General features: G+C 50.8%; 101 protein-coding genes and 2 tRNA genes (1 of these 103 running past the window's edge). 85 read left to right on the forward strand and 18 right to left on the reverse strand.

The features are described from left to right. Positions 1-429, forward strand: the 3' portion of a protein-coding gene (locus tag LI015_RS14130) for an SDR family oxidoreductase (protein WP_002572141.1). Its footprint begins 414 nt before the window's first position; the window shows 429 of its 843 coding nt (coding positions 415-843); its start codon lies off the left edge, out of view; its stop codon occupies positions 427-429. 12 nt (positions 430-441) lie between these two features. On the opposite strand, the gene LI015_RS14135 is transcribed toward LI015_RS14130, so the two are convergent. Further along, the gene (locus LI015_RS14135; RefSeq protein ID WP_002569730.1) at positions 442-1,659 is read right to left on the reverse strand and encodes a 6-phosphofructokinase; all 1,218 of its coding nucleotides are present in this window, start codon (positions 1,657-1,659) and stop codon (positions 442-444) included. A gap of 328 nt (positions 1,660-1,987) precedes the next feature. Here LI015_RS14135 and kduI point away from each other — a divergent pair, with 328 nt between their 5' ends. The 3 genes from kduI to LI015_RS14150 all read left to right on the forward strand — a co-directional run bounded on the left by kduI (position 1,988) and on the right by LI015_RS14150 (position 4,510). Then, positions 1,988-2,830 carry a 5-dehydro-4-deoxy-D-glucuronate isomerase gene (gene kduI, locus LI015_RS14140; RefSeq protein ID WP_002569729.1) on the forward strand — a complete coding sequence of 281 codons (843 nt, stop codon included), beginning with the start codon at positions 1,988-1,990 and terminating at the stop codon, positions 2,828-2,830. A 22-nt stretch (positions 2,831-2,852) separates the two neighbouring features. Then, entirely contained in the window at positions 2,853-3,659 is an 807-nt protein-coding gene (locus tag LI015_RS14145; RefSeq protein ID WP_002569728.1) for a gluconate 5-dehydrogenase, read from the forward strand. 143 nt (positions 3,660-3,802) lie between these two features. After that, complete coding sequence (locus LI015_RS14150) at positions 3,803-4,510, forward strand: GntR family transcriptional regulator (protein WP_002569727.1); 708 nt, start codon at positions 3,803-3,805, stop codon at positions 4,508-4,510. A 40-nt stretch (positions 4,511-4,550) separates the two neighbouring features. On the opposite strand, the gene LI015_RS14155 is transcribed toward LI015_RS14150, so the two are convergent. After that, the gene (locus tag LI015_RS14155; RefSeq protein WP_002569726.1) at positions 4,551-4,739 is read right to left on the reverse strand and encodes a hypothetical protein; all 189 of its coding nucleotides are present in this window, start codon (positions 4,737-4,739) and stop codon (positions 4,551-4,553) included. A 157-nt stretch (positions 4,740-4,896) separates the two neighbouring features. Here LI015_RS14155 and LI015_RS14160 point away from each other — a divergent pair, with 157 nt between their 5' ends. From LI015_RS14160 to LI015_RS14205, 10 genes are all read left to right on the forward strand, one after another. Next, positions 4,897-5,115, forward strand: coding sequence for a helix-turn-helix domain-containing protein (locus tag LI015_RS14160; RefSeq protein ID WP_002569725.1), 219 nt, complete (start codon positions 4,897-4,899; stop codon positions 5,113-5,115). 184 nt (positions 5,116-5,299) lie between these two features. Then, positions 5,300-6,745: a sensor histidine kinase gene (locus LI015_RS14165; RefSeq protein WP_227125433.1), complete on the forward strand. Its 1,446-nt coding sequence runs from the start codon at positions 5,300-5,302 to the stop codon at positions 6,743-6,745. Between the two features lie 24 nt (positions 6,746-6,769). Further along, positions 6,770-7,621 (forward strand): response regulator transcription factor, encoded by an 852-nt coding sequence (locus LI015_RS14170; RefSeq protein WP_227125435.1) that lies wholly within the window; start codon positions 6,770-6,772, stop codon positions 7,619-7,621. A gap of 342 nt (positions 7,622-7,963) precedes the next feature. Beyond that, positions 7,964-9,013, forward strand: coding sequence for a TRAP transporter substrate-binding protein (locus LI015_RS14175; protein WP_002569722.1), 1,050 nt, complete (start codon positions 7,964-7,966; stop codon positions 9,011-9,013). Beyond that, positions 8,997-9,500 (forward strand): TRAP transporter small permease, encoded by a 504-nt coding sequence (locus LI015_RS14180; RefSeq protein ID WP_002569721.1) that lies wholly within the window; start codon positions 8,997-8,999, stop codon positions 9,498-9,500. Before LI015_RS14175 ends, LI015_RS14180 begins: the two co-directional genes overlap by 17 nt. Further along, positions 9,497-10,804, forward strand: a complete 1,308-nt coding sequence (locus tag LI015_RS14185; RefSeq protein ID WP_002569720.1) for a TRAP transporter large permease — start codon at positions 9,497-9,499, stop codon at positions 10,802-10,804. Before LI015_RS14180 ends, LI015_RS14185 begins: the two co-directional genes overlap by 4 nt. 392 nt (positions 10,805-11,196) lie before the next feature. Next, positions 11,197-12,108 (forward strand): AEC family transporter, encoded by a 912-nt coding sequence (locus tag LI015_RS14190; protein WP_195638879.1) that lies wholly within the window; start codon positions 11,197-11,199, stop codon positions 12,106-12,108. A 307-nt stretch (positions 12,109-12,415) separates the two neighbouring features. Next, positions 12,416-12,577 (forward strand): hypothetical protein, encoded by a 162-nt coding sequence (locus LI015_RS14195; protein ID WP_002569718.1) that lies wholly within the window; start codon positions 12,416-12,418, stop codon positions 12,575-12,577. Positions 12,578-12,663: 86 nt separating this feature from the next. Beyond that, complete coding sequence (locus LI015_RS14200) at positions 12,664-12,954, forward strand: phage holin family protein (RefSeq protein ID WP_002569717.1); 291 nt, start codon at positions 12,664-12,666, stop codon at positions 12,952-12,954. A gap of 110 nt (positions 12,955-13,064) precedes the next feature. Beyond that, positions 13,065-13,421 (forward strand): hypothetical protein, encoded by a 357-nt coding sequence (locus LI015_RS14205; RefSeq protein WP_227125437.1) that lies wholly within the window; start codon positions 13,065-13,067, stop codon positions 13,419-13,421. Between the two features lie 281 nt (positions 13,422-13,702). Here LI015_RS14205 and LI015_RS14210 read toward each other — a convergent pair whose 3' ends face one another. After that, positions 13,703-13,852, reverse strand: coding sequence for a hypothetical protein (locus tag LI015_RS14210; RefSeq protein ID WP_002569715.1), 150 nt, complete (start codon positions 13,850-13,852; stop codon positions 13,703-13,705). A 464-nt stretch (positions 13,853-14,316) separates the two neighbouring features. Here LI015_RS14210 and LI015_RS14215 point away from each other — a divergent pair, with 464 nt between their 5' ends. Then, positions 14,317-14,598: a DUF503 domain-containing protein gene (locus LI015_RS14215; protein ID WP_054353977.1), complete on the forward strand. Its 282-nt coding sequence runs from the start codon at positions 14,317-14,319 to the stop codon at positions 14,596-14,598. Positions 14,599-14,823: 225 nt separating this feature from the next. Here the strand turns inward: LI015_RS14215 and LI015_RS14220 are convergent. Beyond that, positions 14,824-14,896, reverse strand: a tRNA-Val gene (locus LI015_RS14220). Between the two features lie 467 nt (positions 14,897-15,363). On the opposite strand from LI015_RS14220, the gene LI015_RS14225 reads away from it, so the two are divergent. The 3 genes from LI015_RS14225 (at position 15,364) to LI015_RS14235 (ending at position 18,571) form a co-directional block, all read left to right on the forward strand. Beyond that, entirely contained in the window at positions 15,364-15,708 is a 345-nt protein-coding gene (locus LI015_RS14225; RefSeq protein WP_002569713.1) for a hypothetical protein, read from the forward strand. Between the two features lie 319 nt (positions 15,709-16,027). Beyond that, on the forward strand, positions 16,028-17,122 hold the full coding sequence (locus LI015_RS14230) for an NAD(P)-dependent alcohol dehydrogenase (protein WP_002572146.1): 1,095 nt from the start codon (positions 16,028-16,030) through the stop codon (positions 17,120-17,122). A 12-nt stretch (positions 17,123-17,134) separates the two neighbouring features. Further along, entirely contained in the window at positions 17,135-18,571 is a 1,437-nt protein-coding gene (locus LI015_RS14235) for an aldehyde dehydrogenase family protein (protein WP_118018669.1), read from the forward strand. 167 nt (positions 18,572-18,738) lie between these two features. Here LI015_RS14235 and LI015_RS14240 read toward each other — a convergent pair whose 3' ends face one another. Then, positions 18,739-19,206 carry a nucleoside deaminase gene (locus LI015_RS14240; protein ID WP_002569710.1) on the reverse strand — a complete coding sequence of 156 codons (468 nt, stop codon included), beginning with the start codon at positions 19,204-19,206 and terminating at the stop codon, positions 18,739-18,741. A gap of 146 nt (positions 19,207-19,352) precedes the next feature. Then, positions 19,353-19,425, reverse strand: a tRNA-Ala gene (locus tag LI015_RS14245). 159 nt (positions 19,426-19,584) lie between these two features. Between LI015_RS14245 and LI015_RS14250 the strand changes: the two genes are divergently transcribed. Continuing rightward, positions 19,585-19,737: a hypothetical protein gene (locus LI015_RS14250; RefSeq protein WP_002584761.1), complete on the forward strand. Its 153-nt coding sequence runs from the start codon at positions 19,585-19,587 to the stop codon at positions 19,735-19,737. Positions 19,738-19,960: 223 nt separating this feature from the next. Here LI015_RS14250 and LI015_RS14255 read toward each other — a convergent pair whose 3' ends face one another. Further along, positions 19,961-20,134, reverse strand: a complete 174-nt coding sequence (locus tag LI015_RS14255; RefSeq protein WP_002569709.1) for a DUF1540 domain-containing protein — start codon at positions 20,132-20,134, stop codon at positions 19,961-19,963. 315 nt (positions 20,135-20,449) lie between these two features. On the opposite strand from LI015_RS14255, the gene LI015_RS14260 reads away from it, so the two are divergent. The 3 genes from LI015_RS14260 to hslO all read left to right on the forward strand — a co-directional run bounded on the left by LI015_RS14260 (position 20,450) and on the right by hslO (position 22,725). Further along, positions 20,450-20,959: an SEC-C metal-binding domain-containing protein gene (locus tag LI015_RS14260; RefSeq protein WP_002569708.1), complete on the forward strand. Its 510-nt coding sequence runs from the start codon at positions 20,450-20,452 to the stop codon at positions 20,957-20,959. 114 nt (positions 20,960-21,073) lie between these two features. Further along, a complete protein-coding gene (locus LI015_RS14265; protein WP_002578701.1) occupies positions 21,074-21,841 on the forward strand; it encodes a class I SAM-dependent DNA methyltransferase in 768 nt (255 codons plus the stop codon). Between the two features lie 5 nt (positions 21,842-21,846). Continuing rightward, positions 21,847-22,725: an Hsp33 family molecular chaperone HslO gene (hslO, locus tag LI015_RS14270; protein ID WP_002569706.1), complete on the forward strand. Its 879-nt coding sequence runs from the start codon at positions 21,847-21,849 to the stop codon at positions 22,723-22,725. 119 nt (positions 22,726-22,844) lie between these two features. On the opposite strand, the gene LI015_RS14275 is transcribed toward hslO, so the two are convergent. After that, complete coding sequence (locus tag LI015_RS14275) at positions 22,845-23,042, reverse strand: cold shock domain-containing protein (RefSeq protein ID WP_002569705.1); 198 nt, start codon at positions 23,040-23,042, stop codon at positions 22,845-22,847. A gap of 263 nt (positions 23,043-23,305) precedes the next feature. Between LI015_RS14275 and LI015_RS14280 the strand changes: the two genes are divergently transcribed. Beyond that, the gene (locus LI015_RS14280) at positions 23,306-23,851 is read left to right on the forward strand and encodes a DUF5662 family protein (RefSeq protein WP_002569704.1); all 546 of its coding nucleotides are present in this window, start codon (positions 23,306-23,308) and stop codon (positions 23,849-23,851) included. Between the two features lie 145 nt (positions 23,852-23,996). Here LI015_RS14280 and LI015_RS14285 read toward each other — a convergent pair whose 3' ends face one another. After that, complete coding sequence (locus LI015_RS14285) at positions 23,997-24,770, reverse strand: TMEM164 family acyltransferase (RefSeq protein ID WP_119205669.1); 774 nt, start codon at positions 24,768-24,770, stop codon at positions 23,997-23,999. A 120-nt stretch (positions 24,771-24,890) separates the two neighbouring features. Between LI015_RS14285 and LI015_RS14290 the strand changes: the two genes are divergently transcribed. The 13 genes from LI015_RS14290 (at position 24,891) to LI015_RS14350 (ending at position 37,368) form a co-directional block, all read left to right on the forward strand. Further along, the gene (locus LI015_RS14290) at positions 24,891-25,316 is read left to right on the forward strand and encodes a DMT family transporter (protein WP_002569702.1); all 426 of its coding nucleotides are present in this window, start codon (positions 24,891-24,893) and stop codon (positions 25,314-25,316) included. A gap of 97 nt (positions 25,317-25,413) precedes the next feature. Beyond that, a complete protein-coding gene (locus LI015_RS14295; RefSeq protein WP_227125439.1) occupies positions 25,414-26,277 on the forward strand; it encodes a helix-hairpin-helix domain-containing protein in 864 nt (287 codons plus the stop codon). A gap of 61 nt (positions 26,278-26,338) precedes the next feature. Continuing rightward, on the forward strand, positions 26,339-27,046 hold the full coding sequence (locus LI015_RS14300) for a response regulator transcription factor (RefSeq protein ID WP_002572149.1): 708 nt from the start codon (positions 26,339-26,341) through the stop codon (positions 27,044-27,046). Positions 27,047-27,078: 32 nt separating this feature from the next. Continuing rightward, positions 27,079-27,570, forward strand: a complete 492-nt coding sequence (locus tag LI015_RS14305) for a GNAT family N-acetyltransferase (protein WP_002572150.1) — start codon at positions 27,079-27,081, stop codon at positions 27,568-27,570. A 3-nt stretch (positions 27,571-27,573) separates the two neighbouring features. Then, positions 27,574-28,053 (forward strand): 23S rRNA (pseudouridine(1915)-N(3))-methyltransferase RlmH, encoded by a 480-nt coding sequence (rlmH, locus tag LI015_RS14310; RefSeq protein ID WP_227125441.1) that lies wholly within the window; start codon positions 27,574-27,576, stop codon positions 28,051-28,053. 142 nt (positions 28,054-28,195) lie between these two features. Further along, positions 28,196-29,353, forward strand: coding sequence for a DUF5780 domain-containing protein (locus LI015_RS14315; RefSeq protein WP_002569697.1), 1,158 nt, complete (start codon positions 28,196-28,198; stop codon positions 29,351-29,353). Positions 29,354-29,551: 198 nt separating this feature from the next. Then, positions 29,552-30,619, forward strand: coding sequence for a TRAP transporter substrate-binding protein (locus tag LI015_RS14320; RefSeq protein ID WP_002569696.1), 1,068 nt, complete (start codon positions 29,552-29,554; stop codon positions 30,617-30,619). A gap of 31 nt (positions 30,620-30,650) precedes the next feature. Continuing rightward, the gene (locus LI015_RS14325) at positions 30,651-31,127 is read left to right on the forward strand and encodes a TRAP transporter small permease (protein ID WP_002569695.1); all 477 of its coding nucleotides are present in this window, start codon (positions 30,651-30,653) and stop codon (positions 31,125-31,127) included. 19 nt (positions 31,128-31,146) lie between these two features. Beyond that, the gene (locus LI015_RS14330) at positions 31,147-32,454 is read left to right on the forward strand and encodes a TRAP transporter large permease (protein ID WP_227125443.1); all 1,308 of its coding nucleotides are present in this window, start codon (positions 31,147-31,149) and stop codon (positions 32,452-32,454) included. 76 nt (positions 32,455-32,530) lie between these two features. Next, positions 32,531-33,535: a TRAP transporter substrate-binding protein gene (locus LI015_RS14335; protein WP_264468451.1), complete on the forward strand. Its 1,005-nt coding sequence runs from the start codon at positions 32,531-32,533 to the stop codon at positions 33,533-33,535. Next, positions 33,532-35,001, forward strand: coding sequence for a sensor histidine kinase (locus LI015_RS14340; RefSeq protein WP_002569692.1), 1,470 nt, complete (start codon positions 33,532-33,534; stop codon positions 34,999-35,001). The genes LI015_RS14335 and LI015_RS14340 overlap by 4 nt, the downstream gene beginning before the upstream one ends. After that, the gene (locus LI015_RS14345; protein ID WP_227125447.1) at positions 34,994-36,232 is read left to right on the forward strand and encodes a response regulator transcription factor; all 1,239 of its coding nucleotides are present in this window, start codon (positions 34,994-34,996) and stop codon (positions 36,230-36,232) included. The genes LI015_RS14340 and LI015_RS14345 overlap by 8 nt, the downstream gene beginning before the upstream one ends. After that, complete coding sequence (locus LI015_RS14350) at positions 36,229-37,368, forward strand: TRAP transporter substrate-binding protein (protein WP_227125449.1); 1,140 nt, start codon at positions 36,229-36,231, stop codon at positions 37,366-37,368. The genes LI015_RS14345 and LI015_RS14350 overlap by 4 nt, the downstream gene beginning before the upstream one ends. Positions 37,369-37,417: 49 nt before the next feature. Here the strand turns inward: LI015_RS14350 and LI015_RS14355 are convergent, their stop codons facing one another. Both LI015_RS14355 and LI015_RS14360 read right to left on the reverse strand, forming a co-directional pair. After that, positions 37,418-38,296 carry an AraC family transcriptional regulator gene (locus tag LI015_RS14355; protein WP_227125452.1) on the reverse strand — a complete coding sequence of 293 codons (879 nt, stop codon included), beginning with the start codon at positions 38,294-38,296 and terminating at the stop codon, positions 37,418-37,420. After that, on the reverse strand, positions 38,293-39,414 hold the full coding sequence (locus LI015_RS14360) for a C45 family autoproteolytic acyltransferase/hydolase (protein WP_227125454.1): 1,122 nt from the start codon (positions 39,412-39,414) through the stop codon (positions 38,293-38,295). The genes LI015_RS14355 and LI015_RS14360 overlap by 4 nt, the downstream gene beginning before the upstream one ends. A gap of 56 nt (positions 39,415-39,470) precedes the next feature. Between LI015_RS14360 and LI015_RS14365 the strand changes: the two genes are divergently transcribed. The 41 genes from LI015_RS14365 to LI015_RS14565 all read left to right on the forward strand — a co-directional run bounded on the left by LI015_RS14365 (position 39,471) and on the right by LI015_RS14565 (position 81,734). Beyond that, complete coding sequence (locus LI015_RS14365; RefSeq protein ID WP_002572156.1) at positions 39,471-39,659, forward strand: hypothetical protein; 189 nt, start codon at positions 39,471-39,473, stop codon at positions 39,657-39,659. 78 nt (positions 39,660-39,737) lie between these two features. Then, a complete protein-coding gene (locus tag LI015_RS14370; RefSeq protein ID WP_002569686.1) occupies positions 39,738-41,585 on the forward strand; it encodes a DUF6320 domain-containing protein in 1,848 nt (615 codons plus the stop codon). A 42-nt stretch (positions 41,586-41,627) separates the two neighbouring features. Continuing rightward, positions 41,628-42,593 carry an alpha/beta hydrolase gene (locus tag LI015_RS14375; RefSeq protein ID WP_002569685.1) on the forward strand — a complete coding sequence of 322 codons (966 nt, stop codon included), beginning with the start codon at positions 41,628-41,630 and terminating at the stop codon, positions 42,591-42,593. 165 nt (positions 42,594-42,758) lie between these two features. Further along, positions 42,759-43,832: a stage III sporulation protein AA gene (gene spoIIIAA / locus LI015_RS14380; RefSeq protein ID WP_227125456.1), complete on the forward strand. Its 1,074-nt coding sequence runs from the start codon at positions 42,759-42,761 to the stop codon at positions 43,830-43,832. Beyond that, positions 43,819-44,352: a stage III sporulation protein AB gene (locus LI015_RS14385; protein WP_002569683.1), complete on the forward strand. Its 534-nt coding sequence runs from the start codon at positions 43,819-43,821 to the stop codon at positions 44,350-44,352. The genes spoIIIAA and LI015_RS14385 overlap by 14 nt, the downstream gene beginning before the upstream one ends. A gap of 94 nt (positions 44,353-44,446) precedes the next feature. After that, complete coding sequence (spoIIIAC, locus tag LI015_RS14390) at positions 44,447-44,641, forward strand: stage III sporulation protein AC (protein WP_002569682.1); 195 nt, start codon at positions 44,447-44,449, stop codon at positions 44,639-44,641. 27 nt (positions 44,642-44,668) lie between these two features. Beyond that, positions 44,669-45,055: a SpoIIIAC/SpoIIIAD family protein gene (locus LI015_RS14395; protein ID WP_002569681.1), complete on the forward strand. Its 387-nt coding sequence runs from the start codon at positions 44,669-44,671 to the stop codon at positions 45,053-45,055. Further along, complete coding sequence (locus LI015_RS14400; protein WP_227125458.1) at positions 45,052-46,335, forward strand: stage III sporulation protein AE; 1,284 nt, start codon at positions 45,052-45,054, stop codon at positions 46,333-46,335. The genes LI015_RS14395 and LI015_RS14400 overlap by 4 nt, the downstream gene beginning before the upstream one ends. A gap of 54 nt (positions 46,336-46,389) precedes the next feature. Next, positions 46,390-47,094, forward strand: coding sequence for a stage III sporulation protein AF (locus tag LI015_RS14405; RefSeq protein ID WP_002572160.1), 705 nt, complete (start codon positions 46,390-46,392; stop codon positions 47,092-47,094). Further along, positions 47,048-47,800, forward strand: coding sequence for a stage III sporulation protein AG (locus LI015_RS14410; RefSeq protein WP_002572161.1), 753 nt, complete (start codon positions 47,048-47,050; stop codon positions 47,798-47,800). The genes LI015_RS14405 and LI015_RS14410 overlap by 47 nt, the downstream gene beginning before the upstream one ends. Before the next feature lie 17 nt (positions 47,801-47,817). Next, entirely contained in the window at positions 47,818-48,675 is an 858-nt protein-coding gene (locus LI015_RS14415) for a SpoIIIAH-like family protein (RefSeq protein ID WP_002569677.1), read from the forward strand. 176 nt (positions 48,676-48,851) lie between these two features. Further along, positions 48,852-50,303 carry an SWIM zinc finger family protein gene (locus tag LI015_RS14420; RefSeq protein ID WP_002569676.1) on the forward strand — a complete coding sequence of 484 codons (1,452 nt, stop codon included), beginning with the start codon at positions 48,852-48,854 and terminating at the stop codon, positions 50,301-50,303. 30 nt (positions 50,304-50,333) lie between these two features. Next, positions 50,334-52,280 carry a hypothetical protein gene (locus tag LI015_RS14425; RefSeq protein WP_227125467.1) on the forward strand — a complete coding sequence of 649 codons (1,947 nt, stop codon included), beginning with the start codon at positions 50,334-50,336 and terminating at the stop codon, positions 52,278-52,280. Between the two features lie 44 nt (positions 52,281-52,324). Next, positions 52,325-53,428, forward strand: coding sequence for an AAA family ATPase (locus LI015_RS14430; protein WP_002569674.1), 1,104 nt, complete (start codon positions 52,325-52,327; stop codon positions 53,426-53,428). Further along, entirely contained in the window at positions 53,429-55,699 is a 2,271-nt protein-coding gene (locus tag LI015_RS14435) for a DUF5682 family protein (RefSeq protein WP_227125480.1), read from the forward strand. 14 nt (positions 55,700-55,713) lie between these two features. After that, complete coding sequence (locus LI015_RS14440) at positions 55,714-56,925, forward strand: VWA domain-containing protein (protein WP_227125483.1); 1,212 nt, start codon at positions 55,714-55,716, stop codon at positions 56,923-56,925. A gap of 178 nt (positions 56,926-57,103) precedes the next feature. After that, on the forward strand, positions 57,104-57,487 hold the full coding sequence (locus LI015_RS14445; RefSeq protein WP_002569671.1) for an Asp23/Gls24 family envelope stress response protein: 384 nt from the start codon (positions 57,104-57,106) through the stop codon (positions 57,485-57,487). Between the two features lie 219 nt (positions 57,488-57,706). Continuing rightward, positions 57,707-58,378, forward strand: coding sequence for a transcription antitermination factor NusB (gene nusB / locus LI015_RS14450; protein WP_080548706.1), 672 nt, complete (start codon positions 57,707-57,709; stop codon positions 58,376-58,378). Between the two features lie 9 nt (positions 58,379-58,387). After that, the gene (xseA, locus tag LI015_RS14455) at positions 58,388-59,674 is read left to right on the forward strand and encodes an exodeoxyribonuclease VII large subunit (RefSeq protein ID WP_002569669.1); all 1,287 of its coding nucleotides are present in this window, start codon (positions 58,388-58,390) and stop codon (positions 59,672-59,674) included. Positions 59,675-59,677: 3 nt separating this feature from the next. Next, positions 59,678-59,911 (forward strand): exodeoxyribonuclease VII small subunit, encoded by a 234-nt coding sequence (gene xseB, locus LI015_RS14460; RefSeq protein WP_002569668.1) that lies wholly within the window; start codon positions 59,678-59,680, stop codon positions 59,909-59,911. Continuing rightward, a complete protein-coding gene (locus LI015_RS14465) occupies positions 59,904-60,815 on the forward strand; it encodes a polyprenyl synthetase family protein (protein ID WP_117627270.1) in 912 nt (303 codons plus the stop codon). Before xseB ends, LI015_RS14465 begins: the two co-directional genes overlap by 8 nt. A 19-nt stretch (positions 60,816-60,834) precedes the next feature. Beyond that, positions 60,835-62,709 (forward strand): 1-deoxy-D-xylulose-5-phosphate synthase, encoded by a 1,875-nt coding sequence (dxs, locus tag LI015_RS14470; RefSeq protein WP_195633066.1) that lies wholly within the window; start codon positions 60,835-60,837, stop codon positions 62,707-62,709. Between the two features lie 83 nt (positions 62,710-62,792). Beyond that, positions 62,793-63,725: a TlyA family RNA methyltransferase gene (locus tag LI015_RS14475; protein ID WP_002569665.1), complete on the forward strand. Its 933-nt coding sequence runs from the start codon at positions 62,793-62,795 to the stop codon at positions 63,723-63,725. A 61-nt stretch (positions 63,726-63,786) separates the two neighbouring features. Further along, entirely contained in the window at positions 63,787-64,629 is an 843-nt protein-coding gene (locus LI015_RS14480) for an NAD(+)/NADH kinase (protein WP_002569664.1), read from the forward strand. 51 nt (positions 64,630-64,680) lie between these two features. Beyond that, positions 64,681-65,133: an arginine repressor gene (gene argR / locus LI015_RS14485; RefSeq protein WP_002569663.1), complete on the forward strand. Its 453-nt coding sequence runs from the start codon at positions 64,681-64,683 to the stop codon at positions 65,131-65,133. Between the two features lie 17 nt (positions 65,134-65,150). After that, positions 65,151-66,809, forward strand: a complete 1,659-nt coding sequence (gene recN, locus LI015_RS14490; RefSeq protein WP_195633068.1) for a DNA repair protein RecN — start codon at positions 65,151-65,153, stop codon at positions 66,807-66,809. Positions 66,810-66,961: 152 nt separating this feature from the next. Then, positions 66,962-68,239 (forward strand): SpoIVB peptidase, encoded by a 1,278-nt coding sequence (spoIVB, locus tag LI015_RS14495; RefSeq protein ID WP_002569661.1) that lies wholly within the window; start codon positions 66,962-66,964, stop codon positions 68,237-68,239. A 574-nt stretch (positions 68,240-68,813) separates the two neighbouring features. Next, positions 68,814-69,632, forward strand: coding sequence for a sporulation transcription factor Spo0A (spo0A, locus tag LI015_RS14500; protein ID WP_002569659.1), 819 nt, complete (start codon positions 68,814-68,816; stop codon positions 69,630-69,632). Positions 69,633-69,729: 97 nt separating this feature from the next. Next, complete coding sequence (gene glgA, locus LI015_RS14505) at positions 69,730-71,175, forward strand: glycogen synthase GlgA (protein WP_002569658.1); 1,446 nt, start codon at positions 69,730-69,732, stop codon at positions 71,173-71,175. Positions 71,176-71,245: 70 nt separating this feature from the next. Then, entirely contained in the window at positions 71,246-71,746 is a 501-nt protein-coding gene (locus LI015_RS14510) for an HD domain-containing protein (RefSeq protein WP_002569657.1), read from the forward strand. A gap of 78 nt (positions 71,747-71,824) precedes the next feature. Beyond that, positions 71,825-72,265 (forward strand): divergent PAP2 family protein, encoded by a 441-nt coding sequence (locus LI015_RS14515; RefSeq protein ID WP_002569656.1) that lies wholly within the window; start codon positions 71,825-71,827, stop codon positions 72,263-72,265. Positions 72,266-72,309: 44 nt separating this feature from the next. Further along, positions 72,310-72,864: a putative ABC transporter permease gene (locus tag LI015_RS14520; protein ID WP_002569655.1), complete on the forward strand. Its 555-nt coding sequence runs from the start codon at positions 72,310-72,312 to the stop codon at positions 72,862-72,864. A 110-nt stretch (positions 72,865-72,974) separates the two neighbouring features. Then, a complete protein-coding gene (locus LI015_RS14525) occupies positions 72,975-73,589 on the forward strand; it encodes a Maf family protein (RefSeq protein WP_002569654.1) in 615 nt (204 codons plus the stop codon). Continuing rightward, positions 73,582-74,367, forward strand: coding sequence for an HAD family hydrolase (locus tag LI015_RS14530; protein WP_002569653.1), 786 nt, complete (start codon positions 73,582-73,584; stop codon positions 74,365-74,367). Before LI015_RS14525 ends, LI015_RS14530 begins: the two co-directional genes overlap by 8 nt. A 13-nt stretch (positions 74,368-74,380) precedes the next feature. After that, positions 74,381-75,385 carry a peptidylprolyl isomerase gene (locus tag LI015_RS14535; protein WP_002572172.1) on the forward strand — a complete coding sequence of 335 codons (1,005 nt, stop codon included), beginning with the start codon at positions 74,381-74,383 and terminating at the stop codon, positions 75,383-75,385. A 235-nt stretch (positions 75,386-75,620) separates the two neighbouring features. Next, positions 75,621-76,007: a GrdX family protein gene (locus tag LI015_RS14540; RefSeq protein WP_002569651.1), complete on the forward strand. Its 387-nt coding sequence runs from the start codon at positions 75,621-75,623 to the stop codon at positions 76,005-76,007. Between the two features lie 30 nt (positions 76,008-76,037). Beyond that, positions 76,038-76,718 carry a TetR/AcrR family transcriptional regulator gene (locus LI015_RS14545; RefSeq protein ID WP_002569650.1) on the forward strand — a complete coding sequence of 227 codons (681 nt, stop codon included), beginning with the start codon at positions 76,038-76,040 and terminating at the stop codon, positions 76,716-76,718. Between the two features lie 277 nt (positions 76,719-76,995). Then, entirely contained in the window at positions 76,996-78,282 is a 1,287-nt protein-coding gene (gene grdG, locus LI015_RS14550; protein WP_002569649.1) for a sarcosine reductase complex component B subunit alpha, read from the forward strand. Between the two features lie 23 nt (positions 78,283-78,305). Then, positions 78,306-79,616, forward strand: a complete 1,311-nt coding sequence (grdF, locus tag LI015_RS14555) for a sarcosine reductase complex component B subunit beta (RefSeq protein ID WP_080548703.1) — start codon at positions 78,306-78,308, stop codon at positions 79,614-79,616. A 104-nt stretch (positions 79,617-79,720) separates the two neighbouring features. Continuing rightward, positions 79,721-80,857 carry a YkvI family membrane protein gene (locus tag LI015_RS14560; protein ID WP_002569647.1) on the forward strand — a complete coding sequence of 379 codons (1,137 nt, stop codon included), beginning with the start codon at positions 79,721-79,723 and terminating at the stop codon, positions 80,855-80,857. Between the two features lies 1 nt (position 80,858). Beyond that, a complete protein-coding gene (locus LI015_RS14565; RefSeq protein ID WP_002569646.1) occupies positions 80,859-81,734 on the forward strand; it encodes a DNA-binding domain-containing protein in 876 nt (291 codons plus the stop codon). A gap of 98 nt (positions 81,735-81,832) precedes the next feature. Here the strand turns inward: LI015_RS14565 and selD are convergent, their stop codons facing one another. After that, positions 81,833-82,873: a selenide, water dikinase SelD gene (gene selD / locus LI015_RS14570; RefSeq protein WP_080548702.1), complete on the reverse strand. Its 1,041-nt coding sequence runs from the start codon at positions 82,871-82,873 to the stop codon at positions 81,833-81,835. A 171-nt stretch (positions 82,874-83,044) separates the two neighbouring features. On the opposite strand from selD, the gene trxA reads away from it, so the two are divergent. Both trxA and grdA read left to right on the forward strand, forming a co-directional pair. Next, positions 83,045-83,362 (forward strand): thioredoxin TrxA, encoded by a 318-nt coding sequence (gene trxA / locus LI015_RS14575; RefSeq protein WP_002569644.1) that lies wholly within the window; start codon positions 83,045-83,047, stop codon positions 83,360-83,362. 108 nt (positions 83,363-83,470) lie between these two features. Further along, positions 83,471-83,941 (forward strand): glycine/sarcosine/betaine reductase complex selenoprotein A, encoded by a 471-nt coding sequence (grdA, locus tag LI015_RS14580; protein ID WP_080548701.1) that lies wholly within the window; start codon positions 83,471-83,473, stop codon positions 83,939-83,941. Positions 83,942-84,043: 102 nt separating this feature from the next. On the opposite strand, the gene LI015_RS14585 is transcribed toward grdA, so the two are convergent. After that, positions 84,044-84,640, reverse strand: coding sequence for a prolyl-tRNA synthetase associated domain-containing protein (locus tag LI015_RS14585; RefSeq protein ID WP_227125488.1), 597 nt, complete (start codon positions 84,638-84,640; stop codon positions 84,044-84,046). A 315-nt stretch (positions 84,641-84,955) separates the two neighbouring features. On the opposite strand from LI015_RS14585, the gene LI015_RS14590 reads away from it, so the two are divergent. After that, on the forward strand, positions 84,956-85,324 hold the full coding sequence (locus LI015_RS14590) for a RidA family protein (RefSeq protein ID WP_002569640.1): 369 nt from the start codon (positions 84,956-84,958) through the stop codon (positions 85,322-85,324). A 109-nt stretch (positions 85,325-85,433) separates the two neighbouring features. Here the strand turns inward: LI015_RS14590 and LI015_RS14595 are convergent, their stop codons facing one another. From LI015_RS14595 to LI015_RS29020, 3 genes are all read right to left on the reverse strand, one after another. Next, a complete protein-coding gene (locus LI015_RS14595; protein ID WP_289301934.1) occupies positions 85,434-87,389 on the reverse strand; it encodes a collagen-like protein in 1,956 nt (651 codons plus the stop codon). A gap of 235 nt (positions 87,390-87,624) precedes the next feature. Beyond that, positions 87,625-87,936: a BclA C-terminal domain-containing protein gene (locus LI015_RS14600; protein WP_048928912.1), complete on the reverse strand. Its 312-nt coding sequence runs from the start codon at positions 87,934-87,936 to the stop codon at positions 87,625-87,627. 617 nt (positions 87,937-88,553) lie between these two features. Then, positions 88,554-89,624 (reverse strand): BclA C-terminal domain-containing protein, encoded by a 1,071-nt coding sequence (locus LI015_RS29020; RefSeq protein ID WP_002572177.1) that lies wholly within the window; start codon positions 89,622-89,624, stop codon positions 88,554-88,556. 184 nt (positions 89,625-89,808) lie between these two features. Between LI015_RS29020 and LI015_RS29025 the strand changes: the two genes are divergently transcribed. Further along, positions 89,809-89,979: a hypothetical protein gene (locus tag LI015_RS29025; protein ID WP_369293732.1), complete on the forward strand. Its 171-nt coding sequence runs from the start codon at positions 89,809-89,811 to the stop codon at positions 89,977-89,979. A gap of 241 nt (positions 89,980-90,220) precedes the next feature. Here the strand turns inward: LI015_RS29025 and LI015_RS28745 are convergent, their stop codons facing one another. Both LI015_RS28745 and LI015_RS14615 read right to left on the reverse strand, forming a co-directional pair. Then, positions 90,221-91,627, reverse strand: coding sequence for a BclA C-terminal domain-containing protein (locus tag LI015_RS28745; protein ID WP_002572178.1), 1,407 nt, complete (start codon positions 91,625-91,627; stop codon positions 90,221-90,223). A gap of 17 nt (positions 91,628-91,644) precedes the next feature. Next, positions 91,645-92,748, reverse strand: a complete 1,104-nt coding sequence (locus LI015_RS14615) for a glycosyltransferase (RefSeq protein ID WP_002572179.1) — start codon at positions 92,746-92,748, stop codon at positions 91,645-91,647. 168 nt (positions 92,749-92,916) lie between these two features. On the opposite strand from LI015_RS14615, the gene LI015_RS14620 reads away from it, so the two are divergent. From LI015_RS14620 to LI015_RS14630, 4 genes are all read left to right on the forward strand, one after another. Further along, a complete protein-coding gene (locus tag LI015_RS14620; RefSeq protein WP_002569634.1) occupies positions 92,917-93,876 on the forward strand; it encodes a hypothetical protein in 960 nt (319 codons plus the stop codon). Positions 93,877-93,978: 102 nt separating this feature from the next. Continuing rightward, a complete protein-coding gene (gene eno / locus LI015_RS14625; protein WP_002572180.1) occupies positions 93,979-95,250 on the forward strand; it encodes a phosphopyruvate hydratase in 1,272 nt (423 codons plus the stop codon). Between the two features lie 53 nt (positions 95,251-95,303). Then, positions 95,304-95,426 carry a hypothetical protein gene (locus LI015_RS28250; protein WP_264468450.1) on the forward strand — a complete coding sequence of 41 codons (123 nt, stop codon included), beginning with the start codon at positions 95,304-95,306 and terminating at the stop codon, positions 95,424-95,426. A 116-nt stretch (positions 95,427-95,542) separates the two neighbouring features. Then, entirely contained in the window at positions 95,543-96,490 is a 948-nt protein-coding gene (locus tag LI015_RS14630) for a type I phosphomannose isomerase catalytic subunit (protein WP_002572181.1), read from the forward strand. Positions 96,491-96,595: the final 105 nt, after the last annotated feature.

The raw sequence follows: 96,595 nt of genomic DNA on the forward strand, positions 1-96,595 counted from the left end.
GGATTTCTGACCTGCCAGGTCTTTGCCAAGGATATGGTGGGACGGGAGGGATGCAATATCATCAACATCTCCTCTGCCAGCGCGGCCAGGCCCCTTACCAGAATACCTGTATACAGCGGGGCCGTGGCCGCACTCAGCAATTTCACCCAATGGCTGGCCGTGCATTTCGCAAAAGCTGGAATCCGGGTCAATGCCATTGCTCCGGGTTTCTTTGTGACCCGGCAGAATGAGGGCCTCCTCTATGAGGAGGACGGAAAGCCCGCGGCCAGAACCGCCAAGGTGCTGGCCGCCACCCCCATGGGGCGGTTCGGCAGGCCTGAGGAGCTGAACGGGGCCCTCATGTTCCTGCTCAACAATGAGGCGGCCGGTTTTATCACCGGAATCATACTTCCGGTGGACGGCGGATTTTCGGCATATTCCGGGGTGTGACGGCTGAGGCGCTTACTTCCTGCAGAGATATTTTGGCAGTCCGTTTTCCATGATGTGGTCCGGCTGCCCCTGAATCAGGGGAAGGGCATAGTCCAGGAATTCCGGTCCGATATCGGAGCCTTCCGCCGTGATCCACTCCACAGGAAAGGATTTTTCGCGGTTGCACACATTGCCTACCTCTGTAAGTCCATATTCAAGTTCATATCCGGGCCCTGACAGGCGGGAACAGGTAACCATTTTGCCGGTTTCTCCCTGCAGGGCCTTTTCTACGGCTGTTCTGCCGGAGCTCTCTGCCTCCTGCACATCGGCGGCAGAGGCCAGAAGGCTGCTGCAGCGCTGGTTTACATTCAGCTCCACGGAGCGGACCTTTACCTGGAAACGGTTGCGGACATAGCTTTCCAGTATCTTGGCGCAGCCAGTAAGCATCTTGTGGCCGAAGGTGTCAATCTGGGCGTCATTGGTGTATTCGCAGATAAAACGGCCGTTTTTGTCGCAGATGCCTTCGGATACGCAGATTACCACATTGGGCTGGCGGGACAGGGCCTGCTCCACGTCCTTAAAAAACTGTTCCATGGAGAACGGCACTTCCGGCATATAAATGAGAAGAGGATTGTCGCCGGGGAATTTTCTGGCCAGGGCGGCAGCAGCCGTTACCCAGCCTGCATGGCGTCCCATCAGTTCCACGATAGTGACAGCCGGCTGCTGGTACACAGAGGCGTCCAGGGAAATTTCACGGACCGTGGAGGCCACATACTTGGCGGCGCTTCCATATCCGGGGGTATGGTCAGTCACAGGCAGATCGTTGTCTATGGTTTTTGGCACTCCGATGAAGGAGATGGATTCACGGCGGATCCGGGCGCATCGTGAGAGCTTGTCAACCGTGTCCATGGAATCATTTCCGCCGATATAGAAACAGGCTCCTATGTTCATGGATTTGAATTTTTCAAATAAAAGGCTGTAAACCGGCGCATCCAGGTTTTCAGGCAGTTTGAACCGGCATGAGCCCAGATAAGCGGCCGGAGTCTGCTTAAGCAGGATGAGGTCCTCATGGGTAAGAGAGGACAGGTCCATGACGTGGCCTGAGAGGAAGCCTTCGATGCCGTTTACCATGCCGTACACATGGTCCACCTCTTCCGGCCGGGCCATGCCCTCTGCAATGACTCCATATAAGCTGGCGTTAATGACGGCTGTGGGGCCGCCGGACTGGCCCACCAGGATGTTTTTTTTCATAATCATTCTCCTCGCTGTAATGTTTCATGGTCAAACACGGTCAAGTATATAATAAACAGACACACAACGCAAGCCTTACTGTTGTGAACATGCATAGAAAATCACTACAATTTTGTAGAATATGCCCATTGAAAAAGATATACGACTGTGTTAATCTGTATACAGATTTAAAAAGTTGTATACAAATTGCTAGAAAGAAATACAAACTCAAACGCAATCTAAATCGCAAAGGCAAATGTAGACACAAAAGAAAGTCAAGATTAAAGGAATCTAAGATTAAAGGAAACTAAATTTAAAGGAAATCAAGTTTAAAGGAGGAAACAAGATAATGGATATTCGCTATTCTGCAAATCAGAGGGATGTAAAGCGTTACACCACCCAGGAGCTGAGGGATGAGTTCCTGATTCAGAACCTGTATGCGGCCAATGAGGTAGTGGCTGTGTATTCACATGTGGATCGTATGGTGACATTGGGATGTATGCCTACCACAGAAACTGTTTCCATAGATAAGGGAATTGACTGCTGGAAGAATTTCGGAACTCACTATTTTCTGGAGCGCCGCGAGATTGGTATTTTCAATATCGGCGGAAGCGGCAGGATTGTGGCTGACGGACAGGAATTCCAGATGGGATATAAGGACTGCCTGTACATCACAAAGGGAACAAAGGAAGTATATTTTTCCAGCGACGACGCTTCTGCACCGGCTAAGTTCTACATGGTAAGCGCGCCGGCCCATACTTCTTACACCACCACCTACATCCCCATTGCAAAGGCAGCCAAGAGGCCCTGCGGAGCATCTGAGACAGCCAATAAGCGCGTTATCAACCAGTTTATCCACCCGGATGTACTTAAGACCTGCCAGCTGTCCATGGGCATGACTGTGCTGGAGGAGGGAAGCGTATGGAACACCATGCCGTCCCACACCCATGAGCGCCGCATGGAGGTTTATATGTACTTTGAGGTTCCAGGCGACAACGTGGTATTCCATATGATGGGGGAGCCCACCGAGACAAGGCACATTGTGATGAAGAACGAGGAAGCTGTTATCAGCCCTTCCTGGAGCATACACAGCGGAGCCGGCACATCCAACTATACATTTATCTGGGCCATGGGCGGAGAGAACATGGAGTTTGACGACATGGACACCATGATGCCCAATCAGATGAGATAAGCAAATCAAGGAGGAAAAAGAAATGGCAGATTATTTAAATAACTTTTCACTGGAGGGCAAGGTAGCCCTGATTACAGGTGCATCCTACGGAATCGGCTTTGCCATCGCCAAGGCCATGGCAGGCGCAGGCGCAACCATCGTGTTCAATGATATCAAGCAGGAGCTGGTTGACAAGGGACTGGCTGCTTACAAGGAAGAGGGAATCGAAGCCCACGGCTATGTATGCGACGTGACCAGTGAGGACGCCGTCAACGAGATGGTTGGAAAGATTGAGAAGGAAGTAGGCGTGGTGGACATTCTGGTGAACAATGCCGGCATCATCAAGAGGATTCCCATGTGCGATATGACGGCTGCCGAGTTCAGACAGGTTATTGACGTGGACCTGAACGCGCCGTTCATCGTGTCCAAGGCAGTTATCCCCAGCATGATTAAGAAGGGCCACGGAAAAATTATCAACATCTGCTCCATGATGAGCGAGCTTGGCCGTGAGACCGTATCCGCATACGCCGCAGCCAAGGGCGGCCTTAAGATGCTGACCAAGAACATTGCTTCCGAGTACGGAGAGTACAACATCCAGTGCAACGGCATCGGGCCCGGTTACATTGCCACTCCCCAGACCGCTCCGCTGCGTGAGATTCAGCCTGACGGATCCAGACATCCATTTGACCAGTTTATCGTGAGCAAGACTCCGGCAGGGCGCTGGGGCGAGGCCGAGGATCTGGGCGGACCTGCCGTATTCCTGGCTTCCGACGCATCCAATTTCGTCAATGGACTGGTGCTGTATGTGGACGGAGGAATCCTGGCATACATCGGCAAGCAGCCTAAATAATCCGGCTTGAATTTTCCGGGGGAATCATTTATAATATAGACCAGTTGGCAGTCCGGCAGCTTTTGATGCGGCCGGACTGTTTGATAGGAAGAGCGGCATTTTATGCCTGTGCTGTATGCGGGTATTGATAAGGGGGTCCAGCCATGGGAGAGATGAACTTCAAGAACCGGGGAGAGCTTGTATACGAGACACTTAAGCAGGAAATCCTGGATTTAAGGCTTAAGCCGGGCCAGATGATTAGTGAAAATGATATATGCGAGCGCTTTGGGGTGTCCAGAACACCGGTGCGTGACGCGCTCCGGCTTTTGCAGGAGCAGGGATTTGCAGAGACCATTCCCTACCGCGGCACTTATGTGACTCTTCTGAGCCTGGACAACATCAAGCAGATGATATATATGCGCGTGGCCGTGGAAACCATGGTGCTCAGGGATTTCCTGGAAATCCAGACGCCCATGGTCATGGAGGACATCCGCCACAGCATTGCGCAGCAGAGGGCTGTTATCAGGGAACCGGGTTTTGAGCCGGAGCAGTTTTACCGTATGGACGCGCAGATGCACTCCATCTGGTTTGCGGCTGTCAGGCGCCAGAAGCTGTGGGAGATGCTTCAGGCCCAGCAGCTCCACTATACCAGGTTCAGGATGCTGGACTTTATCACGGAAACTGATTTTATGCGCATTATCGGTGAGCATGAGGATTTATTCCGTCTGATTGCGGATAAAAATGAAAAAGGGCTGGAGGAAGCCTTGAAGGAACACCTTTATTACAGCATGAAACGTATGCGCCGTTCTATTGAGGTGGACTATAAGGATTACTTTGAGGAAGAAGATGAAGAAGGGCGGTTTGTCATTTGACAGGCCGCTCTTTTACGTGATGGAAATATTGGATGGATACCTATTTTTTCAGATAGATTCTCTCGTCCGGGTTCTCATCCAGATATTCTTCCAGCTCCTCAGGGGACAGATGGGAGCGCACCTCCTCGAAATAGGCCGCACCATCCATGGCCATGAACTCCGTCAAACGGCGGACTACCTCTTCATCCTCCAGAAGCTTTTTCATGCCTTCTTTTGTGAAATAATCCATTTGCTTTGCCCTGCCTTTCAGATATGTAAATAACAGCATTTACATTTATATAGTATATTCGTAATTGCGAAGATATTCAAGATGTGAAATCTAACTTATGCTTAATCTATCTAAGAAACCAGCCCTTCGGCGGCTTGAGCGTATACAGGAGATAAAGATGATAGATTATTCACCATTCTGGAAGACACTGGAGCAATCTGAGGAAAATTGGTACACACTTACAAAGAAGCACCGCGTGTCGGACAGTACCCTTCACAGGCTGAAACACAACATGGACATATCCATGAAGACTGTGAATGACCTTTGCAGGATACTGGACTGCGATATTGAGGATATTGCAGTGTATGTGCCTTCCGAAAAGGACCAGCTGCTGTGATGGTCCGCGGCTTACGGCCGGCGGCCTCAGGAAAACGCCTATGTCAGTAAATACAGACTGCCTTACTGGCTGCAGGCGTTTTTTGCTGCGCAAAAATACAAAGTTCCGCCATGTTTTTGGTTTGTCTCTTCCAAAATGTTAAAAACTATTATAGAATAAGCTATGAACGATGGAGGTAGACTGGATGGAAGGAAGGCAAGGAAGAAAACTGCATGGTATTTGGATGTCCTGCTCTCTGGAGCGGAAGGTCAGATGGATTACCATTTCCACGGCCGCCGTGGTCATCCTGTCCATAACAGCGGTGATGCTGATCGCCGGCTATGGCATGAAGGGATTCGGGGATTTGCTTATGGGCAATTCGCGGAGCCTGGCCTTCTGGTCGGCCATGGATGCTGAGAGCAGTTCCTTCCAGTATTATGCAGGGGACAGGTCGCCTGAAAACAGGGAGAAATATGAGATGTCCTGCGCCAGGACCCGCTCTGCGCTTAAGTCCCTGCCCTTTGACTATGAGGAGATCGGTGCGGAACGTTATGGGGTCACCTGGTCCATTTTAAATATGTATGAGAATTACGCCGCTGCCAGGGATGCGTTTCTGGAGATGGAGGAAGGGGCGCCGGATTATCTGGACCGCCTCTATACCATTTACCGGGTTCAGGGATATCTGGCAACCCATGCGGGCCGTCTGGAACAGATGACCGTGCAGTCGGGCAATGAGCGGTATGAGATGCAGCGCCCGCTGTTCATTATTGTGCCGGCAGTCAGTATTTTGTGGGGCGCGGCAGCTCTTTTGATGGTCAGATGGCTGAACCGTTCCGTCCAGAAAAACATTGTCCGCCCCATGGTAGAGCTGGCGGAGGACTCCAGACGGATAGGGGAAAATGATTTTACGGGCCCGGACACCTGTGCGGAGGGCAGTGATGAGATCGCCAGCCTGGTCAGGGCCTTTTGCACCATGAAAGCCAGTACCAGGGGATATATTGAAGCCCTGACGGAAAAGCACAGAATGGAGAAGCAGCTGGACGAGGTGCGGCTGCAGATGCTGAAAAACCAGATAAATCCCCACTTTCTGTTCAATACACTGAATATGATTGCCAGTACGGCCCAGATTGAGGATGCAGACACCACAGAGAAGATGATCCATGCCCTGAGTAGGCTGTTCCGCTATAACCTGAAATCCACGGACTCCGTGATGCCCCTGGAGCGGGAGCTTAAGGTGGTGCAGGACTACATGTATTTGCAGCAGATGCGGTTCGGACAGAGAATCCGCTATGACACGGACTGTAAGCCGGATACCATGGAGGTGCTGGTGCCCTCCTTCGCCCTGCAGCCTCTGGTGGAAAACGCCATTATCCACGGCATTTCTCCCAAGGGACAGGGGGGAAGGATACATGTCCGTTCCTGGATGGAGGGAAGGCGGCTCTGGATATCGGTGGCTGATACAGGACGGGGAATGGCGCAGGAACGGCTGGAGGAAATACGCCTCGCCCTGGCAAGGGGAGAGGAGAAGGCCACCGGCGTGGGCGTGGGAAATATTTACCGCAGGGTCCATGGAATGTACCGGGACGGCGAGGTTTTCATTTACAGCAGTGAGGGACGGGGAACGGTCGTGCAGATGGCCTTTACACCCTGATGACAGGACGAAAGGATGAGGTATATGTATCGTGTATTGCTGGCGGATGATGAACAGATTGAACGTATGGCGCTGGCCAAGCGTCTGAAGAGGCATTTTTGCGGCAGCCTGGATATCAGCGAGGCAGTGAACGGGGCAGAGGCCCTGGAGACATTCAAAAGGGAAAAAAGCCAGATTGTGGTCATGGATATATCCATGCCGGAGATGAACGGGGTGGAGGCGGCGGAACGCATCCGCAGCCTGGACGAGGACTGTATTATTATTTTCCTGACAGCCTATGATGAGTTTTCCTATGCCAAGAGGGCCATTGTCATACGGGCCCTGGATTATCTGCTGAAGCCCTGCGAGGAGGATGAGCTGGTGGCTGTCATGGAGGAGGCCATGCGGCTGACGGATAAACGGCTGAATGTTTCGGGCGTTCCTTCTCCGGGTGTTCCTTCTCCAGGCGTTCCTTCTCCAGGTGTTCCTTCTCCGGACATTCCTTCTCCGGACATCCGCCGGGAGGAACATGCAGAAGCCATGCCCAGGGATGACGGGGACGGACGCCTGGCCCAGGTGGCGGAAACCATTCGGGAGTATATACGGAATAATTATATGAAGGAAATATCCATGCAAGATGCTGCCAGGATGATGAATTATTCAGACGCCTATTTCTGCAAGCTGTTCAAACAGTGCTTTGACCAGAATTTCACCTCCTACCTCACCGGTTTCAGGGTAAACGAGGCCAAAAAACTGCTGAAGGACAGGAGCATAAGCGTCAAGGACGTGAGTATGCAGGTAGGGTATTATGATTCCAATTATTTTGCAAAAGTGTTCAAGCGCATGACCGGAATGATACCATCCGAGTACAGGGATAGTGAGACTGCACAAAAATAGAACAGGTTTTTTGTGCATTTATGCGAAGGTAACTAGAAAAAAATGGGGAAGGACAAAATCTTCTTCCTGTATGACAAACTTTTACGGTACAAAATAAAAGCCCCTGGCTATATAATTAAGAAAGTGTTAAGAAGGCGCCAAAAAATCTTAACGTTTTCTGGTTGATAGCCAAGGGGCTTTTGTTGTGGAGAAAAGGGCCGGGACTCTGAAAGAGCCGGGCAACGGGCAGCAAAAGGCCGCCGTTTTGCGGTATGGGAAACAGTATTTCAGTCCAGAATAAACAGGAACGCAGGTTTCTGGGATGTATTGAAACAAAAGAATTTGCCGTATAAAGGGAAAGGAATGAAAAAAGTGAGAAAATTCATAAAGAGAGTGGCGGCTGCCGCCCTTGCAGCTGCTGTGGCAGCAGGTCTTACAGGCTGTGGCTCAGTGACTTCCGGAAAACGGATTATCCGTGTATCCCATGCCCAGTCAGAGACGCATCCGGAGCATATAGGGCTTTTAGCTTTTAAGGAATATGTGGAGGAACGGCTGGGGGACAAGTACGAGGTCCAGATATTCCCCAATGAAATCCTGGGTTCTGCCCAGAAGGCCATTGAGCTGACCCAGACAGGGGCCATTGACTTTGTTGTGGCCGGAACCGCCAATCTTGAGACGTTTGCAGGCGTATACGAAATATTCAGTATGCCCTATCTTTTCGACTCAGAGGATGTGTACAAATCTGTAATGCAGGATACGGACTACATGGAAAAGGTTTATGAGTCCACGGACGAAGCCGGTTTCAGGGTGGTTACCTGGTACAATGCAGGCGTCAGGAATTTTTATGCCAAGACTCCGATTCATACCCCTGATGACTTAAAGGGAAAGAAGATAAGGGTTCAGCAGAGCCCGGCCAGCGTTGCCATGGTCAATGCCTTCGGAGCAGCGGCAGCCCCCATGGGATTCGGTGAGGTATATACGGCTATCCAGCAGGGCGTTATCGACGGTGCGGAGAACAATGAGCTGGCCCTTACCAACAACAAGCACGGCGAGGTTGCCAAGTATTATGCCTATAATAAGCATCAGATGGTGCCGGATATGCTGGTTGCCAACCTGAAATTCTTAAACGGTTTGAGCCCTGAGGAATACCAGGTATTCAAGGACGCTGCAGCCCTGTCCACAGAGGTGGAGCTTGAGGAGTGGGATAAGAGCATTGAGGAAGCCAAGGATATTGCACAGAATAAAATGGGCGTGGAATTTATAGATGTGGACGTGGATGCGTTCAAACAAAAGGTGCTGCCTCTTCATGAGACCATGTTAAAGGATAATCCCAAGATTGTGGACCTGTACAATCATATCCAGGAAATAAACGAAAAAGCGAAGGGAGGAAAGCAGGATGGAGACAATGCATAAAGTGAGAGCCAGAATCATGCAGATTCTGGGAGTTTTTATCATCTGCCTGTTTATGCTGATGACTATAATCGGGACCTACCAGATTGTTACCCGCTATTTCTTCAATAAGCCCAGTACTGTTTCAGAGGAGCTTTTAACCTACAGCTTCACATGGATGGCCCTGCTGGCTTCCGCCTATGTGTTCGGCAAAAGGGACCATATGAGGATGGGATTTCTGGCGGATAAGATTAGCGGTTCCGCCAAGAAATACCTGGAAGTCATCATTGACCTGCTGACCTTTGCCTTTGCCGGTGTGGTCATGGTTTACGGAGGTATCTCCATCACAAAGCTGACCATGATCCAGACCACAGCATCCCTCAGGGTGCCTATGGGATATATCTATGTGATTGTACCTGTGACAGGCATTATTATCATGATGTTCAGTCTGATGAACGCGGCAGACATGCTGCACACGGATTTTGGCAAAAAGGAGGATGCAGGAGTATGAATATAGCAGTAGTCTGCGGACTGATTATTTTGGTGCTTTTAGTAGTGATGCTCTTAGCGGGGGTTCCCATTGCGGTAGCCCTGGCAGTGTCATCCATCTGTGCCATTCTTCCGGTACTCAATACGGGAGCAGCCGTGCTTACAGGGGCACAGAGAATTTTTTCAGGCATATCCGTATTCAGCCTTCTTGCCATTCCGTTTTTCATCCTGGCAGGAAATATCATGAATAAGGGCGGTATTGCCATCCGTCTCATCAACTTTGCAAAGCTTTTTACAGGAAGCATTCCCGGCGCCCTGGCCCATACCAACGCAGTGGCAAACATGCTGTTCGGCGCCATATCCGGTTCCGGTACCGCAGCTGCCTCCGCCATGGGTTCCATCATCGGGCCTATTGAGGAAGAGGAGGGCTATGACAGGGATTTCTCTGCTGCTGCTAATATTGCCACGGCGCCAACCGGCCTTCTGATTCCTCCCAGCAATGTAATGATTACCTACTCCCTGGTCAGCGGCGGCACCTCGGTGGCAGCCCTGTTCATGGCGGGATACATTCCGGGCATCCTCTGGGGCCTTGCCTGCATGGCGGTTATCTTCTATTTTGCCAAGAAGAAAGGGTACCGCAGCACAAAGAAATATTCCAACAGTGAAAAGGTAAAGGTTTTCTTCCAGGCCATTCCCTGTCTGCTGATGATTGTCATTGTTATCGGCGGTATTATCAGCGGTATTTTTACCGCAACTGAGGGAAGCGTGGTGGCGGTGGTGTACAGCCTGATTCTTTCCCTGTTCTTCTATAAGTCCATAAAGTTCTCTGAGCTGCCTAAGATTTTCCTGGACAGCGCGGAGATGACAGGCATCATTATTTTCCTGATTGGCGTGTCCAGCATCATGAGCTGGGTTATGGCCTTTACCGGAATCCCCACAGCCGTGTCAGAGGCAATGTTAGGTATCAGCAACAACCGGTATGTGATTCTTTTTATTATCAATATCCTCCTGCTGATTATCGGTACATTTATGGACATGACGCCGGCCTGTCTTATCTTCACACCTATCTTCCTGCCAATCTGCCAGGCCCTGGGTATGAATACCGTACATTTCGGTATAATGATGATATTTAACCTGTGTATCGGAACCATCACGCCTCCGGTAGGAACGACGCTGTTTGTAGGTGTAAAGGTGGGTAAGACCAAGATTGAAAATGTAATTAAACCCCTGCTGCTGTATTTTGCGGCTATATTTGTTGTACTGCTGCTTGTATCCTATGTTCCGATTCTGTCCATGTGGCTGCCGGGACTGCTGGGATATGTATAGGCGGTACGGGAATCCGGAGTATAAATCTGCCCTTTAAAGGAGACAGAGGACTGGGACACATGTGAGCATGTGTGCTGTTTCGCAAAGGGATTGGAGAGACCGGCGCCAGGTTGGGCGTCCGGTCTTTCTTTCTGTCCTCCTGCTGTACTGGAGATGTACTTGGATTATACTGTGGGTGTACCGGAGATGTACTGGAGCTGTTCGGGGATTCCTGGGGATTTGTCTGCCTCAATTTGCCTGCCTCATATTGTTTTGTTATTGCAGTCTGCCGTTGTTTTTGATATTATAACAGGGACTTGCGATTACCAGGATTTGCGAAATGAAGGTTTAAAACAAAAGGTTTAAATCAAAAGCCGGGGCGGGAAGAGAAAACGGATGGGAGAAATGATAAAATGGCAGAAGTGTTGATGAAGGCCGGTTCTTTTGTGGCTGTCATAATAATGGGAAATCTGTTGAGAAGAGCAGGCTTTTTTAAGGAGGAAGATTTTTATGTCTTATCGAAAATCGTACTTAAAATAACCCTTCCCGCGGCGATTATATCTAATTTTTCAGGGATCGACCTGAAGCCGTCCATGCTGGTGGTGACACTGCTGGGCTTTGCAGGCGGCATTTTGTATATCGCCGTGGCCTTTTTTATGAGTATCGGAAAAGATCGGGAAGAACGGGCATTCAATATACTGAATTTGCCAGGATACAATATAGGTAATTTTACCATGCCCTTTGCCCAGAGCTTCCTGGGTCCTGTTGGTGTGGTGGCAACCAGCCTGTTTGATACCGGAAACGCGTTTATCTGTCTGGGCGGGGCCTACAGCGCGGCGGTGGCGACAAAGGAGAAGAACGCCAGGTTCAGCATGTTTCCGGTTATAAAGACGCTGCTCAAATCCATTCCTTTTGACGCATATCTGATTATGACCGTGCTGTCGCTTCTCCATGTGGGACTGCCGGCCCCCATTACCTCATTTACCGGAGTGATTGGAAATGCAAATGCATTTATGGCCATGCTTATGATTGGGGTGGGATTTAAGCTGAACGGGGACAGCAGCCAGCCGGGTAAAATCGTGAAGATACTTGCGGCCCGGTATTCACTGGCCATTGTACTGGCTCTGGTCTTTTATTTCCTGCTGCCCTTTGGGATAGAATACAGGCAGGCTCTGACCATACTTGCCCTCAGCCCCATGTCCTCTGCCGCACCTGCATTTACAGGAAACCTGGGGGCGGATGTGGGACTGGCAAGCGCGGTGAACTCTATATCCGTCGTCATCAGCACGGTGCTGATAACCGGGACACTGATGATGATACTGTAGAGCCAGAGCGGAATAAAACAGACGGCAGGGGAGCGGGAATGGCGGGAAAAACAGGGGAGAGGAAAATAAATTAAAAAAATGTATCGGGTGTGTATAATTCTTTGGGATGGGGCCATAATAGGAGTATACACGAAAGAGAAAATAATTAATACTTATCCTCCCCTTTTTAAATCAGCTCCGGCGCCAGTGGCGTGCCGGGGCTGATTTTTTAAACACAGGGGCTTTGCCGGGGCGGAGATTTCTGATACTGTATATCTGATACATGTTTCCCACTGTCATGGTACATACTATCCCAGAGGTGATGAAAATGAAACAGGGAGAGCAGAAATCCACAAAGGAACTGGAAGAGCAGGCAAAGAATGTAGAGACATTCAATCCCAGATGGCACGGTGGCGAGTATCTGGGGCCTAACACACTGAGACAGAAAGCAGATACTGAGGTTTATGGGAAAATGGAAGAGGAGCCGTAGGGCTTCTCTTTTTTGGGCTTGGGACTGTCAAAACCTGTTCAGCTTAATATACTGATAGTAAGACAAGTAACAGGAGGAAAGTGTGTATGCAGATAACGGATTATGTAAAGCCGGAGTTAATTGTGGTGGCTCTTGTGCTGTATTTTGTGGGCATGTGGATTAAGCAGAGTGAGGCGGTGAAGGACAGATATATCCCCTTAATCAACGGCGGCCTGGGAATTGTCATATGCGGGATTTATGTGCTTGCCACAAGTACATGCCGGTCTGGGCAGGAAATTTTCATGGCAATATTTACCGCCATAACCCAGGGAATCCTGCTGGCAGGGCTGAGCACGTATGTCAATCAAATCATAAAGCAGATAGGCAGGGAGGAATAGAAGGGGGAATCCATGGAGTATCACTGTTCTGAATCTGTTTTAGGATATGTGGACCTGCAATGAATGCGCTATGTCTGAATAAGATATTGTAAAAGGCTGCGGGTATTAATATGACAACAGAGCAGTATATTATCACATTTTTTGGGATTGATACAAAATATTACACAGACGACTTTGTGGGAAGATGCTGGGAAATGGCTGCGGACGAGGAGTACGGCTCCACAGGAGTCTATGTCACCGGGACAGTGACAACACACAGCTTGATATGCGGTGAGATACGCGGCTGCCAACTGGGGAAAGTAGGGCATTGTGTCTCTGCTGTCAGGAACCCGGTGGAGGTGGCTGATAGCAGAACCTATAAGAAGTCGCTCATAAATGTTATAAACAGGACAAGAAGTTTGCTGGATAACCCCAATATGAGTATTATCATCAATGAGGTGGAGTATTTTTATTTTTGTCAGATATAAACTGGGGGAGGCGTCAGATATTGTTTGAATCTGGAGCCCTCATCCGCGGGTGGACAAGGTGTGGGAGGAAGAGTACAGGTCAAAAAGCCTTAAAAAAGGGAGGAGCCGGTCAGGATTTCTCCTGCCGGCTGTATTATGAAAAAAAGTCTGATTAGCAATATCAACTTACAAGATATAGTATATGGGCTAAATATGAGCATCCTATGAGCATCCTGTAGCGAAAATATGAACGATTTGTAAGAAAATTGTGAATATCAGCGACAGGGTATCAAAAAAGGAACCTAATCGGTTCCTGTCATGATCTCTTTCATTTGCTGGGTTACGGGGCGATAACCGTCATTGCTGAAAAGACCGTTGAATATGCTGTCGCCCAATGCCAATATAAGGAGAATAACCGCCAGGATGATGAGTGCCTTGGTGAAGAATTTCATTTTAATACCTCCTGTGGTGTGATTGATAGGTCAGTTTACTAGATAATATATCCTAATCATACTACATTATAAATCATGGGGCAATATTTTTGGGAGACAAATAAAATGGTAAATAAAACGGCGGGAAATGAAATATGGATGGAGGAACCGTAAAAGGGAACCATAAAAAGGAATTATAAAAAGAAAACGGTTTGCATCCACATTTAATCCACCGGTTATCCACACACTTATCCACATTATCCACTAAAAACACAAGATAATCAGGATTGATATTGTGTTTATCTATATATAGTGGTATTATGGTTGTGGATAAGTGGCAGAGAGGAGTTTATTTATAAATATGAAGGGATTGGATATTTATAATTAAGGTCATTCTGGAATTACCCATGACAAAGTGGATGGAAGTGACACAATTAAAAGATGAGAAATTGTAACGTAGTGTATTTGATTACGAGGTGGACGAAATGCTGATATTATCATTAAAAATCAAGCTCCATGCGCCCTGGGTTCATTCATTGAAAGAAAAACGCATGGTTGTTAAAAGCCTGCTGTCTAAAATGCGGAACAAATTTAACGTGGCTGTGGCAGAGGTGGGAGAGCAGGATATACACCAGACCATTGTCATTGGCGTGGCTGCTATCGTACCGCATAGCGCCCAAGCCGACAGTGTGATGGAGGAGATACGGTATTTTATAGAAGAGAGTACGGAAGCTGAGATTACAGATATGGAAAGAGAGATATTTTAATCGGCATGATGGCAGTACCTATGAACGTGTGGCCTGGGAACCGACGGATGGTACGTGGATAAGAACGGAATCTGGAACGGGAAAGAGAATGATAGTAATTGAAAAACTGTTTGCAGAGAAGGGATTAGGCCAATCGGTTTAGTCCCTTTTTGAACAATTGTCATCAGAATAATAAAAAATGTGCCAAGACCCTGTAAAAACAAAGGTTCCGGCACAAATATCCAGTGGAGACAACAGGACTCGAACCTGCGACCCTCTACACGTCAAGCAGATGCTCTCCCAGCTGAGCTATGTCTCCAACGAGATTAATTATATCATATAGGCGGGGAGGATGGCAAGCAATTCTTGTAATGAACAGTAAAAACAGAAAAAATAAACAGAAAAAATAAGCGATAAAATGTACCATAAACAATGGTCCTTGGTATAATGCGTCTTTCATAATGTACCCCGATAATGTACCCCGATAATGTACCCCGATAATGTACCCCGATAATGCATCACGATAATGCATCACGATAATGCATCCAAGAGAGGGCTCTCATAACCGTATAGAAATTGTGAGGCTTTCATTTCTCACGAAGTTCCGCAGTATAAGAACAAAATTGTAAGCTGCTTCGGGCCTTATTTCATATTGTGTATTGTTTTATCGTAATAGTTCTCCTGATATTATAAGTGTCGGAAATAAATCAAAAAATACAAGCATACTGACCGAACAAAGGGAATTATTATACACTTCTCCGTTCTATTAGTAATGGAGGGGGAGAAATGAAAAAAATATGGAAATATATGGCCGCCGCAGGCCTGTTTATGGTATTGCTCCTGGCGGCCTGTTATATTCGGCTGCCTGATTACAGAATCTATAAGGTGTTCTCATATAGCGGTTTGAATGTCAGAGAAACGGACCTGTATGTCATTGTATATAAACCCTGGCGGATTGACCATGAGGTTCAGGGTATTGTTTCCCAGCATAATGAGATGAATGGAACACCCGATAAACTGACTGTGTGGCTCTATTACAGTAAATATAATCTGGACCGGGGGAAGGATTTTAACAAGGTAATATTCGAGTACAGTAAAAGCCAGGTAACGGATCCGCCTGAAGCATGGTAGGAAATCCGAATATACCAGGTTTAGAGATATAATGGCCAGGCTGTGACGTCTGGTTTTTTTGCATTTCAGAAAATATATTTTCGTATTAAGCTGTTTTGGGGCTGAACTCCTGCTGGTCGGCTGAACTCCTGCCGGGCAGATGAATTCCCTGAATGTAAATAAATGTATGACTATAGTCGAATGAAGTCGGAAATTGTAAAAAATATTTTGATTTATCGTTAAAATATTAGTAAATATGTTAAAATACAAACTATTGTTCTAAGTTATCGCGATTAGTGATATGATGGTACAATAAATAAGAGAGAGGGAGGTTTAACAGATGAAGATAACAGCAGCAGTTGTGAGAGAGAAAGGTAAGCCCTTCCAGTTTGAGGAATTGGACCTGCAGGATCCCCGTGAAGGGGAGGTGATGGTAAAGATAGCGGCCAGCGGTGTATGCCACACAGATGAGGTGGCGCAGCATCAGATGATTCCGGTACCACTCCCGGCCGTCTTGGGCCATGAGGGATGTGGGATTGTTGAGAAGGTGGGAGAGGGAGTGACGGAGTTTCAGAAGGGGGATCATGTGGTATTTTCCTTCGGATACTGCGGACATTGTAAGAGCTGTCTGGCGGGCAGACCCTATGCCTGCGAGAATTTTAATGCCATTAATTTTGGCGGTGTCATGAGCGACGGCACTAAGCGTCTGTCCAAGAATGGCCAGGAAATTTCTTCCTTTTTCGGACAATCCTCCTTTGCAACCTATTCCGTTGTCCATAAGAACAGTATCATTAAAGTGGATGAGGATTTGGAACTGGATATCCTGGGACCATTGGGATGCGGAATCCAGACAGGAGCGGGCGCTGTCCTGAACCGGCTCAAACCCACGGCCGGCTCAAGCCTGGTGGTGTTTGGCTGCGGTACAGTTGGCATGAGTGCTATCATGGCAGCCCATCTGTGTCCCTGTAAAAATATTATTGCAGTGGGCGGAAATGAAGAAAGCCTTGTCCTGGCAAAAGAACTGGGAGCCACCCATACCATCAACCGGAAAAAATGTGACTGTATTGTAAGTGAAATCAAGAAAATTACGGAAGGCGGAGCGGATTATGCTATTGATACCAGCGGCGTACCTGACTTTGTAAAAAAGGCACTGGCCTGTGTGAAATTCCTGGGGACGGCCGTGGTATTGGGTGTGACGGGAGAGCTGACCATACAGGTCCAGGAGGAGCTGATGGGCGAGGGAAAGTCCCTCATAGGCATTGTGGAAGGGGATTCAAATCCCAAACTGTTTATCCCCCAGTTGATTTCATATTACAAGCAGGGAAAGTTCCCCTTTGACAAATTGATTCGCGTGTTTGAATTTGATGAGATTAATGAGGCGTTTGAGGCTTCCCACAGCGGGAAAGCCATTAAAGCCCTGCTGAAGATGAGATAGGAGGCATTGAGAATGGAATATCAATTATACATAAACGGGGAATGGAAGGACACTGTGACAGGATATGTGGCTGAGGATAAGAATCCGGCTGATGATTCTGTGTTTGCCAGGGTGCATTTTGCAGGCGGGGCAGAAGTGGAGGAGGCTATTGCAGCTGCCCAAAGGGCATGGAGGCCGTGGGCAGACACACCGGCCGCCCAAAAGGAGCAGATTCTTCTGAAGGCAGCTGACTGGATGCAGGAGCACATGGATGAGGTGGCGGATGTGCTGATGGGGGAAAGCGGTTCTGCTTTTGGAAAGGCGTACTTTGAAGCTGGATTTGCAGTGGATATACTCAGAACAGCAGCCGGTGAGTGCCGGCGGGTATTCGGCCAGGTCCAGCAGCAGGAGGCGGGGGAAATATCCATGATCCGAAGGCTTCCCCTGGGGGTGGTTGCAGGGATTGCTCCCTTTAATTTCCCATTGTTATTGGCTCTTAAAAAGGTGGCCTTTGCCCTGGCAGCAGGCAATACCTTTGTGCTCAAACCAGCCAGCGCAACGCCTGTTTCAGGTGTGATGATAGCCAAGGCCCTGGACGGGGCAGGAATTCCAAAAGGTGTGTTCAATCTGGTTCCTGGTTCCGGTGAGGAGGTTGGAAACAAGCTTATTGAAGATGAACGCATCCGTATGGTGGCATTTACCGGCTCTACTGCTGTTGGCAGGGGGATTGCCTCTAAAGCGTCCGTTCTTTTTAAGAAATATTCTCTGGAAATGGGCGGTAAGAATCCTCTTATCCTTTTAAAGGATTTTGACGTGGAACAGGCTGTCAGGATTGCGGGATTCGGAGCATTTTTCCATCAGGGAGAGATATGCATGTGTACATCTAGGCTGATTGTGGAGGAGCCGGTATACGACCCGTTCTGTGAAGCGTTTGCTGCCTATGCCAGAACCATGAAGGTAGGGGATCCGCACCAGAAGGATACCATCATCGGGCCTCTCATTAAACAGGAGCAGTGCCAGATCATTGACAGCCAGATTCAGGATGCTGTATCCAAAGGCGCCGTGCTGATGACCGGCGGGACCCATGAGGGAAACTTTTACCAGCCCACAGTGCTGAAGGATGTAACGCCGGATATGAGGATATTCTATGAGGAAAGCTTTGGGCCGGTCACTTCCATCATTAAGGCAGTGGATGCGCAGGACGCTGTCCGCCTTTGCAATGACAACCAATACGGACTTTCCTCATCACTTCTGACCAATGATTTGTCAAAGGCCATGTCCCTGTCTCTTGACATGGAGGCCGGTATGGTGCATATCAATAACGCGACGGTTTCTGATAACTCCACTGTGGCTTTTGGAGGAGTCAAGAACAGCGGCGTGGGAAGAGAAGGCGGTTCCTATTCCATTGACGAGTTTACGGAGCTGAAATGGATTACGGTCCAGTATACACCGGCACAGCTTCCATTTTGATGGCGGGGAGAGGCTGTCTGGGTTAAGGCTGCACGGCTTGGCAGGCGGCTTTATGCCCACCCTGCCATTTTCGCACAAGACGCCGGGCGTTGTATTGGTCTTTCCGGAATCAGCCGGTTCATCCATAGAATCTAAGAACCCCGGAGTCAGGCAGCAGAGAGAATGTCTCAGCCTTTTGTATTTTTTGAAAAATAAGCTGTCAATATCTTTAGGCTTTCGTCCCTCAGGACCCCGGACGTAACCTGCGGTTTCCAGGGGGAATGCTCAAAGACGATTTTGCAGCATTCGGCTCCTTTCTCATGAAGTATGCTGCACAAATCAATATCGCTGGCGCCATAGACCAGCCGCCCCAATTTGGTCCATACCATTGCGCCGCAGCACATGAAACAGGGTTCACAGCTGGAATAGAGTGTATATTCGCGTAAATCCGTGATATGCGTCTCTGCGCAAAAACGCCGGAGCAGTCCGGCTTCTGCGTGGAAGGTGGGATCGGAGCCGGTATAAATCTGGTTCTCGTTGCTGAAGATAATTTCGCCGTCCTTGACCAGCACTGCTCCAAAGGGTTCGTTTCCATGGCTGACAGCCAGCTGGGACAGGCGTATGGCTTCTTTCATAAAGATTTCATCATTCATCATGTAGTTCCTCCTGGTTTCATTCATTTTACGGATGATTTTTATGTTTTACAGGTTTTATTTGGGATGTATATGGAATTTATAGGGGGATATAAAATAAAAAGGCCAAAATCCTTTCTGTGCAAAGGGTTTTGGCACACCATATAAAATGGAGACAACGGGATTCGAACCCGCGGTCTCTGCGTTGCGAACGCAGCGCTCTCCCAGCTGAGCTATGTCCCCATTGATTCGATTATAGCACGGTTGGAAAAAAATACAAGTTAAGTTTAGAACTTTTTACATATTTTTCTTCTTTTCGGGACATACTGTTGTCAGAGAAATCACAGCCGTGTATGCACCGTGTGTGCACCCGCGGATGCAGGCGGCAGATGGGAGACGGATATGGACAGATATGAAGAAGAAAAGCAGGCCAGAAAAAAGTCAAATGAAATGTTTAACAGCATTACGGAAAAGGTAAAGCCGGAAAACCAGAACCAGACCCATAATTCCAGGCGGGAAGGAATGGGACCAAATACAAAGAGAAAACCATGTTAACATAGGAAGCATCCACTGTGATTGATGATATTATATCACTGCGGGTGCTTTTCTTTTTGACTGTTTTCGACAGGCTTGCGGATAAATCAACGAATTTGTCGAGTTATCCACAATGTTGTGGAGAAGAATGTGGATAATATGTTATTGTCTGATAAATAAAAGAAAAAAGAGACTGTGCCAGACAGCAATATATCCTGTCCGGACACAGTCCCTGAGAACGGAATTACTGAGCCTTATTTACAAAAGACTCGCAATCTGTACATTCCTTCTTGGTTGGGTTCATCTCATGAGTTCCGACCTTGATGGCTTCAAGGGTGCAGTAATCCTCGGACTGTGCATTGTAAGCACAATTCTTGATGGTACATTTGATGCTCTCATTTTTTCCGTTTACTTTCATGGTAAAGCCTCCTTTTGAATTGAATTGGATTCAGGTATATTATTTGCAGAAAAACAGAAAAAATACCCTTGATTTGCAGGGGAAACAAAAACAGCGTATTGGGATGTATGGGGAATGCCTCAGGTTTTAGGTTTATTTGGCTGTATTTAGCTGTATAAAATAAAATATGTTTGAAAAATCTTATGTTTTGTTATATACTAAGGGTTATGGGCGGCCATGGACAGGCAGCAGAACGGTCCGGCAGACAGAAAGAGGCATGGCGCCCTGGACAGGAAGCCCCTGGAACATAAATAATACAAAAAGGATGGTTTTACTATGGCACTGTTAGAGACATGGAGAAATCTGGCTTACGGCGACGGCCTGGATGATAAAAAGAAAGAAGAATTGTGGGCTGGATATTTTCAGATTGAGAAGGGAATCTATGAGCAGATTCTTTCTAACCCAACAGAGGTTATCACGGGCACTGTAAAGGACCTGGCAGAGAAGTACAATACGGAAATCCTTATCATGACTGGTTTCCTGGATGGAATCAATGAGAGCCTGAAGGGCTATGAGAACCCCATTGATACCATGGAAGAGGATACTGAGGTTAAAATTGAGATTGACCCGGAGAAGCTGTACTACAATATGGTAGAGGCGAAGGCTAACTGGCTGTATGAGCTTCCCCAGTGGGACGAGATTCTTACACCGGATAAGCGCAAGGAACTGTATAAGTCCCAGAAGGCGTCCGGTACCGTGCGCAAGGGCAAGAAGATTTTCCCAAATGATCCCTGTCCATGCGGAAGCGGCAAGAAATATAAGAAGTGCTGCGGAAAGAACGCATAAAGCCCCTGATTTTACCCGCCTGCCCGGAACTGTTCCGGACAGGCGCTTTTGTAGTTTGATGATTTGGCGATGGCTGCGGGAATGAGACGCGGCGCCGTTGGGAAGGATGAGGACATGGAAGCTTACAGCAGTTTTGCGGAGGTCTACGATATTTTCCAGGATAATGTGCCCTATGAGGAGTGGTGTTCCTATGTAACAGGACTGCTCCGGGAGCAGGGAGTGGAGCGTGGCCTGGTACTGGACCTGGGCTGCGGCACGGGAAGCCTTACCGGGCTTCTGGCAGAGGCCGGGTATGATATGATTGGGATTGATAATTCCGGGGAAATGCTTCAGATGGCAATGGATAAACGGGCGGCCTCGGGCCAGGACATTCTTTATCTCCTGCAGGACATGCGGGAGTTTGAGCTTTACGGCACGGTGCGGGCAGTTGTCAGCATATGTGATTCCATGAACTATATGATGGAGTACCGGGATTTGGTGCAGGTGTTCCGGCTGGTTAATAATTATCTGGACCCAAGGGGGGTATTTATATTTGACCTGAACACCGAGTATAAATACCGGGAATTGCTGGCAGATAACACCTTTGCGGAGGCCAGGGAGGAGAGCAGCTTTATCTGGGACAATTTCTATGATGAAAGTTCAGGAATAAACGAGTATGACCTTACCCTGTTTATCCGTGAGGGCCAGCTGTACCGCAAGTATGAGGAGACACATTTCCAGAAGGCCTACAGCCTGGATGAGGTGAAACGGGCAGCCTTGGAGGCCGGTATGGAGTTTGTGGCTGCTTACGATGCGTGTACCCGCAATCCGGTGCGGGAAGACAGCGAACGCATCTATGTAATCATGAGGGAACAGGGAAAGACAATGAAAGACGAGGAGTGAATCGTATGGCAGATTATGTAATCAGAGCAACTGCGGCACAGGGGCAGATCAGGGCCTTTGCCGCCACCACCAGGGACCTGGTGGAACAGGCCAGAATATCCCATAATACCAGTCCGGTGGCAACGGCTGCCCTGGGCAGGCTGCTGACGGCCGGTGTGATGATGGGCTGTGACATGAAGGGGGAAAATGACCTTCTCACCCTTAAGATACAGGGGGACGGACCCATCGCAGGCCTGACCGTGACAGCGGATTCCAGAGGAAATGTGAAGGGATATGCGTTCAATCCCATGGTGATGCTTCCTCCTAATGAAAAGGGAAAACTGGATGTGGGCGGAGCGCTGGGCGTGGGCGTCTTAAGTGTCATCAAGGACATCGGGCTTAAGGAGCCGTATGTTGGGCAGACCATCTTGGTGACAGGAGAGATTGCGGAGGACCTGACATATTATTATGCCACCTCTGAACAGACTCCGTCCTCCGTGGCGCTGGGGGTCCTGATGAATAAGGACAACACGGTGCGTCAGTCCGGGGGCTTCATCATTCAGCTGATGCCGGGGGCTTCCGAGGATATCATCGGCAGACTGGAGAACAAGCTGAAGGAAATATCGTCCATTACCACCCTGCTGGACGTGGGCAACACGCCGGAGATGATACTGGAGTATGTACTTGGGGAATTCGGCCTGGAAATCGGCGGAAGGCTTCCGGCTGCATTTTACTGCAACTGTACAAAGGACCGGGTGGAGAAGGCGTTGATCAGCGTGGGCAGAAAGGATATAGGGGAAATGATAGAGGATGGCAAGCCCATTGAGGTGAACTGCCATTTCTGCAATAAGAATTACACGTTTTCCGTGGATGAACTGAAGGATATGCTGGAAAAAGCAAAATAACAATAAGAGCCAGTCGCAGGACTGGCTCTTACTTGTAATCATTTGAAATCAGATATAACTTACTTCAACCTCTATCAGTGATGATATATGTTTGAAAAAGGTACACTGTTGTTCATTGATTATAATTTGGTTACGTTTGTAGCCTGAGGACCCTTAGCTCCGTTTACTACATCGAACTCAACTTCTGCGCCCTCATCTAAGGACTTGAAGCCATCCATGTTCAGACCTGAGTAGTGAACGAATACATCGTTTCCCTGCTCGTCGGAAATAAATCCGTAACCCTTCTGGTTGTTGAACCACTTAACTGTACCTTTCATTACGATACCTCCAAAAAATATAAAAAATAAAAAAATGTGATATGTTGCAAACTATTTCGCAACTGTCCTAAGGATATCATAAATGTTGAAAAGTGTCAAACGTTTTTGGGCATTAAGTATAAACAATTTATATAAACCTCAGATTCTGTTGTTCAAAGGTTAAAATATGAAGAAATACAGCCAAAAAGGCGAAATTTATGATATACTAGAGCATATTTCAATGCAGTGCGCCATGCGTATTAATGTGTAAAGAAGGGATTTGAATGAAAATCTGTAATATATGGAACCATTTTTCTACCATTACAAGGCACAGAAACCTGGTCAGGAAGCATTGTTTTCAGATTGGCCTGTACTGGCAGGGACTTACCCATGATCTCTCCAAGTACAGTCCGGAGGAGTTCTGGACCGGGGTAAGGTATTATCAGGGAAACCGCAGCCCCAATGCAGCGGAGCGTGAGACTGTGGGGTATTCCAGGGCCTGGCTTCACCATAAGGGCAGGAACAAGCACCATTATGAGTATTGGATTGACATTTCCAACCATAAGGAGGAGGGCCTGGTGGGAAATAAGATGCCTCTGCGGTATGTGGCTGAGATGGTCTGCGACCGGATAGCTGCCTGCGAAGTGTATAAGGGCAAAGCCTACACCAGCGCGGCCCCGTTAGAATATTACGAGTATACAAAGAATTATATCACCATCCATCCCAGGACCAGAGCGCTTTTGGAGAAGCTTCTCCACATGCTGAAGGACCAGGGGGAGGAAGCCACCTTTGCCTATCTGCGCAAACTTTTGAAAAAGGGAACGTATTAAGGAAAGAGGGCATGGAAGAAGCCGCCTTGGGTCTGGCCGGATACCGGACAAAGGCGGCTTTTTGAATGACTGAAAATCTGCATGACTGAAAATCTGAATGTCTGAATGGATGGCTGGAGGCGGGCGGCGGTAACCGTCAGAACGGTTACCGGGGAAACAGCCGGCCCAGGGACAGGTGGCAGATAAAGCCTCCCAGAACCATGGCTACCAGGTACAGTAGGTTTCCTGGGGCCGTACCTATGGTGAGGGCAATCTGGTGGAAAACAATCTGTCCGTTTGGATAATAGGGGCTGATATAAAACATATCGGCATTGCCGTAGGGATGGGAAGCCACATTTATGAACGTGGCTATGCATACGCAGGCCCAAAACAGGGGGAGCATGGATACAAAGTCGCCTGGGGTTCTGCCTCCCAGTCCGGTCATGGCGCAGTACAGGCCGATGAAGATGAGCATGAAATGCCACAGAAACCCATGGAGGGTCAAAAGCAGATAGGGGTGCATGAGGCCGCTGGGTTCAGCCAGGGCCATGACGCCTCCCAAAAGTGCAAAATCCTGCATGAAGGTGCAAATGCATTTCTCCATCCGGCAATGGGGCGTATGCTTGAATAACGGAAGTATCAGACACAGGTACATGGGAACGCTGCACAGCTGGAAGGGAAAATACCACCAGTTGTACCGGCCCTGGCCTGCGACAAAATATAGGAAGCCCTGTTTATACAGTTCACTGACAGCTAAAACCAGGCCGCAGATAAACAGCACACCGCAAGGGTGAGTACTTGTGCGTGCCAGGCGCCGGGCCAGAAAGACGGCAAGCGGTATGCCGGCGGCGCAGAGCAGGATGTGAAAGGCGGAGTATGGCTCAGGTGCCTGGATGGGCCATGCGCTGGCCTGTAATAATGTTTTTATAAATGATAGCATAGCTGTGCCTCCTGACGGAACGATTATACATCATATGCAGAGAGAATGCCAGAATAAAATAGAAACCTGTGGGAATGCTAAGATAACGGTAAAATGAATGGAAAGGCAGGAAAATAATACATGGGATTTATCATAGCATTGCTGTCAGGCGCCTTAATGAGCATACAGGGCGTATTTAACACGGAAGTGACAAAGCAGACCAGCGTCTGGGTGGCTGCGGGCTGGGTACAGCTTACGGCCTTTATTACCTGCGTGGTCATATGGCTGTTTACAGGCAGGGAGCCTGTGGCCGGCCTCATGCAGGTTACGCCCAAATATGTGCTTGTGGGCGGTATCATGGGAGCACTTATCACCTACACGGTTATCCGGAGCATGGGAAGCCTGGGACCGGCCAAGGCGGCTCTTCTGATTGTGGTCTCTCAGATAATCATAGCTTATGCCATTGAGCTGTTCGGGCTGTTTGGCGTTGAGAAAGCCCCCTTTGCGTGGAACAAGATAATCGGGGCGGTCATTGCCATAGGCGGAATTGTAATTTTTGAAAGATAAAATTTGGAAATTAACGCTTGTATTTGCAGGGGGTTTCCGATAGAATAGGAGTATCAGGCTGGGACGGTGCTCTCTGGAAGGAGGGATACCGCCCAAGATGAAACTTACATCTTTCAAAGTAATAAAACTGGCAGTGATTGTCATATGTATGTTGGCTGCAGGCATATGCTATAGCTGCAGTGTGAAGAACCGGGATATCAGACCGGAAAATATGGTTATGGCATTGGAGTCTGACAGTGGTTTCGCTGTTGAGGAACGTGGGGGGATTGAAGGCCCGCGGTACCGGAACGAACCGGAAGGCGGGGCCGGGGCCATGTCCGGGGACGCGGATGGAGAGCATCTGCGTGTACAGGACAGTGTGCCGGGACAGGAAGGTACGTCGGGACAGGATGGCATGCTGCCCCAGAAAGGCAGCCGGTCCGGGGAAGATACGCTGCCCCGGGAGGATATATTGTCCGGGGAAGATATGCCTCTGGTATATATTCATGTATGCGGCCTGGTGAGTACGCCGGGCGTATATGGACTTCCTGCAGGCAGCCGGGTATATGAGGCCATTGAGGCGGCGGGAGGATTCTCAGAAGCAGCAGTGCCGGATTATCTGAATCTGGCCCAGGTGTTAGAGGACGGCATGAAGATACAGGTGCCGGACCGTGAACAGGCAGAGGAGTGGAAGGCCCGTGGGCTGACCCAGTCAGGTATATCCATGGGCGGCGGAACAGCAGGCGTTCAGACGTCCGGCAGGACAGGGAGCGGCGAAGGCGGTTCTAAGGCCAGGGTGAATCTTAACACGGCTTCCAGGGAAGAACTGATGACCCTCAGGGGAATCGGAGCGTCCAGGGCAGATGACATTATCCATTACCGCCAGGAGTTTGGCGGATTTAAGTCCATTGAGGATATTATGAATGTATCCGGTATCAAGGATGCTGCGTTTGAAAAGATTAAGGACAGTATTACAGTGTAAATGACGGCAGGCGGCCTTGGTTATCGGGCCGCCGTTTAATAATAGATAAGGGGAATGGAACATGGCAAGAGTATTAGTGGTTGACGATGAGAAATTAATTGTAAAAGGAATCCGCTTCAGTCTGGAACAGGACGGGATGGAAGTGGACTGTGCATATGACGGCGAGGAGGCCATTGAACTGGCCAAAAAGACAGAATATGATATTGTGCTTCTGGATGTGATGCTGCCCAAGTATGACGGTTATGAGGTGTGCCAGGCCATACGTGAGTTTTCGGATATGCCCATCATTATGCTGACGGCCAAGGGCGGCGACATGGATAAGATTCTGGGGCTGGAGTACGGCGCCGATGATTATATCAGCAAGCCCTTCAACATACTGGAGGTCAAGGCCAGAATCAAGGCCATCATACGAAGAAGCGGGAAGAGCAAACGTCAGAAGCGGGAGGAGACGGAATCCGGCGTGATTGGCGCAGGGGACCTTAAGATGGATACAGAGAGCCGCAGGGTATTTATCGGCGAGCGGGAAATCAATCTCACAGCCAAGGAATTTGACCTTCTGGAGCTTCTGGTACGCAATCCCAACAAGGTATACAGCAGGGAAGCGCTTCTGACCTATGTATGGGGAAATAAGGCCATGGACAGCGGGGATGTGCGTACCGTGGATGTCCATGTGAGGAGGCTGCGTGAGAAAATCGAACCCAGTCCCAGCGACCCAAGGTATGTACATACGAAGTGGGGCGTGGGATACTATTTCAGGGTAAAGGCTTAAGAACAGCAAAGGATACGAAAAGAGGACAGAAGATGGATGGTATTACCATAAGGACAGCGGTACCGGCTGATTTGGACGCAGTGGTGCAGGTGGAGGCAGCCTGCTTTCCGGCAGCGGAGGCAGCAGACAGAAAAAGTTTGAAGGAGCGTCTGGATGTATTTCCTCAGAGTTTTTTGGTGGCTGAGGATGGAAACCGAATCATCGGGTTTATCAATGGCGCTGTCACAAATGAGAGGACCATTGGGGACGAGATGTTTGAGGATACTTCACTCCATGAGCCGCAGGGCGCCTACCAGAGTATATTCGGCCTGGATGTGATTGAGGAATACCGGCACCGTGGGGTGGCTTCCCGTCTGATGAAGGCCATGATTGAACGGGCCAGGAGCCAGGGGCGCAGGGGACTTATTCTTACCTGTAAAGACCGGCTGATTGGGTATTATGAAACCTTTGGATATGTGAATATGGGCATTTCCAAATCCGTTCACGGCGGGGCTGTGTGGTACGATATGATACTGGAGTTTTAGCAGATGAAGATTACCCTTGTAACGGTTGGAAAGATTAAGGAACGATATTTTGAGGATGCCATCAGGGAGTATGCCAAGCGCCTGAGCCGCTACTGTAAACTGGATATCATCCAGGTAGCGGATGAAAAGACGCCGGACGGGGCCGGCGAGGCCATTGAGCGGCAGATTAGGGAAAAGGAAGGACAGCGCATCCTTTCTAATATTAAAGATGGGGCTTACGTCATTGCCCTGGCCATTGAGGGGAAGATGCTGACCAGCGAGGAGCTGGCAGGCAGGATTCAGAGGCTGGGAGTGGATGGGGTAGGCCATATTGTGTTTGTCATAGGAGGTTCGCTGGGATTGTCCGGGGACGTTATGAAGCGGGCGGACTTTGCCCTGAGCTTTTCTAAGATGACATTTCCGCATCAGCTGATGCGGGTGGTGCTGTTGGAACAGGTTTACAGGAGTTACAGGATTATTTCGGGGGAGCCGTATCATAAGTAGTGGGAGTATAAAGCATCTGTAGTTAATAAAAGTGGCTGAAAAACAGCTGGATAATTACCAATAGTTACCAATGCGTTACAATTAGGTGGACGATTCCCTGAATAAGTGTTAAAATGAAACAAAAAAGGGGAGGAGTATACATATGAAAAAATCGTTTCTGGTGATTTTATCAGCTGCAATGATTTTAGGGGGCTGCGGAGGTTCGGGGACATCCGCTGCAACAAACACGGAGAAGGCACAGGAGAGTGCGTCCGAAACAGCGGACATGCAAAAGGAGACAACACAAAAGGAAACCACTGAGGCTGAAACTACAGTTCCTCCTAAAGAGGTAAAGGAACTGTCTGTAGAAGAATTTGATGAGTTGCTGTCAGGCCTTCCGGTTTCGGTTGTTAAGTCGGAATACCTTGTACAGGATGAACAGTATAAGTCTCTTTACCCGGATATGCTGAATGCGGTGATTCAGAATAACACGGATGCGGACATTAAAGATGCGGTTCTTGCTTTTGTGGCCTGGGACAGCAATCATCTTCCGGTTAAGCTGGTGGGCAACATGGACTTTTCAGGAGGAGACTATTTTGCAGAAGTAAATTATAGTGATATCAATTTAGTGGGCGGAAGTACATTTGGGGAGGATTTCGGTTTTTCCATTAATGAATCCTGTAAGGTGGATACATTTAAACCCATCATACTGTCATTTGAAACATTTGATGGTGACAAATGGAAGAATCCTTATGTAGACAGCTTCCGCCAGGCCTATGAGGGAAAGAAGTATTCCGATGATATTAAAATTGAAGTGGAGATGCAGGATGTGACTTTTGCAAAGTCAGAGGCTCCGTCAGGGACAAGAGTGGAAAATGCATCCGCGGAAGAACTGGAGGCATCTTTGGCCGGACAGCCGGTGTTTGTGAGCAGCACAAAGTATGTGGTTCAGGATGAGAGATATAAGTCACTGTATCCGGATATGCTTCAGGCCGTAATTCAGAATAATTCAGAGGAGGACATCCGTGATGCGGTTGTGGCCTATGTTGGCTGGGATGCCAATGGTCTTCCTGTGAAAATCAAGGGACATCTGAGCTATGGCGATTCCACATATGTGACGGAAGTATTATTTGAGAATATTAATCTGGTTCCAGGCAGTTCTTATGGTGATTCCCAGGGGTATGCCATTGATGAAGATTGTGGTGTGGATACATTTAAAGCAGTTGTCGTATCATACACAACGTTCGAGGAGAAAACATGGGAAAACCCAGATTATAAAGCGTTTTGCGATTTATACGGAGGAAAACGGCTGGCACAGTGATGAGGCCAGGACCGTTTGAACTGAGAAAATTTAAAACTATAAAATATTGCCCATCCACACTATCAATATCTTGCGGCCATGTCTTATTTCTTATAGGACATGGCCCATTTTTTGTAGTTCAATTTAAAGCGGAAAAGTTTATAATCTTCCTGTAAAGAAAACGTTAAGAATCCCAACGGGGAGAACAGGAGAAAGATTATGATGAAAAAGGCATTAACATTGGTATTGGCCGGGGTAACCGCGTTGTCATTGACTGCATGCGGGGGAGGCGCGTCCGCGTCCGCAACCACAGCAGCACCGGCCGCAGGCGGAGAGACCAAGGCAGGCGAGGCCAAGGCACCTGAAAAGGACGTAAAGACAACTACATTAAAGCTGGCTTTTAACCAGTCGGAGAAGCATCCCCAGTATCTGGCGCTGTCCGAGATGAGCGATGCTTTCTATGAGGCAACCGGCGGCGCATATAGAATTGAAATCAGCCCCAACGAGCTTCTGGGCTCACAGAAGGATGCCTTTGAGCTGGTACAGAGCGGTACCATCCAGATGGCCATGGTGGCAAACTCCATTGTGGAAAATGTGAATCCTGATTTTGCCGTGTTGGGCCTTCCTTACGCCTATGACAGCGTGGAACATCAGAAAAAGGTATTTACCAGCGGAGCCCTGGACGATATCTTTGCAAGTACAGAAGCCAACAATTTCAGCGTTATGGCGGCATTTACAGCAGGAGCGCGCTGCATCTATACAGACAAGCCGGTTCAGACCCCGGCTGATTTAAAGGGCTACAAGATCCGCGTTATGGAATCCCAGACCTGTATCGCTATGCTGGATGCAATGGGCGGAGTGGGAACACCTATGGCCCAGGGAGAGGTTTATACCGCGATTCAGCAGGGTGTAATCAACGGCGGCGAAAATAATGAGATTACCTATGCAGATTTAAAACACTATGAAGTGGCTCCTTACTTCTCCTACACACGTCATCTGATGATTCCGGATCTCCTGGTTATGAATACAGCCACCTTAAAGGGGATGAGCGAAGAGGACCAGCAGACCTTAAAGGATCTCTGCAAGGAATACACAGAGCGCGAATTCCAGCTGTGGGATGAAAACCTTGAGGGTGCAAAAAAGACAGCAGAGGAAGCTGGCGCCCAGTTTATTGATGTGGATATCGCTCCGTTCCAGGAAGCATGCCAGCCTGTTATCGACAATGTGACAATGAAGAGCGAGGGCGCAAAGGCATTATACGAAGAAATTCGCAGCCTTGCCAACTAACAGGGATTAGCAGAAAGCGGGGTCATGACTCATGGAATCAGCAAAGAGAATCCTGGACAGGATTATCGAATGGGTATGTGTGGTACTATTGGCTGTCATGACAATCCTGGTAACCTTCCAGGTTGTTGTGAGATATTTCTTTAACAGTCCCAACGCATATACGGAATCACTTTCCAAGTATATGTTTGTCTGGATGGTTATGTATGGTTCGGCCTATGTGTTTGGGCTGCGGGAGCATATGAATATCGGCTTTGTCCGTGACCATATGCCTCCAAAGACAAGAGTGGTTGTTGAAATGCTGGGTGAACTGATGGTTGCCTTATTCGCAGCAGGCGTCATGATATTCGGCGGCTATAAGCAGGTTACAAGCCAAATGATTCAGATGGACGCGGCGCTTCAGATTCCCATGGGAATTATCTATTCGGCAGTGCCTGTAAGCGCATGTTTCATCCTCTTCTATTTTGTCTACAATGAGATGAAGCTGGCAAAAAAACTGAGAGAAATCTAAGAACAAAGGAGATAGAATTATGGATCAGGCAATACTTGTAGCACTGGTTATGCTGGTCTGCGTGCTGACCATGCTGGTTTTGGGAATTCCCATCAGTATCAGCATCGGTCTGGCCTCCACCATCGCCATGCTGTGCGTGCTTCCCTTTGAGAATGCCATGGGAACAGCGGCACAGAAGGTATTTACAGGCGTCAATTCCTTCTCGCTGCTGGCAATACCCTTTTTCATACTGGCGGGGAATATCATGAATAACGGCGGTATCGCCATACGGCTGGTGAACTGCGCAAAAATCTTAAGCGGCAGGATGCCGGGAGCCCTGGCAGAGACCAATGTGGTGGCCAACATGCTGTTCGGAGCCATCAGCGGTTCCGGCGTGGCGGCAGCCGCGGCTATCGGCGGAACCATCGGGCCGCTGGAGAAAAAAGAGGGCTATTCAAAAGATTATATGGCGGCTGTCAATATTGCATCCGCACCCACAGGAATGCTGATTCCTCCCAGCAATACCCTGATTGTGTACTCCACGGTTGCGGGCAGCGTGTCAATCTCCGCGCTGTTTATGGCGGGATATCTTCCAGGCCTTTTATGGGGAATCGGAGTAATGGTGATTGCGGGTATTATGGCATCCAAACGCGGATACAGAAACCGGGATGAAATCACCCTGGCCATTGTGTTGAAAACCGTATGGGCGGCCATACCCAGCCTGCTTTTGATCGTGATTGTTATTGGCGGTATTTTAATAGGGGCTTTTACGGCCACGGAAGGTTCCGCTATCGCGGTTGTATATTCCCTGCTGCTGAGCTTTATCTACCGTAGCATTAAGATAAGGGATTTAAGAAAGATTCTGTTAGACAGCGTAAAGATGACTGCCATTGTAATATTCATGATTGGCGTATCGTCCATCATGAGCTGGATTATGAGCTTTACCAATATACCTGCCATTATTGCGGATGTACTTTTGGGACTTACCAACAGCAAGATTGCCATTCTTCTGATTATGAACCTGCTGCTTCTGGTGGTGGGAACCTTCATGGACCCGACCCCGGCAATCCTTATATTTACACCCATCTTCCTTCCGATTTGCACCAGCTTTGGCATGCACCCCATCCATTTCGGAATCATGATTGTATTCAACCTGTGCATCGGTACAATCACGCCGCCGGTAGGACCTATTCTGTTTACAGGCTGCAAGGTGGCAAATGTGAAAATTGAAGAAGTATTTAAGACACTTCTTCCATATTTTGCAGTGACAGCGGCCATACTGTTACTGGTGACCTATGTACCGGCCATTTCCATGACCATCCCTAATGTACTGGGGCTTGTAAAATAAAATCATATGGCATCCAATATCCCTCAGCTTCGGTTGAGGGTATTTGGTGTTGTGGAAAGGAGGGAGTTATGATACAATGTCCGCAAAATTTATTTTCCTGAAAGGAAGGTCTCACGTGACTTTGAATATGCATCCACGTATCCCCGCGCAGACATCAGCAGCCCTGACAAAGGCCCTGGCAGCGGTTCTTATGGCGGCATCCGTCCTTCTTACCGGCTGCGCTTTTGACGGCGGACCGGAGAGTCCGTCCCTTCCCCGGAGCCAGGCCGTAATCCTGAGGCTGGCGGAGACCATGCCGGAGAATCATCCCTCCGCCCAGGCCATGGCGTATTTTGCGGAAATGGTGAGCCGTGAAACCCAGGGCAGGGTAACGGTCAAGATTTACTATAACGGAAGCCTGGGAACCCCCACGGAAATCATTGAACAGGTAAAGTTCGGCGGTATTGCCATGGCCCGCGTCAATGTCCTGGAGCTGTCGGAGGAGGTGGAATCCATCCGAAAATACTTTGTCCCTTCCAACTTTGCAGGCGGAGACGCACAGACAGAGTGGATACACAGCAATGAGGAAACTCTGAGGGACGAATGCCAGATGGACCGCATCACGCCCCTGGTCTGGTATTACCCCGATTTTCGGTGCTTCTACGGCACAGACGCAACGTTCCTGGATAAAAAGGATTTGGAGGGCAAGAAGATTGAGAGCAGCGAGTCCGCTCTGATGGCGGAGATTTTCCGGGATATGGGAATCGAGCTGGCAGGCTCCGTCAATACCAACACATACAAATCGCTGATATCAGGCAATATCGACGGGGCTGAGTCCTCATTTTCTGAATTTATATGCAATAACTACGACCAGTATATTCATTTTGTCACCAAAAATGATGCGTGGTGCCTTCCGGATGTGATGATCATTAACACGGAAAATCTGACCTCGCTCTCCAAGGAGGACAGGGAGGCCGTGGAAAAGTGCGCGCAGAGCACGTACCAATACCAGAAGCAGAGCATGGAGCAATTCCATAAGGTTTGGGTGGAAACGCTTACGGAGGAACCGGAGGTCAGCTTCAGCGAAGGAGTGTTCAGATGAAGAAACTAACATTCTGGTGGAAACAGTTCTGTTTTTCAGTGGGCGCCCAAATCAATGCGGTGCTGCTTCTGATGCTGATACTGTTTCTCTCATTTTCCATTTACAACCACTCCCTGTTTAACCAGTTTAATGCCAGATATCAAAAGGAAATCGACCAGTACTACTCCATTCTGGAGCTGAAAAACCATTTTCTCCAGAGCGGCATCCTGTTTGAGGAGTACATGAAGACGGGAAACCGCACCACCCTGGCTGAGTTTAATGATACCTATGAAAAAGCCAGGTCTGTTATAGATATCCTGTATACAGAGAGCACCAATGAGGAATCCTGGTATCTTCTGCGGGGAATTGACCAGTCCTTTGAGTCATACTACAGTGAATGCTGCAATGCCTCCTTTCTGTACAACGGCAGCGATTACAGGTATTATGACAGTTTTTACTACAGCCAGACCATCGGCGGATATCTGGAGAAATACACCAATGAACTGCTCCAGTATGCGCTGGAGTCCAGTGTGGACAGCAACCGGGAGCTGACCTACAGACGGAAGGTGATGACCGCATTCAACATGGGAGCCGTGGCAGCTGCCTGTGTCCTCATTGCGGCGTCAGCCAGCTATATATTCGTGAGGGTGACGCGGCCCTTAAATGAGCTTAAAAAACAGGTGGAGGAGATAGGCAGGGGAAATCTGGACGCGCACGTTAAGGAGAGCTCCGGGGAAAATACAGTGAGCATGCTCTCGCGGGCATTTAACCATATGGCCTTCAGCCTGAAGGAAAAAATAGAGAGCGAAAAGCAGCTTCTGGTGGAACAGCGCAAAAATGAGGAGTATGAAAAGCTGCTGAGCCAGGCCCGTTTCCTTGCGCTGCAAAGCCAGATTAATCCCCATTTTCTCTTTAATACCTTAAACAGCATCAACAGGACCGTCATGCTGGGGCGCCGGGAACAGGCGCTGACCATGCTGGATTCATTGTCAGTGCTGCTGCGCTATAACCTGGCGGACGCTCAGATGCCGGCCCTTTTGGGAGAGGAGCTGGGAATTACAGAGGAATACCTGAAGATCCAGAAGATGCGTTTTTCATCCAGGCTGAACGTGGATGTCAGGCATGACAGGAAGCTGGAACAGGCTGTGACGCTTCCCAGGTTTACCCTGCAGCCCCTTGTGGAAAATGCGGTAATCCATGGCCTGGAGCCCAAGGAAGAAGGGGGAACCCTTATTCTGGATGTCAGAAAGACGGGGAATTATATACGGATACGGATTTGCGACAATGGAATGGGGATAGAAAAGGAACGCCTGGAGAGGATCAGGAGGCGTCTTTCGGAGAAGCAGCCGGAACGGATTGGAGTATGGAATATATGGCAGAGGCTTTCCTTATATACAGGCAGGGATGACAGTCTTAAAATCATGAGCAAAAAAGGTGCAGGCACCATTGTCAGTATTTACCTGCACAGGGGAGAAGAAGATGTATAAAATATTGATTGCAGATGACGAGGAACTGGAGCGGGAGGCACTGCGCTTCTTTATCAATGAATCCTCCCTGGATATAGACCAGGTTATAGAATGTGCTTCGGGAACAGAGGTTATCAAGCGGGTGATGCTCGACAGGCCGGATATCATTGTGCTGGACATCAACATGCCCGGCCTGAACGGCCTCCAGGCTCTGGAAAAAATAAAGAGTCAGGATTACAGGTTCCGGGCCGTGTTTTCCACTGCTTATGACTATTTTGAGTATGCAGTGGAGGCACTGCGCCTTGGGGCAGTGGATTTTATGGTAAAGCCTGTGAAAAAGGAGGCGTTTATCAATGTAATCATGCGGGCCATTGACGAGCTGGACGCGGAGGCGGAGAAGGAGTACCGTGAAACAAAGCTGTTAAAGACCCTGGATATGATGGAGAGCAAGATGGTTCATGATATGGTTCTGGGCAATATGCCGGAGGAGGTGCTCTACTATCTGGATTTGAAAAACATCAGAACTGAGTGCAGCGGAAACTGTTTCTGCATCCGCCTCCAGGGCTCCCTGGATAAATGCGCCAGGCAGAAGCTGTTTCAGGCTGTCAGGAAGGAGTTTGATTATCTGGACCTGACCGTCATGTTCAGCGAGACAAACCACATGGTTACGGCTGTTGTTTTCTGCCGTGAGCCGGATGTGCTTCCGGGGATTTTCAGGAGGATGGAAGAATTCCTGGCTTCGATTTTAAAACAGCAGCAGATTGCCTTTATGATGGGAAGCGGAACCCCCTTTGTGGATGTCAGCCAGATAGAGGAAAGCTATGAGAAAGCCCGGGAGCGGGTGGGGGACATGGTGGCCCGGACCCGGTGCGGGGAGGAGGGCGCGGAACAGGACAGGGACATGCCCAGGGAGGTGGAGGGCATCTGTTCCTTCATACAGGAACATTACCAGAAACGCCTGACCCTGGATACCATTGCCTCGGAGGCCGGGTTCAGCAAATACTATGTAAACCGCCTTTTCAAGCAGTATATGGGAACCACGGTGGTGGATTACCTGATTCAGATCCGGATGAAGAAGGCAAAGGAACTGCTGAGAAACGAGACCTACAGCATCAAGCAGATAAGCGGTATGGTGGGATATTCGGAGCCGAATTACTTCACATGGACATTTAAGAAAATGGAAGGTATGTCTCCGTTAAAGTTCCGCTATGAGCAGGCGGAAGGCATCAGAGAGGAGAATGACGGGGAATGAGAACAATATACAGGGCAGGGATTCTGACAGCGGCTCTGATGGTGCTGGTGCTGGGAGGCTGCAGCGGTTTTGACAGAGGGGGAGAGGAGATGGCATCCGCCGCAGGCCGGGGCGCGGATGCGCGTCTGGGGCTGGATGCAGGCCAGGGTCCAAATGCAGTAATAAAAGAAGGCGGACAGGGGAAGGAGGGTTTGGAAAAAAAACCTGAAAAGATATATTCCATGCAGATTGGCCATTCCCAGCCTGTGGACAACCCGCGCCACCAGTCCTTCCTGCTGTTTAAGAAGCTGCTGGAAGAGAAAACAGACGGCGGAATCCAGGTGGATATCTACCCGGCCGGTCAGCTGGGCAGCGAGGCATCCATGCTGGAACAGGTCTGCGACGGCACCATACAGGGATTTCGCGGGGGACAGCTGGAGATAGTTCCCAGGATGCTTGTGTTTTCCCTTCCCTTTCTCTGCGAAGACAGAACCCAGGCAGAACGGCTGGTAAACTCCGAATTTGCCAGGGAAATAAGCATGGATTCCCTGAAAAGCGGAGCCACCATATTGGGAATCGGCGATGCGGGCGGATTCCGGCAGTTTTCCAACAGCGTGCGGATGATCCGCAGGCCGGAGGATCTGAAAGGGCTTAAGATGCGCTCCAACGGCATGGACACCATCAATAAAACATTGGAGGCCCTGGGAGCCGAGGTCATGATTGTTCCCTACAACGACCTGTATATGGCCCTGAAGTCAGGCGCCATTGACGGTCAGGAAAATCCGTGGGTCAATTCCTCTGGTATGCGGTTTTATGAGGTCCAGAAGTATTTTACAGAAGTGAATTACCAGTTCCACCCGGAACCCTTCTATGTAAATACCAGGTGGTACGAGTCGCTGCCCCCGGAGTATCAGAAGATTCTGGCAGAATGTACGGAAGAGATGATGAAGGAAAATAACCGTCTCATTGATGAAAATGAAGTGCAGGCAATGGAAAATATCCGGGCCAACGCAGAAATTTACACCCTTTCCAGGGAGGAGCGGCAGGCCTTTGTGGAGGCCACGCAGGTGGTGTATGAGGAATACATGGACAATGGCCTTTTGACCATGGATGATCTGGCACGTATGAAACGAATCATCAGGGGGGAAGAAAAGTAAGAGTGCCCATACAGATGATTCCCTGTATGGGTTATCGGACTGGTATGGGTTATCGGACCGGAATGTAAATGTCAATCCGGCTGTCAGGATGATTAAATCCCAGGAACCGCTCATCGTACATCTCAAAATCCTCCCTGCCGTCCAACTTCTCCTGGGTGGTCAGGGACCAGGTGCCCCAGATATACTGATAGGTCAGTGGCAGGCTTTTTAGGGAGCCTGTATGGGTGAACACAGCATACTTTCCGCCGGGAATGGTTTTATACACCAGGGGAGGAGGAAGGACCGACATGGAGCTGACTTCCACGGACACCACCTCGGAGAACAGCAAATCATCGTTCATGGTGTACAGGGTGTTTCCCTCACCGCAGGATTCACATATGCCAAAGCCGCGGCCGCGGGGGATCTGATCGGGAATCTGGGGCATGAGGTCAAGAAAACGGGTCCACAGCTGGGGAATCCGGTTGTTTCGCAGGGTGGTGCGATCCCGCAGGCCGGCGGTGAGGATATCGGGAATCTCCACAATCCGGGGGCGGACCGTCAAGGATTGTGTCAGGTGGGCCAGCAGGTGCTGGTCCGCTTTTGGTTTCTGGCTTATGATGACATCCAGCCTGTTTTTGCGGTAGCCGGCCGGACTTGTGTGGTAGACGGCCTTGAAGGCCCTGCTGAAGGCTTCGCTGGATTCAAAACCATGGTCCAGCGCAATGTCGATGATGCGTCTCTCCGTGTAGATGAGCTCCCTGGCCGCGTGGGACAGACGCCGTTTTTTAATATAGCTGCCGACGCTCTCCCCGAGGACGGCGGAGAACTGCCGGTTTAAATGGTAATAAGAATATCCCGCCTCCCTGGCCGCATCCTCCACGGTGAAGGATGCGGTCAGGTGGCTTTCTATAAACAGGATGGTTTTTTCTATGGCATTGTTGTAGTTCATACGAGGCTCCTGTATGCAAAGATGGATGGGTCCGCTGTCTGGTTATGGATTTCGATGGCAGCGGTTTCCTGGGGAAATGGATCCGAGAAGTTAAAGTCATGCCAGCCGTTTTGAGGCCGTCCTCCCCAGCACAGGGAAAGACTGCCCCGGACAGGGTCCAGGACCATGGTTTTTGTGGTGCCGAAAAATTGGCTGTAGTAACTGCATGACAGGCCCTCCGGATAAGGAGTCAGAAAGAAATCCTTCAGCTGCCCGGCAGTGATGCCCTTCTTGTGCCGCTCCAGGAAGGCGGTGATGTTATCATACCGGCGGATGGAGTGGACGAATGCTTTGGGTTCATAGGGAATCAGTTCCTCCAGCACAGGATGGTTGGTGGCATAGAGGGCCTGTTCCACGGAGTCACTGTCAATGGTCTTTACTGCCATACGCCCGTCCAGGGTTTCCACCAGGGCGCAGCGGCCTTCCCTGTCCAACACAATCAGGTTCAGGTTGTATGCCACAGGCATGTCTTTCAGCATGGACAATGCCTCCTTTACATCGCGACAGTTTTCCAGCAGGGTACGGACCACGGCCCAGAACTGCAGACCGGTGACCGCGGGCCTGCGCATCTCAGGCAGGGGACCAACAGGAAAACCGCTGGAGCTCAGTGTAACGGTCAGGCCCATTTCATTGATGCCGTCGTCACGGCCGATTCCCAGCACACTGGTTCCTATATGCGTATATTTTCCCTTGATGCAGGTTTTTATGATGGTAAAATCCTCTGCCTCATCGTTAAACTCATAATTCCTGGCAGTCATGGGATGACCGGAGGCAGTCATGGAGGGCAGAAGGGCCAGGTGGCTGCAGCGCGGTGTAAGCCAGGTCATGCCGTAATAGAGAACCTGCTCAGGGGCGCAGCCCAGGGCATCGGCAAATCCGGCCAGCTCTTCGTTAAGCCCGGGACACCAGCGGCTAAAACATTGGCTGGCCTGGTTAAACTGCGTCAGGCCGAAGCCGGGGAAACCGCCTGAGAGGCGCTTCTTAAGACTGGGAACAGATGCCAGACGGCTGCCCAGCAGGCGGCCGGCCTCATAGCTGCTTCCTGAAAGCTCCAGGGCATGTGTATGTATGGTTTTCATAGGGATACCTCCTCTTGTTGTTATACCCCTATTTTAGGTGAAATAAAGGAGGAATCATGATATTTCCTGCGGAATTTGAAAGCAGCCCGCCATTGTCCGGGCGTATGGGTCCAATATATCATATCCGGGGTAAAAACAAAAGACGCCAAAAGAAGGCATGGGGGGCAAAAATAATGGCTAAAACAGCGGCAAAAACAATGGGGCAGACAAAAATTAAGTATAATATAGTTGTGAATGCAGGATGATAGAGATATAATGGCAGAAAATACAGTTTGCGCCGGACCGGCAGGAAATCTGCGGGACGGCCGGCAGAAAGGGGCGCTATGAAAAAGAATCCCCAGGGAAAACGGTGGCACAGGCTGGATAACACAGGTAAGATATTTCCCATGATAGCCAATGAAAACCTGAGCAATGTATTCCGTATTTCCGTAACATTGAAAGAAGAGATAGACCCCGGACTGCTGGGACAGGCGCTGGAAGAGGTACTGCCCTGGTTTGCCGGGTTCAAGGTGAAGCTTAAGAGAGGTTTTTTCTGGTATTACTTCGAGGAGAACAAACGCCAGCCCTTTGTGGAGCAGGAGGGAAGCTGGCCCTGCCGCTATATCGACCCCAAGAGCAACCAGCTCTACCTGTTCCGTGTAAGCTATTATGGAACCAGAATCAATCTGGAGGTATTTCATGCGGTGACGGACGGCATGGGGGCCGTGAATTTCCTGAAGGAACTGACCGCAGGATACCTGGAATTAAAGCGGGGAGGGCGCAGGACCGGCGCGGGGCCGGGAGAAGGCGTGTCCACCCAGACAGAGGACAGCTACCTTAAGAATTACCGGAAAATGCAGACCAGACGCTACAGCTCCCGGCCGGCGCTGCGCCTTACTGGGAGATATATTCCCTTTGGAGGGGAGAGTGTGGTCCACGGGTACGCGGACACAGGGGAGCTTAAGGCGGTAAGCCGTAAAATGGGGGTCAGTATCACAAAGTACCTGACCGCCTGCCTGATCTGGTCCATTTCCAGAGTATATGAGGAGGAAGGCCGGAAGGGACGCCATATCGGTGTGAACCTTCCCATTAACCTAAGGGCCTTTTTCGGATCCGACACAGCCTCCAACTTTTTCGCGGTGACAGCCATTGACCATGAACCGGGACAGGGCAGGGATGAATTTGAGGAAATTCTCGCATCGGTATGCAGGCAGATGGACGAGAAGATAGTGAAGGAAAAACTGGAGGAGACCATTTCCTACAATGTCTCAAATGAGAAGAAATGGTATGTCCGCATCCTTCCGCTGTTTGTCAAGTGGCTGGCTCTGGGCTTCATCTTCCGGCGCAATGACAGGGCCCATACCATTACCTTATCCAATATCGGTCTTATCTCCATGGACCGGGAGTATCAGGATGACATTGAAGGGTTCCGCATGCTGATTGGGGTGTCAAAGCGCCAGCCGGCCAAATGCGGCGTGTGTTCCTTCGGCCACAGGACCGTCATCACCTTCACCAAGGTATTCCAGGATTCCAGGCTGGAGGAATGTTTTTTCGGCCGCCTGAGGGCGGACGGCATTCCGGTGGAGCTGGAGAGCAACGGCGTTATCATGCCGGAGGCGGATAAGGGGAATTATCCGGTGATTCAGCATGACGAGAGCATATGGAAAAAACTGGTGCTTGTATGCTACGGTGTATTGGCTGTGGTGGCACTGTTTCTGGGCCTGGTTAATATTGTTACCTATGACGGGCTCTGGTGGTCGGGCATTGCCATACCGGGTATCGCCTATGTGGGCCTGACCCTCCGGTATTCCATCCTGCGCCATGCCAATCTGGGAAAATCACTGCTGATAGAAACCATTGGCATGCAGATTCTGCTTGTGATGATAGACCGGGTCCTGGGATTTGAAGGCTGGTCCGTCAACTATGCTGTGCCGGGAACCATACTGTTTGCGGACGCGGCCGTGGTGTTCCTCATTGTTGTGAACCGTTTGAACTGGCAGAGCTATTTCATGTACCAGATCGCCATTACGGTTTTCAGCTTTATCCCGCTGATTTTGTGGGCCGCAGGGCTGGTCACCCACCCTGCCATGGCAATTATAACAGTAATACTGACCGTGGGAATCCTGGCTTTGACCATATTCCTGGGGGACAGAAGGTTTAAGAACGAACTCATCAGACGGTTTCATCTGTGATAACGGAGGGACCCTGCATTTACAGAGAGGATACAGATAAGCATGCGTAATAAAAATGTGAGTATACGGGGGGCGCTGGTGCGGGATATGATTCACGACATCATGGAAACGTCCCTGGGAAAACCCATCCAGACAGGGGAATTCAGGAAAAATCCCGTGGAACCGGCCTGGGTATGCCCATCTGGCTACGAGTATGAAATTATTGACAGGGAACCCTTTAAAATGGAATATCTTAAGCCGGAGGGAGTGGTCACCGGCAGGGTGGTGCTTCAGCTTCACGGAGGCGGATATATAGGCCCCATGAAGAATATTTACCGTAAGTTTTCCGTGCGCTACAGCCGTCTCAGCTACGGCGGGGATGTGCTGACCGTGGATTACAGGGTGGCGCCGGAACACCCGTATCCGGCGGCCCTGGAGGATGTTATTCACGCCTACCAGTGGCTGGTTAAGGAAAAACACTACAGGCCGGGCCAGGTGGTGGTTGCCGGTGATTCCGCAGGAGGCGGCCTGGCCCTGGCCCTGTGTCTTTACCTCAGGGACCATGGGATGCCTCAGCCCGCCGGGCTGGTGCTCATGTCCCCCTGGGCCGATTTGACATGCAGCGGTGACAGTTATGAATTTAATTTTGAAAATGATCCTCTCTTTGGCAATTCACGGGAGAGTATGCTTTACAATTCCTCATACATCAGCGGCGCTGATCCCAGGGATCCTTATATGTCGCCTGTATTCGGGGATTTCAGGGGCCTGCCGCCCATGCTTCTTCAGGCTGGCGGCCATGAGATGCTTTTAAGCGATACGCTGGAGGTGGCCCAGAATGCCCGGAGGGCCGGAGTAAAGCGCCGGGTGTCCGTGTATGAGGGGATGTTTCATGTGTTCCAGATGAGCATGGACCTGGTTCCTGAGAGCCGGGAAGCCTGGGACGAGGTGGCCCGGTTTATGCAGATTGTATACAAGATTGACAGGAGGCCTACGGGCCAGATTGTTAAGAAGGTAAAGAGAAGAAGATAGATAGATAGATAGAAGGAAGCAGATAAGACAGATAAAACAGATAAAACAGACACAGATGAATCAGAATTGGCAGCACAGCCCCCGCCGGGCCGGTGCTGCCTTTTTTTCGGCTCCAGTCATATTTTTGGACACGTTTCATATATTGAGGTAAAAGGGGTGAAGATTATGGCTGGCAGGGAAGAAGTCCTAAAAATATTCCCAAGGGATCTGCGTGCAGTACTTGGACAGGTTACTGTGGATTTCGACAGGGTACAGGAGATACGGATGAGGACCCAGAAGCCGCTGCTGCTTATCTGCGGCGGCCGGGAATATGCGGTTAAAACAGATGGAAGCCTGGCGGTGGGGGTTCCCGATCCGCCGGTAAGGGATATCCGGGGAAGCGGCCGCTGCCAGGAGCAGGAGCGGTACTGGGCCAGGGCCGGAATCGTAACGGTCAGCCAGGCTCAGATGAAGGAGACCGTGGAATATATGTGCAGCTTTTCCGTCTATGCAGCGGAAGAAGAGCTGCGTCAGGGATTCATCACCATACAGGGCGGGCACCGGATTGGTGTGGCTGGCAGGACCATGGCTTTTGGACAGGATATACGGCTTATGAAATCCATCTCCTTCATCAATATACGGGTAGCCCATCAGATTCAGGGCTGCGCCAACCAGGTGATGGATTATCTGTATTCAGACGATGGCCGTTTCCTGAATACATTGGTGATATCGCCGCCCAGGTGCGGCAAGACCACCCTGCTGCGGGACATGATCCGTCAGGTCTCGGACGGACCCAGGACCCAGCGATCCGGCAGAAGGATACCGGGGGTGTCCGTGGGAGTGGTGGATGAGCGGTCTGAGTTAGGAGCCTGCTACCAGGGAGTGCCACAGAATGATCTGGGCATGAGAACCGATGTGCTGGACTGCTGTCCCAAAAGCCAGGGCATGATGATGTTGGTGAGGTCCATGGCGCCCCAGGTCATAGCGGTGGATGAGATTGGGAGCAGGGAGGACGTGCAGGCCATTGAATATGTGAGAAACTGCGGCTGTTCTCTGGCAGCCACCATCCACGGCAGTTCGCTGGAGGATATCATGCAGAAGCCGGCTGTGGGAGAGCTGATACAACAGGGCGCCTTTGAGCGGATGATTCTTCTGGACTGCCGGGAAACGGCAGGCCATGTGGCGTCTATATGGGACGGCAGGGGAAATGTCCTGTATGCAGATGGAAGCGGAAAGGAGTCGGAAGGTGGCGGCATTTAAATGGACAGGGGCAGTTCTGGTGCTGTTTTCCGCTGGCGGACTGGGAATCTGGTCTGCCATGCAGTGGAAAGGGCGGCTGAGGATGCTGGAAACCCTGAGGCAGATGATATATTTCTTAAAAGGCGAGATTACATACAGCCGGGCGCCGCTGGCGGAAGCCCTGGAGCGGGTGGGGAAACGGGAGCCGGGACCTCTGGGGGGCCTGTTTGAGGCCGCGGCAGAGGGAATTTATATGCAGGAGGGAGAATCCCTTCAGGAGATATGGAAACGCCAGGTGATGAACCTGAATACGGATTCGGGCCCCATTCCCCTGGAACAGGAGGATTTGGAACAGCTGGCCCATCTGGGGGAGCATCTGGGGTATCTGGATGTGGACATGCAGGAACGGACCCTGAAGCTGTATCTGGAACAGCTGGATTTGACGATTGATTATCTGAGGCAGAACCAGAGGGAGAAATGCAGGCTGTACACAAGCCTGGGAATCATGGGCGGGATGTTTCTTGTGATTGTAATGTTTTAAGACAAGTCAGGGGCATATGCTTCACGATGGTGATGTGACTGTGCGGCACAGGACACATTTATAAATATATTTTAAGAAGATTGAGGAGACGGCAATGGGTGTAAATCTGATATTTCGCATAGCGGCAGTAGGAATCCTGGTATCTGTCATCTGCCAGGTATTAAAGCACAGCGGCCGGGATGAACAGGCTTTTCTTACGAGTCTGGCTGGGCTGGTGCTGGTTTTATTCTGGATGATACCTTACATATACGACCTGTTTGAGACAATGAAGAATCTGTTTGCGCTGTAAAACGCGCCTTTTCAGGGAGGAAACCATATGACAATTATTACCATTGCGGCTGCGGGGATTGCCACGGTCCTGCTGGCGGTGCAGTTAAAGGGATTAAAGGGAGAATACGCAGCATATATGGTCATGGCGGCAGGCGCCTTTATCTTCTTTTACGGTACCGGAAAGCTGAAGGATATACTGGAGGCCCTGGAACGGATTCAGGGCTATATCAAGGTAAACAGCGTGTATCTGGTGACCCTGCTTAAAATGGTGGGCATTACCTATGTGGCTGAATTTGCATCCGGAATCTGCAAGGACGCAGGGTACGGTTCCCTGGGAAACCAGATTGAAATATTCGGGAAGCTGTCCATTCTGGGTATCAGTATGCCCATTCTGCTGGCGCTTTTTGGGACATTGGAGACATTTTTGGGATGAAGAGATGGAAGAAATGGGGAGTCAGGAGCGCGGCCCTGTGGGGCCTGGCAGTGCTGTTTGCCGGAGTCCTGGGATGGGCAGGCGAACCTGTTTATGGCGCTTCGGCGGGGGGACAGGGGACAGGCATTGGCGGGGAACAGGCCCCAGGCCGGGGATGGGACGCAAGCGGGGCGCAGGGGGCAGAGACAGGGGCGGACCAGGCTTTGCAGGACATGGGACTTCAGGATGAAATGGAGGGGCTTCAGCAGTTTCTGGATGATGTCATGGGACAGCAGGACGGGGGAATGGAAGGACTTTCCTTCTGGGGGCTGATGAAGGAGCTGATGAAAGGAAACTTAAAGGGCATCCTGGGCCAGACCGGAATGGGGCTTAAGAACGCTCTGTTCTCGCAGGTGGACAGGGGGAGCCAGATGCTGTTTCAGGTGGCTGCCATTGGTCTGATTGGAGCTGTATTTACCAATGTTTCTTCCGTATTTAAGGGAGGCCAGATTTCCGACACAGGTTTTTTCGTTACATATCTCCTGCTGTTTACATGTCTGGCAGCCAGCTTTTCCGCCAGTCTGCAGGTGGCGGCCCAGGTGATGGAACAGATACTGGAATTCATGAAGCTGCTCATGCCGGCCTACTATATGGCGGTGGCGTTTTCCGGGGGCAGCATGAGCGCCCTGGCGCTGTATGAGTGTATGCTGGGCGCAGTGACCGGGGTACAATGGCTGTGCAGCACAGTCCTCATATCCATGGTCAGGATTTATGTGCTCATGGTATTGGGAAGCCATGTGGCAAAGGAGGCGCTTTTATCAAAGCTGACTGAACTGCTGGAGCAGGCCGTGGTGTGGAGCCTGCGGACCCTGACCGGGCTGGTGGTGGGATTTCATCTCATACAGGCCATGATACTTCCCTATGCTGACGCGGCAGGCCAGGCAGGAATGAAACGGCTTATGGAAATGATTCCGGGGCTGGGCCAGGGAGCCGGGGCCATGGCCCAGATGGTTCTGGGATCAGGGGTGCTGATTAAGAATACAATGGGAGCCGCGGCCGTGGTGGTATTGGCTGTCATATCCGTTGTTCCGGTGATGAAGCTGACAGTCCTCATGATCATGTACCAGTGCGTGGCTGCCGTGATGCAGCCTGTGTGTGACAAACGGGTGGTGTCCTGTGTGTCGGGCGTGTCCAAAGGACATAAGCTGCTGCTGCAGATTGTGCTTTACTCCATGTTTCTGTTTATGGTAGCCATAGCCATTACATGCGCCACCACCAATGTAAATTATTTTGCCTCCTAGCAAAGCAGACTGAAAAATCCCGGAACCTATTGTGTTAAATAAAAGGAGATGCCTATGGAAGCTGTCTATGGATGGGTGAAGAACATCATATACTACATGATTTTTCTTTCTGTGGTAAATAATCTTCTGGCGGATTCCAAATACGGCAAATATATCCGCTTTTTTTCGGGCATGGTCCTGATTCTTCTGGTAGTGAGCCCATTTACAGGAGGGCTGCACCTGGATGAGCAGATATCGTCCATGTTTAAATCCATTTCTTTTCAGAATGATACGGATGATTTGAAGCAGGATCTTTGGGGGATGGAAGAACGGCGTCTGGACCAGGTCATCCGTGAATATGAGCAGGCAGTGGCAGCGGATGTGGAGGCCATGGCCAGGGCGGAGGGACTGGAATGCACCGGAGCCAGCGTACAGATTGACGGTGACAGAAACAGCAGCCGTTATGGGCAGATTGAAGGAATCGGTCTGGTCATCAGCGGGAAGAAGGCGGATACAGAGCAGGGCAGCTGGGATTATATGGGGAGCAGGCCTGTGAATGTGGACGCGGGGAGGATTGACAGTGTGAAGGTTGAGGATGTGGAGCTGGGAGAGCTGCCGGAGACCGGAGGCGTGGAGAATAACGGGGACACACCGGAACAGGGGGAGGGGGAGGCAGGAGGCATGGCGGCGGACAAAAAAATAAACCATTTAACAGGAAAGGTGGCGCAGTACTATGGGCTGGAAGAATCGGATATCCAGATTCAATGGAAAAATGACTAAGGAAAAGTGGCTGTTATTGCTTCTTATAGGAGTTCTTCTCATGATTCTCTCCTTTCCCCTGCCCGGAGGAAGCAAGAAGGATAAGAATGCCGGCGGGCAGATCGCGGGGGCCGGCACAGAGGGCGCAGGGGCGGTTCCGCTGTGGACAAAGGACAATACAAACGGCAGCGGAGAGGACAGCGGCTTTGGCCAGGGCTCCTCCCAAAACGGGATGGCCCAGGGGCCGGACGGAAATGGGGCAGGCGCATCAGACGGCCGGGAAGATTCCTACCCGGCGGCGGCCCGCACATCCGAGGACGGATCCTATGAAGCACAGATGGAAAACAGAATCAGGAATATATTAAAGTCCGTGGACGGCGTGGGGAAGGTGGATGTCATGGTGGTGCTTAAATCCTCCAGCGAAAAGGTGCTGCGGGTGGATCGCTCCACGAATACCAGTACCACCCAGGAAAAGGATTCAGGGGGAGGCACCAGGGATGTGACAAACAACCAGATACAGGAGAATACCATACTGGCAGGAAGCGGTTCCGGCAGCAGTACAAACGCGCCCATTGTTGAAAAAGAACTGAGTCCGGAGATATCGGGAATCATCATCAGCGCAGAGGGCGGAGGCAGCCCAACTGTAAAAGCTGAAATTTCTGAGGCTATGGAAGCATTATTTGGCCTGCCGGCACATAAAATAAAAGTATTAAAGAGGGTGGAATAAATAAAGGAGTGCAGGATATGAAAATCAAGAATATGAAACAGGTAAAAGAGCACATGAAGGACATGAACATGAAACGTCTCTTCCGCAGGAACCAAATCATCATCACGACACTGGCTGTCATGATTGCGGCAGCCGGATATCTGAACTACGCGGGGAAGAAGGATTTGGCAAGCGGCAACCGGGTGTATGAGGCAGGCGCCATGGACATTTCGGATGAAGATATCCTGGCGGAGAACCAGGCAGCCTCCTTAAACGGCCAGGCCGGACTACAGGAGATTCCCAGCCTGGACCAGGACCCTTCTGACCTGGATGCGGTAAGCGACGCAGACGGCGCCCAGGCGGCAGCCGATACCGGGGCTGACCAGGGACAGCTGGCCCAGGCCGGAGACGGCACAGGAGTTGAGGAGGCTACCCAGGCAGCTGATCCGGGGCAGATGGCAGCGGCTGATACGGACAGCTCCGCCCAGGCCGGCCTGGAGAATCCCGGGGAAGCCGTACTGACCAGCGGCATGAACGTGGCTGATTACATAGCAAACGTGCAGCTCAGCAGGGAGCAGGTGCGCGCCAAGAACAAAGAGACACTGATGAGCCTGATTAACAGTGACAGCATTGACGAAGCAGCCAAACAGCAGGCCATCCAGGACATGATTGACCTGACCGAGGTTTCCGAGAAGGAAAATGCCGCAGAAACCCTCCTGATGGCAAAAGGCTTCTCAGATCCGGTTGTCAGCATCACCAAGGATAAGGTGGATGTGGTAATCAACGCTCCTTCCATAACGGATCCCCAGCGGGCCCAGATTGAGGACATTGTGAAACGCAAGGCAGAGGTGGGAGCAGACCAGATTATCATTACACTGCTCAATATGGCAGAATAGGCAGAAGGAACACAGAAGGCCGGGCTGCCGCTTTAACGGTTGAAAGACCGGAAAGGCGGCAGCCTTTTTACGCTTTGCCCCACTTTCCATTGCAACCCCCTCCAAATTTCCGTATAATGGAATAAATAACCAATCACATAGTTGTACCGCAGTTCGTGTACAGGATGGAGGATATTATGAGGGAAATCCCGGAACAGCAGATTGCCGCCATGGCTCCCAATGCCAATGCGGTCAATAATGCAAGAAAAATTGTCAAAAGCGGAGGTTTCACAGAACATGCCCGGTCAGAGGACGACACCTTTTACATGGGCTCCTGCAAGGGAAGCGGCAGTTCGGCCTACAGGGTGACCCTGGATTTTGCGGACAATGACGCCCCGGTGTGCCGCTGCAGCTGCCCCAGCAGGCAGTTTCCGTGCAAACATGGTCTGGCTCTCATGATGGAGCTGTCACAGGGCCGCCATTGGGATATCTGTGACATTCCCCAGGATATATTGGATAAAAGGGCGAAGAAGGATGTCAGGGCAGGAAAAAAGGAGAGTCAGGGTGACAGGCCCAGGGCCCCTAAAAAGACGAATCAGGCAGCCAGGACAAAGAAGCTTAAGAAACAGCTGGAGGGACTGGACCTGGCGGAGAAGGTGGTGAGGGAGCTGGTGGAGGCAGGACTGGGAACCCTGAACGGAACATCGGTGAAGGTATACCAGGACCTGGCAAAGCAGCTGGGGGATTACTACCTTCCGGGTCCCCAAAGACTGGTGCAGTCCCTTGTGCTGGAGGTTTCGCGGCTTAAGGAGGATGGAAAAGGGGATTACAAAGAGGCCGTAAGAATCCTGGTATTTCTCCGGGCCCTGATAAAAAAGTCAAGGGCTTATCTGACGGAAAAGCTGGAGCAGGGCCAGGTGGAGGATGACGCAAGCGTCCTGTATGAGGAGCTGGGCGGAATCTGGAACCTGGATAGGCTGATAGAGCTGGGGCTTAAAAAGGAAAACGTACGCCTGCTCCAGCTGTCCTTTCATGTCAGCTATGACGGGGCCAGAAGGGAACTGGTGGACAAGGGCTGGTGGCTGGATTTGGACAGCGGTGAGATTGATATTACCTATAATTACCGCCCTGTGAAGGCCCTCAAGTATGTGAAGGAAGAGGATTCCGTGACGGAAGCGCTCAGGGTGCCCATGCTGGTGTATTATCCGGGAGAGAACGGACGGAGGATACGCTGGGAGGGACAGGAATTCCTGCCGGTGACCGGAGAACTGCTGGCAGAAGCCCGTGATAAGGCCTCTTCATCCCTTCCCGAACTGGTAAAGGCGGCAAAGAATGAGCTTAAAAACACATTGTCGGACGGGCGGTTCGGCTGTCTGGTATCCTATGACGGGCTGGGGACAGTCGGCACAGAAGGCGTCAAGGGGGAGCAGCGGGAATACATAATGTACTGCGGCAACAGCACCATAGAACTGAAGGACAGGCCGGGGGACAGGCCGTCTGTCTGCCGCCTGGACATCCTGCCTGACAGGCAGATGGCAGGAAATCAGGTGATGTTCGGAGTTCTCTGGTATGACAGGAGCAGACATAGGATATGTCTGCACCCCTATTCAATCATCACGGCAAAAGAAGTGGTCCGCCTGCTCTATTGACGGACAGAACCAGGAAAGGGAGGAATTACCATGGAATTGCAGGGATTATATGAACTCCATGAGCGCCTTGGAGCAGCGGCAGTGGCCGGGGTGAACCTGATTGGAGATGATTTCCGGCTCAGGAGGGCAGTGGAGCAGATCCGGCCCCTGGCCCAGGCCGTGCCGGTGATAAAAAAATTGTATACAATGGCAGAGAACGTTATGGCACCGGACTGTGAGGACCGTCCGGGCTGTCTGTTAGATGCCCTGGCCCTGTCAGAGGCCCTTTTGTGTACCCAGGCCGGATATGAGACCGGTTATCATATAGGACAGGACAGCGGGGATGCACTGACCCGGCCTGAACCAGAGGCGGGGGCTGAGGCAGGGCCCCGGCCGCTGGAGCTGATATCACGCAGTTATGCGCCGTGCCTGCCCTACAGCCAGGTTCATCCCCTGGAGCAGGCGCTGACGGAGTCCGGAGGAGGACGGCTGGTGCCCATCACCGAGGCCATGGAGGAGCATCCCCTTGTTTTTGAGGATTACCGTCTGCAGGCGGCTGTCATAACGGCTCTTTCGGACCGGTATGCGGAGATAGCAGATGCGGCAGAGAAGTTTCTGTCTGGGAAGGATGGACAGATTGTTCCGCTTGTGAAGCGGGGATTCTGGGAGACCACGGATAACGGGCGGATACACAGGCTCAGGGTCATAGAGTCCATATGCGGCGGGGCGGAAAATGAATTTTATCTGGGCCTTCTTAAACGGGCGAAGAAGGAACTGAGGGCAGAGGCTATCCATGCCCTCCGGTTTAATACGGAAAACACAGGCGTGCTGTTAGATTTGGCACGGACAGAAAAGGGACTATGCCTGGAGATGACAGAGCAGGTGCTGGGCATGATGGAGCAGGAAGAGACAGATGCATACTGGGAGGAGCAGTTTAAAAAGAAGGGGCGGGAGATCGTGGGGTATCTCCGTTTTTCCAAATCCGACCTGGTTTCAGACCGGCTGGCCGGGATAATAGAAGAAACCCTGAACCAAAAGGAAACCATGAGCAAAAAAGAGTTTGACGGACTTATGAGCCAGCTGCTTACGGCCCTTCCGGGCAAAGGCTCCGGGGCCATGCAGGAAGTATACCGCAGGGCAGCCCGTATGAACCCGGCGGGCCCGGAGTTCTGGCTGAAATTTCCCGCCATGCTGATAGATTCCATTATTTACAGCCAGGATGAACGGCTGATTTCCCTGGCAGGGGAGCTGGCCGGTGAGCAGGAGAGGAGCTGGCTGGGACCAGCCCTGGCAGCTGATTTTCTGACAAAACCCGCTGCCTTTGTCTATGAATCCTATTGCAGAAAGATTCCCAGGGATTCCCTGCTGGGAAAAGAAGATAAACGCAAGACCAGAACGGCCGTGCTGGCTGTGCTGGGCCGGATTCACTGTATCCGGGAAGACGGGGAGTGTGAAATCCTCTGCCGTGTGGACGAAAAGTCCGGGACAGCCCACCGCATCGGGCGCAGGCTTTATGAGAAGCCGGATTCCCGATGGATGGATATGCTGATGGATGCCAGGATATTTGGAAATGACACAGCCGCGGGACTGGACGCAGCAGGCAGACAACGGGAAACTGACCGGGACAAAATCCTGTTCTCCATGCTGCCGGCAGCGAAAAGGGCTGAGAAGGGATCCTATTTTTATAAGAGGGCTCTGACCGTGACGGATAACCGGGAGCTGTACGGCATTCTGGCACAGAGCGGCTGGAAGGATTTCAAGGGACTTATAAGCACATATGTGAAAAAGAATCCCAATGCCGGCATATCACTGTGGTCCGTACAGCATCAGATGAATCAGCTTCCCATGACAGAAGAGGAGCGTCAGACGGAGCTTCGGGAGATCGACCGTATCTTGTGCGGCTTCCCGAAAGGAAGCTCCGAGAGAAGAAGCTGGGATGCCAATGATTATTGCAGAAAGGCCATCAACGAGGCTGCCGGTCTGCCGGGACAGGGCTGACGGACCATATCTGCGGGAAAATAAAGTGAGACTTGGAGGATATCATGGGAAAAATAGCAGGAAAAGAAGAGAGCGTGCAGCGACTGCCTGCGGAACAGCTCTACCAGGAGGAAATTGACGCACTGATTGCAGCGGAACAGGACCCGGTTCCCACGGGCTGGAGAATGAGTCCACGTTCCGTCCTCACCTATATCACGGGAGGAACTGTTGGCGGAAAGGAAATCACACCCAAATACATCGGAAACCGCAGGCTGGTGGAAATCGCCATTGCCACCCTGGTAACGGACAGGGCCCTGCTCCTGATCGGGGAGCCGGGAACCGCAAAGTCCTGGCTGTCCGAGCACCTGACCGCAGCCATCAACGGGGATTCCACCAAGGTGATACAGGGAACCGCAGGCACCACGGAGGAGCACATACGTTATTCATGGAATTACGCCATGCTCATAGCCCAGGGGCCGTCCAGGGAGGCCATGATAAAAAGCCCTGTATACCGCGCCATGGAGACAGGCAGCATTGCCCGTTTTGAGGAGATATCCAGGTGCGCCAGTGAGGTACAGGACGCATTGATTTCCATTTTGTCGGAAAAGCGCATCTCCATACCGGAGCTGGCGCTGGAACTGCCTGCCCAGAAAGGATTTTCCGTCATTGCCACAGCCAACACAAGGGACAAGGGAGTCAACGAGATGTCCGCAGCCCTGAAGCGGAGATTTAACATCGTTATCCTCCCGCCGCCGTCCGATATGTCCACGGAGATGGAGATTGTGAAGTCAAGGGTGGAGCAGCTGGCAGGTAGCCTGGAGCTCAGGGCCGGGATTCCCCATGATGAGGTGGTGGAAAAGGTATGCACCATTTTCAGGGAACTGCGGGGAGGCATGACCCTGGACGGCAGGCAGAAGGTAAAGCCGTCCTCAGGCGTGTTGTCCACTGCCGAGGCCATTTCGCTTTTAGCGGGCAGCATGGCTCTGGCAGGCAGCTTCGGAAATGGGGAAATAACAGATTATGACCTGGCGTCCGCCCTTCAGGGCGCTGTAGTCAAGGATGAGGATAAGGACGGACTGGCGTGGAAGGAATACCTGGAAAATGTTATGAAGAAACGCGGCAGCCGGTGGCTTGGACTTTATAAAGAGTGTAAGGAGTTGAACCAATAGATGGGACATCCGAATTGTTTTGGTATCCGTCATCTGTCGCCGGCCGGCGCCTATCATCTGAGAAGCTTTCTGGATGAAAAACAGCCGGATCTGATTCTGGTGGAAGGCCCCTCTGATTTTAACGGGCTGATGGATGACATGGTGAGGGAGGAGACCAAGCCGCCGTTTGCAGTCATGGCGTTTACTAAGGACTCTCCGATACGCACGGTTTTGTACCCCTTTGCAGAGTACTCTCCGGAATACCAGGCCATTGTCTGGGCCAAAGAACATGGGGCGCAGTGCCGGTTTATGGACCTGCCCTCGGATGTGTTTTTGGGAATCCGGCGGGCCGGGGAGGGTCAGGCGTCCCCGGAACATACGTCCGGCTCTGCGTCTGAGCATGTGTACAGGCTTTTGGACCGGTTTAACGGGGAGGACGGCCATGAGACCTTCTGGGAACGTGTCATGGAGCACTCAGAAAATCATGAGGCGTACCGGGACGGCGCGGACGCCTTTGGGCGGCAGCTGCGGGAGCTGACAGCAGGCGGTGACAGCGACTGGCCGGAGATACTTGTGCGGGAAGCATATATGAGAAGAAAGCTGGAGGACGCACTGAAGGAGGGATTTCAGGCAGAACGAATCGTGGCAGTGACAGGTGCTTATCATGTGGCGGGACTGGCCGGAGAGGAGCCTGCCATGACAGATGCGCAGTTGGGATTGCTGCCTTCTGTGCCCTGCAATGTGACGCTGATGCCTTATTCCTATTACCGTTTGTCCACACGCTCCGGCTATGGGGCGGGCAATCAGGCGCCTGCCTACTACGGGATGCTGTGGCAGGCACTGCTGGAGGGCGACAGGGACATGGGAACCTACCGCTACCTTACAGCCATATCCGGCTATCAGAGGCAGCATGGTTTTCCGGTATCCTCTGCCGGGGTCATTGAGGCAGTGGAACTGGCCAGGTCCCTGGCCTGCCTTAAGGGATACAGCGTGCCCTCCCTGCGCGATTTGAGGGACGCCGCAGTGACGGCCATGGGGCACGGCAGTCTGCCGGAACTGGCATTAGCCATAGCGGACACGGAGATAGGAACGGCTGTGGGGGAGCTTCCCCAGGGAGTCAGCCGTACCTGCCTGCAGGACGATTTTTACAGGCAGCTAAGGGAACTGAAACTGGAAAAGTATAAGACAGAGACTGCCTTTACCCTGAACCTGGACCTGCGGGAAAAACTGAATGTGAAATCGGAGGCAGCCGCTTACCGGGAGCTGCGCCAGTCATTTTTCCTGCACCGCCTGCGTGTGCTGGGAGTACATTTCGCAGTTCTGAGAAAGGAGCAGCAGGAAGCTGCCACCTGGGCGGAGAGCTGGGATATCCGGTGGACCCCGGAAGTGGAAATTGAATTGGTGGAGTCTGCCCTGAAGGGAGATACTGTGGCCGGCGCGGCATCCTTTGCCATGAAGGAGCAGGCCGTGAAGGCGGAGCAGATTGGGGAGGCAGCGGATATCATTGAGGCCGCATGCTGCTGCGGTATACCGGAGATGGTTGCTTACGCAACGGATATTCTGCAGGGGCTCTCGGTGGAGGCGGCAGGCTTCATGGAGCTGGCCGGTACAGCGCAGAGCATTTCCGCTGTGGTGCGGTTCGGCAACATACGTCATCTGGACAGCACACCCCTGCTGCCTGTACTGAATCAGATGTTTCTTAGGGCCTGTCTGGTGTTTCTTAATTCCTGTACCTGTGGCAGTCAGGCGGAAAAGGGCGTTATGGAGGCCATGGATCAGCTCAACAGCCTGTGTCTCCACCATGACTTTCTGGATGAGGAGCGTTTTATCCGCCTGCTTGCGGAGACAGCTTCCAGGGATGACCTGAACACGGGCATATCCGGTTTCGCTGCCGCCATCCTGCTGGAGCGGGGCCGGATGGAGGAAGAGGAATTAAGCCGTCAGGTCCGCCGCCGTCTTTCCAGGGGGATTCCGGCGGAACTGGGGGCAGGATGGTTTGCAGGATTGTCTAAGAAGAACCGGTATGCGCTTATTGCCAGGCTGGATTTATGGCGGGAGCTGAGCGCCTATATGGATACTCTGGATGATCAGGAATTTAAGCGGGCCCTGGTATTCTTACGCAGGGCGTTTGCTGATTTCAGTTCCAGGGAAAAGCTGGATGTGGCTGAGAATCTGGGCGAAATATGGCAGGTGAATACGGCCCAGGCAGGAGAGATACTGAACGGGCCGTTAAAGGGAGAGGAAATGGAGCTGCTTGACAGCCTGGACGGTTTTGACTTTGACGATATATAGGATGGGTGGAATATATGGAGCTTGAAACCAGAATGAAACGATGGCGCCTGATACTTGGGGAGGAAAGCAGTCCCCAGTTTGGAAAAATGGGCGGTGTGGAGCTGACAGATGAACAGCTTTTAATGGACCAGGCCCTGGCATCCATCTATAATCAGACGGACTCCGGCGGATTCGGAGACGGAGCCGGCAAAAAGGTACCGGGAGGCAGAGGCGCAGGAAACGGCCCTTCTGCCCCTGTCCTTTCCAAATGGCTGGGGGATGTCAGAACCCTGTTTGACAAGGAGCTGGTGACTATCATCCAGTCCGATGCAATGGAGCGCTGCGGCCTGAAACAGCTGTTGTTTGAGCCGGAGCTTTTGGAGAACCTGGAGCCGGATATGAACCTGGCTTCCATGATACTGGCCTTAAAGGACCAAATACCGGGGCGGTCCAAGGACCAGGTGCGGGCGTTTATATCCAGAATTGTGGAGGAAATTAACAGGCTGCTGGCCGATGATATCCGCCGGGCAGTGACCGCTGCCGTGGACAGAAGGAGACATTCCCCCATTCCGTCAGCGGCGGCCCTGGATTATAAGGACACCATACGCAGGAATCTTAAGAATTACAACCCTGACTTAAAGAGGCTGGTGCCGGAGCATTTTTATTTTTATGACAGGACCACGTCCAACGCCGCCAATAAATATACGGTTATCCTGGACGTGGATCAGAGCGGTTCCATGGGGGAATCGGTCATCTATTCCTCGGTTATCAGCTGTATTCTGGCCAGCATTGCGTCGGTTAAAACCAGAATCGTGGCCTTTGACACAAAGATCACGGACCTGACCGAACAATGCGAAGACCCCGTGGATCTGCTGTTTGGATTCCAGCTGGGCGGCGGTACGGACATTGAGAAATCCGTGGCCTACTGCCAGCAGTTTATGGAGAATCCGGGAAAAACCCTGTTCTTTCTCGTAAGCGACCTGATGGAAGGCGGCAACCGGGCGGGACTTCTAAGGCGCATCCGGGAGATGAAGGAATCCGGTGTGACAGTGGTCTGCCTCCTGGCCATTGCGGACGGCGGAAAGCCCTATTATGACGAGCAGATAGCGGGCAGGATTGCGTCCATGGATGTGCCCTGTTTTGCCTGTAATCCCCAAAAAATGCCGGAGCTTCTGGAGCGGGCCCTGAAAGGACAGGACCTGAACGCGTTTCAGAAGGAACTGTCGCGGTCATCAAATGCTTCCTGACCGCCTTTTTACGGGGAAATGCGCTGTCTGAAAGGCTGCGGCTGAGAAAAAGAGGGGAAGAATGACGGGAGAAAGGGCCGGAGAAAGGACAGGAGAGGGCGCACAAATTAATCCTATACATATCCTTGCGGATTTGTTATAATACTAATAATTAAGTCTTGACAGGAGGTAAGTTGTGATGTCTGAGGAAAATCGCAGTACCCATAAATTATACGAGAAAGAGAAAATAGGCGAGGTACAGATTGCGGATGAGGTAGTGGCTATTATTGCCGGTCTGGCTGCCACAGAGGTGGAGGGAGTGGATTCCATGGCCGGCAACATTACCAATGAACTGGTAGGCAAGCTGGGCATGAAGAATCTGAGCAAGGGCGTCAAGGTGGATGTGACGGAGGAGCATGTGTCGGTAGACCTGTCCCTCAATATCCGCTACGGATACAGCATCCCGTCCGTAAGTGAGCAGGTTCAGGAAAAGGTAAGCACGGCCATTGAGAATATGACAGGCCTGACGGTGCTGGATGTGAATGTAAAGATTGCCGGAGTCAATATGGATGAAGGCAGATAAAACCACGGTTTAATATAATATCTGTAAACACTCCCCGGAGCGTTGCCTGGGGAGTGTTTTATACATTTTTTATTGTTTTTATGCACTGGGTTTGCTATAATATCTAAAGCGGCTTCATCTCCGGGCTATTTAGGACATGCCCAGGAAAGGGAAGAAGCGGACATCACGAAGAAAGGAAAATGTACGGAAAGCCACCGCTTTTTAGTACAAGCAGAGAAAATGACCAGAAGAGAATTGCGGGAGCATTGCTTTAAGATGCTGTTCTCGGCTGACTTCTACCCGACGCAGGAAGAGGCCATAGCCCAGCTGGGCCAGTATTTCCAGTCCCCGGAAGAAGACGATGTAGATGAGTCGGGTATTCTTCAGGTATTGCATAAAGTAGAATTAAAAGAGGCAGACAGTGAATATCTTCAGGCAAGAACAGCAAACATAATGGAGAAGATTCCTGAGATAGATGAGAAGCTGAACCAGGCAGCCGCCGGGTGGAAGACCAAGCGCATGGGAAAGGTGGAGCTGACCATCCTGCGCCTGGCCCTGTATGAGATGCTCCACGACGACGCCATTCCTGAAAAGGTATCCATCAATGAGGCAGTGGAGCTGGCGAAAAAGTTCGGCGGAAATGATTCTCCGTCCTTTGTAAACGGAATACTGGCCAAGTTTGTAGTCAAGGGAGCCAGGGCTGCCGCAGAGGCCAAAGCGCCGGAAGAGAACAGGGTTTGCGGGGAGACTCAGGAGCCCCGGGAAACGCAGGCTTCCCAGGAGATTCAGGCTTCCCAGGAGATTCGGGCTTCTCAGGAGCCCCAGGAAACTCCAGTTCCCCAGGAACCGCAGGAGATTCAGGCTTCTCAGGAGCCGCAGGAAATTCCGGAGAATAAGGAAAGCGAAGCGTAGGCAGGACGTATGGCAAGTGTTTACACCGTATCTCAGGTAACTGCATATATCAGGAACATGTTTACACAGGACTTTGCCCTGAACCGGATTTCCATTCGGGGGGAAGTGAGCAACTGTAAGTACCACACATCAGGCCATATCTATTTTACATTGAAGGACGGCGGCGCGCAGATCGCTGCTGTCATGTTTGCAGGACAGAGGAAAGGGCTGGATTTTGAGCTCAGGGAAGGCCAGGAGGTTACGGTGTCAGGCACCGTGGATGTGTACGAGAGGGACGGAAGATACCAGCTCTATGCAAAGGAGATTACCAGGGAAGGAAAGGGAGACCTGTTCCGCCAGTTTGAAAAGCTGCGGAATGAGCTGGAGGAAATGGGAATGTTTGACAGCTGTTACAAGCAGCCCATACCCAAATATGCCAGGAAGGTGGGAATCGTCACGGCCGGCACAGGAGCGGCTATCCGTGACATCATGAATATATCCGCCAGAAGGAATCCCTATGTCCAGCTCATATTATACCCGGCCCTGGTCCAGGGAGAGCAGGCAAAGTACAGCATCGCAAAGGGCATAGAGACTCTGGACCGTATGGGGTTAGATGTCCTGATTGTGGGAAGAGGCGGAGGTTCCATCGAAGACCTCTGGGCTTTTAACGAGGAAATGGTGGCCAGGGCCATCTTTAACTGCACCACCCCGGTTATCTCAGCCGTGGGGCATGAGACGGATGTGACCATAGCGGATTATGTGGCGGATTTAAGGGCGCCCACTCCGTCAGCGGCAGCGGAACTGGCTGTGTTTGATTATGGTCAGTTTGTGGAGCAGGTGAATCTGTACAGGCAGGTGCTGGAGCGCTCCATGGAGCGCAGGCTGGAAAAGCTGCATTTCCGGCTGGACCAGTGCGGTATGCGCTTAAAGCTTCTAAGCCCGGAAAAGCAGCTCAACGACAGGAGGCAGCGCCTGGCAGACATGGAGAGCCGCCTGGAACGGATGATGGAAGAAAATCTGGGATTGTCCCGGCGTAAGCTGGAGGACAGGAGACGGCGCCTTGAGGCGCGTATGGCCTTAGGACTTACAGAGGGAAAGCACAGGCTGGCCCTGTTATCAGGGAGACTGGACGGATTGTCGCCCCTTAAGAAGCTGGGCGGCGGATTCGGATTTGTGACAGACGCCAGAGGCAGGGCGTTCACCTCCATTACACAGGCAGAGCCTGGAGATATAATACGCGTCAGCGTTAAGGACGGGCGTGTGGACGCCCGGGTCGTGGAGACGGAATCCATGAAACTGCCGGGAAGTGAGGGATAGAGGATGCCGCGTAAGAAGACGGACACACAGGAAAAGGAAGAGAATAAAGCCAGCATTGAGGAAAATTTTGCCCAGCTGGAGGAAATCATAAAAAAACTGGAAGCCGGGGACAGTACGCTGGAGGAATCATTCACCTGCTATGAAGCGGGGATGAAGCTGGTGAAGTACCTGAGCGGTCAGATAGACAATGTAGAAAAACAGATTCAGATATTGAGTGAGGGTGATGAAAATGAGTGATAAGGAAACATTTAAACAGGAACTTGATGCGCGTACAGCAGAGATTGAACAGTTAATTGGAACTTATCTTCCGGAGGAAACAGGCCATCAGAAGACTATCTTCGAGGCAATGAATTACAGCATGAAGGCTGGAGGAAAGCGCCTTCGCCCCATGCTCATGCAGGAGATGTGCCGGCTTTTTACAGGCACCCTTCTGGAAGCTGTGATTCCCTTTATGGCGGCTGTGGAGATGATACACACCTCCTCTCTGGTGCATGATGATCTTCCCTGTATGGATGATGATATGATGCGCAGGGGCAAGGCCAGCACATGGGCTGAGTACGGCGAGGACATCGGTGTGCTTACCGGGGACGCCCTTATGATGTATGCCTTTGAGACAGCTGCCAATGCCTTTGAGACAAGCATTGATCCGGACGAATTATCCAGGATTGGGCGGGCTATAGGGATTCTTGCCCGTAAGACCGGCGTGTACGGCATGATAGGAGGCCAGACCGTGGATGTGGAGCTGGCCGGAGGCCCGATACCGGGAGACAAGCTGGAATTTATCTACCGTCTGAAGACGGGAGCGCTGATTGAGGCTTCCATGCTGATAGGCGCTGTCCTGGGCGGCGCTGCTGAGGAGGACTGCAAGATTGTGGAATCCCTTGCAGCCAAAATCGGAATGGCATTCCAGATTCAGGACGATATCCTGGATGTGACGGGAAGTCAGGATGTGACCGGCAAACCTTCAGGAAGCGATGAAAAGAATAAAAAGACGACCTATGTAACCCTGGAAGGCCTGGACAAGGCAAAGAAGGATGTGGAACAGATTTCTACAGAAGCCATTGAAGAGCTGAACAAGCTTCCGGGGAACAATGATTTCCTGGAGCAGTTAATCCGCGCATTGGTGGGCCGTCAGAAGTAAGACTGGAGATACCGTTATTATGATACTGGAACAAATTAATGGGCCGGAGGAACTGAAAGCCCTTCCGCCCGAGGATTTAAAGATACTGGCCCAGGAGATACGGACCTTCCTGATTGAGAAAATCAGCCATACCGGAGGCCATCTGGCCTCCAATCTGGGCGTGGTGGAACTGACCATCGCCCTTTTTAAGACCTTAAATCTTCCGGAGGACAAGGTTATATGGGATGTGGGGCACCAGTCCTATACCCATAAGATATTGAGCGGGCGCATGGCGGAATTTGACGAGCTGCGTCAGTACGGAGGCCTGAGCGGATTCCCGAAGCGCAAGGAGAGTCCCTATGATTCCTTTGACACGGGCCACAGCTCCACCTCCATATCTGCGGGGCTGGGAATCGCCCTGGGGCGCGATATCAGAGGTGAGGACTACCGTGTGGTATCCGTCATTGGAGACGGGGCCCTTACCGGCGGCATGGCGTATGAAGCCCTGAATAATGCCGCCAGGATGAAGAAGAATTTCATCATTGTGCTGAATGACAATAAGATGTCCATTTCAGAAAATGTAGGGGGCATGTCCCGCTACTTAAACGGCCTGCGCACAGGCAGCGGCTACAACGACCTGAAAAAGAGCGTGGCAGATGCCCTGGACCGGATTCCGGTGGTGGGCACTGCCATGATAGATAAAATCAAACGCACCAAGAACAGCATAAAACAGCTGTTTATACCCGGTATGTTGTTTGAAAATATGGGCATTACCTATCTGGGCCCGGTGGACGGCCATAATATCCAGGCCCTCTGCAAGGTGCTGAGGGAGGCCCAGAAGCTGGATCACGCAGTTCTGGTCCATGTGATGACGAAAAAGGGTAAGGGATACCGTCCGGCGGAAAAGAATCCATCCTATTTTCACGGAGTGGGTCCCTTTGATATAAAAACGGGACAATCCCTGTCATCCCAGAAGAATCCATCCTATACGGATGTGTTCTCCAGAAAGCTCTGCCAGCTGGGGCAGGAGCATCCGGAATTGGTGGCAGTGACGGCCGCCATGCCTGACGGTACGGGGCTGGCTGCATTTGGAAAGAAGTTTCCGGACCGTTTTTTTGATGTGGGAATCGCGGAGGCTCATGCGGTCACGTCTGCTGCAGGCATGGCTGCGGCCGGGCTCAGGCCCGTGGTGGCGGTCTATTCCTCTTTCCTGCAGAGGGCCTATGACCAGGTCCTGCACGATGTCTGTATCCAGAACCTGCCGGTGCTATTTGCAGTGGACCGGGCAGGGCTTGTGGGTAGCGACGGGGAGACCCATCAGGGAATCTTTGACTATTCTTTCCTGACCTCCATTCCCAACATGAGCGTTATGGCCCCCAAGAATCTGTGGGAGCTGCGGGCCATGCTGGACTTTGCCATGGATTATAACAGCCCTCTGGCTGTCCGTTATCCCAGAGGCGAGGCGTACCGGGGACTGAAGGAATTCAGACAGCCCATATCATACGGTGTGGGTGAAATACTTTACGAGGAAGAGGATATTGCCCTTCTCGCTGTGGGCAGCATGGTCAGCACAGGCGAACATGTGCGGCAGAAGCTGAAGGCGGAGGGATACAGATGCAGCCTTGCCAACGGCAGGTTTGTGAAGCCCTTTGACAGGAAAATGGTATCACGTCTGGCGAAAAATCACCGCCTGATTGTTACCATGGAGGAAAATGTGCTCCAGGGCGGTTACGGCCTGGTGGTCACTGCATTCATACATGAGAACTATCCGGAAGTAAAGGTACTTAATATTGCCATTCCTGACGCATATGTGGAGCATGGCAATGTGTCCATATTAAGGGAAGGACTGGGAATCGACAGCGATTCCATTATCCGGACCATGAAGGCCGGCGGTTATATCGGCAAAAAGGATTGACAGATAGCAGATAATACAGGCGGCATTGCACCTTAAGCCGGAAGGCAGAGGGGAAATGCCGCTTCGGTATAAGGAGAACGGTAATGAAGAAAGAGCGGTTGGACGTGCTTATGGTCCAGAGAAACCTGGCGGAGTCCAGGGAAAAGGCCAAGGCCCTGATTATGTCAGGGATAGTCTATGTCAATGGACAGAAGGAAGATAAGGCGGGCACGTCCTTTGAGGAGACAGTACAGATTGAGGTCAGGGGAAACACCCTTAAATATGTCAGCCGGGGAGGGCTTAAGCTGGAAAAGGCCATGAGCCGCTTCGGCGTTCAGCTGGCAGGCAAGGTATGTATGGACGTAGGGGCTTCCACCGGCGGATTTACGGACTGTATGCTCCAGAACGGGGCGGTGAAGGTGTATGCCGTGGACGTGGGACATGGACAGCTTGCCTGGAAGCTGCGCAATGACGACAGGGTCATCTGTATGGAGAAAACAAACATCCGGTACGTGACCCCGGAGGATATAGGGGACCGCATTGAATTTGCCAGCATTGATGTGTCCTTTATATCCCTGACAAAAGTGCTGGGACCGGTAAAACAGCTTCTGACTGATGAAGGCCAGGTGGTGTGCCTGATAAAGCCCCAGTTTGAGGCCGGACGGGAAAAGGTGGGAAAGAAGGGCGTTGTCAGGGAAAAGAGCGTTCATCTTGAGGTCATAGAGATGGTTATGGATTATGCCCGGAGCATTGGTTTTGGTATACTGGGGCTGGAATTCTCTCCCATCAAGGGGCCTGAGGGAAATATCGAATATCTTCTGTACCTCCAGAATATTTTGCAGGAAAATGGGGGGCAGGAGGATAATGTACAGAAAATAACCGGAGAGAAAACAACCGATCAGGAAGAAATGAATCAGTCAAAAACAGAGCATGCGGAAATGAAGCAGACAGAAAACCATCAGGCGAAACGAAATCAAACAGAATATGAATTGTCAGCCCGTGCCATTGTGGAACAGGCCCACGGATGTCTGGATTAAACGGCCGGCGGTTTGCACAAATGGATAAATAACGTATAAAAACGTCAGGAGCCCCATAACCATGAAACATTTTTATATTATTGCCAATCTTGACAAAGAATATGTACAGGAGGCCCAGGTGTTCATCAAGGCTTACCTGGAGGCAAAGGGAGCAGAATGCCTCCTGCACCATACACCTGAGAGAACCAGGGGGGCAGCCCACATTGACGGGGCCCAGGTGCCGGAGGATACGGAGTGCGTCATAACAATCGGAGGGGACGGTACCCTCATACAGGCTGCCAGGGACCTGGCGGGCCGCAACATTCCCATGCTGGGGGTGAACAGGGGCCATCTGGGATATCTCAACCAGGTGAGCCGCCAGGAAGACATTGCGCCGGTCCTGGAGTCCCTGTTAAATGAGCGTTACCAGTTGGAACGGCGGATGATGATACACGGGACAGCATGGCGGAGGGAAGAGACTCTTTTAAAGGATATCGCCCTCAATGAAATTGCCATTACCAGAAAGGATCCCCTGAAGGTGCTTCGATACAGCGTCTATGTCAATGACGAGTATCTCAATGAATACGCGGCAGACGGTGTCCTGGTAGCCACGCCTACAGGCTCCACAGCCTATAATCTTTCGGCGGGAGGGCCGGTCATAGCGCCGGGGGCCAGGATGATGGTGCTGACACCTATCTGCTCCCACTCCCTCAATGCCAGGAGTATCGTGCTGGCACCGGAGGACAGGGTTAGGATCAAGGTCCTTAACAGCGGTCAGGTCGTATCCTTTGACGGGGATACGTCCATGGAATTAAAGGCAGGGGACTGTATAGACATACGGTGTTCCGAGCTGCAGACAGTGATGATAAAGGTAAAGCAGATATCATTTATGCAGAACCTCAGCAACCATCTTGGAGGAATATAGACAGCAGGGTCCGCAGAACATTATAAATCAACAAGGAGGGAAGCGTCTCACATGAAGGTAGAGCGCCACAGCAAAATTGTCGAATTAATTGGAAAATATGAGATAGAGACACAGGAGGAGCTGGCTGAAAGGCTGAATGAAGCTGGTTTCAATGTGACCCAGGCAACTGTTTCCAGGGATATCCGTGAACTGAAGCTGACCAAGATGCAGTCGGAGAGCGGCAGACAGCGCTACATGGTATTGGAGAGCCCCAGGGGGACATCTGCCATCAAATATATCCGCATCCTTAAGGACGGATACATGTCCATGGACATGGCTCAGAATATCCTGGTAATCAAGACCGTATCCGGCATGGCCATGGCTGTGGCTGCTGCCCTGGACGCCATCCAGTTCCACGAAATCGTGGGCTGTATTGCAGGTGATGATACCATCATGTGTGCCATACGCAGTGTGGACGATACCATCATTGTCATGGAGAAAATCAAGAAAATGGTGGAAGACTAACGGAAAAGGGGTGTAATATGTTACTGGAACTGCATGTAAAGAACCTGGCCCTTATTGAGAAAGCGGATGTGGAATTCGGTGAGGGTCTCAATATCCTCACCGGTGAAACCGGAGCCGGCAAATCCATTATCATCGGTTCCGTAACCATGGCCCTGGGCGGCAAGGCACCGAAAGGCAGTATACGTCCCGGGGCAGACTACGCCTATATTGAGCTAGTGTTTTCCGTCACAGGGGAGGAAAAGCGGAAGGCTCTCAGGGAGCTGGATGTGGAACCCACAGAGGACGGACTGGTAATCATATCCAGAAAGCTGACTTCTGCCAGGAGCATCAGCCGTATCAACGATGAGACAGTGACCATGGCCAGACTGAGCCAGATTACCGGCCTGCTGCTGGATATACACGGGCAGCATGAGCATCAGTCCCTGCTTTACAAATCCAAGCATCTTGAAATTCTGGACGCCTATGTCAAGGCCGCGACCCAGCCTGTAAAACAGACAATTGCAGACAGGTACCGTATATACCGTTCCCTTGAAGAAAAGCTGAGGGGGTTTGATTTGGATGCTGAAAGCCGTATCCGGGAGGCTGACTTCCTCCGGTTTGAGATAGAGGAGATAGAGACATCGGCCCTGAAGGAAGGGGAGGAGGAGGAGCTTACCTCGGTTTACCGCCGTTATTCCCATTCCAGGCGCATTGCAGAGTGTCTGGGAGCCGCTTACGAGGCAGTGGAGGGAGATTGGCTGGCAAGGGCTTTAAAAGAGGTGGAGCAGGCGTCAGAGTACGATGAGAGCCTGGGCGGCGTCCGGGACCAGCTCTATGATGCGGATTCCATTCTGAGGGACGCGGGAAGAGAGATGTCTGCCTATCTGGATTCCATGGAGATGGACGAGGAAACATTCAGAAAAACCGAGGAACGCCTGGATCTGATACATAACCTTCAGGCAAAATACGGGCCGACCGTGGAGGCTATATTCCAGAAATTGGAACAAAAAAAGAAAAGGCTGGGAGAACTGGAAGACTATGACGCTCACAAAAAGCGTATGGAGCAGGAATTAGAAGAATGCAGGAATGGTTTGGAGAAACTCTGCACACAATTAACAGGGATACGTAAAAAGGCATCCAGGACGCTTGTAAAGAAAATCAGGCAGGGTCTGGTGGATTTGAATTTCCTGGATGTGGAATTTGACATGGAATTTGAAAAACTGGATCATTTTACCCCATCCGGATGGGACGGGGCCCAGTTCCTGATTTCAACCAATCCGGGACAGCCCATGCGTCCTCTTAAGGATGTGGCGTCAGGAGGAGAGCTTTCCAGAATCATGCTGGCTATCAAAACTGTGCTGGCGGATTCCGATGATATCCCCACACTGATTTTTGACGAGATAGATACTGGTATCAGCGGGCGAACCGCCCAGAAGGTATCGGAGAAGCTCATGCTCATAGCAAGGAGCCACCAGGTCATCTGCATCACCCACCTGCCGCAGATAGCGGCCATGGCGGATTCGCATTTTGAAATTGCAAAATCTGCCAGCCAGGGCAGGACCATAACCACCATCCGTCTGTTAGACAGGCAGGCTTCCGTAGAAGAGCTGGCCAGGCTGTTAGGCGGCGCCAGGATTACGGAGGCAGTGCTTAAGAACGCAGGTGAAATGAAGGAATTGGCAGACAGAACAAAATAAAACAGATTGAAATTCTGAGGATGGATAATACTAAGAAAGAGGCATTGAACGTTGCTTCTTTCTTTTTTTTGTTGTGGTTCATCCCCAAATGGAGGAACTATGGCTTTGTATTGACCCATTTAACATGAATGACTATATAAGGAGGCAGGGCGATGAAGGGGAAATCAATCTTTTACCGGTGGCTGGGGCGCATTTTCTGGCTGTCCGCTGTGGCTGTTACGGGGTACACGTGGTATTACATGGACCAGGCAGTGCCGGACCGGGTGAGCATTATAGAAAATGAAGAGGAGGAATTTTCCTTTGGCCTGCCTTTAAAGGCAACCATATCCAGCGACAGCCAGGAGGTAGCCCTGTCCAATGAGAGCAATATACCGGCAGATCAGATTACCATAAGCGGCAGGGACCATTTTTCCATGTTCGGGGGAGAAAAGGGAAGCTACCAGGTAGGTCTTAAGCTGTTTGGAGTTATAAAATTAAAGGACATACAGGTGGATGTGGTGGACACCAGGTATGCCATTCCCTGCGGCTCACCCATCGGCATCTATCTGAAATCGGATGGCGTCATGGTCATCGGCACCGGGCGAATCACGGGAAGCGACGGCATGGAGGTGGAACCGGCATACGGAATACTGAAATCAGGTGACTATATCGAAGCGTTCAACGGAAAGCCCATGAACACAAAGGAGGATCTGATACGGGCTGTCAGCGAGTCAGGGGGCCAGGACTGCGTGCTCCAGGTGCGCAGGGAAGGCGAGGACGTGGATATAAGCCTGAAGCCGGTCCAGGGCGCTGACGGGCAGTACAAGCTGGGAGCATGGGTCAGGGACGATACCCAGGGTATCGGCACCATTACCTATGTGGATATGAACGGCAGGTTCGGCGCGCTGGGCCATGGAATCAGCGACAGCGATACAGGCGATCTAGTGGAATCCTCCGACGGAGCCCTGTATTCCACGGAAATCATGGGAATAGAAAAAGGATCCATGGGAAAACCAGGACTGCTGTCCGGCGTAATTTACTACGGCCCCCAGTCCCATATGGGAGATATAGAAAAGAACACAAATGAGGGCATATTCGGCACGGTCAACCAGCAGTTTAAAAAGCAGATATCAGGAGAACCCATGGAAATCGCCTGCCGCCAGGATGTAAAGCAGGGACCGGCTTATATCCGCAGCAATATTTCCGGCGAGCTGAAGGATTACGCCATTGAGATCCAAAAGGTGGACTATAATTCCGGCCATAAGAACAAAAGTATGGTCATTAAGGTGACGGATCCGGAGCTATTGGAGCTGACAGGAGGAATCGTGCAGGGAATGAGCGGCAGCCCGATTATCCAGGACGGGAAGCTGGCCGGGGCAGTGACCCATGTGTTTGTGCAGGATGCCAGCAGAGGGTACGGGATTTTAATTGAGAATATGATGGAGCATTGAGTCCGGGCAGGATATAGTGAAAAGAAAGGCCTTGGGAGCCTGCTCATGGAGCAGGCGATAAAGAAGGACGACAGAGCCGCAGGTATCATCCTGATTTTTCTGCGCCCCCGCCATAAAACCACCCCCTCGTCAAAAATCGACAAATACTGCCTCACCCCCTCCTGAGATTTTGCCAAAGTTTTAAATATCAGGAGGAAAAATAGAGATGTTTGCGTTCTATAATCGTGCCTGTGAGAATATAATGAATTGAAACATTAACGTGCTGAAATTACAAAAATGGTGTCGAATTAATGTAAAATAAAGGAATAAAACCGATTGTTAGTTACAGAAATGTTAATCAATATAATTAATAATTGCAAAATGACACCAAAAATGATACAATTTAATCTCGACGCGTGTCTAAAATTGCGACCACGAATCGTTGCTATATGGTATGGGGACCATATATAATAAATTTCGCCAGGAATTATATTGACGAAGGAGATGGATTTGATGTTAAGGTGGTCGAATAGCAGCTACCGATTTTTTGGCAGGTAGTTCAGCACAGGCAAACAATTTTAGGAGGTAAAAGGAAGTGGAAAAGCTGAATGTTGCGATTGTCGATGACAATCCGCTGATTCTGAATACGCTGGATGAACTGATTAACGCAGAAGACGGATTATCTGTAATTGGAAAGGCAGACAATGGCGCTGATGCCATTAACATGATTGTTGACACAACGCCGGACATTGTACTGCTGGATTTGGTAATGCCGAAAATTGACGGTATATCCGTGGTGGAAAAAGTGAAAAGCGAGCATACTTTCCTGAAAAATCCTGCATTCATTATACTTAGTGCAGTAGGTGGAGAACAGATGACAGAAGATGCCTTTAAGGCGGGCGCTAATTACTATCTGATGAAACCCTTCGACAAGGAAATCCTGGTAAACAAGATTCGTCATATTGGAAAACTGCCCAATAAACAGCCGGCAGGAAAAGTAATAACGGCTCCTTTTGAGCCGGGGGAAGAATCCCATATAACCAGGGAAGAGTACATGAAGGAGCATCTGGAGACGGACATTACAAAGATGCTTCATGAGCTGGGCATACCGGCCCACATTAAAGGATATCAGTATCTGCGGGATGCCATCGCCATGTCGGTGGAAGACCAGGAAATGATGAGCAGTGTGACGAAAATTCTATATCCGGCCATAGCCAAACGCAACCAGACAACGGCCAGCCGGGTGGAACGAGCTATACGTCATGCCATCGAGGTGGCCTGGGGCAGAGGCAAGATGGAAACCATCGATGAAGTTTTCGGTTATACAATCAGTACCGGAAAGGGTAAGCCTACCAATTCTGAATTCATTGCGCTGATATCGGATAAAATACTCTTGGAATACAAAAAAATTTAAGACAAATTCATCAGAAACAACTTCCTAATTTCGGAAAAGTAAGGTATACTATTAGGAAAGGCATATAGAACCTGTTCGTCAGGAGAGGGAGGTTTTGATGAAGAAAATACTATTTGCAGCTTCAGAAGCAGTGCCGTTTATTAAAACAGGAGGACTGGCAGACGTAGTAGGCTCCCTGCCAAAATGCTTTGATAAAGAGTATTTTGATGTCAGGGTCATCATCCCCAAGTACCTTTGCATCAAACAGGAGTGGCGCGACAAGATGAAATATGTACACCACTTCTATATGGATTATCTGGGACAGAGCCGTTATGTGGGCATCCTGCAGTACGTACATGAGGGTATAACCTTTTACTTTATTGATAATGAGAGCTATTTTAATGGCGCAAAGCCATACGGGGACTGGTATTGGGATCTGGAGAAGTTCTGCTTTTTCTGCCGGGCGGCCTTATCAGCACTGCCTGTGATTGGATTCCAGCCCGATGTGGTACACTGCCATGACTGGCAGACAGGATTGATTCCTGTTCTTCTCAAGGATAAGTTCCGCGAGGGAGAGTTTTTCTGCAATATGAAGTCTGTAATCACCATCCACAACCTGAAGTTCCAGGGCGTGTGGGATGTAAAGACTATCAAGCGCTTTACCGAGCTGCCGGATTACTATTTCACGCCGGATAAGCTGGAGGCCTATAAGGACGGAAACCTGTTAAAAGGCGGTATCGTATTTGCAGATGCCATCACAACAGTCAGCAGCACATATGCAGAGGAGATAAAGCTTCCATTTTATGGCGAAGGACTGGACGGCCTTATGCGTTCCAGGGCCGGAAGCCTCAGGGGAATTGTCAACGGCATTGACTATGATGAGTTTAATCCTGAGACTGATACGTATATTGCCCAGAACTATAATGCCAAGAATTTCCGCAAGGAAAAGATAAAGAACAAGAAGGCGCTCCAGCAGGAGTTAGGCCTTCCGGTGGACGAGAAGAAGTTCATGGTGGGCATTGTCTCCCGCCTTACGGACCAGAAGGGCTTTGACCTGATTCAGTGCGTCATGGATGAGCTGTGCAGCGACGATTTGCAGCTGGTAGTTCTGGGAACCGGTGAGGAGCGCTATGAGAACATGTTCCGCCACTATGACTGGAAGTATCATGACAGGGTATCTGCCCAGATTTACTACTCAGAGGCTATGTCCCATAAGATATACGCTGCCAGCGATGCGTTCCTCATGCCGTCCCTGTTTGAACCATGCGGCCTGAGCCAGCTGATGGCTCTGCGCTACGGCACGGTTCCCATTGTAAGGGAAACAGGCGGCCTTAAGGATACCGTGGAGCCTTATAACGAATACGAGGGCAAGGGCACAGGATTCTCCTTTGCGAATTATAATGCTCATGAGATGCTGGGAAGCGTGCGTTATGCCGAGTATGTCTACAGCAGCAAGCGGCGGGAGTGGAATAAAATAATCGACAGGGCCATGGCCAAGGATTATTCATGGTGGACCTCTGCCGCCAAATACCAGGAACTTTATGATTGGCTGATTGGATATTGACAACAGACCTGTAATGTCGGATAATATGCTGATGAACTAAGAAAGGTGTGATGCCCATATGGAGCCGTCGTTGGTTTCAGAAATAACAGAAGACCAGGAGTACATGGAGTGTGTAAAGGATATATTGTGCCATCCTGTATTCCAGTCCATGGACCAGTACATACAGCACGGGACTACCACATGTAAGACCCACTGTATACAGGTTTCATACCTTGGATATAAGCTGTGCAAACAGCTGGGAGGAAACTGGAGAAGCGCTGCTCGGGCAGGGCTTCTCCATGATTTGTTTTTATACGATTGGCATACCCATGCTAAGGAGACGGGCCAGTACTTTCATGGATTCACCCACCCAAAGGCAGCCCTGGAGAACGCGGACCGGTATTTCCGGCTGACCGGGGAGGAACGGATGATTATTCTGAGGCATATGTGGCCCCTGACCCTTATACCTCCCACATCCAAGGCAGGATATGCAGTTACTTGTGCGGATAAATATTGCAGTACAGTGGAAACCACGGCCCGGTTTAAGCACTGGATTCGGATGTGCCTGTTTGCACAGCCGGCCAGGCGGTAATCCAACGATTTGCTATAACCGTCCCGGAGCCCGTTTGAAAGGGGAAAGAATAATCCGATTATGAATGTATGGACACAGATGCTTGGCAATCAGCTTCTTATGAGTGCTGTTACAGGATGGGTGGTTGCCCAATTCTTAAAGACTCTGATTGACTTTGCTTTGAATAAGAATTTTAACGCGGAGCGCCTGGTGGGGTCAGGCGGTATGCCCAGTTCCCACTCCGCCACAGTCTGCGGCCTGACCACAGCGGCCCTGCTCAAATACGGTGCCGGGTCCTTTGAGTTTGCCGTGTCCTTCGTGCTCTCCATGATTGTCATGTATGATGCTATCGGAGTGAGGCGTGAGACCGGGAAACAGGCCAAGCTTTTGAATTCCATCCTTTCAGAGAATCCGCTTAAGCTCAATGCGGAGGTACTTCAGGAGAAGCTTAAGGAGTATGTGGGACACACGCCTTTGCAGGTTCTGGCAGGGGCTATACTGGGAATTGGACTGGCTTTGGCCCTGAATTCCTATTATTAATACGGCGGGGGGTATCATGTTAGACAGGAAGGACAGAAGATACCATGAATATTTATGATTTCATCAACTGGTTTTTTATGTATAGTTTTCTTGGTTACCTGCTGGAATGTATTGTGCTGAGTGCAGAATATAAGCGGCCTGTAGTGGACCGTGGCTTTGGCCATGGCCCCTTTTGCGTCATATATGGTTTCGGCGCCCTGGGTGCATGCATGCTTCTGCGGCCTGTTTCCGGCAGCCCCATGGAGCTCTACACGGCATCCATGGCCATGGCCACTACCATGGAACTGGTCACAGCCAATATTATGGTACGGCTGTTCGGCTCCTTCTGGTGGGACTACAGCCACAAACCCTTTAATTATAAAGGAATGGTCTGTCTGGAAAGCAGCCTTGCATGGGGACTTCTGGGCCTGTTTTTCTTTTATTTTCTGGATATAAGGGTTCGTGCTGCCGTGATCAGTCTGCCCGGCCATGTGGGGACTGTTTTGGCAGTAGGGCTTACCATGTTTTATCTGGTGGATTTCATCCACTGTTTCCGCCTGCGCATGGGCGGTATGGAAGAGGAAGATGAGCCGGCAGTGGGCCGGCTGAAGATATATTAATTGGATGAAAGGCTGCTGCAGGTGGCTGTTACCATTGGTCTACATGCAGCAGTCTTTTCGTCGTTCTGACCCGCCGGTGTTTTGTGACGGATTGAATAAAGGAGAAAGACATGGATATGAGACAGACTTGGGGAGGATATCAGGTCGTGCTGGCCTCGGCGTCTCCCAGACGGAAGGAACTGATGGCACAGATTGGCCTGGAGCCTGAAATCAGGCCCAGCCGGATGGAGGAGGAGACCAGGGAGAAAAGGCCGGATAGGGTGGTCATGGAACTGTCCAGACAGAAGGCAGAGGATGTTGCGTCGGGATGTCCCGGGGGTACCATGGTGATTGGGGCGGATACAGTGGTTTCCGTGGGAAATGAGATACTGGGTAAACCGGGAACCCCCATGAGGGCCTATGAGATGCTGGAGAAGATTCAGGGCAGGACCCACCAGGTATACACCGGTGTGACGGTGCTTCTGTGCCAGGGGGAGGACAGGTGCCACGGGATTACATTTGCGGAGCGCACGGATGTCCATGTGTACCCCATGACCTGCGGGGAAATGAAGGAATATGCCCAGTGCGGGGAACCCCTGGATAAGGCGGGGGCTTACGGGATTCAGGGCAGGTTTGCCGCTTATATAAAAGGAATAGACGGGGACTACGCCAACGTGGTGGGACTGCCGGTGGGACGTCTCTATCAGGAGATAAAAAGACTTTTGGAGGACAGGGAAGATGATTAAGCTTATAGTATCGGATGTAGATGGAACCCTTGTACCGGACGGATCCCCGGATTTGGATCCGGAAGTATTTGACATCATTCTGAAGCTTCGTGAAAAGGGAATGCAGTTTGTGGTTGCCAGCGGGCGCCCGTGGGCCAGTGTGGAAAGCGCGTTTGAACCGGTTAAGAAGAAGATTTTCTATGTTGCCAACAATGGGGCGTACGTGGGATGCCATGGCAGATGCCTGTACGCCTATACGATGGAGCGTGAGCTGGCCCACCGCATCATACGCAAAGTACGTATGCATCCGGAACTGGAGATGGTCTATGCCGGCGTGAACGGGGATTATCTGGATTCTAAGGACGACACCCTGTGCGACTGGCTGACCAACGGCTATAAGTTTAATGTCATCCGGGTAAAGGATGTGCTGGAGCTGGAGGAGCCGTGTGTGAAGATTTCCATTTATAAGAAGGAGGGAATCGAGGCAGCCACCAGGGACATATATGATGAGTTCAAGGACCAGGCTAAGATGGCCTGCGCCGGTGATATGTGGATGGACTGTATGGCCAAGGATGTGAACAAGGGGAAGGCTGTACGCACCATCCAGGAAAGCCTGGGCATTAAGATGGAGGAGACCATGGCCTTTGGCGATCAGCTCAACGATATAGAGATGCTGAATCAGGCTTATTACAGCTTTGCAGTTGCCAATGCCAGGGAAGAGGTGCGAAAGGCTGCCAGGTTCCAGGCGGACAGCAATGTGCGGGGCGGAGTCCTCAAGATACTGAAAGGGCTGCTGTGAGAGGAGTGTGACAGTGGACAGAAGCAGGATATACAAGGTACGGGGGAAGAGATGGAAAGGGGCCGTGGGCCTGTGTCTGGCAGCCGTCCTGGCGATGGCTGTTTTGACGGGATGTTCAAGGAAGGCAGCTGCCACAACCGGCTCCAGGACAGTGGACAAGGAGTATACCAAGGGGCAGATGATGGTGATTGCCATTACGGAGCGCAACCGTTACCAGAATATATATACCAGTGAGCTCTGGTCTGTCAAAGCGGACGAGAACGGTGATACATTCGAGGACAAGCTGATGGACCAGGTGGAGCAGTTCCTGATTGAGCTGGCAGCCACCAATTTGATGGCGGACGAACAGGGAATTGAGCTTACAAGCCAGGAAAAGGATTCTCTTAAGTCCCTGGCCCAGGAATATTACAGAAATCTGTCGGAACAGGACCGCAGGTTTATGGATGTATCCGAGGATGAGGTGTACGACCTGTACTGCCAATACTACCGTGCGGATAAGCTGGTGGCAGAGCTGACCAAAAACGAGAATCTGGAAGTCAGCGACGCGGAGGCTAAGGTCATAGGCATTCAGCAGATTGAGCTGGATTCAAGGGCTGAGGCAGAGAATGTTTTGGCCCTGGCCCAGGCAGAGAAAGCGGATTTTGGGGCTATTGCAGCCAAATATTCAAAGGACAGCAGGACAGACAGGACGCTGGAATGGAAAAAGGATATGGATGGCCTTGAAAGAGCTGCATTTGAGCTGGAGCAGGACCAGGTCAGCGGGATTCTGGAGCAGGGCGGAAGATATTATATCCTTAAGTGTGTCAATGCCTATGACGAGGAGGCTACGGCTGCCAGAAAGAGCAGGCTGGCCCAGGAGAAGAAGACAAAGGCGTTCCTGGGAATCTATGAGCCGTATGTAAAGGAGCACATAGTGAAGCTTAAGAAGCTGCCCGGGGATGTGGTGGAGTTCTCCGGCGGTGAGGGCTGTACGGCAGACAATTTTTTCCAGCTGTATCACGGATATTTCAGTAAATAGTATTCACGGAACTACCTATAAGAATATTGCCTTTGACTCAGGGTGCTGCAACAGCAATTGATGGATTTCGATGGCTTTGCAGCACCTTTTACAGGAATTACATTTTTGTATATATAATTTGGGAAAGCATAGGCTTATGGTGCGCGGGATAAATTGACGGAATTTGTAATTTGATGTAATATATTAAAGAGATGTTAAAGAAATCAGCAAATAATAATAACCAGGAGGGGATACAATGTTTGATTTAGGTAAATGTATTCTGGTCACCAACAATGACCGGGCAGCAGAAAAATGGGGAGAAAACGTAGAGCAGGTGGTTATGGTGGAGACTTACGAGGAGGTACTGTTAAAAACCAGGGATTTGATTCATACAAACCACAAGCTTCTGACCCATCCCCAGGCATCCAGCTTAAAGCCCAACCAGACGCCCTATAGGACCATCCTTTTATACAGTGAAACCGGAAAAAGTGATGCAGGGGATATCCGTCTGATTGAGGAAGCCATAGAGGCCTTCAATAAGTGGACCGCCATTAAGAAGGTGCCTAAGTATGACGAGAAGATTGCCTACGATTACAAGACCATTGATTTGTCAATGATAGAGAATGTAATCCCTAAATTATAGGGATAATAAGGAACCGAATGTGAGGAAGTCATGAAAAAGAATGTGGGAACATCCTACTTTAAAGATTTGAGCAGGAAGGATTATGTGGTTCAGGCCAGCAGGATCATAAAGAAGGAGGGAGTGGAGGCCATCAGCATCCGGCGCATCGCGGCGGAACTGGGATGTTCTTCTGCCAGTATGTACCGGTATTTTCAGAATCTGGATGAGCTTTTATTTTATGCCCAGCTGGATGCGCTCAACGAGTATATCCTGGATTTGTCAAAATGTGAAAAGGAGTGGAATGATATCTGGGATGTGCATTTCGGTATATGGCGCTCCTATGCCAAAGAGGCATTTAAGAAGCCCCAGGCCTTTGAGGCTGTTTTTTACCGGAATATAAACCGGGACCTGGGAGAGGCCCTGAAGGAATATTATGAGATGTTTCCGGACGCCATCATACAGGTAAGCCCCTTCATCAAGGAGATGCTTGAGATACCCAGCTATTACCAGAGGGACTATTATATATGTAAGCTTCTGGTGGCAGAGGGCAAGATTTCTGAGGAAAATGCTAAAAAGCTGAACCATATCATATGTACCCTGTTTCTGGGATATTTTAAGTTTGTCCAGGAGCACGGCATCAGCCAGGATGAGATTCCGGAGCTGGTGAACCAGTTCATTCAGGAGAGTAAGGAAATCACACAGTGCTATGCCTATGATTTTACACCTAAATAGTGAATATACACAAAAAACATGACAAATTTATAACAAATTGACGAAAAAGTCGATTCCTACAAGAAGTAACAAAAAGTATCAACAGTTCCATTGATTATCGCGATAACATATGTTATATTATAGACATAAGTTATCGCGATTACTAATTTAAAGTATCATTTTTGCACAAATCCCAAATTTTGTAACTGAAAGAGTACTGTCAGGATTGCCAAGTTGGATATATGGGAATATCATGGACAATCAGGCAGTAAAATATAAAGAAGTGGAGGTATTTCATATGAAGCTTGAATTGGGAAAAATCTTTATCAAAGATATCCGATTCGATGACAAGACTCACGTGAAAGACGGAGTGCTCTATGTCAACAAAGAGGAAGTTGAAAAGCTTGTGCTGGAAGACGATAAGCTGACCGGCTGCCACGTTGACATTGCAAAGCCAGGTGAGTCCGTTAGGATTACACCGGTTAAGGACGTGATTGAGCCAAGGGTTAAGGTCAGCGGCGGAGAGATTTTCCCAGGCGTGATCGGAAAGGTAAGTCCTCAGGTGGGCACCGGAAGAACGCACGCTCTGGAAGGCTGCTGTGTAGTGACTGTTGGTAAAATCGTAGGATTCCAGGAGGGCGTTATCGACATGAGCGGCCCTGCTGCGGATTACTGCCCATTTTCACAGACCTATAACCTCTGCGTTGTAGTGGAGCCGGCTGATGGCCTGGAGACTCATGTATATGAGAAGGCTGCCCGTATGGCAGGCTTAAAGGTAGCGACTTATGTAGGCGAGGCAGCAAGAGAGCTGGAGCCGGATGAAATTGTTACTTATGAGACAAAGCCTATTTTCGAGCAGGCTGCTATGTATCCGGACCTTCCAAAGGTAGGCTACATCCATATGCTGCAGTCACAGGGACTTCTGCATGATACATATTACTACGGCGTGGATGCAAAGCAGTTTATCCCCACCTTTATGTATCCAACAGAAATCATGGACGGCGCTATTGTTTCCGGTAACTGTGTTGCGCCATGTGACAAGGTTACCACATACCATCATTTCCACAATCCGGTTATTGAGGACTGCTATAAGCACCATGGCAAGGATATCAACTTCATGGGTGTTATCCTGACAAACGAGAACGTATTCCTGGCAGACAAAGAGCGTCATTCCGATATGGTTGCCAAGCTGTGCAACTGGATGGGATTAGACGGTGTGCTGATTACCGAGGAGGGATACGGCAATCCTGATACTGACCTGATGATGAACTGCCGTAAGGTAGAGCGCGCAGGAACCAAGGTAGTTCTGATTACCGACGAGTTCCCGGGCAAGGACGGAAAGTCCCAGTCTCTGGCTGACGTGTGCGAGGAAGCTGACGCACTGGCATCCTGCGGACAGGGTAATGCCACACTCCAGTTCCCGGCCATGGATAAGGTCATCGGAACACAGGACTTCATCGAGATGCAGATTGGCGGCTGGGACGGCTGTAAGAACCCGGACGGCAGCTTTGAGGCAGAGCTTCAGATTATCATCGCCTCCACCATTGCCAATGGTTTCAACAAGCTGGCAGCTAGAGGCTATTAATCGAAAATAAAGGAGATGGAAAGATGGCTAAATATAAAATAGTACATTATATTAACCAGTTCTTTGCCGGAATCGGCGGTGAAGAAAAAGCCGACTATACCCCTGAGCTTCGGGAAGGGGTTGTAGGACCAGGTATGGGACTTAAGGCTGCACTGGGAGAGGATTATGAAATCGTATCAACCATTATCTGCGGTGACAACTATTTCGGAGAGAATCTGGACGCTGCAACCGATACCATTATTGAGATGGTAAAGAAATGTGAGCCTGATGTATTCGTGGCAGGCCCTGCATTCAATGCCGGACGTTACGGCGTTGCCTGCGGTACTATCTGTAAGGCAGTGGAAGAGCGTCTGGGCATCCCGGTTATCACCGGTATGTATATCGAGAATCCTGGCGTGGATATGTTCCGCAAGGACCTTATCATTGTGGATACACCTAACTCCGCAGCCGGTATGCCAAAGGTACTTCCTGTTATGTCCGCTCTGATTAAGAAGATGGCGGCCGGCGAGGAAATCCTTGGGCCGAAGGAAGAAGGATACATCGAGAGAGGAATCCGCGTAAACTACTTCGCTGAGAAGAGAGGTTCTGAGCGCGCCCTTGAGATGCTGGTTAAGAAGTTAAAAGGCGAGGAATACGGCACAGACCTTCCTATGCCTAAATTTGACAGAGTTGCGCCTGCTGAGCCTGTTAAGGATATCAAGCACGCAAAGATTGCAGTGGTTACCTCCGGCGGTATCGTTCCAACCGGTAACCCTGACCATATCGAGTCCTCCAACGCCACCAAGTGGGGCAAGTATGACATCACCGGTATGGACCGTCTGTCAGCGGATGAATTTACAACCATCCACGGCGGATATGACCGTCAGTTTGCTATGGCCAACCCTAATGTGGTTGTTCCGTTAGACGCATTAAGAGAACTGGAAAAAGCAGGCGAGTTCGGCGAGCTTGTGAACTATTTCTGCACTACTACCGGTACCGGAACTGCGACTGCATCTGCAGCCAAGTTCGGCAGCGAGATTGGACAGATGTTTATTGATGAGCATGTGGATGCGGTTATCCTCGTCTCTACCTGAGGTACCTGTACTCGTTGCGGTGCAACGATGGTTAAGGGTATCGAGAAATACGGCATTCCGGTAGTTCACATGGCTACTGTAGTTCCGATTTCACTGACAATAGGCGCTAACCGTATTATTCCTGGTATAGGCATTCCTTATCCTCTGGGCGATCCGCCACAGGGCGAGAAGGACAGCTACAAACTCCGCTTATCCATGGTCAGAAGAGCTCTCAAAGCACTTCAGACACCGGTTGATGGCCAGACTGTGTTTGAGAAATAATACAGAAATGACAAATCCGGCGCAGCAGGCAGCTTGCCCGCTGCGCCGGCATAAATTAGGACAGCGTTACGGCGCTGTATCAGACCATGGATAGGAGAAGGCGTATGGATAGTGATAAGAAAGTTAACTGGGGACGGGTACTTATACTTGCCGGAGCAGTCATCGCATTTACCATTGGTTCCGGGTTTGCAACAGGACAGGAGATTATTCAGTATTATACTGCATACGGGGTGCAGGGAATTTTTACGGTGTTACTGTTTGCGGTCTGCTTCATCTACTACAATTACAACTTTGCCAAGGCCGGAGCAGAGGAGCACTTTGAAAAAGGAAATGACGTATATAAGTTTTACTGCGGTAAATACGTTGGGACCTTCATGGATTATTATTCTACTATATTTTGTTACATGTCATTTTTCGTTATGGTTGGAGGTGCTGCCTCTACACTGAACCAGCAGTATGGCCTTCCTTCCTGGGTAGGCGGCGTGGTTCTGACAGCACTGGCAATCCTTACCGTGGTAGGGGGACTTAACTCACTGGTTGACAAGATCGGTGTGGTTGGCCCGGCTATCGTTGTACTGTGTATCGGTATCGGCGTGGTTACCCTGTTCAGGGATGCCGGTAATGTAGGAGCCGGACTGGAAGTTATCCGCACAGGTGCATTTGCCGAGGCGGGCAGTGAGACAATCAAGAACGCAGGACCTAACTGGGTGATATCCGCCCTGTCCTATGCGGGATTCGTGCTTCTGTGGTTTGCCAGTTTTACGGCGGCGCTTGGAGCCAATAATAAAAAGAAAGACGTGGAGTATGGCATCTACGGCGGAACCATCGCTGTATGCGTTGCCATTGTCCTTATCATGCTGGCACAGGTTGCCAATATTAATACAGCAGGTCTGGGAAATACAGGCATCTTCGTATGGAATGCAGACATCCCCAATCTGATCCTGGCAGAGCGCATCTGGAAGCCTTTTGCATCCTTCTTTGCAGTCGTGGTATTTGCAGGTATTTATACAACAGCAGTGCCGCTTCTGTATAATCCATGCGGCAGGTTCGCAAAAGAGGGAACCAGCCAGTTTAAGATCCTCACGGTTGCACTGGGAGTAATTGGACTGATTGTAGGACTCTTCCTTCCTTTCAGGGTCCTGGTTAACATCATTTACGTGCTCAACGGATATGTGGGCGCAGTACTGATACTGTTCATGTTATGGAAAAATATTAAGGATGTATTCTTAAAGAAGAAATAGGATGAGAATCTATATTGTGGACTGCGACAGGAATTCGCGGACAGAACTGAAAACAATGATTGAAGATGGCGGTATGGGAACTGTTGCCGGCATTGCATCCAGATGGGAGGAAGCCTATCTGGAGCTCCAGGAGATGTGCCCGGATATGATTCTGGCAGACCTTACCCTTTCCGCACCCAAAACCATTGCTTACATACAGAAAATCAGGGAGGTACTGCCCCAGACATCGGTTGTTATCCTTTCGCATGTCAATGATATGGATATTATCAGGATGGCTTATGAAAAAGGCGCTGAGCTTTTGATACATAAACCGTTCAATGAGATAGAAGTTAGAAACGTGCTGCACAATATGGAGATGTCCAGGGCCATGCAGTGGATGATTGTCAAGGCCAGGAATGATTTTTCCGCCGGGGCATTTTCATGGGAATCAAATGTGCGGGTACGAAAGATGCAGCCCGAGGAACTGGAAACAGATTATAACCAGTCCATACGGCGCTTAAAGAGCATCTTACAGGAAATAGGTATACTCAGCGAGGCGGGAAGCAAGGATATTATACGGATTGTCCGCTATCTGATTGAGGAGGACCTGGACATAAGAGACATCACGGTACGTGAGCTGTGCAGCAGGATGGGACAGAATTCCAAGAGTGTGGAGCAGCGCATACGGCGCGCGGCCTCTGTGGGTATGGCGAATCTGGCATACAGAGGAATGGATGATTATGCAGATCCTGTGTTTAACGAGTATGGAGCCAGGCTATACAGTCTGGAACAGATTAAACGGGAGATGAGCTATATCAGAGGAAAGAGCGACGGACACGGCAACGTGAGGGTCAGAAAGTTCCTTAGCGGCCTGTTGGTCTGCTGTAAGGATATTTAGAAATGTACTAAATGTAGCAGAGTGGAAGGGGGCAGGCTGTCCGCTCCCGGTTTGTAAAGCTGGGATAAGAGGTCTGCCTCCTTTTTGTGAAAATTTTGTCAAATCACCATGACCGGGTGGGCGGATGGCCCGTCCACATGTCCGATAACAGCCGGGGACTGGCAGGCTTTCTGAAGCGCTTCCATGATACGCCCTGCTTCCTGGGATGCCACACTGTACAGGAGGCCGCCGGATGTCTGGGGATCGAAAAGAAGGTCGTGTACATGGGACGGAAGGTCCTTTGGCAGCGCTACCTTGTCCTTCAGGTGATTCATATTCTGGTATGCCACTGCGGGCACAAGTCCCATGGACGCATAGCTGTCCGCACCCGGGAGCAGAGGGACGCGGCTGCTGTCTATGATTACAGTAAGTCCGGATTCCCCGCACATCTCATAGCTGTGGCCCAGCAGTGAGAAGCCGGTCACATCGGTGCAGGCATGGACCCCGTCCAGGTTTCGTACCGCATCGGCTGCATACTTATTCAGCGCAGCCATACAGTCAACCATGGCCTTATGTTCTGAGTCAGATAAAAGGCCGCCCCTGTCCGCATTGGTCAGAACGCCGGTGCCCAGAGGTTTGGTGAGAATCAGAACATCGCCCTTTTGGATGGAATTATTGCGCAGGATGCGGTCCGGATGGACCACGCCTGAGACGCACAGTCCATATTTGGGGATGTCATCCTTGATGGTATGGCCGCCCACTACAATGGCCTCAGCTTCAGCCACCTTGTCATAGCCGCCCCGGAGGATAGCCTGAACCGTTTCAAAGGGCAGGTGCTCAGGGAACATGAGAATGTTCATGCATAGTCTGGCTTCCCCGCCCATGGCCCATACGTCGGACAGTGAGTTGGCAGCGGCAATCTGGCCGTACTCATAGGCATCATCCACAGCCGGCGGAAAGATGTCCACGGTCTGTATCAGGGCAAGTTCAGGGGTAAGCTGATAGACGGCCGCATCGTCGGAGGTGTCATATCCAACCAGAAGCCGGTCGTCGTGAAAGGTTGGTAAACCGCGCAGAACCTGCGCGAGGGTATCAGGCCCTATCTTGGACGCTCAGCCGCCGCAGGAACCTGTTAACTCAGTCAGTTTAATATCGCTCATCAGTGATACTCCTTATCATTGGATGAAAATTTTATTAGCTACTAACTTAATATATTATCTGTTTTCCAGGGTTTGTCAAGGACAAACACGGTGAAAAGCCCGGTTTTTGGAAATGGATATAAAGAAACTATTTAACCATAAGTTATCGCGATTACATTTAGGAGGTTAAAAATGATTGATTTGACCAAGGAAAATTTTGAGGAAGAGGTATTAAAGGCCCAGGGCTATGTGCTGGTAGACTTTTACGGGGACGGCTGTGTTCCCTGTGCAGCCCTTATGCCCCATATCCATAAGTTTGAGGAGGTGTACGGAACAACTGTAAAATTCTGTTCCCTGAACACCACAAAGGCCAGACGGCTTGCCATTGCCCAGAAGGTGCTGGGACTGCCTGTGATTGCCATATATAAGGATGGGGAAATGATTGATTCCAGGGTAAAGGATGACGCCACCCCGGAGGGCTGCGAGGAAATGATCAGGAAATATGCCTGATGCCAGGGCACGGCCAATAGGCCGGATACAAATGATGCATAACCGCAGACGCGGCTGATGTATAAAAACAGCGCTTTTAAGCGCAATAAAGAAAAGGAGGAACAATGTATGGCTATACTGAAAGACAAGTATGCTATCATCATCGGTGACCGCGACGGCGTACCCGGACCAGCCATTGAAGAGTGTGCCAAGACAGCAGGCGCAAAGATAGCCTACTCTTCCACAGAGTGCTTTGTCTGAACGTCCGCAGGTGCCATGGATCTGGAAAACCAGAAGAGGGTTTTAAACATAAGTGAGGAGCACGGCCCGGAGAACGTAGTAGTTCTTCTGGGAGCTGCTGAAGCAGAGGCCGCAGGCCTTGCAGCAGAAACCGTTACAGCCGGCGATCCAACTTATGCAGGTCCTTTGGCAGGAGTCCAGTTGGGACTAAGTGTATATCATATCTGTGAGGATGAAGTGAAGGCTGAGACAGATCCAGCTGTTTATGAGGAACAGGTGGGAATGATGGAAATGGTTATGGATGTTCCGGCCATCCATGAAGAGATGGAAGGAATCCGTAAGGAGTATTGTAAGTACTAGAGGTTAGGCTAATGCACCCCAATGCATATAGTTAGGCTAATGCACCCCAATGCAGGGAGAGCCGGCAGTCCTTTGTGGCTGCCGGCTCTTCTGTTACATGGATTATTCTGCATAGGGTAAATCCACGATTGTGTGCGGATGTCCAAGGGCCGGGAGAATTTTATCCATTAAATCCCGGGTTGTGAACTTTAAGCTGGAGGTGTTGATGCAGGGATGGCAGGCAAAATACTCACTTTCCAGTATATCCTTGTCAATCAGCAGCCTGACGCGTTTTTCCCTGTCATTCATAAGCCCCATGACAGACACGGATCCGGGTTTGATGTCAAGGAAAGACTCCATGAATTCTGCCTCCCCAAAGGACAGGCGGGCGCTTCCAATCTGCTTGGACAGGACAGCTGTCTTGAACTTTTTATTGCCTGGCATGAGCAGCAGGTAAAAGTCGGTCTTTTGGGCATTGCGGAGGAAAAGATTCTTGCAGATTTCCGTGCCCAGAAGCTGGTCTACCTCGCGGCAGGCTTCAATGGTTGGAAGGGCGTCGTGGTCCACACGGACAAAGGGGACCTGAAGGGAATCCAGCAAATCATAGGTGCGGATTTCTTTATCCTCACGGCCGGATGTGTCGGCGGGACGGCCCTCATATAGGGTGCGGTCAATATGGTATGCGGGAATAGACTCCCCGGTATCGTTAAGATTTGTCATTTCTATACCTCTGTTTTATTGTTGGTGTGTTGGATGTGAATGCGATTAAAACATTTCAATTATAACAAATGGGACACGTAATGTCCATAGGCGGGACGACTGATTATGAAGACCTGAATATGAAGATGCGCGGTATAGGGAAAAAATATGGACAGGGCTGTATTTTACAGGCCTTTACAGGGTTTTATGGGGATATTGAAGCATCTGTATTGCATCGGCAGATAATATCTGATATAATAGGGAGCAGTTGAATGTGAACGCGATAACATTAAGTGGACGTATGTCCAAATTATAAATATGAAGGAGGTATTTCAGATGAATATTCTTAGTACTGACAAGGCGCCAGGTGCCATTGGGCCTTATTCCCAGGGATATGAGGTAAACGGGGTTATTTATACGTCAGGACAGATTCCGGTGGATCCGGCAGACGGAACCGTGGCAGAGGGAATCGCTGCCCAGGCTGAGCAGAGCTGTAAGAATGTGGGAGCAATCCTGGAGGCAGCCGGCACCGGATTTGACAAGGTGTTTAAGACCACCTGTTTCCTGGCTGATATGAATGACTTTGGTACATTTAATGAGGTGTACGCAACGTATTTCGTATCCAAGCCAGCCAGAAGCTGCGTGGCAGTCAAGACTCTCCCAAAGGGTGTGCTCTGTGAGATTGAGGCAATTGCTGTAAAATAATGTGCAGAAAAGCAGTAATGTTTCGGGCTTCTGCCATATAAGCGGATTGTGTAAGGCCGCCGGATATTTTCCGGCGGCCTTAACTTTCCAGTGAACATTTTCCTGATTGTTATACAGCTGTGCGGAAATTAGTGCTGTCTCCCAGACGGACAACGGTCAGGGAGGCATCCTCAAAGGTGTATCCGGCATCGCTGGTTACAACCTCCAGAGTACCAGCGCCGGTTACCGGGAATGGTGCATTCATGGAAAGGGTTACTTCTTCATTGGAAGCAGTGAAGGTGTGGCGAGCCACTGCTCCGGTTATGGGAACTCCGTTCAGTGTGAGCTGGACCGTGAGTGTAGAGGGGATGGTGGTCCCTGCATCAATCAGGACTGTACCGGTAAAGAAGGCCTGATAGATGCCGGGCTGGTTAATCTGCACATCAGGAGAACCAGCAGTATGGGTAATGGCAGTTCCGGATACCAGCGGAGTTTCATTAAAAATCAGTGCCCCGTTAGCCGAAGTGGGCTGAGGGGTTGTATCTACTGTTGCCAGGACTTCCGGAGCCCCGCCGCCTCCGGGCTCACCGCGGGGAATGACGAAATCAAAGACTGCATCTTCTGAGGTGCCGGAATTGGTTACAGATGCCTCGGTACCGGGGTCGCCTGTGGTTACGCTTCCGATGGTGATGGTGGCTGCGGCGCCAGTTGGTCCGGTTTCTCCGGTAGGCCCGGCAGGCCCCTCTGGTCCCATATCACCGGTAGCCCCCGTGGGTCCTATATCGCCGGTGGCGCCGGTAGCGCCAGCGGGCCCCTCTGCTCCCGTATCACCGGTAGCTCCTGCGGCTCCAGTGGCCCCTGTGGCGCCAGTTGGTCCGGCAGGTCCTTCTGGCCCCGTGTTACCGGTAGCCCCTGTAGCGCCGGTGGCGCCGATAGCACCGGTGGCGCCGGTAGCGCCGGTAGCGCCAGTTGGCCCGGCAGGTCCGGCAGCGCCGGTGGCACCGGTAGCGCCAGTGGCCCCGGCAGGTCCGGCAGCGCCTGTGGCACCGGTAGCCCCGGCAGGTCCGGCAGCTCCAGTTGCTCCTGTTCCGCCCTGGGGGCCGGCAGGCCCGGTGACTCCACGTGGAATGGTGAAATCCAGCACATGGTTGGGACCGCCGGTTATATCTGTGACGCTGGCGGCAGCACCAGGTTCACTTGTTGTAGTATTGCGTATGGTTATAGTTTGTGCTTCTCCAGTTGCGCCAGTAGCCCCGGTAACACCAGTGGCCCCCGTAATACCGGTGGCCCCTGTAGCGCCCGTGGCTCCCGTAGCGCCGGTGGTTCCTGCGGCCCCTGCAGCGCCAGCCGGTCCGGTAGCACCGGCAGGCCCCTGTGGTCCTGTGGGTCCGGTGGCGCCAGCAGGTCCCTGTGGGCCGGTAGGTCCGGTAATGCCTGCAATACCTTGTGCTCCCGTGGCTCCTGTAGCACCGGTAGTACCTGTAATCCCCCGGGCTCCTGTGTCACCGGCAGGTCCTGTAGCGCCGGTAGCTCCTGTAGCACCTGTGGCTCCCCGCGGAAGATAGAAGTCCAGGATGTGGTCAGGGGAACCGGTTATATCCACTACTGCGGCTGGAGATTCAGGTTCGCTTGTAACAGTGTTGCGTATAGTTATCGTTTCAGCAGCGCCGGTAGTTCCGGTAACGCCACGGGGGCCGGTAGGTCCGGGTATGCCTTGCGGGCCCTGAGGACCAGTTGGGCCGGCAGCGCCGGTAGCGCCGGTTATTCCGGGAAAGCCCTGAGGTCCGGTGGGGCCAGTGGGGCCGGTGGGGCCTACATAACCCTGTGGCCCCATGGCACCGGTGGGTCCTGCGGGGCCAGGTGCGCCGGGGCACCCTCTGGGTCCCATTGGTCCCTGAGGTCCCATGGGCCCGGTGGGGCCAGTGGGACCAGCCTGTGGGCAGCAGCCGGGCGGCGGGCATGGATTGCACGGATCACACCAGCATCTGTTCCTGTCATTGCCGCTGTTATTGAGGCGGCAGCCGGCAGAGGAGGGGTCATAGTTGGAAGGCTGCGGATTTATATTATCTGAATAGTTATAATACATGGTAGTCTCTCCTTTTTGTTATAATGAATGGTGCAGGTCCGAAAATATAAGGCACGGCTGGGTAATTGTGGCAGGAAGGCCTGTCGCTTTATTCCTGCATTCCTCATGTCTTTAGACCTGAAGTGATGGCATTATGCCAGACGTATGATATTAGGTTTAGCTCCAGTTCCAGCCTGGAGAATTGGCTTGCAGCAACAGCCAGGGCATCAATGGTATCTGCCATGGGAATGTTAATTTAAAGAATATGCCAGAACATGAGCAGAGCGTCTGTTGCCTTAATATGATAGGTTATAAAGTAAGTGCCGGTTACGGGAAACGTAAAAATGGTATTGGCAGCATTTATTGTAAAGCAATTGAGAAACTGGTCGTTTGGAAGCGGGATTGCTATTTTGCCTATAATGATAGCCAGAGGGGATGCTGCAGTATTCTGAGCGTTCATGCTAATGGTAGCGGCTGCAGGTCCAGCCGGGCCAGCAGTATCTTTTGCCCCTGCAGTTTCAGCAGGTCCCATGGGACCGGTGGAGGCGCTTTTAATAGGAAACAGCAAAATTAGTTCGGCTCCCATTGATTGCTTAATTAAACAATTGTTAATGAGCGATTTATATAACCTAAAATCATAGGAAAGCCCATACAAATATTCACACCAACGTTATCTTTTGATGTTATGGCAGCCCAAAAGGCAAAGGTTGAGCAGTTTTTGTTAAAATTTTGAGAAGTCATATTCTTAATAACAGGCTTCCATCGGCAGTAATAATAGCATTTGAATACGGTTAATCCTGATTTGGTGCAGCAGTGGCTTCCCTGTTATTCAATCTGGTTGTCTGGCAGATTTCACGTTTGCTTGATATCAATGCTTTGTCCGTTTTGATGGATGTGACCGAATCCGATAAAAGTCTAAGGATATTAAATGCGGCGGGGATGAATGTTGTTTTTGCATCCTCCATTGACAGCCAATCAGTTGTACAAAGCATAACAAGCCTATATATAACGATGCCTCTATCTGTAAAGAGCCTTATTAATTTACTGCAACAGGTATAAAGCATATACTCAGGAGCCCGGACAGACGGCCCTGCGCGTACCCTGTAATTGATTTTGTATGAGGCATGATTTACTGCGTAAAGTTTTTTAATCTGCACTTTTTGGCATATTATGCTTAGACATAAATTAAGCTATTTTCACAATATTAAGAGATGCACCGGTGCCGGTCTGTAATGAGACCGGACCATTTACGCCATATAATTGTAATGCCAAAATGTCACCTGCTGTTAAAGGCTGCATAAAAGTCACACTATATTCATTTGTAGATGTTGAAGAGGTATTAATTGAATTCGTTATTGGTGCGCCATTTAATGTTACTCTTGATGACATTGGTAATCCGGATGTCATTTTGATATCATAGGAAATTAAATAGGTTCCTGTTTGAGCAACTGTAAACTCTGTATTTGTAGCATTTACCGCAAATCCATCCATATAGGGTTGAACTGGCAGAGGAATATTAGTCCCATCTGTTGTTACTGAAATGGTACTTGCTGAAATATTAAGTGCTGACATTGCGCTTGAGATTTCAGATGTTCCCGTTGGTCCGGTGGCTCCTGTAGGGCCAGTCGCTCCCTGGATCCCGGCAGCCCCTGTAGCGCCCGCAGGTCCCGTGGCTCCGGTAACACCCGCAGCCCCGGCAGGTCCCTGAGTTCCGGTGGCGCCCGTAGCGCCGGCAGGCCCCTGAGCGCCGGCAGCACCCGTAGCACCAGTGACTCCGGCAGGCCCCTGAGCGCCGGCAGCTCCCGTAGCGCCAGTGACTCCGGCAGGCCCCTGAGCTCCGGCAGCTCCCGTAGCACCAGTGACTCCGGCAGGCCCCTGAGCTCCGGCAGCTCCCATAGAACCAGTGGGGCCGGCCGCCCCTGTAGCCCCGGTCATGCCGGGAATGCCCTGAGGTCCGGTGCTGCCGGTGGGCCCGGTCGGTCCTACATAGCCCTGAGGTCCCATTGCGCCTGTTGGCCCGGTGGGACCGGGCATACCAGGGCATCCCCTGGGACCCATTGGACCCTGTAATCCGGTTGGACCCATAGGTCCGGTCGGTCCGGGGAACGGGCAGCATGGGGGCGGCGCACATGGTGTACATGGGTCACAGCACCATCTGTTCCTGCCATTATTACAGCCATTTTGGCGGAATTCGGCAGAATATGGTTCAAGGCCATCCTGTTGTGGATTTATATTGTCTGGATAGTCATAATACATAATGGTCACTCCTTATTATTTTAATGGATAGATAGGTCCTGAACCGGAATCCGCTCTCCGGAATCTGTTTTAAAGCGTGTCTTAAAATTCATTCCCGCCATCTGACCTAAGGAGTCGGCCGTAGGTGTCTCCTTGGGACAAAGCATGCCCCACTTGTGGTATATTCGGCCCTAATTCACTTGACGTGACACATCATATCGCGTTTATCAGGACCAAATCTACCATAAGAAGAAACGAACAACTGGCGGAGCATATATTTGCGTTATGCCGGCCGGGTGACGGAGAATTTTCCGGTTGCAACGGCGGGTGCTTCTATGCTTCCTGCCATGGGTGCGTTATTAAGAAGAATACATGAGGACATGAGCAGGGCAGCTGTGGTATTCCGGGCGTGCGGACTAGGGGCGGCGACTACCGGCCGGTAGCGCCGGCAGCCCCTGTGGTTCCAGCAGGTCCTTGTGCCCCAATTGGTCCTTTTGGTGCAGCCAGGCCGTACATAATAGGAAAATTGTTATGTCCCATAAATGAGGATAAAATAAAATATAGCATAATCACATCAATTTACACTGTTTAAAACACAAAGGTGTTTTAAACAATTATCAGCTAAGCTGCTTTACTGTCAATGTTGCATTTGTTCCTGTTGATAAAGTTAATGTTACGGCCAGTGCAGAAGACAAAGCCATATCTATTACATCTCCAGCAGTTAAATTGAAAATAACGCTGCCTTCAAATAAACTTTCAACACCAAGTGATAAGGTTCTTGTACTGGTGGTTGATGCAATAGGAACACTATTACGGCGTATAGCTAAAGTTAATGCCACTGCCACTGATGCTGTTGATACTAACTTCCAGTTAATCTCATATATACCGGTATTAGCTACGGTAATCGCATTGGCAGCTACGGTTGTATTTAATAATGGCATGGTATTATTAAAAGCTACTTGTTGTGTAGATGCAATACCGATAGAAATTGGCGTTGTGGTTGTTCTATACATTCCGCCGTATGCTGCAATCCCACCAGCTGCGCCTGTAGGCCCGGTCGCACCAGTTGGTCCGGTGGTCCCGGCTAAGCCGGTCGCGCCCGTGGCCCCTGTGATACCGGCAGTCCCGGTCGCGCCAGTTGGTCCGGTCACACCAGTCGGCCCGGTTGCACCAGTCGGCCCGGTTGCGCCAGTCAGCCCGGTCGTGCCAGTCGGCCCGGTTGCTCCTGCGATACCCTGAGGTCCGGTAACGCCGGTAGCTCCCTGAGGTCCCTGTGGCCCCTGGATGCCCTGGATTCCCTGAGGTCCGGTAGCTCCGGTCGGTCCGATGGGTCCGGTAGCTCCGGTCAGTCCCTGAGGCCCTGCGGCTCCGGTGCTGCCCTGAGGTCCCTGCGGCCCCTGAGGTCCCTGGGGGCCTTGAGGTCCGGCAGGTCCGGTAGCTCCCTGGGGTCCCTGGATGCCTTGAGGTCCGGCAGGTCCGGTAACTCCCTGAGGCCCCTGTGGTCCCTGGCTTCCGGTAGCGCCTGTGCTGCCGGCTATGCCCTGTGGTCCGGGAAGTCCCATTGGTCCCTGGGGTCCCTGAGGCCCTGTCTCACCGGTGAATCCTCTGGGTCCCTGAGGCCCTGTCGGCCCGGTGGGGCCTACATAGCCCTGAGGCCCCATGGCACCAGTTGGTCCGGTAGGGCCCTGTGCTCCGGGGCATCCTCTGGGTCCCATTGGTCCCTGAGCGCCTGTTGGTCCGGCAGGCCCCTGTGGTCCTCTGGGGCCTGGGCAGCAGCCCGGAAACCCGCCGCCTGGAAACCCGCCGTTACCTGGGCATCTGTTATCTGTCTGGGCTGTGCTGTCGCCGCCACAGCTGTCGCTGTCCTGGCAATCATCTTCCGGGTATCTTCCGGAACCTGGGAAACCATAGTCGCCGGGGCAGCCGCCATTACCTGGAAAACCGTTGTTTCCGGGGTATCCGCATGGTCTGCGTTGTTCTATATTATCATTTCGATTCATTCCGTTGGAAAAATTAAAATACATAATTACCTCTCCTTATTTTATAGTGCGGAAGGCTGCCCTTCCGCCGGACGTTTCAGTTTGTGTTCAAAGTAGGTCTGGTTCTGCCTGACAGATGGGTGTTCAGGTTTCAGCTTTTGTGACTTCAAGTGATAGTGCCATGCTCTTCGGTGGTCGCCCAGACGGTCATAGCATACACACAGCTGAATAGAAGGCAGGAAGCCGTAACAGTCCTTTCGGACAAAAGCGCCTGTCTGTTCCGCAGGCCGGGAGGATAATGCCTGGGTATACCAATAAGCAGCCTCCCTGTATTTTTCTTCCTTCATTTTCATCCGCCCCAGTTCACAGCAGGCTTCACCGCGGGGACTGTCATATAAGAAGCTTTTTAAAAGTGCCTCCACGGCCTTTTCTGTATGTCCCAGATGCTCCTCGCACAGAGCCAGATGGAGACAGGCGTCTATCTTGTTTTCCACCCACCCATCCGGTTCCTGCAGGAATGCCCTGAACACCCGTACCGCATCTTCATAGCGTTCGTGGTAATACAGCTCCCTGGCGTAGTAGAACTGGTGTCTGGGTTCCAGAGGTTCTCCCTGGCTCAGCATGGTTTCGTATATCCGAAGGTTGCGGTCCTTATCCCCGGCGCCCTCCTTCCGGTGCTGAATCTCAATATCGGTGTATAGGATATTGCCGGCAGGGGGGACAGCTTCATGCACCCGGCCCTGCCACCGGAAACCCTTGTGGTTTTTTAAGATACGCTCCCTGTAATAGGAAAAGGAGGTTCTCCCGTTTTCGTCAAAACCAGTGAGATATTTCATCATCACCACATCCACAGAGGGGTCCAGGGTTTCCTTCAATTTCTTTAAGCGGGCAGCCTGTTCAGGCTCCATTACATCGTCCGCGTCCATCCACATCCAGTAGTCCGACACCGCCTTCTGGCAGACGGCGTTCCTGGCAGCGGCGAAATCATCCGTCCACGGGAAATCGTAGACCTCATCCGTATAGCGGGCTGCGATTTCTTTTGTCCGGTCCGTGGATCCGGTATCCATAATAACAATCTGATCCGCCACAGTGGACATGGTCCTTAGGAGCCGTTCCAGAACAGCCTCCTCATTTTTTACAATCATACAAAGACTAATGGTTATCAAAAGCAATCCCCCTGTATATCTGTTTCATTATAGGCCGGATGTCCATTAACGCCCCGGCATACTATACTATATGAAAATGGAACAAGTTTGGTGTGCCGGAGGATGACAGAAGCCGATGATATGTGCTATAATAGGAAAACAGACGCAAGCGGGAAGGAGGAGGTTCAAATGAGGAAAAGAGGAGCATATGCCGTGCTGGCAGGTGCAGCTCTGTTTATGGCCTGCACCCTGTCCTTTACAGCCTTTGCAAAAGAGGAAAGGACACCAGTGGGGAAAATTAAACTTAATTTCACATCGGATATCCAGGCAGGAGAAATAGGCGGAAACGTGGACGTGAGCCTGGAGGATGGGGAGTGTTCCATTGAGAGCGTGGATATTGTCAATGAGGGCGACAGCTGGGTAGGCGGTGACAAGCCGAAAGTGGAGATATGGCTTTCCGCTGACAGTGATTATTACTTTAAGAAATCGGGAAAGAGCGCGTTTTCATTTTCCGGCGATACGGTCAAGTATGTATCCAGTTCCACTAAGAATGATAAGGAAGAGATGGTCCTGGTGGTAAGGCTGGATAAGCTGGACGAGGATGATGAGGATCTGGATGTAAGCGGTCTGATGTGGGATGAAGATAACGGGGTGGCCCACTGGGATGATATGAGCCTGGCTAAGAATTATAAGGTCCGCCTGTGCCGAAGGGGAGGCAATTCTTATGAGGACGGCATCGGAGCCACCTATACGGTAAAGGAAAACAGCTATGATTTTTCCGGCAAGTTCCCAAAGGCAGGCACCTACTATTTTAAAGTCAGGGCCATGGATTCCAGGAACAATGCCGGTGAATGGCAGGAATCTCCCTATATTGAGATTACAGAGGAAGACCTGACCAGGGTGAACGGCCAGTGGCTCAGGGATGACCGGGGCTGGTGGTACCAGAAGGGAGACGGAACTTACACGTCAAACGGCTGGCAGTATATCAATTACAAGTGGTATTTCTTTGACCAGGAGGGATATATGAAGACCGGCTGGATATCCTGGGAAGATAAGCTGTATTACTGCGACCCGTCAGGGGCCATGCTGGTATCTGCGGTCACACCGGATGGATTTACAGTGGGCGCGGATGGGGCCAGGATAAATTAAGGATGGATGAGCCTGCTAAAATGACTGATTCCATACATATAATGTTAAAAAATGGCTATCCTTATATCAATGATAAGATTGATATGAGGAGGTCATTTTTTTATGGTAAACGAACTGGAGATAGAGGCGGTAACCGGCAGAGAGATACTGGATTCCAGGGGGAATCCTACGGTGGAGGTGGAAGTGTGCCTGACAGGAGGCGCCACCGGCAGGGCGGCCGTTCCCTCCGGTGCATCCACCGGAAAATTCGAGGCCGTAGAACTTCGGGACGGCGGGAATCGGTTCAACGGACTGGGAGTCCGGGGAGCTGTAGAGCATGTGAATACTGTGCTCAGCGAAGCAGTTCTCTTTGAAAGCGCATTGGACCAGAGACACATCGACCGTCTGCTTCTGGAGGCGGACGGAACAGAGAATAAGGGAAAGCTGGGGGCCAATGCCATTCTGGGCGTGTCCATGGCCGTGGCCAGGGCTGCTGCAAATGGGCTACGGATGCCTCTTTACAGGTATCTGGGAGGAATCCATGCATCCGTCCTGCCTGTTCCCATGATGAACATTCTAAACGGAGGAAAGCACGCAGACAATACAGTTGATTTGCAGGAATTCATGATTATGCCGTTCGGGGCCTGCTGTTTTGCGGAGCGTCTGAGGATGTGTGCGGAGGTCTATCACACCTTAAAGAAGCTTCTTAAAGAAGAAGGCTACAGCACAGGAGTAGGGGATGAGGGCGGATTTGCGCCGGACCTTAAGGACTCTGAGGCTGTGCTTGAATTTCTGGTGAAAGCCATGGAAAAGAGCGGACTGAAGCCGGGAACCGATATGAAGATTGCCATTGATGCGGCGTCCAGTGAACTCTATGATGAAGCCAGCGGCATGTACCTGTTCCCGGGAGAAAGCCGCATGGCGGGAAAGGAAATCCGGCGCAGCGCACAGGAGATGGTGGATTACTACCGCCGTCTTGTAGATGCGTTCCCCATCTGTTCCATAGAGGACGGACTCCAGGAGGAGGACTGGGAGGGCTGGAAAATGCTGACCAAGGAACTGGGAGGACGTATTCAGCTGGTAGGAGATGATTTGTTCGTCACCAATACGAAACGGCTGTCAAAGGGCATTGAGCTGGGAGCAGGAAACGCCATTCTGGTGAAGGTGAATCAGATAGGTACGCTGTCTGAAAGCTTTGAGGCTATCGAAATGGCTAAGAGGGCCGGATTCGGCACCATTATATCCCACCGTTCCGGTGAGACGGAGGATTCCATCATTGCAGATATTGCAGTGGCTGTCAATGCAGGACAAATTAAGACCGGCGCTCCCTGCCGTTCTGACCGCGTGGCCAAATACAATCAGCTGCTGCGTATTGAGGAAAATCTGGAAGGTTAAAAGGTGATTGGAAAACGCATTTGTGCTGTCTGCGCACTTCACAGGGGCCTGCAATGACAGGAGATGCAGCGCAGGAGATGCAGTGCAGGAGATGCAGTGCAGGAGATGCAGTGCAGGAGATGCAGTGCAGAAGATGTAGTGCGGTAGATGGGAAAGGGGATGCTTCCGGGCGGTGATTCGTCCGGAAAATCCTTTCCCCGTCCCATTTAAATCTTGACAACCGGAAAAAGCAGGGTATGATGTAAGAAGATGCATTGATTGCATCAAAAAGGGGAAAAATAAGGAGAGAGACATGAGAGAATTACTATTTATGGAACCTGTTTTTAAGGAGGCCATCTGGGGAGGAACACGTCTTAAAGATGTGTTTGGTTACGATATCCCAAGCAGCCGCACAGGCGAGTGCTGGGCTATCAGCGCGCATAAGAACGGGGATTGCCGTATTGCAGGCGGAACATGGAAAGGACAGAGCTTAAGCTCCCTGTGGGAGAGCCACCCTGAGTGGTTTGGGGCTGCGGCAGGCTGTCATAAGGAATTTCCATTGCTGGTAAAGATTATTGATGCCAGGAACGACTTAAGCATACAGGTTCATCCGGATAATGCCTACGCCGGGGAGCATGAAAACGGATCTCTGGGCAAGACAGAATGCTGGTATATCCTGGACTGCGATCCGGATGCCACCATTGTGATTGGGCACCATGCAGGTAATAAGGATGAAGTAAAGCAGATGATAGAGGAAAAACGCTGGAAGGAATTCATACGGGAAATTCCTGTCAGTAAGGGAGACTTTTTTCAGATTAATCCCGGATGCGTCCATGCCATAAAGGGCGGCACCCTGGTGTTGGAGACCCAGCAGAGCAGTGATATTACATACCGCGTTTATGACTACGACAGGCTGTCCGGCGGGAAGCCCAGGCAGCTCCATATAAAGGAGAGCATTGATGTGATAGAAGCGCCTTTTAAGGAGGACCAAAATGCAATGCCGGCAGTTGTGAAGGAGACGGACAGCGGTAGAAAAGAACATCTTGTGACCTGCGCTTACTATACTGTGGACAAGATAGACATGACAGGCTGCTGGACGGAGAACTATGGGGACAGCTTTGCCAATGTGAGTATTCTGGACGGAGAGGGAAGTGTAAACGGCATCCCGGTATCAAAGGGACAGCATTTTATTGTGCCTGCCGGATTCGGGGATGTTATCTTTGAGGGCAGCCTTTCCATGATTTGTTCCCAGGCGGTTTAAATGCGATGCCTGAATGAAGCTCCTGCAATGTCTTACCTATAAAAATATAGCTTCAATTCGTAAAGTAAAAAAATCTCCCAGTGGTGGGAGATTTTTGTCTATACT

This window comes from Enterocloster sp. 210928-DFI.2.20, assembly GCF_020554465.1.
Classification (GTDB): Bacteria; Bacillota; Clostridia; order Lachnospirales; family Lachnospiraceae; genus Enterocloster; species Enterocloster bolteae.

What these genes read in the sequence shown, in the direction of transcription:
- LI015_RS14135 (WP_002569730.1), bottom strand. Translation starts at nt 1,659, where the DNA reads ATGAAAAAAAACATCCTGGTGGGCCAGTCCGGCGGCCCCACAGCCGTC.
- kduI (WP_002569729.1), top strand. Translation starts at nt 1,988, where the DNA reads ATGGATATTCGCTATTCTGCAAATCAGAGGGATGTAAAGCGTTACACC.
- LI015_RS14145 (WP_002569728.1), top strand. Translation starts at nt 2,853, where the DNA reads ATGGCAGATTATTTAAATAACTTTTCACTGGAGGGCAAGGTAGCCCTG.
- LI015_RS14150 (WP_002569727.1), top strand. Translation starts at nt 3,803, where the DNA reads ATGGGAGAGATGAACTTCAAGAACCGGGGAGAGCTTGTATACGAGACA.
- LI015_RS14155 (WP_002569726.1), bottom strand. Translation starts at nt 4,739, where the DNA reads ATGGATTATTTCACAAAAGAAGGCATGAAAAAGCTTCTGGAGGATGAA.
- LI015_RS14160 (WP_002569725.1), top strand. Translation starts at nt 4,897, where the DNA reads ATGATAGATTATTCACCATTCTGGAAGACACTGGAGCAATCTGAGGAA.
- LI015_RS14165 (WP_227125433.1), top strand. Translation starts at nt 5,300, where the DNA reads ATGGAAGGAAGGCAAGGAAGAAAACTGCATGGTATTTGGATGTCCTGC.
- LI015_RS14170 (WP_227125435.1), top strand. Translation starts at nt 6,770, where the DNA reads ATGTATCGTGTATTGCTGGCGGATGATGAACAGATTGAACGTATGGCG.
- LI015_RS14175 (WP_002569722.1), top strand. Translation starts at nt 7,964, where the DNA reads ATGAAAAAAGTGAGAAAATTCATAAAGAGAGTGGCGGCTGCCGCCCTT.
- LI015_RS14180 (WP_002569721.1), top strand. Translation starts at nt 8,997, where the DNA reads ATGGAGACAATGCATAAAGTGAGAGCCAGAATCATGCAGATTCTGGGA.
- LI015_RS14185 (WP_002569720.1), top strand. Translation starts at nt 9,497, where the DNA reads ATGAATATAGCAGTAGTCTGCGGACTGATTATTTTGGTGCTTTTAGTA.
- LI015_RS14190 (WP_195638879.1), top strand. Translation starts at nt 11,197, where the DNA reads ATGGCAGAAGTGTTGATGAAGGCCGGTTCTTTTGTGGCTGTCATAATA.
- LI015_RS14195 (WP_002569718.1), top strand. Translation starts at nt 12,416, where the DNA reads ATGAAACAGGGAGAGCAGAAATCCACAAAGGAACTGGAAGAGCAGGCA.
- LI015_RS14200 (WP_002569717.1), top strand. Translation starts at nt 12,664, where the DNA reads ATGCAGATAACGGATTATGTAAAGCCGGAGTTAATTGTGGTGGCTCTT.
- LI015_RS14205 (WP_227125437.1), top strand. Translation starts at nt 13,065, where the DNA reads ATGACAACAGAGCAGTATATTATCACATTTTTTGGGATTGATACAAAA.
- LI015_RS14210 (WP_002569715.1), bottom strand. Translation starts at nt 13,852, where the DNA reads ATGAAATTCTTCACCAAGGCACTCATCATCCTGGCGGTTATTCTCCTT.
- LI015_RS14215 (WP_054353977.1), top strand. Translation starts at nt 14,317, where the DNA reads ATGCTGATATTATCATTAAAAATCAAGCTCCATGCGCCCTGGGTTCAT.
- LI015_RS14225 (WP_002569713.1), top strand. Translation starts at nt 15,364, where the DNA reads ATGAAAAAAATATGGAAATATATGGCCGCCGCAGGCCTGTTTATGGTA.
- LI015_RS14230 (WP_002572146.1), top strand. Translation starts at nt 16,028, where the DNA reads ATGAAGATAACAGCAGCAGTTGTGAGAGAGAAAGGTAAGCCCTTCCAG.
- LI015_RS14235 (WP_118018669.1), top strand. Translation starts at nt 17,135, where the DNA reads ATGGAATATCAATTATACATAAACGGGGAATGGAAGGACACTGTGACA.
- LI015_RS14240 (WP_002569710.1), bottom strand. Translation starts at nt 19,206, where the DNA reads ATGATGAATGATGAAATCTTTATGAAAGAAGCCATACGCCTGTCCCAG.
- LI015_RS14250 (WP_002584761.1), top strand. Translation starts at nt 19,585, where the DNA reads ATGGACAGATATGAAGAAGAAAAGCAGGCCAGAAAAAAGTCAAATGAA.
- LI015_RS14255 (WP_002569709.1), bottom strand. Translation starts at nt 20,134, where the DNA reads ATGAAAGTAAACGGAAAAAATGAGAGCATCAAATGTACCATCAAGAAT.
- LI015_RS14260 (WP_002569708.1), top strand. Translation starts at nt 20,450, where the DNA reads ATGGCACTGTTAGAGACATGGAGAAATCTGGCTTACGGCGACGGCCTG.
- LI015_RS14265 (WP_002578701.1), top strand. Translation starts at nt 21,074, where the DNA reads ATGGAAGCTTACAGCAGTTTTGCGGAGGTCTACGATATTTTCCAGGAT.
- hslO (WP_002569706.1), top strand. Translation starts at nt 21,847, where the DNA reads ATGGCAGATTATGTAATCAGAGCAACTGCGGCACAGGGGCAGATCAGG.
- LI015_RS14275 (WP_002569705.1), bottom strand. Translation starts at nt 23,042, where the DNA reads ATGAAAGGTACAGTTAAGTGGTTCAACAACCAGAAGGGTTACGGATTT.
- LI015_RS14280 (WP_002569704.1), top strand. Translation starts at nt 23,306, where the DNA reads ATGAAAATCTGTAATATATGGAACCATTTTTCTACCATTACAAGGCAC.
- LI015_RS14285 (WP_119205669.1), bottom strand. Translation starts at nt 24,770, where the DNA reads ATGCTATCATTTATAAAAACATTATTACAGGCCAGCGCATGGCCCATC.
- LI015_RS14290 (WP_002569702.1), top strand. Translation starts at nt 24,891, where the DNA reads ATGGGATTTATCATAGCATTGCTGTCAGGCGCCTTAATGAGCATACAG.
- LI015_RS14295 (WP_227125439.1), top strand. Translation starts at nt 25,414, where the DNA reads ATGAAACTTACATCTTTCAAAGTAATAAAACTGGCAGTGATTGTCATA.
- LI015_RS14300 (WP_002572149.1), top strand. Translation starts at nt 26,339, where the DNA reads ATGGCAAGAGTATTAGTGGTTGACGATGAGAAATTAATTGTAAAAGGA.
- LI015_RS14305 (WP_002572150.1), top strand. Translation starts at nt 27,079, where the DNA reads ATGGATGGTATTACCATAAGGACAGCGGTACCGGCTGATTTGGACGCA.
- rlmH (WP_227125441.1), top strand. Translation starts at nt 27,574, where the DNA reads ATGAAGATTACCCTTGTAACGGTTGGAAAGATTAAGGAACGATATTTT.
- LI015_RS14315 (WP_002569697.1), top strand. Translation starts at nt 28,196, where the DNA reads ATGAAAAAATCGTTTCTGGTGATTTTATCAGCTGCAATGATTTTAGGG.
- LI015_RS14320 (WP_002569696.1), top strand. Translation starts at nt 29,552, where the DNA reads ATGATGAAAAAGGCATTAACATTGGTATTGGCCGGGGTAACCGCGTTG.
- LI015_RS14325 (WP_002569695.1), top strand. Translation starts at nt 30,651, where the DNA reads ATGGAATCAGCAAAGAGAATCCTGGACAGGATTATCGAATGGGTATGT.
- LI015_RS14330 (WP_227125443.1), top strand. Translation starts at nt 31,147, where the DNA reads ATGGATCAGGCAATACTTGTAGCACTGGTTATGCTGGTCTGCGTGCTG.
- LI015_RS14335 (WP_264468451.1), top strand. Translation starts at nt 32,531, where the DNA reads ATGTCCGCAAAATTTATTTTCCTGAAAGGAAGGTCTCACGTGACTTTG.
- LI015_RS14340 (WP_002569692.1), top strand. Translation starts at nt 33,532, where the DNA reads ATGAAGAAACTAACATTCTGGTGGAAACAGTTCTGTTTTTCAGTGGGC.
- LI015_RS14345 (WP_227125447.1), top strand. Translation starts at nt 34,994, where the DNA reads ATGTATAAAATATTGATTGCAGATGACGAGGAACTGGAGCGGGAGGCA.
- LI015_RS14350 (WP_227125449.1), top strand. Translation starts at nt 36,229, where the DNA reads ATGAGAACAATATACAGGGCAGGGATTCTGACAGCGGCTCTGATGGTG.
- LI015_RS14355 (WP_227125452.1), bottom strand. Translation starts at nt 38,296, where the DNA reads ATGAACTACAACAATGCCATAGAAAAAACCATCCTGTTTATAGAAAGC.
- LI015_RS14360 (WP_227125454.1), bottom strand. Translation starts at nt 39,414, where the DNA reads ATGAAAACCATACATACACATGCCCTGGAGCTTTCAGGAAGCAGCTAT.
- LI015_RS14365 (WP_002572156.1), top strand. Translation starts at nt 39,471, where the DNA reads ATGATATTTCCTGCGGAATTTGAAAGCAGCCCGCCATTGTCCGGGCGT.
- LI015_RS14370 (WP_002569686.1), top strand. Translation starts at nt 39,738, where the DNA reads ATGAAAAAGAATCCCCAGGGAAAACGGTGGCACAGGCTGGATAACACA.
- LI015_RS14375 (WP_002569685.1), top strand. Translation starts at nt 41,628, where the DNA reads ATGCGTAATAAAAATGTGAGTATACGGGGGGCGCTGGTGCGGGATATG.
- spoIIIAA (WP_227125456.1), top strand. Translation starts at nt 42,759, where the DNA reads ATGGCTGGCAGGGAAGAAGTCCTAAAAATATTCCCAAGGGATCTGCGT.
- spoIIIAC (WP_002569682.1), top strand. Translation starts at nt 44,447, where the DNA reads ATGGGTGTAAATCTGATATTTCGCATAGCGGCAGTAGGAATCCTGGTA.
- LI015_RS14395 (WP_002569681.1), top strand. Translation starts at nt 44,669, where the DNA reads ATGACAATTATTACCATTGCGGCTGCGGGGATTGCCACGGTCCTGCTG.
- LI015_RS14400 (WP_227125458.1), top strand. Translation starts at nt 45,052, where the DNA reads ATGAAGAGATGGAAGAAATGGGGAGTCAGGAGCGCGGCCCTGTGGGGC.
- LI015_RS14405 (WP_002572160.1), top strand. Translation starts at nt 46,390, where the DNA reads ATGGAAGCTGTCTATGGATGGGTGAAGAACATCATATACTACATGATT.
- LI015_RS14410 (WP_002572161.1), top strand. Translation starts at nt 47,048, where the DNA reads ATGGGCTGGAAGAATCGGATATCCAGATTCAATGGAAAAATGACTAAG.
- LI015_RS14415 (WP_002569677.1), top strand. Translation starts at nt 47,818, where the DNA reads ATGAAAATCAAGAATATGAAACAGGTAAAAGAGCACATGAAGGACATG.
- LI015_RS14420 (WP_002569676.1), top strand. Translation starts at nt 48,852, where the DNA reads ATGAGGGAAATCCCGGAACAGCAGATTGCCGCCATGGCTCCCAATGCC.
- LI015_RS14425 (WP_227125467.1), top strand. Translation starts at nt 50,334, where the DNA reads ATGGAATTGCAGGGATTATATGAACTCCATGAGCGCCTTGGAGCAGCG.
- LI015_RS14430 (WP_002569674.1), top strand. Translation starts at nt 52,325, where the DNA reads ATGGGAAAAATAGCAGGAAAAGAAGAGAGCGTGCAGCGACTGCCTGCG.
- LI015_RS14435 (WP_227125480.1), top strand. Translation starts at nt 53,429, where the DNA reads ATGGGACATCCGAATTGTTTTGGTATCCGTCATCTGTCGCCGGCCGGC.
- LI015_RS14440 (WP_227125483.1), top strand. Translation starts at nt 55,714, where the DNA reads ATGGAGCTTGAAACCAGAATGAAACGATGGCGCCTGATACTTGGGGAG.
- LI015_RS14445 (WP_002569671.1), top strand. Translation starts at nt 57,104, where the DNA reads ATGTCTGAGGAAAATCGCAGTACCCATAAATTATACGAGAAAGAGAAA.
- nusB (WP_080548706.1), top strand. Translation starts at nt 57,707, where the DNA reads ATGACCAGAAGAGAATTGCGGGAGCATTGCTTTAAGATGCTGTTCTCG.
- xseA (WP_002569669.1), top strand. Translation starts at nt 58,388, where the DNA reads ATGGCAAGTGTTTACACCGTATCTCAGGTAACTGCATATATCAGGAAC.
- xseB (WP_002569668.1), top strand. Translation starts at nt 59,678, where the DNA reads ATGCCGCGTAAGAAGACGGACACACAGGAAAAGGAAGAGAATAAAGCC.
- LI015_RS14465 (WP_117627270.1), top strand. Translation starts at nt 59,904, where the DNA reads ATGAGTGATAAGGAAACATTTAAACAGGAACTTGATGCGCGTACAGCA.
- dxs (WP_195633066.1), top strand. Translation starts at nt 60,835, where the DNA reads ATGATACTGGAACAAATTAATGGGCCGGAGGAACTGAAAGCCCTTCCG.
- LI015_RS14475 (WP_002569665.1), top strand. Translation starts at nt 62,793, where the DNA reads ATGAAGAAAGAGCGGTTGGACGTGCTTATGGTCCAGAGAAACCTGGCG.
- LI015_RS14480 (WP_002569664.1), top strand. Translation starts at nt 63,787, where the DNA reads ATGAAACATTTTTATATTATTGCCAATCTTGACAAAGAATATGTACAG.
- argR (WP_002569663.1), top strand. Translation starts at nt 64,681, where the DNA reads ATGAAGGTAGAGCGCCACAGCAAAATTGTCGAATTAATTGGAAAATAT.
- recN (WP_195633068.1), top strand. Translation starts at nt 65,151, where the DNA reads ATGTTACTGGAACTGCATGTAAAGAACCTGGCCCTTATTGAGAAAGCG.
- spoIVB (WP_002569661.1), top strand. Translation starts at nt 66,962, where the DNA reads ATGAAGGGGAAATCAATCTTTTACCGGTGGCTGGGGCGCATTTTCTGG.
- glgA (WP_002569658.1), top strand. Translation starts at nt 69,730, where the DNA reads ATGAAGAAAATACTATTTGCAGCTTCAGAAGCAGTGCCGTTTATTAAA.
- LI015_RS14515 (WP_002569656.1), top strand. Translation starts at nt 71,825, where the DNA reads ATGCTTGGCAATCAGCTTCTTATGAGTGCTGTTACAGGATGGGTGGTT.
- LI015_RS14520 (WP_002569655.1), top strand. Translation starts at nt 72,310, where the DNA reads ATGAATATTTATGATTTCATCAACTGGTTTTTTATGTATAGTTTTCTT.
- LI015_RS14525 (WP_002569654.1), top strand. Translation starts at nt 72,975, where the DNA reads ATGGATATGAGACAGACTTGGGGAGGATATCAGGTCGTGCTGGCCTCG.
- LI015_RS14530 (WP_002569653.1), top strand. Translation starts at nt 73,582, where the DNA reads ATGATTAAGCTTATAGTATCGGATGTAGATGGAACCCTTGTACCGGAC.
- LI015_RS14540 (WP_002569651.1), top strand. Translation starts at nt 75,621, where the DNA reads ATGTTTGATTTAGGTAAATGTATTCTGGTCACCAACAATGACCGGGCA.
- LI015_RS14545 (WP_002569650.1), top strand. Translation starts at nt 76,038, where the DNA reads ATGAAAAAGAATGTGGGAACATCCTACTTTAAAGATTTGAGCAGGAAG.
- grdG (WP_002569649.1), top strand. Translation starts at nt 76,996, where the DNA reads ATGAAGCTTGAATTGGGAAAAATCTTTATCAAAGATATCCGATTCGAT.
- LI015_RS14560 (WP_002569647.1), top strand. Translation starts at nt 79,721, where the DNA reads ATGGATAGTGATAAGAAAGTTAACTGGGGACGGGTACTTATACTTGCC.
- LI015_RS14565 (WP_002569646.1), top strand. Translation starts at nt 80,859, where the DNA reads ATGAGAATCTATATTGTGGACTGCGACAGGAATTCGCGGACAGAACTG.
- trxA (WP_002569644.1), top strand. Translation starts at nt 83,045, where the DNA reads ATGATTGATTTGACCAAGGAAAATTTTGAGGAAGAGGTATTAAAGGCC.
- LI015_RS14585 (WP_227125488.1), bottom strand. Translation starts at nt 84,640, where the DNA reads ATGACAAATCTTAACGATACCGGGGAGTCTATTCCCGCATACCATATT.
- LI015_RS14590 (WP_002569640.1), top strand. Translation starts at nt 84,956, where the DNA reads ATGAATATTCTTAGTACTGACAAGGCGCCAGGTGCCATTGGGCCTTAT.
- LI015_RS14595 (WP_289301934.1), bottom strand. Translation starts at nt 87,389, where the DNA reads ATGTATTATAACTATTCAGATAATATAAATCCGCAGCCTTCCAACTAT.
- LI015_RS29020 (WP_002572177.1), bottom strand. Translation starts at nt 89,624, where the DNA reads ATGTATTATGACTATCCAGACAATATAAATCCACAACAGGATGGCCTT.
- LI015_RS28745 (WP_002572178.1), bottom strand. Translation starts at nt 91,627, where the DNA reads ATGTATTTTAATTTTTCCAACGGAATGAATCGAAATGATAATATAGAA.
- LI015_RS14620 (WP_002569634.1), top strand. Translation starts at nt 92,917, where the DNA reads ATGAGGAAAAGAGGAGCATATGCCGTGCTGGCAGGTGCAGCTCTGTTT.
- eno (WP_002572180.1), top strand. Translation starts at nt 93,979, where the DNA reads ATGGTAAACGAACTGGAGATAGAGGCGGTAACCGGCAGAGAGATACTG.
- LI015_RS28250 (WP_264468450.1), top strand. Translation starts at nt 95,304, where the DNA reads ATGACAGGAGATGCAGCGCAGGAGATGCAGTGCAGGAGATGCAGTGCA.
- LI015_RS14630 (WP_002572181.1), top strand. Translation starts at nt 95,543, where the DNA reads ATGAGAGAATTACTATTTATGGAACCTGTTTTTAAGGAGGCCATCTGG.